The sequence below is a fragment of the Halorussus ruber genome, assembly GCF_004765785.1.
GTDB classification, from domain to species: domain Archaea; phylum Halobacteriota; class Halobacteria; order Halobacteriales; family Haladaptataceae; genus Halorussus; species Halorussus ruber.
Genome location: NZ_ML219770.1, coordinates 55,262 through 165,470 on the forward strand (window position 1 = coordinate 55,262; position 110,209 = coordinate 165,470).

The following is a 110,209-nucleotide window of genomic DNA, read 5'->3' on the forward strand; positions in this document are numbered from 1 at the left end:
GACACCACGTTCCACGGGAAGACGACGCTGACGCCCGGTTCGACCGTCAACATCTCGGCGCGGTCGGCCGCCGTTCCGCCCTTCCACTACCCGCGGACCGTCACCGTCTCGGGCGAGCGGACCTTCGAGGTATCGTTCGACTTCTCGGACCTCGAAGCGGGCCGGGAGTTCCAGATTCGGCTCAGCGACCAGAAGCGCTCGATTCCCGCGCAGATGAAGCCGCCGGAGACCACGACGGCCGCGCCGACCACGACCGCGAACGATTCGGACAACCAGACCACCACGCCGCCTCAGACGCCGACCGCGACGACGACTACGAAGACGACCGCGACGACGACCACGAAGACGACCGCCGAGGGCCTGACGCAGGTCGGAATGGGGGATACTCGGAAACCGCTGACCCAGCAGGCGGCCAAGAACGGAACCGGCGGTGACGGCGACGGCGGCGGGGGTGGCGGTCCCATCCCGAGCGTCCCCGGATTCGGACCGGTTGCGAGCGTCGTCGCGGTGCTGGCGGCCGCGCTACTGGCCGCCAGACGGCGGTAGTCGGGCGGGGTTTCGAGCCAGCGCAATCAATCACGTCTCCGCTCGGTGAAACAGACCACGTCCTGGTGGACTGAAAGGGCGAGCGCGGTTCGCGTTCGTCGTGGTCGTCTCAGCGACCCCTCTCCGGAGCGAACGAAGTGAACGAGGAATATGTCGCTGAGCGGCCGTCACGCGAGCGAGGTCTTGCCGAGCGAAGCGAGGCAACGGCTCGGAAGACGCGGTTTGTCTTCCGGTGCGAGTGTGACCTCGGAAGTCCCAGTCCGCGCAGGAGCGTAGTCGTTCGAAAATCGGAGGTTTTCGTGAGCACGCGAGAGCACAGCTCTCGCTGCCCTCGCGGGACGTTGTCCCGCTCAGTCACGAGAGAGCTTCGCTCTCTCGGACGACGACGAGCAGAACCGTCTTCCGGCGGCGAACCGCGCGAGGGCTTTCGAGGACGTTGCGGTCCCGTCTGCTCCTGTAGTTCCGAGCACGAGGGCTTTCGAGGCCACAGTCGCTACTTTTCTGACCCATCCAGCCACGACTCAGCAAAGGGTCCGATGTTTTTTATACGGGGCCTGAGGATATGAACCCGAACACGGTTCCCCCGCGGTGAAATCATGCTACAGGGAATGGACCAGTCCGAATTCGGTCAGTTCGTTGCGGCCCTCTGGGAGCGTCAGGGCTGGCAGACGCAAGTCAAGAACGACGACGGTCGGGTGTTCGTCGCGGTCCAGCGGCCCGAGACCGGCGACGAGGGACTGCTCTGGGCGCGCCCCGGCTCCGAGGAGGTCGGCGGCAAGCAGGTCCAGCAGTTCGCCAAGCTCTGCCAGCAGTACGAGGTGGACGAAGCGGCTATCGTCACCGCGGGAAGCCTCTCAGACCACGCGAAGAAGGTCTCGCAGGGGTCGGGCGTGGACCTCCTCGACGGCGAGGGCGTCGCCAAAATCCTGAAACAGAAGGGATGGACCGACCTCGCCGAGGAGTACGCCGACGGCGGCGGCGCGAGCGGTTCGGGCGGCGGAAGCGACGGCGACTCGCCGCTCGACCAGATTCGAGCCGTCGGCCAGCAGGTCGCCGCGAAAGTTTCGGGTGCGCTCGGCGACGCCGACGTGTCGGTCCCGACCAAACCCGCGCTCGCGGTCGTGGTGCTGGTCGCGCTGGTCGGCGCGGGCGTCCTCGTCGGCCCGTCGCTTCCCTTCCTCGGCGGCGGCGACAGCGCGCCCATCGAGGCCGAATCGGTCGCGCCCGCGAACAGTACGACGACGTTCAGCGTCAGGTGGAACGCCCGGGTGACCGACGAAATCGACCCGAACGAGAGCGACGCGAAATCGTACCGCGCGCCGCGGGGCGAGCAGTTCGTCCTCGTCCGGATGTCGGTCAACAACACGGGCGAGGGGAAGGCCAAGATACGAGAGTCCGGGTTTAAACTCCGGACCGAAAACGAGACCTACGGCCACCAACCGCTCTCGGACCACGACGGCTTCGTGGACTTCGCCATGTCGCCGGGGACCAACTACTACGGGTGGACCGTCTTCGCGGTGCCGAAGGGGACGACCGGGACGCTCGTCTACGAGCAGAACGCGAGCGCACCGCCCGTCGGCGTCGAGTTCACTCACGACCCGAACATCGCGGTCAACGTGACTCGCCGGTAGCTTCGCGTCATTCTATACGATTCTAAAAGAACTGTATCTATTTTTCTAAAAATGTTTTTATTACTTTAGCAAACAATCTGGTTTCCCGTTCGACGCGCGCTTCGGGACGACTGGTGGCCCCGAAGCGCGTCCGAACGGCCCGATACCGTGGGAAACGTAGCCGTTCGAATCCGGGCAAGGCTTTTCTTTGCTCCGGCCTAATCCGGTCGTATGTGCCCTAACCGGGCCGCACTGCAGCGAGCCCTCGAACGCGGCGAACAGGAGGGCGGAAGCGTGGAGTTCAAAGAGCGACTCACCAAGGACCTCCATCTGTCCGAGGGCCGGATGGAGAGTCTGGCGGCCCAACTCCGCCACAGAGTGCTGTCTGGGGACGGCGAGGCCACCTACGTCGTGGGCGTGACCGACGACGGCGGCATCGCCGGAATCAGCCACGAGGACTTCTCCGAGTCGATGGACGTACTCAGCCTGCTGGCCGAGGAGGCGGGCGCGCACATCGAGGACGTACAGACGTGGGGCATCGCCGACGACGGGTCGGCGACCGAACACGACGAGCTGTTCGTGACCAACCGCGATACCGACGACGAGGCGGACGGTCTCGTCGGGGTCGCCACGATTCGGGAGGGCGCGATGCTCGACACCGACAGCGAACACATCGTCGTCGGGACCGCGGGCCACGTCGACCACGGCAAGTCCACGCTGGTCGGGACCCTCGTCACCGGCCAGTCCGACGACGGCGAGGGCGGCACGCGGGGCTACCTCGACGTCCAACCCCACGAGGTCGAGCGCGGCCTCTCGGCGGACCTCTCTTACGGCGTCTACGGCTTCGACGGCGAGGGACCGGTCCGGATGGACAACCCTCACCGGAAGACCGACCGCGCCCGCGTCGTGGAGGAGTCAGACAAGTTGGTCTCGTTCGTGGACACCGTGGGCCACGAGCCGTGGCTCCGAACGACGATCCGCGGACTCGTGGGCCAGAAACTCGACTACGGCCTGCTGACCGTCGCCGCGGACGACGGCCCGACCAAGACGACCCGCGAGCATCTGGGGGTCCTGCTGGCGACCGAACTCCCGACCATGGTCGCCATCACCAAGGCCGACGTCGTGGACGACGAGCGCGTCGCGGAGGTCGAGCGCGAGGTCGAGCGCCTCCTGCGGGACGTTGGCAAGACGCCACTCCGCATCGAGCGCCACGGCACCGACGCCGCAATCGAGGAGATCGGCGACGACGTGGTGCCGGTCCTGACCACCAGCGCGGTCACGATGGAGGGCATGGACACGCTGGACGAGATGTTCGAGCGCCTGCCCAAGACGACGGCTGACTCGGGCGATTTCCGGATGTACATCGACCGGACCTACTCCGTCACCGGCGTCGGGGCGGTGGCCTCGGGGACCATCATGTCCGGCGAGGTCGAGGCGGGCGACGAACTGCTCATCGGCCCGATGGCCGACGGGGCCTTCCGCGAGGTGGAAGTCCGGTCCATCGAGATGCACTACCACCGCGTTGACAAGGCCAAGGCGGGCCGCATCGTCGGCATCGCGCTGAAAGGAGTTCGGGAATCGGACATCGAGCGCGGGATGGTCCTCCTGCCGAAGGAGGCCGACCCCGACCCGGTTCGGGAGTTCGAGGCCGAGGTCGTCGTCCTCAACCACCCGACCCGCATCGGCGACGGCTACGAGCCGGTTCTCCACCTCGAAACCGTCAGCGAGGCCGCCCAGTTCCACCCCCACGAGGGCCAGCTCCTGCCGGGCGACTCGGGCACCACCACGGTCCGGTTCAAGTTCCGACCCTATCTGGTCGAGGAGGGCCAGCGGTTCGTCTTCCGCGAGGGCCAGAGCAAGGGCGTCGGAACCGTGACCGACGTGAATCCGGGCGAAAACGACGGCGAGGACGCCGACGGCTCCGGGTCCACCGACTGACTCGTGGACCGAGACCGAGTGACCGGGCTGGCGGCGAAGCTCCTCGCCAGCGTCCTCTTCCTCCTGAGCGCGGCCGGTCTGGCCGTCGCGGTCCAAACGGACGAGGGTATCCTTTCGGCGCTCTTCGGCGTGTATCTGACTGGCCTCCTCGTCGTCGGCGTCTTTCGGGACCTCGTCGACGCGAAGAACTGGCAGGTGGCCTTCTTCGGCGGCGTGGCGATTTGGGGCGGCTACGAGTATCTGGTCGGCGGAGACCGCTTCTCGCTGTTGCTGGCGGTCCTCGGGGTCGTGATGGTCGTGGCGAATCTGCTCGATATTCGGTAGAGAGAATCAGTCCTCGGCATTCTGTTCGGCATTTGGATGTGGTTCGTCGGGAGCATGGTCGGCCCATTCGTCGGGGTCCTCCTCGCCGAGACGGTCGTTGAGAGCCGAGGTCGTCTGGAAGTAGTTACTGAACGACGCGAGACGCTGCTCGTCGTCGGTAATCGCCCAGTACGGTCCCTTGTGACGAACGAGGGAGCGGTCTTCCAGTCGCCCGAGGACGTTCCCGATAGAGTTCTTGTTCACGCCAGTCTGTTCGGCGATTTCGGCGGGCTTGAACGCACGGTCGTCGTTGTGAGCGAGAAAGCGAAGAACTCGCTCGCCGTTGGTCATGTCGGCGAGTTCGGCCTCGCTCTTCTCTTCGAACTCGTCGATGTCGATAGACACGGGCGTACGTAGTGTACACGACGTAATCAGCGTTACTCTACTCTGAAACGACTGCAACTCCTGTACGTCACTCGCCCGACGACAGCCCCGCCAGACCTGCCAGCGACGAAAACGAGTGGTGCGGTTCCGGCTCAGGTTCGACGTCGTCCTGAGCAGGCACCCACACCGACTGGAGGCCCGCGGCGTGTGCCCCTGCCACGTCCGAGGAGAGCGAGTTGCCGACGTGAATCGCCCGGTCGGCCGCCGCGTCGAGGTCCGCCAGCGCGACCTCGAAGGGTTCGGGGTCGGGCTTCGCCGGGGCGTCGTGACCGCCGAAGACGACCGTCTCGAAGTAGTCGGCCAGCCCCGCAGACTCCAGTTTGGTGGCCTGCATCTCCGGCGGGCCGTTGGTCACGACGCCGAGCGCGCGGTCCGCGGCGAGGGCCGAGAGGGCCTCCTCCGCGCCGGGGAGACACTCGACTCGGGCGTGGTCGCGTTCGTCGGCGAAGGCCTCGGCGACCGTCCGGCCGAGGTCCGGATTTCGGTCGCAGTCGTCGGCGATGGCGGCGAAGCAGTTCGCGCGCCCCTCGGTGATGGAGACGCCGGGCGCGAGATGGTCCTCGAACCGGTCGAAGTACTCCTCGACTTCGAAGAACGGCTCGACGCCGGACGACTCGAAGGCGAGATCGAGGAGTTCGCCGGGCGAGCGTTCGTACTCCACGAGGGTCCCGTCGAGGTCGAACAGGACGGCGTCTGCGTCGGCGAGTGGGCCGCCTGCGAGCGAATCGTCGGCGGTGATGCCCTCAGTGAGCGCGTCGTCAGCCATCTGTCGGCAGTTCGGACAGACCTGACAAAAGTGGATGCGGTTCGCGTGTCATCTGCGAGCAGTTTAGCGGGGCGTGAGGCTAACCATTAAGTTGAGGCTGTGATAACTGAAACCGAATGGCTGGCGAAGATGTCGGCGGGCCGTCTGACCGACCGGACGACTCGCTGGAGGGGTGGCTCGACGCGAAGGCCGAGGAGCTAGGGGTAGACCGAGACGAACTCCTCGCGCGCCTCCGGAACGGCGACGCGCCGGGCGGAGCCACCGAAGAGGCCTTCGCCGCGCTCCGACGGGAGTTCGGCGAGCGCCTCTCGGCCACCCAAGAGGAGTTCGAGACCCAACTGGCCGAGGTCGAAGCCGACCTCGCCGAGGCCGAGCAGGAGTTCGACGAGAAGATTCAGGACGTGCGCGACCGGGTGGTGCAGGTCAAGCGCGAGGCCGACGAGAAGGCTCCCGCCGACCACGACCACCCCGACCTCGGCCAGCGCACCGAGGAGGTCGCCGAGAGGGCCGACCGACTCGCCGACGAACTCGACGGCCTCGCCGACACCGTCGCGGAGCTGGACGAACAGGTCGAGACCGGCTTCGAGAACTACGAGGACGTGCTGGAGTACCTGACCGAGGCGACCGACGACCTCGAAGCCAAACTCACCACGCTGGCGGAGGTCACCGTCGAACTTCGGGACCACACCAAGACGCTGACCGCGCGCCACGCCTCGCGCGCCGCGGCGGACGAACTCGCCCATCTGGCCAACCGCCGAGGAGTCGATTCGGCCGACTGCGGCCACTGCGGCGAGACGGTCCACATCGGCCTGCTGGCCGAACCTAAGTGCCCCCACTGCGCCAGCACCTTCAACGACGTCGAACCCAAGCAGGGCTTCTTCGGGTCGGCCCGCCTGCTGGTCGGCGACCCGCCCGCGCTGGAAGGCGAGCGCGCCGACTGGGACATCGCAAGCGTGATGGAGGCCGACGGCAGGGACATCGGCGACGCCCTCGACAACATCGTGACGGAGGACGACGACGAATGAGCGGCGAGTCTACCGATTCCGGCGACGGCGACCGGGGCGACCGACCCGACCGGAGCGACAAACTCGACCGCGGCGGGCGCGAGGAACCCCTCGGCGACCTCGCCGCGGAGGTCCGCTCGCGGACCGGCGACCGCCCGGCCAGCGAGCGCCCCGACGCCCCCGAGCGCGAGGGGCCGCTGGCCGACGTGGCCTCGGCGGTGGACGAGCGCCGACGCAAGCGCACCGAGGGCACCGACCCCTTCGAGTCGGTCGAGGTGGGTGAACTCGACGGCGAGAAGCTCTGGGAGCAGTTGGCCGAGGGCGACGACGACTCCTCGGTCGCGGCCCGACCCGACGCGGGTACGGTGGCCGACGCGGGCACGACAGGCGACGCAGGTACGACGACCGACGCGGTCGGGTCGGCGGACGTTCCCGGCCCGACCGCCAGAACGGGCGACGACCGAGACGTGCGGACGATTTCGAAGGACACCTGCCACGGCTGTCCGCACTTCGGCGACCCGCCGGAGTTGGCCTGCACCCACGAGGAGGCCGACATTCTGGCGATGCCCGACAGCGACCACTTCCGCGTGGCCGACTGCCCGATGGCGGGCGGCGACGACGAGGACATCGGCACCATCGGCGTCGAGTCCGACGCGGGTGACGACAGCTAACCGACCGGGGAGTTTATCTCTACTCGGCGGTCGGCGCAGGTGCGGCAGTACTGGTGAAGACTGGACTGGAGTTGGTCGGGACCCCATAAGTGGTGTTTGGAAATATTCTTATTTCCTATAGACTTGATTTTGTTTCTTTAACATCACTTTACAATTCTTTCTACGAGGGCGACGGCCGCTCCTCGGTCGCGCGGCGCTCGGCGGAACAGCTACCGGGACTCGCTCGGCCGACCGACCGCCAACGAACGCTCAACCGACCAACCACGGGGTGGGATGAAGGGGCCGCCCGGTCGCGGTCACGCGAGCGGGCGGGGGCTTCAAGAAACGTTCATCACGTTAGCTCTGCTGTCTGCTGTTACGGTTTCGTCGAGACGAAGCGACCGGGGAGGGGTTTAAAAGGTGTTCACGGGTGCGATTCTGGTTTCGAGGCCGATTCCGCTGTTCGCGGTGTCGGAGGTGTCATTCGAGGAGCGATGGAACAAAGACCGCCGACCCCCAACGACTCGACATGCGCTGGAAGTTGTTCGCGGACCTCGCCGAGGTCGCTGGCGGGAAGGAGATAGAGGTCGAGGCCGAACCGGGCGAGACGGTCGGCGACGCGCTGTCGGCGCTGGTCGCCGAGCATCCCGACCTGAAGGACCGAATCTACGAGGAGGGAGACCTGCGCGAACACATCAACGTCCTGCGGAACGGGACGAACGTCCACACCGAGGAGGGCCTCGAAACCGAACTCCAGTCGGGCGACGAACTCGCGCTGTTCCCGCCGGTCAGCGGCGGGTAGGGTCTCGTTACCAACCGCCATCCCGTCGAGAAGCGCCGAAGTCACCGGTCGTCTGACCGCCGCGGAGCGCCGACGTACCCTCCGCTTGACCGGTCGCTAGAGCGTCCATTACGGCCGATAGGGACGACTTTCCGATTCAGCCAGAAGTGCTTAAGGTCGTGGTCCACTACCTCTGTTGAGAATGGGTGTGGGAGATGGGGACTCCGAAAATCGTTCACTCGACTCGCTGATACCGGGAAGCAGGGAGGGGCCGAGTTCGCCGTACAAGCGAGTTCGCCAGTGGGTACTCCTCCGCGGCAAGCGGATGTGGGTCGCGTTTGCGATTCTGGTAGGTGTCCTCTTCGTGCTGTTGGCGACGTCTATCCTCAGACCGTGGAATCTGCAAGAACTGCTCAGCAACACGAGTACGGTTCAGACACTGTTCAGCGCGCTCCTGAGCGGGTCGATTCTGCTGGTCTCCATCGTCGTGTCCATCAACTCCATCGTCCTCTCCGAGGAGATAACCGACATTGAGTCCCAGCGCGAGCGCATCGACGCCTCGGTCCGCTTCCGCGGCCAAATCGAGGAGTACATCGAGTCCGACGTGAGTCCGGCCCGGCCCGCCGAGTTCCTCCGGACGATTCTGAAAGTCATCGACCGGCAGGCAGAGGGCATCACGGCCATCGCCCAAGAGGGTGACAACGACGAGTTCGCCGACGAGGCCAAGATATTCTCCGAAGAGGTCTCGAAAGAGGCCGAGAAGGCGGGTGAGACGCTCTCGGGCGCGAATTTCGGCTCGTTCAAGGTCCTGCTCGCGGGACTCGACTACGACTACTCGTGGCAAATCCACGTCGCGCGCCGGTTCAAGCGCAAGTACGGCGACTGTCTGGGCGACGACCAACAGGAGGCCATCGACGACCTCGTGGAGACGCTGAAGGTGTTCGCCACCGGGCGGGAGTACTTCAAGTCGCTGTACTACAAGCGGGAGTTCGCCCGCCTGTCAGCCCGCCTCCTCTACGTCGCGCTTCCGACCGTCGTCTACATCTCCTACGTGATGCTGGCGATTCACTCGCCCAGCTCCCCGCTGGTCCCGACCGACGAACTCCGGATATTCACGAAAGGTGTGAGCATGGTGCCGCTGACGATGTTCGTCGCCTTCTCCTACACCGTCGCGCTCGCGCCCTACGTCGTCCTCACCTCTTACGTCGTCCGCGCGATGACGGTCACGCTACAGACGCTGGCCTCCGGCCCCTTCGTCCTGCGCCAGAGCGACGAACTCGACGAGTTCGACTGGCACGACGACGACATCGAGGTGTCCGACCGCAACATTCCGACGCCCGACGACGGGATGCCCTCCGAGGACGTGTCCGCGGACGACCCGTCCACCGACGAGCGCCCGGCCGACGACGACTGACGCTCTCCGACGGTTACCGGGTCAGGTCGGCCGCCAGCACGAAGTCTGGGTCGTCGGCGATTTCGACCCGGCAGAACGCCGCGTCGCTGACGTGGCGAACGCTCTCGGGAATCAGCACGCGAGTCCGGTCGGCTCCGACCTCGGCCGCGTCGCGGGCAATCGCGCCGAACAGCGCGTCGGCGCTCTCGGCGTCGTCCCACGCGCCGACGCCGTACTCGACCCACGTCTCGGTCTCGTCGCTACTCTCGCCCTCGGCCTCGCGCTCGTACTCTCTGATTCGGTGGGCGAACCCGCGCGTGCCGTCGTCCTGCACGACGAACAGGCCGCCGTCGTCGGCCGCCTCGCGCAGGTCGCTCCGGGTCAGCTGCGAGAGCGCCCACGATTCGCCGGGGTCGAGTGCGAGTCCGCGGAGTCGGTCGCGGGCCTCGCTGTCGGTCCAGTAGTTCCACGCCGCGCGGGGGTCTGCCGTCACCTCGCAATCGAGGTCGGGGTTCGGGTCCGGGTCAGGGTGCGCCCACCGGAACTCGGTCGCGGGGTCGTAGCCCGTGGCGCGCGACTGGCCCAACCCGGCCACGTTCCACGAGAAGACCATGTTCCGGGCGACGGTCGCGCCCTGCTCTCGCGCCCACTCGAAGAGGTCTTCGGTGACGGCGACGCTGACGCCCCGTCCCCGGAAGTCGGGGTTCACGCGGAGTCCCTGATTCCACGCCTCCCAGTCCGACAGCAGGACCGTCTGGGCGAGACCCGCGACCTCGCCGTCGATTTCGGCGACCGCGGTGCGTTTCTCCTCGCCTTCAATCCAGTCGTGGTAGATGTCGGGGATGTAGTCGCCGCCGTCGCGGTCGGGCCACGTGTTCTGGGTGAACGCCGCAATCGCGTCGTAGTCCTCGGGACGGGCCTCGCGGACCTCGACGCTGGTTCGGTCGCTACTCACGGCCCTCTCTCACTCCCACGGGACCGACCGGTCGGTAATCTCGCCCGCGATTGGGGTCCGGACCGTCTTCTCGGGGGCGTCGCTGTTGGCCAGCGCCCACATCAGTTTGACCTTCGCGGTGCCGGGGAGCATGTCCTCGCCCTCCACGACGCCCGCGTCGAGCAGGTCCCGACCGGTGTCGTAGACGCGGTCGCAGACCCGGCCCTCGATGCACTGGCTGGTCATGACGACCGTGGTGCCCGAATCGACCAGTTCCGCGATGCGGTCGGTCCACTCCGAGTGGACGTGGCCCAGCCCGGTGCCTTCGAGGACCAGTCCCGCCTTGCCCTCGGCCACGTCGAGCGCCGACTCGTCCATGCCGGGCGTGAACTTCAGCAGTTCGACCTCGGATTCGAGTTCGGGCGCGAGGGACAGCTCGGCCTCGCCGCGCTCGGCGTACTCTCGGCGGAAACTGACCTCGGCGTCGCCGCCAGCGTACTCGACCTCGCCCAACGGCTTCGCGCCGACCGTCTCGAAGGCGTCGCGCCGGGAAGTGTGGTTCTTCCGGACGCGAGTGCCCCGGTGGAGGGCGCACACGTCGTCGGATTCGGTCGCGTGCATGCAGACCATGACCTCGGCGGCGTCGGCCTTGGCGGCCTCGACGGCGCAGACCGCGTTCATCACGTTGTCCGAGGAGGGCCGGTCCGCGGACCGCTGGCTCCCGGTGAACACGACCGGGACCGGCGTGTCGAGCATGAACGAGAGCGCCGAGGCGGTGAACTGCATCGTGTCGGTGCCGTGCATCACGACCACGCCGTCCGCACCCGCCTCGATCTCCTCGTGAACTGCCTCTGCGAGGTCGCGCCACACGTCGGGGGTCATGTTCTCCGAGAGGATGTTCGCCACCACGCGACCCCGGTAGTTGGCCCGGCCCGCGAGGTCCGGCACGGCCCGAAGCACGTCCTCGGCGTCGAACTGGGCCGTGACGGCCCCCGTCCGGTAGTCCACCGTCGAGGCGATAGTCCCGCCGGTCGAGATGAGCGAGACGGTCGGCAGGTCGGGGTCGAACTCGACTTCGGAGGACTCGTCGGTGTCGCCCTCCTCGATGTCGTACACGTCGCTTTCGAGTACGTCCACGTCGGCCTCCTCGCGGTCGATACCGACGTTGTACCCGCCCTCTAGCTTGACGACGAGGTTCTGGCTCGTCGAGGAGGGGAGCAGTACGCCCTCGTAGGTCTGGTCGGCCCGCTCGACGCGGACGCGGTCGCCGGGGTTCATACTCCGGAGTACCGGCGCGCCGGACTTGAAACCATCTTTTCGACGCGTGGGGAGATTCCCGGTTCGTGTCGAGTTCCCACCCAGTGAGAATGGCCTTGCTCGGTTATGGGCGCTGGCGTCCTACACTCACCTAGGAGGCCCAACTCATGACCACGAAACTACGGGCGGCGGTGGCCGCCCTCGCCGGTTTGACCATCCTCGGCCTCGCGCTGACGGCGACCGCGGGCGCTCATCCGACCGACTTCGCCCGAGACCCCGTCTCGACTGTCGGACACGTCTGCGACCAATGGGGACTGCACAACGACTGGGGCACCCACCAGCACGGCGACTACTGGGGTGACCACCCGCACCACGACGGGACCGCGGGCCATCACCACAACGATGGTGGTCCGCATCGCGGCGAGCCGCACCACGACGGGCCTACCGGACCTCACGGCGGACCGCACAGTGGTCCCCACGGCCAACACCACGGGTACTGACCATGAATAACCACGGGTACTGACGATGAATAGAGATGGGTCACGGGAAAGACCCATTACCTCGGCCAACCCACACTCCACCATGCCCCAGCGCTCCGACCAGCGCACCCGCGAGGAGTTCGCGGACGACCTCACCGAGACCCTCCGAGACGATTCCACCGAGCAGGAGACCGACTCCTCGTCGTTCGTCCAGCGCGCCCGGAACCGAGCGGCCAGCATCTTCTCGCCCAGAGTCTTCCTCTACGCGCTCGTCGTCCTCGGCAGCGCGGGCTTCGCCGGAAACGCCTTCATCCCGCTCCCCGTCCTCGACAACCTCGCGGGACTCGTCGGCGTCTTCGCTGGCGCGTTCCTCCTCGGGTTGGCGGTCGAGCGCTCGACCGTCCTCGAATCGGCCGCCGCGGGCGCAGTCGCCGCCGGACTGACCGCGCTACTGGGCAACCTCGCGCTGACGGCCTTCGGCGACGCGGGCGTCCCGCTGGCGATGTTCGGCGCGGGGACCGGCCTGCTGGCGGGTGCGCTCGGCGCGTACTTCGGCGGCGACCTCCGGAACGGGCTGACCGCGGATATATAGCTATTCTTCTGCCAGCACCCACTCCTCGCTCTCGTCACGCTCGACAAGACCTTCGTCCGCGAGTTCCGACAGGCAGGCCTCGACGACGTGTTCCGGGGCCTCGACCGCGCGACTGATTTCGCCGACAGTAGCCTCGCCTCCCGCGATGGCCGACAGGACCTCGGCGTGGAGTCGGCTCTCCTCCTCGCCGTCGAGGGCGTCGCCGAGTCGGTCCTGCACGTCGGCGACGCGGCCGTGGACCCACCGCTGGGCCAGCGAGAGTTCGCGCTGGAGCTGCTGGAGTTCGTCTAACTCCTCGGCGAGCGTGGTGGCGCGCTCGACGGTTTCGTCGTCCGCGACGCGCTCTTCCGTGTCGTCGCTCTCCTCGGATTCGGCACCTGTCTCGGCCTCGTCCACTCCCGCGTCTCGCTCCTCGGCGTCGAGCTGGACGTTCAGCGAGAGGTAGCGCCAGCGACTCACGTCGAGGTTCGCGCTGGCGGGGTAGGCGCTCTTCATCCCGAACTCGTAGGGCGAGACGCTGACCTCCAGTCGGAGGTTGCGCGAGATGCTGAAGTACTTGCGGCGCTGGTCGTCGGTCCGGCTCTCGATGAGTCCGGCGTCCTCCAGCTTTCGGAGGTGGTCGATGACGGCCTTCGGGCTGACGCCGAGGTACTCGCTGATTTCGGTGACGTAGCAGGGTCTGCGCGCGAGAAGCCGGAGGATGCGCCTGCGGTTCTCGTTGCCCAGAATGTCGAGTAGCTCGGCGGAGTCCATTCGCTATCCGGAGCTACGAATCGGTCACTCAAAAGGGTGTCTCTCGCGCGCTTCTACGCGGCGGTCAGCTCGTACTCGACGGTGTAGGTGCGCGGGCCGAACGTCTCCGGGACGTGGCTGAAGAAGTCGGGCGTCGCGGACACGGCGGACGTGACGGACGCGACGACCTGCGAGGCGGCGTCCGCGCCGTTTCCGTTGCCGGTGTCGCCGTTACCCTGTCCGGGCGGCGTGGCCGGTGGGGTTCCGTTCGGGGCGCTCGCGTTGGGAGCGCTCGCGTTCGGGACAGTCGTCCCGTTCTCCGTGCTGTTGCCGACGATGGGGGCCTCGCCCGAGTCACCCGACTTGCCCGGCGGATTCGACTTGCCCGGCGGGTTCGAGTTTCCCGGTGCGCTCGCGTTGGTTCCGTTGGCCGTGCCGTTGCCCGCGGCGGCGGGCGGTCCCGTCTTGTCGCCCGTGCCCGCCGCGCCGTTGCCGTTGTTACCGTTTCCGACGCCGTTCGGCGGCCCGGCCTCGCCGTTCCCGACGCCGGTCAGGTTGCGCGCGACCGACGCGATTTCCGGCCCGGTCAGGTTCTCGGACTCGGTCCGGAGGTCGTCGAGCGACTCGACGCTGGCGTTGGCCCGCGTCGCGCGGACCGAGGTGGCGTCGATGGCCGACTGGAGCGCGTTGATTTGCCCGAGGAGGCGGCTGACCTTCGCCTTGTAGGCGACTTCGGAGACGTCGCCCTCCTCGCGCTCGGCGACGAGTTGGGCCTTGCGCTCGCGGAGTTCTGCGAGTTCGGTCTGGAGCTCCGAGGTCCGACGTTCGACCAGTTCGGTCTGGACCGACTGGTTGTCGGTGGCGTTGAACGACGCAGTCCACATGCCGGTTTCGACCGCGCCGCCGACCTCGACGGCGCTCGACTGCATGAACGAGGAGATGTCCGCACCGAGTGTCGAGTTATTCTGCGTGCCGTTCGGGGCGGCCGTCGGTCGCGCGTCTCCGGCGACGGCCTCCTCGACCGGTTCGTCGGAGACCGCGACGCCGGGAGACGAATCGACGCCGACGTTCGCTGCGCTCGTCGGAACGGCGGCGGTCAGCGAACCTCCGACGACGAACAGCGCCAACAGGACGGCTCGATAGGGGGTCATCGGTTGGTTCTTTACCCCCGCATCTTAAAAAGGCCGACATTCGTTCGTTCTGTTCACGGGGCGATTTGAAGCATCCAGAGGCGCGCTTAGAGTTTAAAGGCGGTAGAAATCACGTTTCAGTTCGCTCTCCCGAGCGCCGGAGTCGCGGAAAGGCGCGGGCCGCGGCGGCCACCGCGAGAACCGAGAGCGCGACGGTCGCCGCGGGGAGCAGTAAGTCGGGGTCGTACCGGAGCGGCGGGTGGATTCCCAGCACGTAGTCGAGCGCGTCGTTGACCAATAGCGCGGCGAGCGCCGTCGCCAGCGCGCCCCGGGTGGTCGCGCCGTAGAGCGGGAGGAGAGAGGCCTCGGCCACGAATCCGAGATGAGTCACGATGATGAACCAGTACGACCAGAAGGCGTCGGGGTTCCACGGCGGGCCGAAGTAGGCCCCGAAGCCGAGGTTCAGCGAGACGAACGTCCAGAGGCCGTACTTGACCAGCCACGCGAACGCCAGCGTGTGGAGGTACGCCAGCGCGCGGTTCCGGGGCGCGTCGGAAAGCGACCGCCCGAGGTTCGGCAGGAGCGTCACCAGAGACAGGGTCACCAGAAACAGCGCGGCGGGCGAATCGGCGTACAGCGGCCACAGGTAGACGGGGACCTCGGGCAGGGTCTCGACGTAGAACTGAACGCCGACCAGTATCGCCAACACGTTGACCGCGATGAGCCACGCCAGATTCGGGCCGTCTTCGAGGTACCGACGCGCGTAGCGCTCCAACGTCGCCATACACGGCCACGGGAGCGCCAGCGACAAAGGTCTTCGCAGAACCGGTCGAGGACCTCGGGACGGCGATAAAATTAATTATATTTGTTTAAGCAATGTCTCTCTGCTCTAAAGCATTGAGAATATTTGGCAAGGGACGAAAGACGGTCCGCGGCCCAACCGGTTGCGGTGTCGAGACACGTCCTGCCGTCCGGTTTCGTCCGGGGGGACAACCACCCGGTTTCGGCCGGTGGAACACGTGCGGTCCTGGTGGAATGAAAGGGCGAGCGGGGGCGCGGTCACGCGAGCGGAGCGAGGGTGACCTCGGAAGACGCGGGTTGTCTTCCGGCGTTTACGTGGTCGGCTCAGCGGCCCCTATCCGACGCAACTACGTCCGTCGGATATGTCGCTGAGCGTCCGCGAGGCCCGCGAGGGCTTTCGAGGACATCGCTGGCTGGTCTGCTCCTGCGGTTCCAGGCGTGAGGGTTCTCGAAGCCCCGACCACCTACCGAACCCCGAAACGTCGAAAGGACTTAAACAGTATACTTGCCCTACTATATAAATCTTTACGAAAGGTTTATCTCTATGGGTGATATACGATACCACGTCTCATGTTCGAGGAGTTTTCGAGCGGCTACTACCTCGGTCGGCTCTACGTCGAGCCCTACCGGGGCGAGCAACCGGCCATGCGCCGCGAGCAACACGAGCGAATCAACGAACAGCTGTACGCCTCCGGAGACGGCATCGAACGCCTCGACACCCCGCTCGTGATGAAAGTAGACAACCGCCACGTCGCAGTCCACGGCGACGAGGGCGTCCCCGAGGGGACGCTGGCGCTCCCCGAGGACCTCCTCGACGACACCCGCATACGCAACCCCCCGACGCTCAAGGAGGTCCTGCTGGCGAAGGCCGACCGGGCGAGCCAACTCCTCCGGTATCAGGACCACGCGCCCGGCGTCGGCATCTGAGGGCAAGCGGTTCGACGCCCGGCGTCGGAGACCGACGCCGGGCGTCGAGACAACGGACGCTAATTTTATCGCATCGAAAACTAATTTAACGCCCGTGGCGTCTAGACTCCCCATGGCAAAGTCCGTTTTCGGGAGCGAGAATCCTCTGACGTACACGGAGGTCCACGCGGTCGTCCTCGGGGCGGTCATCGGCGTCCTCACCGGCTACGCCCACGGTATCGGTCGGACGAGCGCCGCAGTCGGGGTCACCGTCACCTTCGTCGGCGTGGCACTGGGGGTGAAGTACACCGGCGAGATTCCGGCCGCACAGCGCACCGTCCGGCGTGAACCGTGGTACGCCTTAGCGGCCCTGCTGGTCGGCGGCGCGATTGGCCTTGCGGTGATTTGAGACCGAGCGGGGGTCCCCCGAGTCAGACGCGTTCGGTCCCGAGTCGGACGGCGTCTGCTTCGAGTCGGTCGAGGCCTGCCCCGAGTCGAACGGGACCTGCTGTGAGGCGATTTCCGCGGCGTAGAAGTCACGAATCATGGATTTCGCCATGACCTCCTTGTAGAACAGTCGCTGGTTGTACGCCACGAATGCGAGACCGGCCAGCACCCCGGCCAGACCCGCCGTCGCCGCGAGTGACCATCGTCCCTCGTAGAGACCCGCCGCGTTGCCGACCGTCAGCGCGACGTATCCCAGTCCCGTCGCAGCGAACGTGACGTAGAGGCTCCGCATCAGGACGAACAGCATGTGGAAGCGCTGTGTCCTGCCGATGTCGTTGTTCAGCAGATAACTCTGGGTGAGCGCCCGAAGCCGATAATCGCCGAAGCGCTTGGGAATCTGGTCGTACTCCTCGACGCCGTCGGCGTCGAAGAACAACTGTGCGCCCTCCAAGAACTGCCGTCGCAGGGTTTGGTGGTTGTTCGTCCGGTCGGTTCGCGCCTGTGATAACTCCGCCATGAAGGGACTCTTCTCGGCACCGAACCGGGCCATCACTCGCTTGTCGAGTCGCCGAGACACCTCCTGTAGGACGAGGCCGACGACGTAACCGACGACCAGCGCGACGAACAGGAACCCGATTCCGGACCCGAGCGCCGCCAGAATTGGGTCGGTCGCCGACGCCGGAAACAGCGACGCGACGAGAACGAGGAGCGTGACACCGGGGACTACGTCAACGATGAAGTCCCACGGCGAGAAGTTCTGGTTCGCGGACCCTTTCATCTGGCCGCTACATCCGAGAGGCCAGATAAATCACTTTCGCCACTTGACTGACGCCGCTACTTACCCCACTCGCGGGACTCTTTGGCGCGCGTATCGACCGATTCCACGTCGAGGGGGTCCTCGCGGGCGGCCAGCGCCTCCAGCGCGGCCTCGGCGCTCGCCTCGGTCGAGAAGTAGGTGACTTCCTCCTCGACCGCGGCCTCCAGCGCGTCGCGGTTGCGGGTCACGAGCAGGTCCACCTCGCCGCGCTGAATCGCGGTTTCGAGGTCCTCGAAGGTGTCGAGGTCGTAGTACTCCTCGAAGCCGTCCACGTCCAAATCCACGACCGCGGTGCCCTCGTCGGGGAGCGGCGACCCGGCCGCGTCCTGAGCCTTGTCGTAGGCCTTGCCGAAGGTCTCGGCGGTGCCCATGACCTCGCCCGTGGACTTCATCTCCGGGCCGAGGCGCGGGTCGCTGCCCGGCAGGCGGTCGAAGGGCAGGACGACTTCCTTGACGCTGACCTTCTCGGGCACCTGCTCGGAGATATCGAGGTTAGCCAGCGAGTCGCCAGCCATGACTTTCGCGGCGAGTTTGGCGATGGGGACGCCGGTCGCCTTCGAGACGAAGGGGACGGTCCGCGACGAGCGCGGGTTGGCCTCCAGCACGTAGACCTCGCCGTCCTGCACCGCGAGTTGGACGTTGAGGAGGCCGACCGTGTCCAGCGCCACCGCGATGTCCTCGACCACTTCGCGGACCCGACCGAGGGTCGCCTCGTCCAGCGCGCGGGTCGGAATCATGCAGGCCGAGTCGCCGGAGTGGACCCCGGCCGATTCGACGTGTTCCATGATTCCCCCGATGAGGACGTCCTCGCCGTCTGCCACGGCGTCAACGTCCAACTCGACCGCGTCCGCGAGGAACTCGTCCACGAGGATTGGCTTGTCGGGGCTGACCCGGACCGCCTCCTCGATGTACTGGCAGAGTTCCTCGTCGTCGTAGACCACGTCCATCGCGCGACCGCCGAGGACGTAGGAGGGCCGCACGAGGACCGGGTAGCCGATTTCGTGAGCCAGTTCGAGGGCTTCCTCCTCGCTGGTCGCCGAGCCGCCTTCCGGCTGGCTGATACCCATCTCGTCCATCAGGCGGTTGAACCGGTCGCGGTCCTCCGCGAGGTCCATCGCTTCGACCGGGGTGCCCATAATCTCGCAGTCGAGGCCCCGGCGTTCGAGTTCGTCTTCGAGGGGTTCGCCGATGTCGACCGAGGTCTGGCCGCCGAACTGGACCATCACGCCGTCGGCGTTGGTGGTCTCGATGACGTCCGCGACCTCCTCGGCCGTAATCGGCTCGAAGAACAGGCCGTCGGAGGTGTCGTAGTCCGTACTGACCGTCTCGGGGTTGTTGTTCACCACGTGGGCGTCGATGCCCTGCTCGCGCAGAGCGCGGACCGCGTGGACCGAGCAGTAGTCGAACTCGACGCCCTGCCCGATGCGGATGGGGCCGCCGCCGACCACGACGACGCTCTCTACGTCTCTGTCGACCTGCACCTCGTCGCGGCCCAGTCCGTCACCGGGGCGGCGCGAGGAGTAGTAGTACGGCGTGGAGGCCGCGAACTCGCCAGCGCAGGTGTCTACCTGCTTGAAGTCGCGGTCGGGGGCGCTGGCTTCCACGTCGTCGATGGTGACGCCCGCGCCGTCCGCGGAGGTCTCCTTCGCGGCGTCGGTAGACGCCTCGCCGCCCTCGTCGGGAATCCACGACGAGTGGGTGTCGTCGAACTCGCCGCCAGCGATGGCGGTAATCTCGTGGTCGGTGAACCCGCGCTCGGCGGCGGTCTCGAAGTCGCCCTCTTGGGCGGCGACCGCGGCGTCGGCGACGTTCTGGAAGCGCTCGACGTACCACTCCTCGATGCCGGTCAGTTCTACGACCTCCTCGACCGTGTAGCCGCGCTCGAACGCCTCGAACATGGCGTAGGGGCGGTCGGGGGTCGGCGATTCGAGGTAGTCGGTTTCGAGCGTCTCGTCGTCCACCTCGGCCCAGTTCACGTCGGGGTCGTACTCCGAGGAGCGAAGCGCCTTCAGCAGGGACTCCTCGAAGGTGCGGCCGATTGCCATCGCCTCGCCCGTGGACTTCATCGCGGTGCCTAGCTCGAAGTCCACGTCGCCGAACTTGTCCTTGGGCCAGCGCGGGACCTTGGTGACCACGTAGTCGATCGCTGGCTCGAAGGCCGCGGTGGTCTGGCCCGTAATCTCGTTCTCGATTTCGTGGAGGCGCTTGCCGAGCGCGACCTTGGCGGTCACGCGGGCGATGGGGTAGCCGGTCGCCTTGGAGGCGAGTGCGGAGGACCGAGAGACGCGGGGGTTGACCTCCACGACGCGGTACTCGCCGCCGGGGGTGCCGTCGTCGCGCCACGCGAACTGGATGTTACAGCCGCCCTGAATCCCGAGGTCCCGAATCACTTCGAGCGCGGCGTCGCGCATCTCCTGATGGCCGTCGTCGGGGATGACCTGCGAGGGCGTGACGACCGTGGACTCGCCGGTGTGGATGCCCATCGGGTCGATGTTCTCCATGTTGCAGATGATGATACAGGAGTCGCCAGCGTCGCGCATGACCTCGTACTCCAACTCGACCCACCCGGAGATGGACTCGGTAATCAGGACTTCGCTGTTGCGCGAGAGACGCAGGCCCTTCCTGACGCGCGTCAGGAGTTCGTCCATCTCGGAGACGACGCCGGACCCGGACCCGCCGAGGGTGTAGGTCGTCCGCGCGATGACGGGGAGGCCGCCGACCTCCTCGACCGCGGCCTCTACCTCGTCGCGGAGGTCCTCCTCGGTCAGTTCCGTGACCTCCACGTCGTCGTCCAGCGAGATGGTGGTCGAGCGCGCGACCGGCTGGCCCAGCTCGTGCATGCGCTGGCGGAACAGGTCGCGGTCCTCGGTGGCGTAGATGGTGTCCAACGGCGTGCCCATGATTTCGACGTCGTGTTCGTCCAGCACGCCCTCCTCGGAGAGCCGCGCGGTGACGTTCAGCCCGGTCTGGCCCCCGAGTCCGGCGATGACGCCGTCCGGGTTCTCCTTCCGGATAATCTCGGCGATGGCTTCGGTCGTGATGGGTTCGATGTAGACCTCGTCGGCCATCTCGGGGTCGGTCATGATGGTCGCCGGGTTGGAGTTGACCAGCACGACCCGCGCGCCCTCCTCCTGAAGCGCGCGGCAGGCTTGCGCCCCCGAGTAGTCGAACTCCGCGGCCTGTCCGATCTGAATCGGTCCGCTGCCGATGAGCAGGATGGTGCGTCCGTCGCCTGCGGTGTCCTCAGTCATCTGTTGGTAGACCGAAGTTCGTTCATCGTAATAAGTCCGACGATAGATTACGAGTTCCGAAGTACGATTTCGAAATTCGGAATCGGTCCTCGCGTGTAAGTCGTTACCACGACGACCGGCCGATTCGAGTCGGCTCGATGACGAGTCGGACGAGCCAGACGAGGGTGACGAGGCGGGGAGCGCTGGCGCGCGCAGTTCTACGCGCGCCAGCGCGGGCGCTCGGTGAAACATTGTACGTGGCAGAACTCGGTGCATCAGCCGACAGGACACGTTCGGTGAGACATTCCCCCAGAAGCACTCGACTGAACAAACCACCAGCGAACGCTCGACTGAACAAACCACGGGGCGGGACGAAGGGGCCGCCCGGTCGCGGTCACGCGAGCGGAGTCTCACCGAACGAAGTGAGGTCGTTCGAAAGGCGAAGCCTTTCGTGATCACGAAAATCTCCGATTTTCGGACGATGACGGCTCGGGAGACGCGGTTTGTCTTCCGGTGCGAAGGTGACCTCGGGAGACGCGGGTTGTCTCCCGGCGTTTACTGTAGTCGTCTGAGCGACCGCGACCGGGCGGGGGCTTCAAGAAATGTTCATCACCACGAACCCACCCCAAAACCGGTCCTGTCGGTCTTCTGCCCGTAAACTCCGTCACACGACAACTTATCCAACCAGACCGATAACCAACACCCAGTGCCCACCATCGTCATCCCCGAGTCAATCCGCGACGAAATCCTCGACCACGCACGCGAGAAAGCACCCGACGAAGCGTGCGGCCTCCTCGCGGGCACCCGAACCGAGGGCGAGCGCGCAGACGGCCCGACACACCGCGTCGAAACTCGTCACCCTGCCGAAAACGTCGCCGAGACGCCCCGGACGCGGTACGAAATCGACCCGCGCGAGCAGTTGGAACTGATGGAGGCAATCGAGGAGTCGGGCCGCGAGGTGGTGGGGTTCTACCACTCCCACCCGCGAGGACCCGCGGGGCCGAGCGAGACCGACGCCGCGCAGGCGACGTGGCCCGACCGGTCGTATCTGATTGTCTCTCTCGGTGGGACTGAGGGTGCGCAAGACGGTGAGACTGTTTCGGTCGGGTCGTGGCGCTGGACCGGCGAGGAGTTCGTCGAGGAGTCGGTTTTGGTGGCGTAGATACTGGGACTTGCGATTGCAGTCTTCGACTTTCGGAATCTGCACGGAGTAGGATTGTAGGAGTTAGCGTCAGGCTTGAGCCGAGGGGACACCGCACCGCTACCGCAGGCCTCACACCTCCCCAACCTCGGCGGCCGCATTCGCGGCCGCCGTCCCTCGCGCGCGGCGAGACGCCTGCGGCGTCTCGCTTCGCACGCGCCGACCGCAAAGGCAACTATATAGCCGCTAAGAAACGAACCTCCTATATTTAGGAAACAAAAAGTTGTCTCTGCTGTCCGTTCACTCGCTCCGCTGGGCCGACCACACCGCGACCAGACCCAGCAGAATCGCGGGAATCAGCGGCAGGACCAGATACGCGAACCGGAAGGGCCGGACCGGCGGCAGGACGTAAATCGTGGCCGGAATCACGATGAAGGAGACGAAGATGACGCCGACCAGCACCCAGTCGCGGACGTTCCACGTCTCTCGGCCGCGCTCGACCGGCGCATTCGGGTGGACGAGTTCGTCGTCGTCACTCTCGTCTCGCGGCTTCGCCGCTCGATGGTCCGAGTCGCGTTGCGCCTCGCTATCTCGCCCTCCTCGCTCGCCATCTACCTGCCCCGGTTGGTGCGTGTAGGTGTCTTCGGTCATCTATCGTATTCGCTGTCGGGCACGACGACGACCTTGCCGAAGCCCTCGCGCTCTTCGAGCATCTCGTGGGCGCGGGCCGTCTCGCTCATCGGCAGGACCTCGCGGATGCGGGGTTCGAAGGGACCGTCCCAGACCAGTTCCAGCACGTCGTCCACCTCGCCGGGGTTCCCCATCGTCGAACCGATGACCGACAGCTGGTTCCAGAAGATGCGGTTCAGGCCCGCGCCGGGGTTCGGTCCGGTGGTCGCCCCGCAGGTGACGATGCGCCCGCCCTTGGCGAGACTCTTGAGCGAGTCGGGGTAGGTCGCCTCGCCGACGTGGTCCACGACCATGTCCACGCCGCGCTTGCCGGTCAAGTCACGGATTTCCGAGGCGAAGTCATCCTCCTCGTAGTTGATAGTGTAGTCGGCACCGACCTCCTCGGCGTACTCCAGTTTCTCGTCGGTCGAGGCCGTGGCGTAGACCTCCGCTCCGGCGTAGTCGGCGATTTGGACTGCGGCGTGGCCCACGCCGCCCGAGGCCCCGAGGACCAGCACCTTCTCGCCCGGGTCGAGACCACCCCGGTTCAGGAGCATCCGCCACGCGGTCTGGAACACCAGCGGTGCCGCGGCGGCGGTCTCCCATTCGACGCCCGTGGGGACCTCCACGAGGTTCTGCTCGGGAACGGCGGCCTTCTCGCTGTGGACGCCCCGGACGTGTTCGCCGATGATGTGGTACTTGACGCACATCGTGTACTCGCCGTCGCGGCAGAACTCGCACTTCCCGCAGTAGGCACCCGCCGAGACGGCCACGCGGTCGCCCGGTTCGAACCGGGTCACGTCCTCGCCGACTTCGAGGACGACGCCCGCGCCGTCGCTCCCCGGAATGTGGGGCATTTCGAGGTCCAATCCGGGCAGGCCCCGACGAGTCCAGATGTCGAGGTGGTTGAGCGCGCCCGCCTTCACGTCGACCAGTACTTCGTCGCGGTCCGGCGTCGGGTCCGGAAACTCGTCGTAGTCGATGACGTCTCGGTCCCCGTGCTCGCTGAACTGGACGGCTTTCATACCAGACAGGTGGGCTTCGCGGGGTAAAACTGTACCTCAAACGCGCAGATATCGCCGACCAGCCCACTTCGAGTCGGTCGCGTGACAGTTCCGGCCGATAGCGGGGTTGCTTTAAGGTGCTGTCTGCCAAATACTGACACATGGTCGATTTCCAATCGCGCGACACGCGGCGACACGACGATGACGACGAGGAGGACGAGGCCAGTCCACCGACCGAGAGCGAGACCAGCGACGACCACCGCGACGAGAGCCACGGCGACGAGGGCCACGACCACGCCGACCACCACCACGCTCACGACGTGGAGACCCTCGGCGCGGCAGTCGTGACCGTCTCCTCGTCCCGAAGCCTCTCGGACGACCCTTCGGGCGACACGGTCGTCTCCGGCCTCGAAGACGCCGGGCACAAGGTGGTCAGCCGGGACCTCATCGACGACAGCTACGACGGCGTGCAGGGCACCATCGACGGGTTGGTCGGCCGAGACGACGTGGACATCGTGGTCACGACCGGCGGGACGGGCGTGACCCCCGACGACGTGACCATCGAGGCCGCCCAGCAACTGTTCGACAAGGAACTGCCCGGGTTCGGCGAACTGTTCCGGTCGCTGTCGTTCGAGGAGATCGGCACCAGAATCGTCGGCACGCGAGCGACCGCCGGGATTGCGGACGGCGTGGTCGTCTTCTGCCTGCCGGGGAGCGAGAACGCCGCCCGGCTCGGAGTCGAGAAGATAATCACGGAGGAGGCCGGGCATCTGGCCGGTCTGGCGGGACGAGGAGAGTAAACAAATCGTGATCCGTTTTATTTGAGGTCAATGAGCAATCAACAGTAATCCATTTCACTTGTGGCTGTTTTGCCAGAATCATGATGGAGCCAGCTATATTGGTGAACTTTCTTTCTTTATTCCTTCCGGCAATGATTGGTGTAGTTGGGAGCTATTGTCTTTATAAGAAAAGACAGAATGACAGGAGGTCTAATCTTCGTGCTGCGTTTCTCGCCGAATTAGAAGGAACCGGCTTGTTAGATGTCTGGCCGGAAACTAACCCGCCTGCTTATGATTTCTTATCTGTGTCGGTATATGAATCGAACACGGGTAATTTAGGTCTCCTTAGTGACGCTGAGATTAATGCTCTTGTACGATACTATACCCGAGCAAAAACAATTCGGGGATTTATTGAGTATCATTCTAAAATAATTGCCCAGACAGAGTCATCCTATAACTCGGATTTCAACAGAGGGGACCGTGATACAGGACTTCGGGGAGCAATCGATAAACTAGAACTCGCCCGTCAACGAGCTTTAATGACAATTGAAAAGGAAAGGGATGATATTCAATTGCCGGAATCGGGGATGAAAGTATCTAATTTACCTGATAAAATCCAACAGGACAAGCCGCTTCTTCTGGATTTTAATTTCGCAGAAGGAGACATGAATAGTGAAGCAACAATTACAAATGAGGGCGAAGATTTCTTTCAGGGAGAATTACATCTACCTGGCCTTGCCCGAGAGCGGGATGTTCTTGAACGTGATAAATCTCGGTATGAGAAACTATTCGAATTTCTTTGGAAACGGCTTTTTAATCTTCTACATTTAAATTGAAATCCTATACTTTTTACTCGAAATCCCGCCGCATCGCAATCTCGAACCACGGGCAGAGACGGAGCTGGCGGTACCACTCGGGATGCTCGTGGAGGCGCTCGTAGGGCACCCACATCAGGCCCGCGACTTCCTCCTCGTCGGGGTCGAGCGTTAGGTCGTCCAGCGTCAGCTTCAGCACGGCGCAGACCTCGTGTTCGAGGCCCGCGTTCTCGAAGTGCCGCCGGTACTCGAAGCGGTCGGTGACTCGCAGGTCGTCGTACTGGTCGGGCGTGATGCCCAGTTCCTCTTCGAGGCGCTGTCGAGTGGCCTCCTCTTGGCTCTGGCCCTGCACGGGATGGGAGGCGACGGTGCCGTCCCACCACGTCCCCCAGAGGCGCTTGTCGGGGGCGCGCTGGGCCAGCAGGATGTTGCCGTCGCCGTCGAACACCAGCGAGGTGAACGCCCGGTGGCGGATGCCCTCTCCGGTGTGGGCGTCGAGGCGATTGACGGTGTCCTGCTCGTTGTCGTCGGCGTCCACCGCGACGACGTGCTGGCGGGCGTTCTCGTGGCGGTCCTCCGAGTCGGGCGCGCTGGCGTCTGTCGTCGTGTCGTCAGTACTCATTGCGCAAAAATGGAGCGCGATGCGTAAAACCGTCTTCGATAGTTCGCTCGCCCGGAGTCGCACGCGCCGACGCTCACTCCCCGTCGAAGTCGAGTTCGTCGCTCCGGTCCACGTTCCGGAGGACGAACGGACCGATGGAGAGGGTCCGCTTGGCGACCGTCGCAATCCGGAGAATGTACGACAGCAGGAGCATGAACGGGACGATAGCAATCGCCGTGGCGAGACTCGTCACCAGCACGTCGTTGCTGATGGCGAGCGTCGAACCGGGCACCGCCGTGGCGTCGTAGTAGAGAATCATCGAGGAGACCACGACCAGCGCGGGGACCGCGGTGTAGAGCATCGCCCGCGAGAGGTTGACTAACTCCCACTGGAAGTACAGCGTCTTGAAGTGTTCGCGGGCCGGGCCGAAGAAGTTCAGCACCTCCTCTAAGTCGTCGAAGGCGTCTCTGGTTTCCTCGGTGAGCACGTCGTCGTGTGCGTTGTGGATTCGCCGGGCGACGAAAATCTTCCACGAGTAGTTGAAGTCAAGCACCGCCGACAGCAGGTCGTAGCTCCCGAACTCGGCGTCCGCCAGTTCGTCGCTGACCTCGTTGGCGTTCTCGGTCAGACCGTCGACGTAGTCGTCGATGATATTCTTCAACTCCTCGTCGCGGGCGTCCTCGACGGTGTCGGCGAGGTCGTTGGCCCGCGAGCAGGTCTCCTGAATGAGTTCCGACAGGAACGAGGCCGGTTCCGGCGGACTGACCGGTGCGTCGAGAACCTCCTCCACGTCCTCGCGGAACTGCATCGCGTCCTCCATCCGACCGCGCTGGTCGCCGACCGGCCCGAGTTCCTGCGAGAGGACCAACTGGTTCAGCGTCACCACCAGCGTCACGCCGGTGATGATGGCGGTCACGAACGCCTGAAACAGCGTCTCGTTCGGGTCCGAGGAGGCCACCGAGGCTTGAAGCGGCGAGGGGTCGAGAACCCCGATGACCACCAGCGCGACGAACACGCCGACGAGTAACACTCCGGCCACGACCCACCGGTTGGCCTCCATCAACAGCCAGAGCTTCCAACTGCTCTTGTCGGCCCGTTCGCGCATCGTGTCGCTCGGTTGGGAGTCGTCGTCAGACCCTCCGCTCTCCGACATGTGACTTCGGATACGCTCCCGTGACGGAAATACCCGCGGGCCTTTTGTCGCTCTGGCCCGTGCGTGAAGACATGGCACGGTCAGGCCGGTTCGCCCTCGCGCTGGCGGTCGTGCTCGTCCTCGCGGGCGCGGCCCCAGTTGCGGGCGACCGGACGGGGGAGACGGGGGCAGTAGGGCCAAAGCATGATTTAGTAGGGGAAAAGAACGAACTTAATAGTGTATGGCAAGAGGTAGATGGTGAGAGCGAGTCGGTCGTCATCGAGACGGAGGACTTCGAACCGGACTACGACCCCGAGAAAATCCTGAGCCGCGTCGAGCAACTCCGGGGTCTCTCGGCTACCCAAGGCATCACGCTCCACGAGTACGACGCCGAGAACGGCTCCGAGTACGACATGCGCGACGAGTTCGGTGCCATCCGTCCAATCGGGGCCCAGACGCTCCAACTCTACTCGAACGCCTCGACCGAGCGCCGCCAACCGCTGGGCTACGCGGTCGAGCGCCAAGCCGCGGTTCACATCTATCTGATGGACGACGCGGACTTAGCTGAGTACGGCATCTCGCAGGAGGTGGTGTTGGCTCACGAGTTGGTCCACGCGCTCCAGTTCCAGAACGACCTGCTGAGTTCCTCGCGCCGGGAGATGCGCTCGCAGTTCCAGTACTGGACGACCGACACCCGACTCGTGACGGCCGCGCTGGTCGAGGGCGACGCGATGTGGGTCACCGAGCAGTATCTGGCCCGGTACGGCGAGAGCAACTACTCGGTCACGAGCTACAACCGGTCGCTGGCGCGGTCGGCGTGGCCCCACAGCGTCGCCGGGACGCCCTACTACTACGGCTACGAGTTCTACGCGATGGCCGGGAGCGCGCCGGACGAGCGGTCGGACGAAATCGAGTCGCCGCCGAACTCGACCGCGGAACTCCTCCACCCCGACGAGCGCGTCGAGCGCGCCGAGATTTCGCCCCCGGAGATTCCCGACTCCGAGAACCTGACCCGGTACCACGCCGACACGGTGGGCGAGTTGGTCGTCCGCCACTCGCTGCGCATCAACAACCTGTCGTTCGCTCGGGCGGCGGAAGTCGCCGACGGCTGGGCCGGAGACCGGATGTACTACTACGCTGCGGCGGGCGCGAGAGGCCCGGCGACCCACTGGGTGACGGCGTGGGAGAACGAGCGCGAGGCCCGCGAGTTCGCCTCGGCGTGGCGGTCGATGCTGGCGGCCAACGGCGCGCGCTCGACCGGTGAGACGCCGACCGGCGACACGCTGTTCGTTCCGGCGGGTGACCACGCACCCGGCATCCACTACGTCGTGGAGCGCGAGGGCGCGACGGTTCGGATTACGGCGGCCGAGGAGCCAGACACCGCCGAGCAACTCGCGGAGGCGGCCCAATCCGCCGAGACCGTGCAGTCTGCTGGGGCGATGCAGTCAGACGCGGAAAACGCGACGGTCGCAGCTTAGCTCTCGTCGTCGTCCTTGAGCTCCTCTAACTCGGCTTCGATGTCCTTGTCGGCGGTCTCGGACTCCGTTTCGGTCTCCAGTTCGGCTTCGAGGTCCACGTCCTCGTCTGCGGACCCGGCGTCGGACGACCCCGAACCCTTGCCCATCTCGGTCTTGAGGGTTTCGAGTTCGGCATCGACCTCGCCGGAGGTCCGCACGTCTTCGAGTTCACGGTCGAGACTGTCCTTGTCCGAGAGCGCGTCGTCGAAGACGCCCGACTCTTGGAGTTCGTCCATCGCTTCTGAACGGGCCTCCATGTCCTCGGTGCGCTCCTCGGCGCGTTCGATTGCACGGCCAACGTCTTCCATCTCGTCGCCAGCGCCCGTCATGGCCTCCGAAACGCGGGTCTGGGCCTCGGCGGCCTCGTAGCGGGCCTTCATGCTCTCCTTCTTGGTGCGGAACTCCTCGATGCGGTTCTGGAGCTGGTCCTTTTTGTCCACGAGGTCGTCCTGCGTGCTCTGGAGGCTCGCAATCTGACTCTCGAGGTCCTCGATTTGGTTCATCTTCTGCTTTTTCTTCTCCAGCGCGCGCCGGGCGAGGTCCTCGCGGTCCTGATTGACGGCCTGACGGGCCTGCTCGTTGTGCTTCTCGACGTTCTCTTCGAGGCGTCGCTTCTGCATCTCGAGGCGCTTTTTCTGCGTGGTGAGGTCGGCGATGCCCTGCTTGACCTCCTGCAGTTCGTCGCGCATCTGCTCGTAGGAGTAATCGAGCGTCTCCGAGGGGTCCTCGGCCCGATTTAGAGCGGCGTTGATCTTCGAGCGGACGACGTACGACAGGCGTGAGAGTACTCCCATACCACCCTCTTTCGTGACCTGACCCTTAAAATCCTCACCTCCCCAACAGTCGTCAGACGCTATCCCGCGAGTCGATTTATCAACTACCTAACTTCATCTCCGGGTCACGAGCGAGCGCTCGGCGGAACAGACCACGAGCAAACGCTTGGCCAAACAGTCCACGAGGATGCGCCCGTCGGACATTCCACAGGGCGGGGGCTTCAAGAAGACAACACCACCGCAGTCCTGCGGTTCGTGTTCACACTCACGTCGTCAGAGCAAACAGACCCCACTTTTCTTGGTTCTATTTTACAACCCTTTTTCCTACGCTCCCCCAAACTCGACCCATGAACTCCGAAGACCTCCCCATCCCCGGCGGTCGAGACGTGCGCGCAACGCTCGACACCCCGGAAGACGCCGACCCGGAAGCTATCGTCGTCGCCTGCCCGCCCCACCCACAGCACCGCGGGCACCGCGGTGACGCCCGCCTCGAAGCCGTCAGCGAAGCCCTCTGCGAATCAGGAATTGCCTGCCTACGGTTCGACTACGGCGACTGGGACGAGGGCTTCGGCGAGCGCGAGGACGCCCGCAACGCCCTCCGGTGGGCGAGCGAGCGGTACGACCGCGTGGGCATCTTCGGGTTCAGTTTCGGCGGTGCCATCGCCGTCCTCGCAGCCTCGACCATCGACCACCAGCCCGACGCCGTCTCCCTGCTCGCGCCGGCCTCGCGGCTGACGAAGGAGTTGGACGCCGCGGCCACGCTGGAGGACGTGACGGGGCCGGTACAGGTGATTTACGGCACGCGCGACGAGACGGCGAACTGGCGGCGATTGGTCAAGCGCGCCAAGGAACTCGACTGCGAAGTCGTGGAGATGAGCGCGGACCACTTCTTCGTCGGCCAGCACGAGAAGGTGGCTGATTCGGTCGGTGAGTTTCTGGTCGCGGAGCTTCGAGAGCAATAACCGAGAACGATAGAGTGATTTTATCGACGTGTCACGTCTAGATATGGGTCTGCTCTCCGTCGTCAGTCTCGTCCTTCTGCTGTCTGGACTGGGTCTCGTACTCACCGTCTTCTCGCTTCGAACGGAGGGGTCGCTGACGTCGGAGGACCAGATCGCGTATCTGCTGGTCTTTCTCGGGTTGTTTCCGTTCGCCATGTCGAACCTCATTCGCTGTGTCGGCAACTGCCCGACCGTCAGCGAGCGATTGATGTTCAGACTCGGCGCGAACGTCTTCTTTCTCTTCGCATTCCTCATCCAACTTCGAGCGAACGGGAAAAAGTTAGACAGCGGCCCGACCCATCCGAAGGACGAACCCTACGAGGGTGGCGGTCAAACCTACCCGTGGGAGGACGACGAGCAGTAACTGGATTCGGCTGGTCGAGTGTTCGAGAGATATATACAACCATTTAAGCAACCAAGATGTTTCTCTCGCTCTCAAGCGACCAGTTCCAGCCGCTCGCCGGCCTCGACCGAGACAGTCGTGACCTCGCCGTCGCGCCGGACCCGCACTAATAGCATCTTGCCGAGTTACTTCGAACTGCAAAGCAGTAGTTCTGCTTTTGACCAACAAGGTACCTCATATACCATAGAACATTTGAATTATTTCACTATCTACCTCTAGTACCAAACCTAATACCTAAAATACTATAATAGATATACCCAATACTGTGAAAAAACATCATATATAAATTAGTTAGAAAAATATAACTATTGGGTATTTAATATTTGAATCGCAGATGGAGAGAGAAAATACAGGAAGTTCGAAGCGTCGTACGTTCATTAAACAAATCGGAGCCGCCTCGCTGGCAATTTCCGGAGCTTCCGCTGGCACTGCGGCCGCAACGGGTTCTGAGTCTGGCGATTACAACGTGGCACGAACGTCGGGTACCGTCACCCCGAATTCGAAAGGTCTCTCGCTCTCCGAACGGCGTGACTTTGCGGAGAAGATGGAACAGCGATACGGGACTGAAGCCACTCAGTCGCTCGCCGTCGAACCCCAGCAGGAGTTCAGCGCCAGCGCCGATGTAGACGGAACGCTCGTTCATTCTGAGGACGGCCACGTCGAAACCAAAGAAGCAGTTTCGGACCACATCATCGACATCTACGAGACCGATGTGTACACCGAGAGCGGTGCGCGGCGATACATCTACCACCACTGGAGTACCGCTCAGTCGTTACAGAAGACGACTTACGAGGGCAACTTGGTCGAGTTTAGCAACCACGTCAACCACACCGACGTTTCCGAACTGAAACAGTACAAGCCAGCCAGTTCGATAAGTCGAAACGGTACGGACGTGGACCTCGGACTCGAAACGACGGCGACTAGTAAGACAGGGACTGGTGAAGTGACGGCCTCAGCCAGTACGACCGTCGAACTACTCGAAGACACGATAGAGTACCATCCTAACAAAACGAGCACCAGTACGGACGAATTTGCGGTTCGTTGGACGGGTAACTACGAGGGCGCTCAAGAGGCGAGCGGTTTCCACGTCGAACAGCGACCGACGGACGGAATTAGACAGTTCGATTACACCTTCGAGCTGGTTTCGGACGTCTACTAATCGACACGCTTTCCCATCAATCTCTTTTATTAGTACCGCAAACATGAGAAACAACAAATACTGTTCCCGACGGGAGTTCGCAAAGATACTCGGGGGAGTTGGGCTAGCTACCACGACAGCCGGTTGTAGTACGCTTAGCTCACAGGCCTCAAAAAAGCCGATTACAGCGAGTACTGAACTATCTTTATCCCCCGATTCGGATTCAATGTCGCGTAGGGATTTCGAAGCCGCGATGGACGAGAACCGGGAGGAGTACGGTGAAAACGGTATCTGGGGGCTGTCAGCAAACGAACCAGACCACGGTCTCGAATACGTCGGCGCGTGGCAAGATTCGACGACTGGACGCCGGGCAGACGATACTGCGTTCACGTCCGACCACCTCGTCGTTCTGTATCGGATTCCCGAGTTGGAACTGGACGGTGAGCAGTTCTATCGAGCGTGGCTCTGGAGTGGGGCAGTACCCGAAACCTCCTACCAACTCGAATCAATTCGGCCATCGGTACGTCTCGTTCACGACTCGGACGACATGCGGCGGTACGACCCTGCCAGAACGACAAGCGATGGGCCGGTTCCCGTTTCGTTCGCTACATCTGCTCGTGACGGGCCGACTATAGAGTTCCCCTTGCATGCTGGCAAAGTCGAGTACTCGGCAAAACAAACGAAGGTCGGAGAAGCCGGAAGCTACGGGATAACGTGGACTGGAGAGTACGACTCAACCCAAGGCATAAATGCGACTTGTGTCATGAAGTGGCCGACGGACCGAGCATACGACATTCGGTGGAACGCGGAGATTAAAGCCGCACCAAAACAATAGACGTTGCTCGTGGGCACTCTCAATTGTGCCACTTTCTGACGCGCAACGCGCGCTCCGAAATGGTTTTGAATCGCGCCCGCCGACACCCAGTATGCCGACAGAACCGGAAACTGATTACGACCCTTCCCTCGGAAACAAGTTCATTTTCGTGACCGGGGGCGTCATGTCGGGACTCGGCAAGGGCATCACGGCCGCCAGCACCGGCCGATTGCTGGCCAACGCCGGATTCGACGTGACCGCGGTCAAAATCGACCCGTATCTCAACGTAGACGCGGGGACGATGAATCCCTTCCAGCACGGGGAAGTGTACGTCCTCAAAGACGGCGGCGAGGTGGACCTCGACCTGGGGAACTACGAGCGGTTCCTCGACGTGGACATGACGTTCGACCACAACGTCACCACGGGCAAGACCTACCAGCACGTCATCGAGAAGGAGCGCGCTGGCGACTACCTCGGTAAGACCGTCCAGATTATCCCGCACGTTACCGACGACATCAAGCGCCGGATTCGGGAGGCCGCCGAGGGCCACGACGTGTGCATCGTCGAGGTCGGCGGCACGGTGGGCGACATCGAGGGGATGCCCTTCCTCGAAGCCCTGCGGCAGTTCGCCCACGAGGAGGACGAAGAGGACTTCCTGCTGACTCACGTCACGCTCGTCCCCTACTCGAAGAACGGCGAGCAGAAGACCAAGCCGACCCAGCACTCCGTGAAGGAACTGCGGTCTATCGGCCTCCAACCCGACATTCTGGTCGGTCGGTGCGAGGACGAACTCGACCCCTCGACCAAGGAGAAAATCGCGCTGTTCTGCGACGTGCCGACCGACGCCGTCTTCTCGAACCCCGACGTGGAGGACATCTACCACGTCCCGCTGATGGTCGAGGAAGAGGGTCTGGACGAGTACGTCATGGACCGCTTCGAGCTCACCGACGACGCGCTCCCCGAGGACGAACGCGACAACACGTGGCGCAGCCTCGTCACGCAGGACACCCACGGCGAGGTCGAAATCGCGCTCGTCGGCAAGTACGACCTCGAAGACGCCTACATGTCGGTCAACGAGGCGCTCAAGCACGCCGGACTGGAGAAGAACGTGGACGTGAACGTCCGGTGGGTCGACTCCGAGAAGATGGCCGAGGACCACGAACACCGCTTGTATGAGGCCGACGGTATCGTCGTCCCCGGCGGATTCGGCTCCCGGGGCACCCGCGGGAAGATCAAGGCCATCCAGTACGCCCGCGAGAACGACATCCCCTATCTCGGCCTCTGTCTGGGCTTCCAACTCGCGGTCGTGGAGTTCGCCCGGAACGTCCTCGGACTGGAGGGCGCACACTCCGCGGAAATCGACGAGGACACGCCCCACCCGGTCATCGACCTCCTGCCCGAGCAGTACGACCTCGAAGACCTCGGCGGGACGATGCGACTGGGTGCCCACGAGACCGACATCGAACCCGGCACGCTCGCCGAGCAGATTTACGGCGGTACCTCCTGCACCGAGCGCCACCGCCACCGCTACGAGGTCAACCCCGAGTACTTCGAGAAGTTCGAGGACACGAATCTCGTGTTCTCGGGCAAGTCGGGCAACCGGATGGAGATTCTGGAACTCGACGACCACCCCTACTTCGTCGGCACCCAGTTCCACCCCGAGTTCCGGTCCCGACCGACCCGCGCGAGTCCGCCGTTCGTCGGCCTGCTGGAGGCCGTGCTGGACCGAACCGGCGAGCAGAACACTGAGGAACCCGAGGAGGTCGAAGCTTAATGGTAAACACGGACGAGTTCATCGAAGACGCGATCGCAGAGATTCGTGAACAGGTCGGCGACGCCCAAGCCGTCATCGCACTCTCGGGCGGCGTGGACTCCTCGACTGCGGCCGCGCTGGCCTACGAGGCGGTCGGCGACCAGCTCACTCCCGTCTACGTCGATACGGGCCTGATGCGGAAGGGCGAGACCGAGGAGATTCGAGAGACGTTCGACTACATGGACAGCCTCCGCATCGTGGACGCCAAGGACCGATTCCTCGACGTCCTCGCGGGCGTCACCGACCCCGAGGAGAAGCGCCACGCCATCGGCGAGCAGTTCATCCGCGAGTTCGAGACGGTCGCCGAGGAGACCGACGCCCAATTCCTCGTGCAGGGGACCATCTACCCCGACCGCATCGAGAGCGAGGGCACCATCAAGTCCCACCACAACGTCGGCGGCCTGCCCGACGTGGTCGACTTCGAGGGCATCGTCGAACCCATGCGCGACCTCTACAAGGACGAGGTCCGAGAGGTCGCCCGCGAGTTGGACCTCGAAGAGATCATCGCCGAGCGCATGCCCTTCCCCGGACCGGGACTGGCGGTCCGCATCCTCGGCGAAGTCACCGACGAGAAACTGGAGGTCGCCCGCGAGGCGACCCACGTCGTCGAGGAGGAACTCGAGGAGTACGACCCGTGGCAGGCGTTCGCCGCGGTCCTCGGCAAGGCGACCGGCGTCAAGGGCGACAACCGCGTCCACGGCCACGTGGTCGCGGTTCGGTCGGTCGAGAGCCGGGACGGCATGACCGCCAGAGCGCAGGAAATCGACTGGGAGACCCTCCAGCGAATCCAGAGTCGCATCACGGGCCAGAACGACAACGTCTCGCGGGTGGTCTACGACGTGACCCACAAGCCGCCCGCCACCATCGAGTACGAGTAAGATGACGGAGACCAAGGAGATGAAGGTCATCCTCGTCGGTCCCGACGAAGACGGACTGGGTGACGCCCTCGCCGACGAGGGCGTCGAAGTGAGCCACATCGAGGAGGTGGCCAACCGGCCCGCGCTCGAAGAGGCCGGAATCACGGAGGCGGACGCGCTGGTCCTGACCGAGACCGAGGGCGCGACCGCGATTCCCATCGCCAAGGACCTCAACGCGGACGTGCAGGTCGTCGTCTACACCGAGCAGACCCTGCCAGACTTCGCCCGCGGGCAGGCCGACCTCATCGTGGACCCCCAACTCCTGTCGGCACAAGCAGTCGCCGAGGAACTGGCGGCCTGAACTCGGATTTCTGCCCCTTCTACCGCGATTGTAGGGAGAATTCGGCCTCGAAGGTGAGCTTCGACTCCGGTGCGCCCGTCTTCGCGTAGTGAGTCAGCGAGTCCGAGATTCGATACCGGCCGGGGCCGGGCGGGACGGTGTATCTCGGGCGGTTCGCGGTCGTACTCGGGAGAACCTCGTACTCCCGAGAGACGGTCTCGCCGGGCGAGAGTTTCGTCGTCTTTCCGATAGCGCACTTGGCGTACCCGTCGTCGGTGAACTGGACGCATCCCTCCAACTCGTAGGGCCGCCAGAGGAGGAATCGGTCGTCGCTCTCGACCGATTCGGCGAACACCATCCCGAACGGCGGAACGGTTCCGGAGAAGACGGTCCGCGGTTCGGAACTCGCGTTCGTGAGCGACAGCGCCACGACGCCGGGGTCGTCGGGCGAGACGTACGAATCGACGACTTCGGCGTCGAACTCGACGGCCGGGGGCGCGTCGGGACTGAGACGGTGGAGTTCCAGACCGACGTGGGTGTGGGTGCCGGTAGCTCCGGCCCCGGTGAAGAAGTCCACGCGCTTCACGAGGTCGGCCAACCCTTCAGGGAGGTCGTTCGACCGCCACTCACCGCCTTCGAGGGCGGTTTCGACGGCCTCACGGACGTTCGGGCCCGAAATTTCCGAGACGTCCCTCACGATTTGCTCCTCGCCGGTCTCGGTCTCCTCTCGCTCGACGGCGTCCGCCGAGTAGAACGCCGAGGGTTCGAGGACGTACCGGACCGACGGGCGCTCGGTTCGGGTCGAGACCGCGAGGTCGGTCAACTCGAACTCGGCGTCCGGTTCGGGCGTCTCCGGGGACTCGGAAGTGGTTTCGTCGGCCTCGGTCGTCGTCTCGGACGATTCGGGAGTCGAGGTGGGACGTTCGGTAGTCGATACGGGGGACTCGCTGGTCGAGCGAGTCGTCGCTGTCCGGGTCACGGCGGTCGGGTCGGACGAACCGGAACCGAGACAGCCAGCGGACAGGGCTCCGAGCGACGCGAGGAGGGCGCGGCGGCGCATACGTCAGCTTCGAACGTGTCAGGTAAATACTTTCTACCGATCCCCCGATTTTTCCCGCCCTCAAATTCGGTCGGCCAACTCCCGCAGTCGCTTCCCGCCGTTTCGCATGATGGGCGTGCCGTGGCCCATCGCGGCCATCTCGAAGGCGGGCGCTTTGCGGGCCAACCGCCGGATGCTCCGCTCGACCTCGTCGGTGTCGTAGCTGATGACCCACGGCGAGGCCGCCAACTCGCCGTTCTCCTCGCGGACTAGATCGCCGAGAAACGCCACGCTCGGCGACTGGGCGACGTAGGCCATGTGGCCCGGCGAGTGGCCCGGCGTGTGGTAGGCGGTGAAGCTCCCGATTCGGTCGCCGTCCACGACCGGTCGGATGGGCAGGTCGGGCACCGAGACGAGCGGGTCGGTCACGCGCTGGAGGAGGCCCTTGTGATTCTTCGCGGGCGGTTTCCGCTGTCCGGCCAGCACCTCGGCGTCCGCCCGGCCAGCGTAGACCGGCGCGTCGAGGCCGAGCTTCGAGAGCGCGCCGACGTGGTCCAAGTCGTAGTGGGTGACCAGCACGCGGTCGATGTCGGAGACGCGGTGGCCCGCCTCGCGGACGCCGTCGGCAATCGCCTGCCCGTCGCGGGGCGTTCCGGCGTCCACCAGCACGAGGTCGCCGCGGTCGTCGGCGAGGTAGGCGTTGACGCCGCCGAGGTCGAGCCACCAGACGCCCGATTCGACGTCGGGTTCGGCTTCGAGTTGGGTCGCAGTCGGCATGTCGCGTGCTACGTCACCATTCCTCAAAGTCCTGACCCCCACGAGGGGCCACCTCCTCTCGGCCACCCGCGAGCGGACGCTTTTTGTCGGTCGGGAACCGAGAGGGATACATGGAGAACCGTTTCCCGTCGTCCGGGTCGATAGACCGCAAGCGGGCGGCGCTGGCCGTCCTACCGTTTCTGGCGCTGGGACTGGCCGACGTCGTCCTCTTGCTGGCGTGGGGCATCGACCCCCTGTGGGGCTTTGCCATCCTGCCGCCGATTCTGTTCGTGAGCGTGCTGGCGTGGATCGCTTTCTCGAAAGGGTTCGTCGGCGAGCATCGGACGTAGGCCAGATTTCGACGCCGCCGGTGAGCCTAACGGCACGTTCTCGTTTTTCCGGAAGCGTTCAGTCGGTGCTTGCGAACGAATAACATATCATACGCGAGAGTTGAACTGTGTGAACTACCCCACCCTACTCGCTCACCGCTGATGCGGTTCGCTCGGTGAGGGTAGGGCTTCCTGTTTCCACGACGCGCTTTGCAGATACGGGTGTATCCGCAGGGAGCGCAGTCTCCACAGGCATTGGTTCGGAGTGTCCCACTCCTACATCTTCGAGACCGCGAGAAAGGATGTTCCACGCCGCATTCGCGTCTCTGTCCGCCTCGAACCCACACGATGGACACGAATGCTCACGCATCCACAACGGCTTGTCCGTCTCTGTTCCGCACGACGCGCATTCTTTGCTCGTACCTCGGGAGTCTACGGCGACGAAGTGTGTTCCTTCGCGCTCGCACTTGTATTCGAGCATCCGCAGGAACGTTCCCCACGAGGCTCCGGCCCGGTTACGAGAGTTGCCCGGCAGTTCGACCAGTCCCTTCGCGTCCAAGTCCTCGACCGCTACGAGGTCGTACTCGCGGGCGTAGTATGCCGAGAGTTTGTGCAAGAAGTCTCGACGCTTCCGCTTCAGGTCGGCGTGGCGTTGAGCGACCGTCTTGCGTTGTTTCTCCCAGTTGTTCGAGCCGTGTTCTTTCCGCGAAAGGTTGCGTTGGGCACGTTCTAACCGTTCGCGCTCGTCGGAGAAGTCCGGTGACTGGATAGCAGTTCCATCGGTATCGTGTGCGTACTTCAAGATTCCTACATCAACCCCGACGATTCGATCTGGATTCTCCGACTTCTCGGGCGTGTCTTCGTTCACGTCGATACCGAACGTGGCGAACCATTCGCCCGTAGGTTCTTGCTTGACCGTGACCTGTTTGATAGTCGCGTTCTCGGAGATGTCTCGGTGGAAGTGAATTGGAATCTCACCGATTTTGCTCACCCATAACACGGGCCGACCACTCGTATTCTTGAGTTCGAAGCCGGACTGGTTGTAGGTGAGCGACCGATACTCCCGAGGCGATTTCCACTTGAGCATTCCCCCAGCACGCCCATTCTCCTTCTGTGCTTTGAGCGAGGAGAGGTTGTCGTAGACGCGCTTGACGACCATCTGCAACACTTTCGAGTGAACGTCTCCGAGGTCGTCCCACCACGATTTCAGGTCGGGAAGCGTCCCCTGTACCTTGTAGCGTGCTGGAATCTCGTCTGCCTCGTTGAGTTTGTAGAGGACGTGGTTATAGAGTTGCCGACAAGTATCGACGTGGTGCAGAAGCGTCTCGGTGAGGGCTTCCGGTGGGTCGAGCCGATACTTATAGTTGTAGTGCATCTATGACTCTCGTTCCTCGATAAGCTCGTCCAGTTTCTCTTGGACGAACGAGGAGAGATTCAGGTGGTTGTCCTGAATCCACTCCTCTTGGTCGTCACGGATGGAGATGTTTTTGCGAGTCGTCACAACACACTATACATAAAATACACAAATAAGAGTTGCGATTGCGTGGGCCTGTGGGTCTGTCGTCGCGGAGTGTTTGGGAGACGATGACGGTGCTGTATCCCCCTCTCTACTGTGTCCTCAGAACGCGGAGCGTTCTGATGTGCGAACGAGACGCGGCGCATCTCGTTAACGCTACTCGGTCGCTTCGCTCCCTGCGTTGTCGTCCGAAAATCTTCGATTTTCGTGATCACGAGAGAACTTCGCTCTCTCGAACGACTCCCTGAGGAAGGGGACTTAGCGCCTAAATATAATGAACTGTTTAAAACCGTTCAGCGGGCGGTGAACGGCTCTGAATCGTCTGTACAGTCGCCGCGGTTGAAGTGGGACGCTCCCCAAGGAACTGATGCGGTCGTTGCGACCGGCGCGTTGTCGTCTCCGCTCCCGGCAACGCGTTGTCGACCGCAACCGCACATCCCGGCGCGACGACGAGCGGCGACGAACACACCCGGCCGGGCCGGACCCGCCCACCGGCCCGGTTTTCCGCCAGCGCGACGCCGACCGCCTCGTCGCTGCTCGTCGTTCCAACTCACCACGACAGAGGCACCCATCGACTGCGCTACTCCGCCCACCCAGCCGCCCCGCTTTTGTACTTCTCCGTACCGGCTTTTAAGGCGCGTCCGACCGTCGAACGTGGCATGGGACTCGACCGCTATCCCGACCTCGAACCCGACGCGGGCGAAGTCATCGACACGGAACTGGCCGCGACCGACGACGTGCTGGTGAAGGCGTTCGCGCTCGGCCCCGGCGCGGAACTCTCGGCTCACGACCACGCCGACGCGACCAACGTCTTCCACGTGCTGGAGGGCACCGTTACCGTGATTCAGGGCGACGACGAGGAGACCATCGAGGCACCCGGCGTCGTCCTCCACGAGCGCGGCGAGGTCCACGGCGCGCGCAACGACACCGACGAAATCGCGGTGCTGACCGCGAGTCTCTGTCCGCTCCCGTCCTAAGAGTTCGACGTAGCTCAACGTAGCGCACATTTCGACTTCTCTCCCGGCGCGTGCTGGCGTCGTCGGGAGCGAAGCGACCGACTGCTCGGAAGACACGGTTTGTCTTCCGGCGCGACCGCTTGCTGGTCGCGCCGAACCGCGCGAGGGACGAGCATCGCAGCGAGGAGCGACCGCAGGGAGTGACGACCGAGAAGCGCAAGAGGTTGGGGAGGTTCGAGGCTGTCGCGGTGCGGTGGTCGAGATGGAGACAACTCCCGGTTTCGCTCAGCGAAGCAATCCTCTCCCTTGGCGGACTGAAAGGGCGAGCGCGGTTCGCGGTCACGCGAGCGAAGCGAGGGTGACCTCGGAGGACGCGGTTTGTCCTCCGGCGCCCGAAGGGCATGGTCGTCTCAGCGACCCCTATCGCGGACCGGGCTGTGCGGAGAGGTCCGCGATATGTCGGTGAGAGACCGCGAACCGCGCGAGGGCTTTCGAAACCTCTGTTCCAGTTTCAATCGACTCTCTGGTTCCCGAACTCCGTCACTCTGAATCAATCCCCAACTCCAAATCGGCCACCCGAATCCCGAATCACTCCAGTTGGTCCGACTCCTCGATTTCGCGGTGGACGATGTAGAATCCAGCCAAGAGCGCGACCAGAAGCAGGACGTAGACGCCCGCGATGGTGATGGCCTCCGTGGGATTGTAGTCGTCGGGCTTGAAGATGATGATTTGGCGCACGACCGCGATGAGACCGGCGTGTATCACCGCGACGACGACGCTCTTGGCCTCGACGTAGGCGACGATGGTCTTGTAGAGTTCCACGACGACGAACAAGTAGAGGACGATGTCGATGGCCGACCGGATGAGCGAGACGACCCCTGACGGGTCGTCCGCGCCGAAGGTAGTCAGCGACGCGACGATGGTAATCCCGAGGTTGACGACCCCGAGCGCGAGGAGGACGACGAGAAATCCGGCGATGACGGTCTGGAGAAACGTGACGCTCCCTTCTAACCAGCCCGTCACGCGTGTAGCCTCCGGTCGGTCCATTCGAGGTACCACGTTTCGACGCCCCGGCAAAAGTGCGTTCTGCCCGAACGACACTTCGATTCCGTCCGCACGGCGTCGCATTCGGAGCGGAGCGTGTCCGCCATTAGACACATACTGGATTGCTTAGAGAAATGTTTTGATTCATAAAAGACAATAGATTCGTTCTTTAGGGTGAATTTCTGCTCGTCTTTCTCACACGCGAATCGTCTTCCTCGTACGCGAACTTTCTCGCACGCGAAGGTTCAAATGCGAAAACGAATCAACTCGGCCCGGACGTTTCGCGCGGTCACGCGAACGAAGTGAGTGTGACCTCGGAGGACGCGGGTTGTCCTCCGGCGGTCGCTCGTCGGTCGGGGCCGAGGACCGCCAGTCCGACTAACCGGAAACGGCTGAGCCACAGACTCTTCGAGCAGGACTCGGTAGCGGTTTGTTCGTGGTGGTAGCGACTGGCCGAGGAGGGTCGGTGACGAGGAGGGTCGGTGACGAGGTGGCTGGCTACTCCTCCGAGTCGGGGACCCATCGCAGAGCGCCGCGACTGCAAACCGCACCGCGACCGCGGGCCTCACGCCTCCCCAGCCTCGCGGCCGCGCAAGGCGGCCGCGTCCACCGGCAGACAAACCGCGTCTGCCGAGCTGTTGCAAATCGAAGATTTGCCACAGCACGAAAATCTCCAATTTTCGAAGACTGCACTCGCTTCGCTCGTGCAGACCTCGCGCGGAGCCGGAGCGACACGAGCGTCGCTCCAGCGCGCGCCGAACCGAAGGCCGAGGAGTGGCTACGACGCCGAAAATCCAGACCGCCGAAACTCGCCGACGGTTACAACTCGCGCTTGGTGTCCGGATTCTCCAGTTCCCAGAGGTACTCCGGCAGGAAGGCGTCGAGGTTGTCCACGACCCGGCGCTCGCTCACGTTCATCCCCTCGCAGTGGTCCCACGCCTTCTCGCGGGTCGAGACGCGAATCTCGCCGTCTTCGAGGACCACCTCCAGTGGAAACACCGAGCAACGCGCGGGCTTCCAGTCGTGTTCGGCGTGGAGTTCGCAGCGGCCGTCCTCGCGGAGGAAGTAGCAGGCCGCGCCGTCGTCGGCGACGTGGTCGTCCCGGTCTTTCTCCTCGCGGGGGACGAAGTCCTCGCCGCGGAACCGGGTCGTGGCCTCGCTCAGGTCCGCGCGCTCGGCGAGTTCCAGAAAGTCCTCGTCGTAGAGGAGGACGCCGTGCCGACAGCACCACGTACACTCCTCGACGCACTCGAAGGTCAGGTCCGGGTCGAACTCCACGACCGCCTCGCGGCCGGGGTAGACCTCCACGCGCAGGTCGTCTGCGGACACGTCTCCGAGTCACTCCTCCGCGAGCAAAAGGGCTTCTAAAGGGGTCCCGCCGATTATCGGAACCGTTCGGTCAGGTCCCGCGCTCCCTCACCGGTACTCACGCCGGGGCCGGTCTTGATGTCGATGCCCGGAATCTGGGTCGCGGTCACGCCAGCGAGTCCCTCCGGGCACTCGACGAGCCCGGAGACGATATACGGCGTGCCGAGTTCGGGCGGCGTCTCCTGTTCGTCTACGTATATCTTTTTGCGCTCGACCAACTGCTCGGCGCGCACGTCGGGATTCCGGCCGAAGAACCCGCCAGCCGCCCCGTCCCACTCGACCAGAATCCCCTCCCAGAGGGTGAGTTTGTCGGGCGGCCAGTTGGCGAACTCGCAGGTGTCGACCTCGCTCACGTCCGGGTCGTCGTCCGTCTTGTCGGTCAGCAGGACGATTTTTCGCCGGAGGCTCTCGCCGAGTCGCTCGGGGTAGTCGAAGGCCATCCGCCGAGCGAAGCGGGCGCGGTCCGGTTCGTCCTGCGCGGCGAATGTACCCAAGCCGCCGACGCCGAACGCGCCGACTGCTCCCTGTTTGAGAAAGCTCCGCCTGTCGATTTCCGTCTCGTGTTCCTCGTTCATCCCCATCCCATTCGGACAAAGCCACCGACGTCTGTAACGGTTATCCCCGCTCCCGGAAACGGTACTGATTTAAGCCCCCCGATAGGTATTTTGTAATTGACTAAAATGCCTGAAATCTTCTCGGAGTCAGCCCACGATGTGTCAGTCGAACCGACCGACCTCGACGCTCGAAAATCGCTCGTCGGATTCGACGAATCGGACGCCGAAACGCTTGCGGGCATCGCCCCCGACGGTCACAGCGAGGCCGTCGCCGAGCGTCTGCGTGAGGCCTACGCGGACCGCGAGGACGTAGACGACGACCAACTCGCGGCGCTCGCGGACCTCGGCGCGTCCCTGACCACCGAGACGGACTACGACGCCGAGGCGTTCGCCGAGCGCGCCCGCTTCGGCGCGGCCCACGACGAACTCGGCCTGTCGCCGTCGGCGTACCTGTGCAGTCAGGCGCGACTGTTCGAGGCGGTCCTGCCCGCGCTCCGCGAGCGACTTCAGGCCGAAGTCGAACAGACCGTCCGCGAACTCGCCCCCGCTACGGGCGAGGAGGCGGCGACCGACGGCGGCGAAGTCGTCGCGGCCGACCCCGCTGGCGGCCACCTCGACGCGATGGTCGAGGAGGTCAACGCTCGGGTGGACGAGACCTTCGAGCAGGTCGAGTCCCTCGGTCGGCTGTTCGCACTCGACGCGAGCGCAGGCCTCGACGCCTACGAGATGGGCGGCGACGCCGCGGAACTCGAAGAACTCCGCGAGGAGAAGGAGTCGCTGGAGCGGCGACTGAGTCGGGTCGACGCGGTCGGCGAGCAGACCCAGATGACGGTCGCCGACCTCAACGAGTCCTCCGAGGACGTCAACCAGAGCGCCCAGGAAATCAGTCAACTCACCGACGAGCAGTCCGACCAGATGAACCAGATTGCGACCGAGGTGTCCAAGCAGTCGGCCACCATCGAGGAAATCGCGGCCAGCGCCGAGGAGGTCGGCGAGCAGAGCCGCGAGGCGCAGGAACTCGCCGAGCAGGGCAAAGTCCTCGGCGAGCGCGCCATCGAGGCCACCCGCGAGACAGACGAGGCCCGCGAGAGCATCGTGGAGGACGCTCAAGCGTTGCAAAATGCGGTCGAGGAGATCGGCGACGCGGTCGAGATGATAAACGACGTCGCCGACCAGACCAACCTGCTCGCGCTCAACGCCTCCATCGAGGCGGCCCGCGCCGGTGAGGCCGGAGACGGCTTCGCGGTCGTCGCAGAAGAGGTCAAGAATCTCGCCGAGGAGTCCCAGACTCGCGCTTCCGAAATCGAGTCGATGGTCGACCGAATCGAGGACCGCGCCCAGAGTACCCTCGACAGCCTCGGCGAGAGCGAACGCTCCATCTCCGACACCGTGGAGGCGGTCGAAGAGACCGGCGAGAAACTCGAACGCATCGTGGACGCCGCGACCGAGACCGCGACCGGGATGGGCGAGATTACGGACGCGACCGACCAGCAGGCCGCCAGCACCGAGGAGGTCGCAAGCATGATAGACGACGCCGCCGAGAAGGCAGACCGGGTCTCCGAGGAGGTGGACAGCATCGCCGCCGCGACCGAAGAGCAGGTGATGATGATAGCCGAACTCGAAGACACCGTCTCGAACCTCTGAGCGGCTGAAATCGGACTCTATCCCGTACTATCCTGTACTCCCCTGTACTACCCCGTGTTCTTCATCCCGGCCGCGATGCCCTTGACGGTCAGTCGCAGGGTTCGGTCTTCTTCCGGGATGCGGTGAGATTGGGCCAGCAGTCTGACCTGAAGCAGGTTGAGGGGGTCCACGTAGGGGTTGCGACGCTCCAGACTCTCTTCGAGCCAGTCTCTGCGGAGCAGTCCTTCGCGCCCGGTAATCTCACCCACGAGTTCGACCGCCCGGTCGTACTCGTCCTCGATTCGCGGGAAGAACTCCTCGCGGAGGTCACTCGGCGCGAGTTGGGCGTACTCGGCCGCGATTTCGAGGTCGGTCCGGCCCAGCGCCAGCGCGGCGTTGTCCAGCGTCGTCCGGAAGAAGGGCCACTCCTCGTACATTTCTTGGAGGGTCTCCACGTCGCCGCCAGCGTCGAGGTAGCTATCGAGTCCCTCCGCGAGCGAGTACCACCCCGGCAGGATGGCTCTGGCCTGCGTCCACGAGAACACCCACGGAATCGCCCGCAGGTCCTCGACGGTGCGCTCGCCGGACCGGGAGGCCGGGCGCGACCCCAGATTCAGTTCCTCGATGACCTCGATGGGGGTCGCCTGCTCGAAGTACGAGACGAACCCCTCGGTCTCCAGCAGGCCCCGATACGCCTCGCGCGCCGAATCCGCGGCGGTCGCCATCGCCTCGGTCCACTCGTCGGGGACCTCCTCGGTCGGTTCCCGAATCGCCTCGTGGCGAGCGCGGAGTTGGGCGTTGAGCATCTGCTCCAGATTCCGCTCGGCAATTTTCGGGTTGGCGTACTTCTCGGCGATGGCCTCGCCCTGCTCGGTGAACTTGACCTCGCCCGTGATGGTCTCGTTGGGGAGCGCCAGCAGGGCGTCGTTCATCGGGCCGCCGCCACGCGAGATGGAGCCTCCGCGGCCGTGGAAGAGTCGGAGGCGCACGTCGTGGTCCTCGCAGATTTCGGCGAGGCGCTTCTGGTTGCGGTAGAGGCTCCAGTTCGCCGCCAGAAAGCCGTTCTCCTTGTTCGAGTCCGAGTAGCCGAGCATGATTTCCTGGGTTCCTCCTCGGGCCTCGACCGCGGCGGCATAGGCCTCGTTCTCGAACAGCGTGCCCATGATTCGCCGCGCGCCGGAGAGCGCCGACTCGGTTTCCAGCAGGGGCACCACGTCGATGCCCGAGTAGCCGGGCAAGTCAACGATTCCGGCTTGGTCCGCGAGAAACAGGACTTCGAGGACGTGGCTCGGCTCCTCGGTCATGCTGATGCAGTAGGTGTCGATGGCCTGCACGCCGTACTCGTCCTGCCAGTCGGCGGTCCTGTCGAACAGCGTGAGGACCCGACTCGTCGTGTCCGAGAGGTCCTCGGCGTCGGCGGCCGCTCCGACGTCGATAATCGGGCCGTCCTGCAGAATCGCCTCGGTCAGCGTCTCGACGCGCTCGTCTTCGTCCATCTCGGCGTAGTCGATGCCCTCCCGGGCGAGGGCCTCGCCGACTGCCTCGGTGTGGTTCTGCTGATGGTCGCGCAGGTCCAGACTCGCCAGCGAGAGGCCGAACGTCTCGACTCGCCGCCGGAGGGGGTCCACATCGTTCTCGGCGACGACTTCCGCGCCGTTTTCCCGCAGGCTCTCGGCGATGGCGTCCACGTCGGCCAGCAGTTCGTCGGTCTCCTCGTACTCGCCGGGTCGCACGTCGCCGATTCGGTCGAGGCGCTCGCGCATCAACTTCAGCTTCTGGCGGTAGGGTTCGTCGGGATAGCGCTCTCGGGCCTCGTCGGCGACTCCCGGCAGGCGCTCGCGGTCGGCCTCGATTCGCTCTCGGAGGTCCTCGCCCATCTCGATGCTCCGGTCGCTCTGGCTCAGCACGCCCGAGAGGCGCTTGCACTCCTCGCGGTAGCGCGCCACTACGACCTCTCGCTGGCGGTCGAGCGTCTCGGCAGTCACCTCGGGCGTGACGAAGGGGTTGCCGTCCCGGTCGCTCCCGGCCCACGACCGGAACTCGAAGAGTTTGGGCACGTCGAGGTCCCCGAACTCGTCGCCGAGTTCGCGCTCCAGTTCGTCGTACACCTCGCCCACCACGTCGAACAGCGTGTTTTCGAGGTACCACTGGACGTTGAGCGCCTCGTCGGTGACCTCGGGCCTGCGGTCGCGGACCTGCGGGGTCTGCCAGAGGCTGGTGACCTCGGCTTCGAGGTCGCGCTCGACGACGGCCTCCTCGCGGTCGGTCAGCCTGCGCTCGTCCAGCGTCTCGATGTCGGCCGCGACCGACCGGAGTTTCGCCTTCACCGTCTTCCGGCGGGCCTCGGTGGGATGAGCCGTGAAGGTGGGTTCGACCAGCACGTCGTCGAGAATCTGCTGGATTTCCTCGGCGTCCGCGCCCTCCTCGGCCAGTGTCTCGGCGGCCTCGGCCACGCTGTCGGCCAGCGTCCCCTCTTGGCCCCCTTTTCGGACCGCCCGGACTCGCTCGCGCTCCTCGGCGAGGTTGATGAGTTCGAAGTAGGTCGCAAAGGCGCGGGCCACCACCCCGGCGCGCTCCGGCGGGAGGTCGGCGAGTTCCGCCCGGAGCGCGTCCCGACTGTCGGCCTCGCCCCGTCGGTAGTCGATGGCGTCGGTCCGGACCGACTCGACCAACTCGAAGGCCTCTTTGGAGGTCTGGGCCTCTAATACGTCCCCCAAGAGCGCCCCGAGTTCCCGCACGTCCTGCCGAACGTCTCTGTCGTGGAGTCGCATACCACGACTTCGGTCTGGTGAGGCTAAAACGTCGGGAATGAGTGAAAATTACCACTCGATTCTGAGTTACTAACTATTCGTGTGGTCGACTCGACTCCACGCGCCTTCTGAGTCGGGGTAGTAGCTTCTCGTCTAGGGTCTCCCAGAGAATCCCGACCGGGTTCTCGTGGTCGAAATCGGCCGGTTCGTAAGTGTACTCGGCGTCCGATGGATGTCGCTCTTGATAGTGGTCGAGTCCGGCCACGTGGTCGTTCTCCTGTCGATGCCAACCGCAGTCGAACCCACTCGATTCGACATAATGGATTTTGAACTGGTCGGGCGTCGGGTCGGGATGCGGCCACCAGTTGACGTACAACTCGGCGTCGTTCACCGGAGGATTTTCGTTCAGTAGCACCGAGAGCGCGAGGTCCGTGACGAGTCGCCAGTCGGTTCCCGTTCCGCTCTCCTCGAACCGGACTGCCGCGGTTCCGGGGTGATGTCGGAGGTTTCGCTTGAGTTGGTCCAAGATGCGTCTGCGCTTCCCACCGACCGACCCCGGTGGCAACCCGCCGTCGAATGCCAGCGACTCGTCCATCGTTCAACTGTGCAGTTGTTCTCGACTCGATTCTCGAAGCCTGTCGTATCGCTCGATTGCGTCGCGCATCATGAATTTCTCGTGTTCGCGGGACTCCCACTCCGACGCGATTTGGAGAAGCTCACGGGTCTCCTCGGCCGAAACGCCGTCTGCGGCGGCTTTCACCCGGAGTTCGTCGGGGTCGTCCACGCCGTACTCGTCTTCCCACACCTCGATATCGGCTTTGAGGTCAGCCAGCCTTTTGACTATTTCGTCTTTATCGTATTGTTCGACTAACTCCGATAGCTTTCGAAACCGAAGATACCCCGAGTTCGGCGAGTACGTCGTCGTTCCGTTCGCAGTCGCCGACGTGAGAACCCGCAGTTCCACGAGTCGTTCGAGATGATTTCGAGCGGTCGTCTCGGCGACGTAGGCCTCGTTCGCTATCGACTTCGCGGTTTTCGGGTCTGACACCGAGAGCGCGACCGACATCACTCGGTCGAACGCACTCGTCTGTTCGACCCACGTTTCGGCCGCCTGTGGACCACCTTTTTCGGTATCGTCCGGTGAAGCGTCGTTCATGGTCTATTGCACCTCTACATCGAATAACCGTCTTGTAGAACAATAATCTTTTGAGAGGATTGATTATTTGTCGAAGAACAAGAAACTATCTGGGCGATTCACGTAAGCCCGATATCGGAATAGGGCCACCGACCAGTTTGGCAGTCTCCGCTGGTTCTCCAACACAGATTAGTGCCCGACGCCCGTCAGTTCCACACATGAGCGACATAACCCTCGTCTACGACGACGACTGCGGATTCTGCACGTGGTGGGCGGACTTCTTCGGGAACCGCTCGGAGTTCCGAATCGTCGGCTTCTCGGAGCTGACCGACGAGGAGCGCGAGCGACTGCCCGACGACTACGAGGAGTGCGCCCACCTCATCGCGGACGGCCGGGTGTACTCCTGCGGCGAGTCATTGGAGCAGGCGCTCGTCCGGTCCGAAGTCGGCGAGAGCGCGGGATCGCTGGTCCGGTTCCTCCGGAACTTCGAGGACTACAACCGGTTCCGCGAGTCGGTGTATCAGGCGGTCGCCGACCATCGCGGGGACCTCGGGATGGTCGTGTCGAAGACGCCGCCAGCGCGCCAGCAGTCCGATTCGAGCGAGAAGTAGCTTCGCTGGCGTTCCCATCATCGTCCCGTCTCCGATTTCTCCTCGGGCGTCGTGAACCGAACAGCTCTCCACAAGTTTATATATCGTGGTGTAGGTAAGTCGGAGTACATCGATGAGTTTAGTCGAAATAGACGACAGACGCTACTTTCCGATGCTGCTGCTCTTCGTCGGTCTCCTCGCGTTCGTACTCTTCGGTGCGAGTTACTTCGTAGAGGTGCGGATTATCGTCGAGAAGCCGCGATACGGCGACGTAACCGAGACCATTCGGGCGCTCTGGCGTGCCATTCTCGGCGCGACGACAATCGGCTCGTTTCTCGTCGGCGTCTACGCCCTCCACAAGGACGACGATAGCGCGAGTGGTCCACCGACGAAAGTCGAAATCAAGGGGACCGGACACGACATCGACGTGTATCCGAACGGGCCAGTGGGAAAGCGAGACGGCGAAAACGAGCGAGACGATACGCAGGACGACACGGTGGCGTCCGAGGCCGACCCCGAAGACGGCGAGAATGCATCAGACGAGTGTTCGGAATCGAACACTGTCGAAGACCAACGGGCCGACTAACCCGAAAGCTGCCGGTTCAACCACTCTCTGGCGGCGACCGAGAGCATGGCCTCCCACGAGTTGAACCCGGTGTGTTCGGCCACGTACTCGTCGAGTTCGGCCTCGGGAATCCGCTTGAACTCCGCCTCGGTTTCGACCGTCCACGGACTCGCCGCGAAAAACGTCTCTATCGACTCGTAGTCGGTGTACGTCCGCATGAAATCCTCCGGGAACAGTTCGCCGAACGAGACGGCGTTCGTTCGCTCGCCCGACTCCGTGCGTTCTCCGAGTCGGTCGAGTTTGTCGGCCATCTCCTCGAAGCCCTCTATCTCGACACTCATATTACCGAATTCACCTCACTAGTATATAAACGATAGGGAGCCGTTCCGGTCGCACGTCCGCAATAGAACCTTTCGTAAAGTCCGTCGGAGAACGATTCCGAGATTCAGAGCGTCGTTAGCTGTACTCCCGCCAGCGGTACCCGCACTCCTGACACTTGAAGAAGCGCGTCGGGGGTTCGTCCGCAGAGCCGGTCTGCTTGATGGTGTACCACGCCTTGCCGTGGCCGCACTCGTCGCAGGTCACGTCCTCGGCGGTGGGCTTGCCCTCGAAGTTGGCGTCCTCGGAGGTCTCGATGACGTCGGAGTCGCCCTGCTCCTCGGTCGAGACGAACTCGGCGGCCTTGTCCTCGTCTTTCTCGGTCGTGTCCTGACAGTCGTCGTTCGTGCATATCATCTTCGACCCCATAGACTTCATCATGGAGCCGCATTCGTCGCAGAATTGCATGTTCGATGGCTAACGCCCGAGTGCTGATAAGCGCCACGTTCCTTCGAATGCTTCGTTACTGAGAGAGCGAGACGTGACCGCGAACCGTAGAATCCAGATTTGACTGCACACGCGAACCGCAGAACCGGCGTGATGATGTCCTCTTGAAGCCCCCGCCCCGTCGCTTTGCATTGGTAGCGATTCGAGGGGGAATCACGACCGTGAACGCCTCTGAAGCCCCCGCCCGGTCGCGGTCGCTGGCCGACATATCTTCGGCTCTCAACACCGCCCGCCTCAGATAGGGGTCGGCCAGCGACCGAGCAAGCGCGGCCGGGCGGCCCCTTCATCCACCCGGCCAAGATTGGTCAGTCGAGCGCACCCACGCCGGTTGGTCGGCCTGCCGTCGCGTTCGGAGTCGCGGACTCGCCGCAGTCCGAGGAGCGCCGGACCACGCAAACATACCTCCACAATTTCTTAAGCAATAATTTGATTGCTTTACGCTGGCCGACGCCGATTTCGCCGAGCCAACTACCGACCGTTTATCTGGCGAGACGCCGACAGAGACGGACATGGAGGCGGGAACGTGGCGTGGTCGCGTCGGCGTCCGCGTCACCGTGACGCTGACGTTCGCGGTCGCCCTGCTGTCAGTAGCCACGGGCGTCTCCAGCATCGGCTTCACCGCGGCCTCGACCCAGAACCTCTTCGGCGGCCAGATTCCCGAGTGGGCGCAGGAGACCGCCGGGTTCACCGGGACGCTGACCGGGTTTCTGATGCTGGCCAGCGCGTTCGGGATGCGCCGCGGACTGCGCGCGGCGTGGTACTCGACGGTTTTCCTGCTCCCGCTGACCGCGGCGCAGGGGTTGGTCCAGTCGAGTCCCTACTCCCTCCCGCTGGTCGCCGTCTCGATGGCCTCGCTCCCGGTGGTGTTGGCGGGCCGCCGCCGGTTCGACCGCGAGGTCGACCTCACCACGACGCAGATAGCCTCGCTGGCCGCGCTCGCCGGTGTGCAGGTCTACGGCACCGTCGGAACCTACGCGCTCGCGGACCACTTCCAGAACGTCGAGACGCCGCTGGACGCGTTCTACTACACGCTCGTCACCGCCAGCACCGTCGGCTACGGCGACCTCACGCCGACGACACAAACCGGCAGACTGTTCAGTCTCACGGTGGTCGTCCTCGGCACCGCGAGTTTCGCCGTCGCGTTGGCGTCGATTCTCGGCCCCGCCATCGAAGCCCGCCTCGCCACAGCACTCGGAAGAATGACAGAAACACAGCTCGAACTCTTGGAAGACCACGTCATCGTCCTCGGCTACGGCGACCTGACCGAACCCATCCTGAACGAACTCGCCGAACAGGTCGAGTTCGTCGTCGTCACGCCCGACCCCCAGCGCGTCTCCGAACTCTCCGACCGCGGGTTCAAGGTCCTGAAAGCCGACCCGAGCGACGAGGAGCCACTCGAACGCGTCGGCATCGAAGAAGCGCGGGCGGTCGTCGCCGCCACGAACAACGACGCCGAGGACGCGCTGGCCGTCCTCACGGCCCGGCAACTCAACCCCGACGTGCGCATCGTCGCGGCCGCCACCGACCGCGAGAACGTGGACAAACTCCGGCGCGCTGGCGCGGACTCGGTCATCAGCCCCGCGACCATCGGCGGCCACCTGCTGGTGCGCTCGGCGCTCGGGAGCGACGGGATGGAGAGCGTAGCCGACCGCCTCTCGGGCGAGTCGCCGAAGGCGGACTGAGAACTACCCCCGGTGGACGATTGCCACGTCGCAGTCCAACTCGTGCAGTCGCTCGAACGTCGGCGGCGAGACGAACCGCGAGGCGGCCGACCGGTCGGTACTCGCGCCCATCACGGTCAGGTCGTAGTAGGCGTCGTTGGCCTCCAGAAACGACTCGATGGACGACCGCGAGACGCGCGTCTCGAACGACCCCTCGAAGGCCTCCACGAGGTTCGCCAGCGTCGTCTCGGTGGCCCGGCGCTCCTCCTCGCGGTCGATACAGGTGCAGACGCTGACCCGGCCCGAACCGCCAGCGACTCGACGCGCGAACTCTATCATCGCGTGAGCCGTGTCGCCAGCGCGCCGGACCGGGACTAGCGTGCGCTTCCAGCGTTCGCGGGAGCCGTCGGCCGAGCGAAACGCTACGGTGTCGATGTTGCTCCGGAACAGCTCGCGGACGAACGACGAGAGACTGCCCTTCTCCTCCTCGTAGGGCGTGACGATGAGGTCGCAGTTGGCCTCTCTGGCGGTCTTCAGTACTGTTCGCGGGAGGTCTGTCCCGTCGCCGATGACGACGACTTCGCAGGGCACGCCGACCTTGGTCTCGATGCGGTCGGCCTCGGCCTCCAGTTGCTTGGCGGCCTCTTCGGCGACCCGGACCTCCTCGGACTCGACGTCGCGGGTGATTTCGGCCTCGGCCAGTTCGGCCCCGGCGCTCTCGGTCGGCACCTGCATCGTCTTCTCGGCCTCCTCGATGGCCTCCTCGTCGATGACGTCGAGCAGGACCACCTTTCCGGCGTCGTGGGCCGCCGCGAGTCGCGCGCCGAACATGGCCGCCGACCGGGCGCGTTCGCCCCGCATCGGGACCAGCACGTGGTCGTCGCCCTTCGTGGACTGGTAGAGGTACCGCGACCGGCGCTCGTAGAACCGCTCGCGCCAGACGTGGAAGGCGCTGGCGACGATGACGCTGGAGACGAACACCGACCCGACGAAGTCCACGAGGAACTCGTTGATGCCAGCGGGACTGGTGAACGCCGGGGCGATGAGCGCCAGCAGGGCCGTCGAGAAGGCGCTCGGCTCCTCGAAGTCGAGCGCCCACGTCGCTCCTCCGGTGAGGAGAATCGCCAGCGCGGCCTCGGCGGGCGAGACGAGCAACTGACTCGTGCCGAGCGGGTCCCGAAGCGTGGTGTGGAGGGCAATCCAAATCGCCGCGGTCCCGCAGAGCGCACCGACCGTGAGGCCGCCGACGAACTTGGTCGGCGAGGCGTAGGTGCCCTCGGGGTCGGCGAACAGCGTGAACGTCCCCGACGCCAGCGGCGGGAAGAGGACGAACGGAAGCGCGTCCACCGAGTTCGAGATGGCCGTCACGAGCGCGATGAGGAGGGGGACGAGGAGCAGGACCGAGAGGTGAATCACGTTCGAGGTGTGTTCCATCCACCGGCGGAAGTCCCGCACCTCCCGACGCTCAAACCGGCGCACGCGCCGGACTGCGGCGTGATAGCGCGTCCGCAGACTATCCAGCATTACCGACACTTCGACGCCCTCGCCCCATATATCTGTTCGCTCGGGAAGTTCGGAGACGCAGTAGCCAGCGTTCCGTCGAGCGCCCGGCCGAACAACCCACCAGCGAACGCTCGGCCAATTAATCCACCGTGGGTGGGATGAAGGGGCCGCCCGGTCGCGGTCACGCGAGCGGAGTCTCACCGAACGAAGTGAGGTCGTTCGAAAGGCGAAGCCTTTCGTGATCACGAAAATCTCCGATTTTCGGACGATGACGGCTCGGAAGACGCGGTTTGTCTTCCGGTGCGAGGGTGACCGCGGGAGACGCGGTTTGTCTCCCGGCGTGCAGTTTAGTCGTCTGAGCGACCCCTATCCGCGCCGATACGGTTCGTTGCGGTCAGGCGCGAATATGTCGCTCAGCGACCGCGACCGGGCAGGGGCTTCAAGAGGACAACATTACACCAATTCTGTCGTCGGTCACGTCGAGTCTGCTATTCGACAGCTGTCAAAAACAGGGAGAAAACTATTCCGCCAGTTCCACGACAGCGTCGAGCGAAATCCGGATCGCGCGCTCGACGTTGTTCTTGGCCTTCTCGGGCAGTTCCTCGTCCTCGGTCTCGCCCTTCTGGGTGCCCTCCACGAGGTTGCCGTCCACGGTGCAGATAGCCCCAGCGCGCATCCCGCGGCGGCGAGTCAGCGAGAAGACCGCCGCGGCCTCCATCTCGACCGAGAGGATGTTGGCCTCCTCCCAGTCGGCGACGTACTCCTCGGTCTCGGCGTAGAAGGCGTCGTCGCTGGCGATGGGACCGACGTGGACCTCCTCGTCGTTCGCTTCTGCCGAATCGACCAGCGACGTGAGGACGTCGTAGTCCGGCACCGCGGGGTACTCGACGTCCTCGTAGCGCTTGCTGGTGCCCTCGTTCTTGGCGGCACCGGTGGCGATGATCATGTCGCCGATTTCGATGCCCTCCTGCAACGCGCCCGTGGTTCCGACGCGGATGACCGTCTCGACGCCGACGTTTTCGAGTTCCTCGACCGCGATTGCGGCGGAGGGACAGCCGATACCGGTCGAGCAGATGGTGAGGGGCGTTCCCTCGTACTCGGCGTTGACGACCTTGTACTCGCGGTTCTGGGCGACGACCTCGGAGCTATCGCAGAGGTTTGCGATGCGGTCCACGCGGCCGGGGTCGCCGGGGATGAGCGCGATGTCGTTCAAGTCGCCCGCTTCGACGAGGAGATGGGGTTGCTTCGCCATGGGCGAAGGTTGTCGGGAGAGGGAGAAAAAGCGTGAGGGTTCGGTGCCGACGTTGTCAGGTTCGTGTATGGGTTAGAATAGAAACTATTCTATAAATATTTAGCACTCCTATCTCATTCTTGTGAAAACAAAAATCAATGTCCGGAGCGACCGGCAATCATGAGTAGCGAGTGAGAATCTCGTGTTCTTCTCTGATGAGTTCGCTAATCCCTTGTGTCATCACGGCTTTGCCGAGCGAGGTGGCTACGTAATAGGAGTAGAGGCCGTCAGCCCCGCGTTCCTTCTCCAAGCGGTTGCTGACCAGACCCACGGCTTCGAGTTCATCGAGGTGATAGTGCAGTTTGTTGGCGGGAATTTCGAGTGCCTCTGCGAGTTCTTTTGCGCTCATCTCACCTTCGCGGAGCAACTCGGCGAGGATTCGGTACCGAGTCTCCTCGCCGATGGCTCGTTGCATGGAGAGGTAGTCCTCTAAGTTGAGGACGCTGTCCTCCGGAAGTTTGGGTACGTCGTGACGTTCTGCTTTGGCCATGGGAATTATGATGAAGTCGGTTTGCCGAGTTAGACTGGATTTCTCGCCGTATTCGGCATCTGTATCCGGTATTTGTATTCGATATCTGTATATCAGAGACGATGTTACTTAACGCTTCTTGACTCAACCATTCCTGATAAAACCGCTATTTATAAGTTAGTCAATTTCGTCTATCGAGATAGATGCGGGAAACACTTCTCAAAAGGCTGGATTCGGCCTTTCCCCCGATTCGGCATCGCCAGTTCCTCATCTATCTGATGGGACCATACAAATCACACATCACGGAAAACGAAGAAATGTTCTCTCGTCTCGAAGCTTTGCGCGACAAACTACGTTCAGAGGGTTACAACGCATTTCTGGCTACTGACCCTGACATCCCTCTCGAAGAACTTGACGCCGGAACACAGAGCCTCAAATTCGCCCGAGCAAGTAACGTCGTGCTGTTCGTCGTCCCCGACGACGGGAAAAATCTCGGCGTCGGAATCGAAGTCGGTGCCGTCCTCGAAGATATGTCTACCCGTCAACGCCAGCGGATTCTATTCCTCCACGAGGACGGAATGCGGAGTGCGATGATTGGTGCAATTGGGGACCGATGGAACGTATTCCGACGAACCTTCGAAGACGACGATGACCTCTGGCACGAAGCGCTACTCTTCGTCCGTGACGTGATGCGAAAAGAGGTCTACGGCGATTTATCGAGAATTTTCGAGGAAGATAGTTCTTAGAACTGCCCGTCCAGAAACGCCGCCACGTCCTCGAACGTCGGCGCGGTCCGCGCGCCCTCCTCCATCGCGGCCAAGGCCCCGCAGGCGTTCGCAAACTCCAGCGCTCGCTCGTAGTCGGCGTCCCTGTCGAGGAGTCCGCCGTCGTGCAACAGCACCGCGAGGAACCCCGCGGCGAAGGCGTCGCCAGCGCCCGTCGTATCGACCACCTCGGCGTCGAAGCCGGGGTGGTCGAAGGAGGCCTCGGGAGTGTCGACCTGCGCGCCCTCCTCGCCGTGCTTGATGACCACCACGCGGCCGTGGAGTTCCGAGGAGGGATGCTCCAAGTCGCTGTCGAGAATCGTCCGGGCCTCGCGGTCGTTGAGAAACACCACGTCGGAGTAGGCCAGCGCCTCGCCGAAGTCGCGCTCGGCGAGTCGCCTGCCGGGGTCGAAGGAGACGCTCACGCCCGCCTCGGTCGCTGTCCGGGCCAGTTCGGCGGCGGTGTCGGGGCGCTGGCTGGTCAGGTGGAGGTGGTCGGCGCTTGTGACGTACTCCGAGTCCACGTCGGCGGGCGTGACGGCCTCGTTCGCGCCCTCGTTGCCAAGCACCATGACCTCGCCCTCCGAGTCCACGATGAGGTACTTGGTGGTGGTTTCGTGGTCCTCGACCTCCAGCAGGTGCGAGCAGTCCACTCCGGCCGAGGTGAGTTCCCGGCGGACGAACTCGCCGGTCTCGTCGTCGCCGACGCTCCCGACGAGTCCCGTCTCGAACTCCATGCCCGCCAGCGCGACGGCCACGTTGGCGGCGCTCCCGCCGCCGGACCGACACTGGGAGTCGATTCGGGCTTCGCCGTCTGGTTTCGGGAGGGCGTCCACGCGGAGCGTCACGTCCCAGTTGACGTGGCCTGCGGTGACTACCTGGACCATAGCTGGCGACCGTGGCGGCGATTTGCGAGCGACATACCGCCACGATATGCACCCATCAGTCAAAACGCTGGTGGGTCGGGTAGGGAAACGGGATTTGGGAGGTCTCGACCGGTCGCTTCGTCGTGATGTGATTGAGAATAGTAACAACAGAACTATTGTGATATCGTCTTTTGAAGCCCCCGCCCGGTCGCGGTCGCTGAGCGTTTGCCGTGGAATGCTCCACCGAACGCGGGCCTCACGCCTCCCCAGCCTCCTCCTTCGCTCCTTACAGTCGCTCAGTCGTCCCTCGCGCGACGATGGCGGACCACAGGGGTCCGCCAGCACGCGCCGAAAAGTGAAATTCAGTAGCCCGAAAACACCGGCTCTGGCTCCTCACCCCGCCACGATGAACAGGAGGAGGTTGTGAACACCCGGACCGAGACCGACCGCGGCGACAGCGCCCAGAAGCAGGAAGCCCTCGGTTGGGTCCTCGCGGACGAAATCCGCGAAGAGGAAGACCACGACCTCCGCGATAGCGAGTTTCACCAGCACGAACAGCCACCCGACGCCGAATGTCTCGGCGGTCGGGAGCGAGGCCGCCACGTCGAGGACCGCCTGCGAGACCGGCGTGCGCTCGCCGAACCCGAGCAGGTCCACGCCGACCGCGGTCGAGACCGCGTCGAGCGAGTGGCTGAACAGCACCAGCGCGCCGACCGCCCCGGTCGCGGCGGTCACGCTCGGATAGGTCCACCGGGTCGCGCCCCAGAGCAGTCCCGCGACGAGGAAGGCGACGACCGCGCCAGTCAGCGGCCAGAAGAGGTGTAGGCCGCCCTCGGCACCGCGAGCGAGGGTGTAGGCGACGACTGCGGTCGCGGCCAGCACGCCGACAGCGAAACCCGGGCGGACGGGGTCGGTTTCGGTCTGCATCGCGGCGAGCCAGACCAGTCCGGCGACGACGAAGGTGGTGACGTAGACCGCAGGCGTGCCCAGAAGCGGGGCGACGGCGTCGGGCACCCACTCCATGACGAACAGGACGTGGAGACTCGACCCGACGACGACCCACGGCGTGAGCGCGAGGACGGTCCGGTCGGAGACGTGGGGGTCCGACCGGGCGAGCGCCCCGGCGACCAGCGCGACCGCCGCGAGCAGGCCGACGAGGTACGGAAGCGGCGGAAGCGCGAAGCCCTCTGGAAGCACCATGCCGGAAACCGGGGAACGCGTCGCCGAAAGGTTTGCGGTCGGCGACGGCCCCGCGCCGTCGCTCTCGGGGCGAAAACACTCTCTTTCAGGCGCTCGCTTCGACCGCCGACACCGCGTTGTAGGCGGCGTCCTCGGGCACGTCGGTTTCCATCTCGACCTGCTCTTCTGCACCTTCGGGCAGGTCGAACGCCGACCCGCGGACCGATTCGATTTCCTCGCCGGTCTCGTCGTAGAAGGTGACGACGGGAACGACCTCGGCGTCCTCGCCCGAATTGGCCACCGTAGCCGTCATCGTGACCTCGCCGACGGGCAAAACCTGCTCTCTCTCACTCCTGGGTTCTCCCTCGGACTCCTCGTGCTGGCGGACGCCGAAGTCCACGACCACGAAGTCCTCGTCGGTCTCGGCCAGCGAATCGCGGAAGACGTGGATTCGGTTTCGCGCGGCCCGAATATCGCGGGCGGCCTCGCCGTCGAGCAACTCCTCGATGCGGAGCAGTTCGTTGTCGATTTCGTCGAGGACGCCCTCGCGGTCGGCGCGATTCCGGTCGGCGAACGCGTCCAATCGGTCCCGGACCGTCTCGAACTCCTCGGTCACGTCCTGGTCCGTCTCCTGGCGGGCGCGATTCAAGTCGTCTCGAATGTCGATAATCGGCGGTAGCGATGACACGGTTTTCCCCCGCGGGCACTCTGAGACCGAGGAGGAAGTGTCCTCCGGCCGGTCCTCCGACTGGGTTCGCTGACCGGGCGTTCGATTTATTCGTGTCGGAACCGTAATCCGTTCGGGGGTTAGACCATGAGTGAGACTGACAGACAAAACGACAACACGGGCGGCTACGTCGCGGCCCTGACTGCGTTGCTCGGGACGTGGCTCATCGTCGGCGCGTTCGTCTTCTCGCCGATGCCCGCCGCCAACTTCTGGAACGACATCATCGTCGGCGGCGCAATCGGGAGCATCGCGGGCTACAACGCGGTTCAGTCGGACGAGCGCGGCGTCAACACCGGAGGCGCGTCGCTGGTCGCCCTACTCGGTCTCTGGATGGTCATCGCACCGTTCGTCTTCGAGACGACCGCCGCGGCGTCGTTCTGGAGCGACGTCGTGACCGGTGCGCTCGTCGCGGTGCTGGCGGGCTACAACGCCTATCGGTCCCGCGAGACCGAGCGCCGCAGGCCGACCGCCGAGGCCGAAACCCGGTAGATTCGCAGGTTGTTTCTCCGGCAATCAGCGGTCGACCATTATATAAGGATATTTAGAAAACACATGGGTATCTTAAAGAACGAAATTTATTTCTTTGCAGTCGAACGAAGTCAGCCGAGTACGGCTCGGGGCGTCAGCCAATCCAATCCCGACCGGAGATTCATATCGTGGTATGAGGTTTATTTCTCGCTCACGACGTGAACGAAGGTCAGAACGTGGCCGAAAGTAGGCCAGAATCGACGGGTCGGAAGCGAGCCGTCGGTTGGCACCCTCGCACGCGCGACAAATTCCGAGAGTTCGCTGGCGTCGAGGGTTTCGCTCTCGACGCCGGGGACGACCGACGTGACGGTCCCGACGCGGAGGTGTTCGAGCGAAACGGACACCGTCTCCGCTGTCGGGTCGAGCGTTGCGTCCGACACGGTCCACCCCGGCCTCGAACTGCCAAGTGTAGACACCTCGCCGGTCACAGGCAAACCCTCCTCGTACCGAAATTGCAGTTCGGCACGCGCGACCGGACTCGTCCCATCACGGTCACGCGAGGAGAGTCCACATCGACTCCACCGGGAGCAGCCACCGGTAGCGAGGCCGAACGGAGGGCGACGTCCCGACCCCGAGCCGAGACGGTCGCCGTCGAGCGACATCCCGATGCGATTACGACTCGCGTCGAACGGGACGATGCCGCTCGGCGCGGCGAACAGCCGGGCCGTTCCCGTCGTGTTCACGACCCGGTTCTCGGTGAGCGTGTTGTTCGTCGCCCGCGAGGAGGACCCCGCAAGCGAGTTTCCGCGGCTTCTGCTACGAGGACCGTGGAATCGTCCGTCGAGAGCAGGAGGAGACCGACCGTGTTGCCCGCGGCGATGACGTTGGCGAGTCGGTGCCGAACTCCGTTCACCAGCACGACGCTGATGCCGGAGTCGCAGGGTTCCGCCGAGGATGTTCTATCGCCAACCGAACGTGGTCCGACTGCCGTCGATTCCCGACGGGGAAGCGCTGTATCGGCTGGGGCGACTGGAAACCCACGAGTAGTGTCGGACCGACGAACACGGCGAGACGGGCGAGCCGACGGCCTCGGAGGGGTGGCTGTCCCGGCAGAGAGCGCACACCCCACTAAATAAACCAAATATAGATATACGAAATCAGGACAGCGCGTCGAGAAGAACCCCTTCCGTCTCGCTCTGTGGGGTGTCCTCCCGCTCCGAGGAGCGAAGCGTCTTTTTTCGCCGGTGCGAATCACCGGGTATGAGCGACGACCGAGACGAACTCGCGTGGGACCTCCTCGACGCGGAGGTAGCCTACTCCTGCCCCGGATTCGACGTGCGCCGCGAGGAGGTCCGTCTGCCCGACGGGACCGAGACCGACTTCGACTACCTCTCGGAACCCGAGAGCGTCGTGGTCCTCCCGTTCACGCCCGACGGTAACGTCGTCGTCATCGAGGAGTGGCGACAGGCCGTCCGTCGAGTGAACCGAAGCCTCCCGGTCGGCGGGATGGAACCCGAGGACGACGACCGCGAGGCGGCGGCCCGCCGGGAACTCCGCGAGGAGACCGGCCACGAGGCCGACAGCGTGGCGTTTCTGACCAGCGTCGAACCGGCAAACGGCGTGGCGAACTCGGTCCTTCACTTCTTCGTCGCCCGCGGGTGTACCCCGACCGCCGAGCAGGAGTTGGACCACAACGAGTCGATTCGCGTCGATACGACGACGCTGGACGTGTTACGGGAGCATATCGCCGAGAGAGGGATTCGGGATGGCCGGACGACGCTGGGGGTTCTCTACTACGACGCGTTCGGGGCCGAAAAGTCGTAGTTTCTGCCGCGACTCCGAGCCGCACCCCGTACATCTGGGAAGTTATGTTTTCAATACTAATTTATATACGTGTAATGTTTATTTATGTATGGAAGTTACGGAGGCGGGTTCGACGAGTGGTACTGACTTTTCCCAAGAGATCGAGGGAGGGAAAGAACTCTCAGCGGAGGAGCTCCACGACGTCTTATCGAACAGCATTCGAGCGATAATGAACTCGACGGGGGCCGCGATGCGGATTCTGGATACGAATTTCAACGTCGTTCTCGAAAACGACGAGATGAAAGAACTGGGCGGAGTCGAGGCCGAGGGGAGCGAACAACTCAGTTGCTACGACCAGTTCTGTCACCCGGACGTGTGTGGAACCGACAACTGCACGCTCAAACAGGTAGTTGACGAAGGGAAAGACGAAATCCGGGTCGAAGTCGAGAAAGAGAGCTACGACGGTCGGGTCGTTCCGACCGAACTCGTCGTTCGTCCGATTCGGGACGCCGAGGGCGAAGTCGTGGCTATCAGCGAAACGTTCCACGATATCACCGAGCGCAAGGAGGCCACGGGGAGCATCAAGGTATCCGTAGACGAGCTGAAAGAGACCTCGCGCGAGGTCGCTCAAAACTCACAGCAAATCAGCGCCAGCGCGTCCGAGCAACTCGATTCGATTACCCAGGTCGCCAGCGAGGTATCGAGTCTCTCGGCGACCGTAGAGGAGATCGCCGCGACCGCAAGCGAGGTAAACAGTATCAGCGAGCGCGCACGGAGGGAAGCCAAAGAAGGCGAAGCAGACGCTGAAGCGACCATCGAGATGATGGAGACCATCGAACAGGAGGCTCAGTCGGCCACTAGCGAGATTCAGGACCTCCATCGGAGTATCCAGAAGATAGACGAGCTGGTGGATGTTATCAACGACATCGCCGACCAGACCAACTTGCTGGCACTGAACGCGAGCATCGAGGCCGCCCGTGCTGGAGAGGCCGGTGACGGCTTCGCGGTCGTGGCCGACGAGGTGAAATCGCTCGCGGAGGACTCGAAGAATCGCGCGTCCGAAATCGAGGCGATAGTAGAGGAGGTCCGCACGAACACCGAAGAGACCGTCACGGCACTCGAATCGGCCAACGAGGTGGTTCAGGACGGTGCCGACAAGGTACGGGAGTCGGGTGAGAGTTTCAAGCAGATAGCCGAAAGCGTCGAAGAAGTGTCCGACGGGATTACCGAAGTCGCAGCGGCCACCGACGAGCAGGCCGCCAGTACCGAAGAGATAACCGGGATGGTCGACGAGACGGCCGACGGATTCGAGCGAGTGGCCGACCGAGCGGAGGCCATCGCCGCCGCCAACGAAGAGCAGACGAGTCAAATTGAGGACATCAGCGAGGAGGTCGATCAGCTGAACGCACTCGACGTGCAAACGGAACTCTGAGACGAGTCAACGTGTCGGCGCTGGCGGCCTCCCGACTACATTCGGCGGTTCTCACGACCCCCAGCGGAATGCGCCGAGAACGACCGACGAACGGAACCCTTACCCCACTCGTCCGGCTATTCCGGGCCAATGAGAGACCACTTCGAAATCCGCGACCAGGACGGGCTGGGTCGCATCGGGGAACTCTCGGTCCCCCGCGCTGGCGTGACCGTCGAGACCCCCGCGCTGCTGCCGGTCATCAACCCTCACGTGCGAACCGTCGAACCCTCGCGGCTCGAATCCGAGTTCGGTGCCGAGATTCTGATTACCAACTCCTACATCTTCTACGGGAGCGACGACTACCGCGAGAAGGCGCTGGATAGGGGCCTCCACGACGTGCTGGACTTCGACGGGGCAATCATGACCGACTCGGGGTCGTTCCAGCTGGCCGAGTACGGCGAAATCGACGTGACCACGCCCGAAATCCTCCAGTTCCAGCACGACGTGGGGAGCGACATCGGGACGCCGGTGGACATCCCGACCCCGCCGGACGTGCCCCGCGAGGAGGCCGAGGACGAGTTAGCCACGACTCAAGAGCGCCTCGAAGTCGCCGAGGGCGTCGAGGTCGGCGAGATGCTCGTGAACGCGCCGGTGCAGGGTTCGACCTACCCGGACCTGCGCGAGGAGGCCGGTCGCCACGCCGAGGCCACCGACTTGGACGTGTTCCCGGTCGGCGCGGTCGTCCCGCTGATGAACGACTACCGCTACGCCGAGATGGTGGACGTGGTCGCTGGAGCGAAGCGCGGATTGGGCGCGGACGCGCCGGTCCACCTCTTCGGCGCGGGCCACCCGATGATGTTCGCGCTGGCGGTGGCGATGGGGTGCGACCTCTTCGACTCGGCGGCCTACGCGCTCTACGCCCGCGACGACCGGTATCTGACGGTCCGCGGGACCGAGCAGTTGGACGACCTCGATTACTTTCCCTGCTCGTGTCCGGTCTGCGCCGACTACACCCCCGCCGAGATGCGGACGCTGGCCGACCGCGAGCGCGAGGAGTTGCTGGCCGAACACAACCTCCACGTCACCTCTCAGGAGATGCGGACGGTCAAGCAGGCGCTCCGGGCCGGAAATCTGCTCGAACTGGTCGAGACCCGCGCTCGCGCTCATCCCGCCATGCTCGACGGCTACCGCGCGCTGACCGCCCACGCCGAGCAACTGGAGCGCGAGGACTCGGTCTCGAAAGGAGCCTTCTTCTACCTCTCGGGCGAGAGCGCCCGCCGCCCCGAGGTCGTGCGCCACCACCGGCGCCTCGAACGCCTGAATCCCGAGGGCGACGTTCTCCTCACGGAGGGCGGCCCGAGCGACCGCTACGACGAGTCGTGGCGCGTCGTCGCCCCGTTCGGCCCCTTCCCGCGGGACCTCTCGGAGACGTACCCGCTGACCGCCGAGGTCCCCGAGGAGATGGACGCCGAGGGGTATCGGTCGGCCGCGGAAGGCGTGGCGCTCCTCGCCGAGGCGAACCCCGAGACGGAGTTCACGCTGGCCTACCACGACTGGCCCGAGAGCGCGCTGAAGGTGGTCCCCGAGCGCGTCGAGACGGTGGACCTCTCGGGGTAAGGTTCTGCGGGGCTTCGTCGATCTAATTGTTTCTAAAAGCAGTCTTTTATTGCCTTAAGGGAATTAAAGCATTCCTTTGGCGAGGCGCGCTCGCGGTTCGCCGCGAGCGCGCCGGGCGACCGAACCACCGGCGAACGCTCGGTGAATCAACCACCGGAAAACGCCCCGTGAAACAACCGACAGGGTGGGATGAAGGGGCCGCCCGGTCGCGTTTACCTTGGTCGTCTCCGGCGGCTCTATTCGCAGGCCGGACGGTGTCTCGCCGAACGGAGTGAGGCGAGGCTCGGAAGACGCGGTTTGCCTTCCGGCGCGGAAAGGCCTGCGAATATCCGCCGGAACGACCGCGACCGGGCGGGGGCTTCAAGAGACGTTCACGGTCACGATTCTGCGGTCCGCGGTCACCTCATGAGATACTCGCAGTCCACGACCCGAATCCGACGCCGAGGACTCGCAAGATAGTTGCCTTTCGACCCCCGAACCGGTGGTATGACCGACTACTTCGAAGTCCACGAGCGCGACGGGGCGGCGCGAATCGCCGAGTTGCGCCTCGCGGACGCCGTCACGACGCCCGCTATCGCGGACGACATCCTCGCCGACGCCGGAAGCCTCTGGACTGCGGAGCGCGACCTGCCCGAGGGGAGCGACGACGTACTCACCATCCTTCCCCATCGAGGATTCCCGAGCGGAACCGACGAGGAGGTCATGGACTCGTTCGCGCCCGACTACCCCGACGTGGACTACCCGAGCGCGGCCGTCGTCGCGCCCGAGACCGCCGACGACTACGGGGCCGACGCCTACGTCCTCTCCGGCGCGCAGGGGTTCGTCGGCCACGGCGCGGGATTCAAAGACGCCATCGTCCAGACGAAGGAGGCCATCCCTGCCGACAGCGCGCTCTACCTGCCGGGAGTCGCCACGCCCGCCAACGTCGCCACGCTGGTCTACGCCGGGGTCGATTTGGTGGACACCGACAAGGCCTACGTCGCCGGGACCGAGGGCAAGTACCTGACCTCTGAGGGCCGCCACTACCTCGAAGACCTCTCGGAACTCCCCTGCGCCTGTCCGGCCTGCCAGAAGTCAGTCTCGGAGTTCACCCGGCAGGACTGCGCCGACCACAACGTCAACGCGCTCCGGGCGGAACTCGGTATCGTCCGCGAGCGAGTCCGAGCGGGCCGACTCCGCGACTACATCGAGGGTCAGTCCCGTCACGACCAGTGGCTCACCGCCGCCTTCCGCGAGTTCGACCAGCAGTGGGGCTACGTCGAACAGCGCACGCCGCTCATCCGCGACGCCGAACTCTCCGCGGCCACCGAGGACACTCTCCAGCGCGTCGAGATTCGGCGATTCGCCGACCGCGTGACCACGCGCTATCGCTCCCGGTTCGACAACCCCCTCGTGCTGGTCCCCTGCTCGGCGGCCAAACCCTACAGCGAGTCCCAGAGTCACGGCCAGTTCCACGACGCCATCCAGTTCCGCGCCCACACCGTCTCGATGACCTCGCCCATCGGCGTCGTCCCACAGGAACTCGAACTGACCTACCCGGCCCAGCACTACGACTCGGTCGTCACGGGTCGCTGGTCCGAGGACGAAAAGCAGTTCGTCGCCGAGGTCCTGCGGCGCTACCTCGAACGCAACGACTACCCTCGCGTCATCGCCCACGTCCCGCCGGAGGGCTACCGAGAGGTCTGCGAGCGCGTCGAGGAGCAACTCGGCATGGAGTTCGAGTACACCGTCTCCGACCACCCGACCACCACCGAGTCGCTCGGCAACCTCATGCGGACCCTCGACGGCGAACTCAAGTTCGGCAAGCGCGAGCGCCAGCACAACACGGTCCGGGCCATCGCCGACTACCAACTCGGCGACGGCGCTGGCGACGACCTGTTCGATTCTATCCGAACGGAGGCCCGGTACCCCAAACTCCGGGTTCACGACGACGAGGGCGAGCAACTCGCCGCGATGGTGCCCCAGTACGGCGTCCTCTCGTTCACCCTCGCCGGTGCCCGCCAGTGGGTCGAGTCGTCGGCCCCGACCAAGCGCGTCGAAATCGACGCCTTCGCGCCCCACGGGAGCGTCCTCGCGCCCGGCGTCGTGGACGCCGACGACGACATCCGGGTCGGCGACGAGGTGGTCATCGAGGGACCGAAAGCCTTCGCGGTCGGCCGCGCCGAGATGTCCGGCCCCGAGATGGCCGAGAGTACGCGCGGTATCGCCTCGACGGTCCGGCACGTCGAGGAGAAGTAACAACGTTCTCGTATTACTTTCGTTCATGGGAGTAGTTTCGTCACTTTCGTTCGAACTGAGCGAAGAGGTAGACGAGTCAGGGAAAACCCATCCACTCGGTGAACTCTCGGTCACACTCGATACGACTCCGGTTGCTGATTTTCCGGAAACGATCTCGTTCACACGGAGCGTCTATTCTTTCGAGTGGAGTTTCACGCTCGCGTTGCGGTCAATACCGACGTTCCTGGCCGGGCAACCGGCAAAGGTATTCGACTTCGAGCACGCCGAATGGTGGGCGCTACCACGAGACGAAGATACCGTGTATTTCGTCTGGAAAACAGGGTATGGAACTCCAGACGACCGCCCGCCAACGCCGATAGAGCAAACTGCACTTGCACGGGCACTCGTGACGTACTGTCGCGAGACCACGCACTTTGACGCGGAGAGCGAGCGTGAACGGGCGGCCCTATTAGTCGCCCGAAAAGCGATTGCTATCTACGAGTCCTCGTCCTCCGTTACTTACGACGACCTTCGAAAGCTCCGTGCCTTCGGATGGGTTCAGAGCAAGTGGACCGAATGGCAGTTCCCCCGCTCGCAATCAGCACTATACGACTCCGACACGCTAGAGGGCGTCCTCTCGTGGATACGGGAGAGCGAAGACGACGAACTCGCCGTGGCCGCTTACGAGACGGTGTTCGGAGAAGTCGGACTTCGGGAGGAAATGCTCGACTGGCTGACCGAAACGCCTGATTCGAGACTTCTCGATACGGTGGTAACCGGTTGGGGATTCCGAGATGACCTCGCGGCCAAATGGGTAACCGTGCTTCGTAATATAGTTGTGGAAATCGACGAGCTTCCCGTTGCAGACGATGAGGCAGTTGATTCGATAACGGTCGGTCTGTACGCACACGACGACCCTCAAGTTCGCCGACGAGCAGCCAAGTTACTCAGAGAAATCGGCGGGCCGCGGGCGATAACGGAATTGGAAAAGCTCGCTACCGAAGACGACGACGAAACCGTGAGGCAGACTGCACATAACCTCCTGAACGAGTACGAATGACGTGGAAGCGCTGGGTTCCGGAACCTGACGAACCGCCGTCCGAATCAACCTACCCCGACGCGACGTGCGAACTCACTATCGAGAGCGACGCCGAGACGGAGACGGAACGATACCGTCTCTCTACGGACGGGACATCGGTCTCCTCGCTCGCCGTCGAACAGACCGACGAGGAACGCCACCGGACCGACGCTGCCATCGCAATCCTTCCGCTTCTCGCCGGACGCACTCAGGGTTGGCTCGATCACGCGGTACTCCTCGGCAATTACGCAACGTGGTCGATTTTCGCGTATCACCTCGAAGGCGGTATCGGCGTGACCGCGTACGACAACAGCGAGAACGCGGTTCGACCGCTCGGAATCGTCAAAGTCCTCTCGCTCGCCGAGACGCTCCGGTCCTACGCGAGGGCTCGGGAACCCCAGACCGCCGTCAGTCCTCTCTTCGACCGGTATCTGGAGGACGCAGAGAGAGCACTCGAGCACTATCGAACAGCCGGTGACTTGGACTCATTCCGATTCAAGCGGTCAGAGGACGCCATCGACGCGTACCTGTTCAGTTACCAGTCCGTCCCGGACGACCCACGGACCGCCGCGGTCGTCCGAGACGGGGAGTGTCTCGCTCCGAGAATCGAAGCCCTATCCGATAGCGACGACGAACTCGCCCGAAAGCGATTCATCGACCTCCTCTACTATCACGAGAATCCATGGGTGAGGCGAAAAACCCGGACGATACTCGCAGAGACGCCCGACGAGCGGGCGACCGACTCGCTCTGGTTACGTATTCACGACGCAGAACCATGTAAAGACGAGGAAATTATCGATATCCTTCGCCTCCTGTCGAACCTGGTCGGCGGAGCCGAGGCCGACCGGCTTGCCCGAAGCATCGTCACGTGTGCCGGGGCCAACGAGGGCCAACTCATCGAATGCTGCAGGTCGGTATCGACGCCGCTTACGAACCAAGCACTGATACAGGTGGCCGACTGGCTCGATGCGGGTGACTGGGAACCCAGTACAGAAGTCGCTGCAACCCTCGAATCCGTGCTCACCGGGGCAGGGGAGTAAATCTCGAAACAGATTGCTTCTACGACGATCGTCTGTGTGAAGCGAAGAGAAGTATAGTTCGCACGTATCCGGCGCATACTCGCTCTTATCGACTCAATAACCATGAGGATAGCTGGCGTAGTCAGAGCCGACATGGGAACACCGCAACTGGAGTTCGACAGCGACGTGGAGGGGCGAATCTACCGGTACGTCGAGCGCCACGGGTCGGCCACCCGCGAGGAGGTCCGCGACGAGGTCCGAGTCGAGGAGAGCGCCGGGGCCAAGCCACCGCGGTCGGGCACCGAGTCGGCCTCCCGGCTCTCGGTCGCGGAGTTCAACGAGTACATCGACGACCTCCTCGATTCCGGGCCGCTGACCGAGCGCGACGGGCGACTCTACGTCGAACCCGACGAGGAGGCCCAAACTTACGAGGCCGAGGAGTTCGAGTACGTGGTCCGGCCCGCCGACGAGGACGACCGCGAGGCCATCGCGGCCCGAATCCGCGAGGTGGCCGACGAGGGGGCCATCGTCGTGGACGAGCGTGTCGCGGATGCAATCGAACAGGACGGCGCGCTCATCCGACTCAACGAGCGCGAGTCGCGGATGTTCTTCGTGGCCGAAATTCGGCCAGAAGGCGACGGGGAGGAAGCCGAAAGCGATGGCGAAATCGTCGGCTGGGTCCACGTCCACGGCTTCGAACTCCCGGCCCGGAGCCACACCGCCGAGTTGACCGTCGGGGTCGCACCCGAGTACCGCGAGCAGGGCGTCGGCGGGACGCTGCTGGAGCGGGGTATCGCGTGGGCCGACGAGGAGGACTGCATCAAGGTCTACCAGAGTCTCCCGGCGACCAACGAGGCCGCTCTCGACATGCTGGACGAACACGGCTGGGAGCGCGAGGCAACTCGCGCGGACCACTACGAGGTCGATGGCGAACTCGTAGACGAGGTTCAGATGGCGAGACGACTGGACAGATAATTACATGAAGTCCTTATCTTCAACCATCTCATCTAACTCCGAGCGGGCACTAGTCGACTGATAGCCGGTATAGATACCGGAACCAGAACTCACGAAGCTGAGGGTGAAGAGTACGACTTCACCTATTGTCGTTGTCATAGATTCGGGTACAAGCCAGACAACGAGTGTTGCAAGCCCGAATCCGGCAAAAGAGATAACGGCCAACCAAAACGCCCTTTCACGATTATTTCGGCAGTCCTTATATGCTCGAACCGGCTTGTCAAGAGCCTCTAATTTGTCCTCTAGATCACCAAGATCGTCACGATCGTCAAGTACTTTGCGGAGTATCATCGCGGCCTTGCTACCGTCACTTAACTCTGTAGGAGAGTGATTATTCCCGTTCTGAGTCACGAACTGATACGCATCAGCTACGACAGGTCCTAGTTCGCCACACGCATCGTTCCAGCGGTCGCCTTGCAGAGTTTTGACTTCCTGTTTGTACTCGTCCTTCGGGTGTTCAAGATGGCGTGCGAGCATCACACCGATGCCACTCAAGACCGTGAATAGGAGTGGAAGTATCTTGAAAACAGAGACGCCAGCACCCGAGCCCATATTCGTAACTACACCAGTTCCGACTCGGTCGTCATTTCCGGGTATTCCATGTAGATGTACGACAGGAGTGCCCCGAGTGACCGCATAGACTGTTTGTATTTTACCCAGTCAAGGAGTCTCTTTTCGTCATCTGACCGGGATTGGTGTAAATCCCGAGCAGTAGAGTAACCACTCTCAGTAAGCTCGAACTTCATCCCCTCGTAATCGCTATCATGTTCGTCTTCGGGGATTCGCTTGATTAAGCCCCTCTGATCGAGCGACTCAAGTATTTCGTACACTCCTTCGTCAGATGGTCCGTACTTGTGGGGTCGGAAATCGAAACCTGCACTCGTATTGAAGTGTTCTTTCAGCTTCTGCTGGAGAAGGAAAACGGCCTTCATAATTCGTGTCTTTCCGTAGATAGGACATGAACTACCGTTCTCGTTCGGGGCATATAGGAGTCGGAGTATCCACTCTTCCCGTTCGTCCAGCGTATCTGCTTTTGAGGGGGGCATAACCCGAGTCGTTGCCATAATCTACTCCGACACCCTTAGTTACGGATGTAATAATTACTATTCGTAGCTCTTCAATCTTTCCATAATTTATACCAGAACAAATAATCTACTCTATGTCGGCGTGGTTTTTCTCCTATTAGGACCGTTCGGCGAACACGCCCAGAACGAGGCCTGCGACCAGGAGCGCCCCGGCGAACGCACTCGCTCGGCCGACGAACAGGAGGCCGGAGAGGTCGGCGAGCGCGCCAGCGAGTTCCACGAGGAGACCGACGCCGACCAGCGCGACCGACGCCAGCGCGGTCCGGTTCGAGGCACCGGGGAAGGTGCCGACCGTCGGCGGGTAGAACTGGAAGGTCGCGCCGACGATGGTCAGGCCGAGGAACCCGAGGACGTTGAGCCGAAAGTGAGCCGCTATCAGTCCGAATCCCGACCCGGCGAACGCGAAGTGGAGGCCGACCAGCACGCCGAGGACGCCCGCCGCGACCCCGGCAAGGACCGCGTAGAAGCCGACCCGGCGGCGCTCCGAGCGGGCGAACAGGACGGCGTACGCGAGAGCGAAGCCGACCACGGCGAGGGCCTCCAGAACCGCCCCGGCGCGGAACCACGCCCCGCGGTAGAGACCCCACGCGAGGACCGCGGGGCCGATAGCTCCGGCGGGGAGGACGACCGCGACGAGGAGTTTCGGCGGCGAGGCGACCAGAAACCGGGGGAAGAGCCGGAAGCCGACCGCGAAAATCAGGAGCGCGGCGGTGCCAGCGGCCAGCAGGTGGGCCGTGCGGGCGAACGAGAGCGACGCGAAACCGGGGAGTTCGAGGTGGGTCGCCGCGGTGCCGTAGCTTCCGACGAGGAGATACCCCACGACGACCGGCACGAAGGCGTTGGCGAAGCGGTCTACGGGTCGGCGGTCGGCGTTGGCCTCGCTGGTACCGGTCTCGCGGCCGGTCGGGTTGTCCCGGAGGGTCCACGCCAGCGCGGCGACGAAGACGACCACGCCCGCGGTCCAGCAGAGCGAGCCGACGAGTCCCGCGATTTCCGGGATTTCGAGGAGTGGCGCGAGTGCGAGTCCGACTGCGCCGAGCGCGGTGAGCGGGAAGTGGACCGCGGGCGCTCGGGGAGTCGCCAGCGTCCGGTCGAAGTACGAGGGCACCAGCGAGTAGGCCTTCCCGAAGACGGTGTGGAGGACGAAGCCGTGGACCGCGAGCGTGACGCGGACGCCTCTGGGCGTTCCGACGAGCGCCGCAACCTGCCACGCGACGAGAAACAGCGCGCTCGCGGCGACGAAGCGCCGCGCCCACCGCGAGACGACTCCGGCGCTCATCGTGACTCGTCGGCCCCCGCATCGTCTCCAGCCATGTCAGCAACAGAAGATAAACGGATACATAAGTCCGACGCGGTCGCCGTCGCGGAGTTCGGTGTCGAGGCCCGCGAGGTGTTCGTTGAACTGGCCGTTGACCGCCACGCGGGCGTAGGTCCGGGTCTGCTCGCCCTCGGGGTTGGACTTCCACGTGCCGGGTAGCTCCTCGGGCGGGTCGGCCCACCCGCTGGTCGAGGCGTCGGCGTCGGTCTCCGCGAGCAGGAGGTCCTTCACGCCGTACTCGGCGAAGAAGGCGTCGAGGAACTCCCTGAGGGTCGTCCCCTCGAAGGTGAACGAGAGTTTCGACTCGCCGATGGCGGTCCGGACGTGACCGGTGCAACGGACCTCGACGGTTGTTTTCGTGATTTCGGTGGTCTCGGCGGTCGTTTCGGTGGCCTCCTCGGTATCGGTCTCCGATTGCTCCACCGTCCGCGCGTCTGTCTCCATGTCTAGGCGTACGGGTTCGGTCGTGGAATAGGGCGTTGCGAACATGTTCGGCCCGCGGGAGGCGAAAGCGGTGTCGGTGGTGGTCTATTTCTGGCGCGGCGCTCGGAGGCATGTAATTGATCCCTAAATATAGAAATACAATTTCTAAAGCAATATTCTATTATCTCCTGGCGCGTGCGGGCGCGGCGCGACAGCGCCGCGCCTCGCGCGCGAGGGAGTCGGCCACTTCACGTGGCCGACGAGGTTGGGGAGGCGTGAGGTTCGCGGTAGCGGTGCTGTGCGGGAGACTCCTCGGCGTCGGCAATAGCTAGCTTCCTCTCGATTTCGACCCTACCCGCGCCAGTTCCGCAAATCACCGAGTTAAGTACCCGATAGCATCTCACCGCGTCCCACAGCGATTCCACCCCACAGAAACCCAAGCCTTACTTATCCAGCAACGAGCGTTTCTCGGCCTCGAACGCGTCGTCGTCGATGTACCCCGCTCGGTTCAACTTCCCCAACTGCTCGATGCGTTCGAGCGGGTCCGTGTCGTCGTAGTCGATGCGACTCGTCAGAATCTGGCGCTGGACGTAGCGGATGGCGTTCACGATGTCCGCGACGCCTGACGACGGTCCTTCGACGCCCGATTCCGGTCCCTCGACGCCCGACTCGAACTCCTCGACGCCGGAATCGGATTCCTCGGCGGCGGACGCCGGAACGTGGACGCGGCAGACCGGTCCCCACGTCTGGCGGACGACCAGCGCGCCGCTCTCGCCGTCCTTGCTCCGGCCCTCTATCCAGTCGAGCGCGCCGTAGGGAATCGCCGTCTCGAACTCGGCCTCGTCGTCGGCCTCGAAGTCCTCGAATCGGTAGGTGGTCTCCTCGCCGTTGATGAGGAGTCGGCGGTCGGTCACGACCACTCGGTCGATGGGTTTGAAGGCGTTTTCGAGGTGGTCCACCGTCACGCTGGAGGCCGGAATCAAGTAGTGGGGTTGCTCGTCGTCGCCCAGCGGTTCGAGGATGCCCTCCAACTTGTCGATGTCGAACGCGCCCTCGGCGCGACTGCTGAGGCGCTGTGCCCGGCGGCGCTGGATGCCGGAGTGCCAGTTCTCGGGGAAGTCCCACGTCTCGATGTCGGTGTGGAAGATCAGAAACTCGATGATGTCGAGCAGGCGGCGCTCCTCGACCGGGTCGGCCACGTCGAAGATGTAGCCCTCGTCGTCGGTCTCGACCACGAATCGGCTGTTTCCGCTCTTCACGTCGAAGCCGGTAATCTCGTCGTAGGAGGCCGACAGCGTCTCGTCGCCCGAGTCCTGTCCGACGACGACGAAGAGCCGAGAATCGGTGAACGCCGCGACGGCCCGGTAGTTCGCGCCGGGTTCCAGCCGCGACCCGTCGCTGGTCGTGATGACGCCCGACTCCTCGTTGTGGAAGACGTAGTGGGGTTGCTCTGCGGCGTCGAGGTGGGCCAGAAGCGACTGGTCGTGGAGGTAGCCCGACCCCGAGAACAGTCGCTTGGAGTCGGTCCGCGTGAGGACTTCGGCCGTGACGGTGTCGTCCTCGGCGCTTTCCACGACTTGAGCGACGTACTCCTCGTCGTACTCGTAGCGAATTTCGTCGTCGCCACCGCCGCCGAACAAGCCCATCGTATCAACCTCGGTTAGTCAGAATACTTAATGTTTCAGATACCGGCTCGGAGTTCGGTGGAACGCGGTACCGAGACGGCGTGGTTATTTGGCCGCCGAGGCCCAACGACCCCCTATGGACGAGATTTCGCTGACGGTTCCCGACGCCATCGTCGAATCGCTCCCCGCCGACGGCGAGGACGCCGCGCGGGACATGCACCGGGCGGTCGAGGGCTGGGAGGAGCGACTCAACCGGGCCATCGAGGATGGAGAAGACGAGGACGCCGCAGGTGCGGTCGTGGACGCCCTCGAACGCTTCGAGAACCGCTGGGAGCAGTACGACGACTTCGTGGCGGAACTCCGGGCGTGGGGCCAGTCGCCCATCTACGCGATGGCGTGGCGCGACCTCATGGGGTCGCTGATGCGCCAGCTCTACGACCACGAGGACCTCGGCGAGCGCATCGACCGCGAGCGCCACGCCCGCCTCGTGAGCGACGGCATCCGACCGGGGCGATAACATGCTGGAACTGCGCTTCTTCGCCAACTTCCGCGAGGCGGTCGGCCAGAAGACCCTCGAACGCGAGTACCCCGACGGGACCACGGTCGGCGAGGTCCTCTCGGACCTCGTGGACGAATACGACCTCGACGTGTTCGAGGAGGGCGACCTGCGACCCCAACTCTCCATCATGAAGAACGGCAAGGACGTGGCCCACCTCGACGGCGCGGACACCCGACTCGACGACGGCGACACCCTGAGCGTCTTCCCGCCGGTCGCGGGGGGAAGCCTCGACGCGAGGACAGAGGGATAGATGCGCGTCGAGAAATCCTTCCGAGGCATCTCCGAGCGCCTCGCCCGGCGCTACCTCTCGAACCTCGGGGGCGAAATCGAGGGCGGCGACCCGGAGGGCGACGGCGACGTGGTGGGCGAGGAGTGGCGCGCGAGCATCTCCTCGGAGAAAGTCGAAATCGGTCCCTCGGTCAAACTCACCGAGGTCACGGTCGTCTTCGAGGGCGAGGACGAGGCGCTCGACCCCCTGATAGAAAAGTTCTCCCAGAAGGCGATGCGAGCGGGCGGATGAAGACAGCGCGAGCGAACAGCAGACGATGACAGCGACTCACTGCCGACCATGACCGCCGACAACCCCATCGAAGGACAGGTGCTTGTCCTCACGGCCGCGAAAGCCAGCGTCGGCGGCGAGCGCGTGCCGGAACTGGTCGCGGAGGCCCGCCGAGAGTTGGAACCGCGGCGCGACGAACTGCGAAGGAAGTACGAGCGCGTCCACGAAGACGACGTGCGGGAAATCTTCCTCGCGCCGGAGGGCTTCTGGGTCGAGGTCGGCGACGATATGGGATGGGAGCGCCGAGAGCGCGAGGCGGTAGCCCGCGCGCACGCCGAGCAACTGCTTCGCGTCGGGCGGCGTGAGGGCCGGGAAAGCGAGTTCGAGACCGCGCTGGAGGTGCGGGAGGCTGTGGTTATCGGGACGTAGGATGTTTCGAGTTTCGAGGTAAGAGAGATACGTCAGTTGAAATAGATTGGAAGTTTCGAAAGCCCTCGCGCGGCTTGCGGTCGCTGAGCGGGATATTCGCCACGCGCAGTTCTGCGCGCGGCGAATAGGGCCACGCTCAGACGACCAAGATGAACGCAAGCCGCGCTCGCCCTTTCAGTCCGCCGAGGGTTCGGTTGTATCACCGAGCGAAGCGGGAAGTGGGTCGCGCTCTTTACGTCGCCGCCGTCAAGTCGAGCCTTAGTCGTCGTCAGATGTCGCTTCGGCGACTTCTCCCTCGGTCGCGTCGCGCATCGCCTCGAACCCGCGTTCGAGGTCCGCGATGAGGTCCTTGGGATGTTCGACGCCGACCGAGGCACGCAGGAGCGAGTCGGTGATGCCCAACTCGGCGCGCTCCTCGGCCGGGAGCGGCGAGTGGGTCATGCTGGCTGGGTGTTCGATGAGGCTCTCGACGCCGCCGAGGCTGACCGCGAGGGTGAACTCCTCCAGCGCGGCGACGAAGTGTTCCACGGCTTCGAGGCCGCCCGCCAACTCGAAGGAGAGGACGCCGCCGTGGCCGTCCATCTGCTCGTCGGCGAGGTCGTGCTGGGGGTGGGATTCGAGTCCGGGGTAGTGGACCGCATCGACCAACTCGTGAGATTCGAGGTAGGCCGCGACCTCCGCGGCGTTCTTCTCGTGCTGGCGCATCCTGAGCGGGAGGGTCTTCATCCCGCGCAGGACCATGTAGGCGTCGAAGGGAGCCATCACGTTGCCCATCCCGACCTGCTGGAGGAAGCCGATTTCCTGTGCGTAGTCGTCGTCCGAGAGGACCGTCACGCCGCCCAGCGAGTCGCTGTGGCCGTTGATGTACTTCGTGGTGCTGTGGACCACCACGTCCGCGCCGAGTTCGAGCGGGCGCTGGAAGTACGGCCCCATGAAGGTGTTGTCCACGCCGAGGAGCGCGTCGTGGTCGTCGGCAATCGCGGCCATCTCCTCGATGTCGCAGAGGCGCAGGAGGGGGTTGGTCGGCGTCTCCATCCAGAGCATGGCGGTCTCGTCGGTCGTGGCCTCGCGGACCTCCTCGGGGTCCGCGGCGTCCACGAAGTCCACCGCGACGTTGAGCTTGTCGCGGAACAGCTCCTTGAGCATCGTGTTGGTGCCGCCGTAGAGGTCCTCGAAGGCGACGACGTGGTCGCCGGGTTCGACTGCGGCCATCAGCGTGGCGACGATGGCGCTGGTGCCCGAGGCGAAGGCCATGGCGTGGTCGCCGCCTTCGAGCGCCGCGACTCGCTTCTCGACCGCGTGGCGGGTCGGGTTCGAGAGTCGCGTGTAGAGGAACTCGCCGTCGTCGGGTTCCAAGTCTTCGAGCGCGGTATCCATGTCGATGCCCTCGACCGCGTAGGTCGAGGCGAGGTGAATCGGCGACGTTACGTCGCCCACCCCGCTAGCGAGGTCCGGCTCCTCGCCGTAGGTCACGGACAGCGTTTCGAACCGCTTGTCGTCGGCCCCAGTCGGTTTTTCAGAGGACATACACAACTACTGTATCTCCGACGCTCGGCCATTTCATTCCTTCGACTGTAAAATGCGCCGAAAGAATGTGTCGGCGGAAAATATTACCGTCGTAAATAACGGCAGTATTTGCCGGGTGATTCGGCGAAATTTCATGGCCGGGCAATACTGCATCGAACTGGCGCGCGCTCGGCGGACCGACGTATCGGTCCGCCGAGCGAGTGCATCTGGATTGTCGGTCAACTGGCCTTCGCGTAGACGTTCTCGGTCCGTGTGGTCCCGTCGAGTTGGGTCTCGGCCTCGTCGGTCTTCTCGAACCCGCGTTCCTCGTAGAAAGTGTTGCCCATCTCGTTGTCGGCCAGCACCATCGCTTGCATCGATTCTGCGCCCATGTCGGTCAGTCGCTCCTCGATGGCGTCGAGGAGACCCGACCCGATTCCCTCGTGCCACCGGTCGGGGTGGACGTAGAGGCGCAGGATGTCGCCCTTCCTTCCGGAAGACTCGCTTCGCTCGTCTTCCGACGTTCGAGAAGCGTCGCTTCTCTCACCGTTGTCGGTCGCGCCGTGAGCGAATCCGACGATATCGGCCGATTCGTCGTCCGTGGCGACCAGACAGACCTGCTCGTCGTCGCCGATGATTCTGGTCATGGTCTCCTCGGCGTACCACTCGCCGACGGCGTCCTCGATGACGGACTCCGGTACTGTGTCGGCGTAAGCCTTCGTCCACGCCTCGCGGGCGAGCGACTGGATGGTCGAGATGTCGTCGTTCGTTGCTTCGCGGATTTCCATGGTAGATGCTAGCGTAGAACGGGGTTAGCAGTAGCGGTCGGTTTCGCTCCGGGTCGTCACTGAGGAATGAGATGTTGCATTCTGGCAACAAATGCAATTTCTTAACATCTTATTTCGTTGCTCTAGAAAATAGAATTATTGCTCGAAGATGGACCGACGGCTCCCGAGACCGGAGGCAAAAAAGAAACCGAACGCGATTAGGCGTCGCCCGAGGCCACCCTGCCGCGTGAACGCCGATTCCATCGGAACACTTTCAGTTTTCTCGCTCACTCTGTTTGACCATGACCACCGATTCAGGGAGCGACGCGGACGAACGAGAAGAAATCAACTGCGGCGACCCCGAGCTCGCAAACGGCGACTCCGCGAGCGAACGCCTCAACGAAATCGAATTCGGGGAAGACGACGGGAACTCCGTCGCGGAGATGCGCAAAAAACTGTAAATCGGGGTTTCCTTAGTCGTCGCCCGAGACCGCCGCGCCACCCGAGCTAACGCCCGTGCCCGGCCCGATGTCGATACCCAACGCTTCCAACTTCTCGTCGGGCACGACGCCGTCCTCCCAGCCGCGGACCTCGTAGTACTCGTCTTTCAACTGGTCGAGTTCCACGAGTTGACCCTCGGAGCCGCCCTGTCCGGGGATGGCCTTGGGTTCGCCTTCCACAAACCGGACCGGCAGGTCGTCGTCGTCACCGTCGAAGCCGACGAGGTTGTTGTAGTAGCGTTCGAGGTTGTAGATGCGCTCGCCCGCCTCCATCAGTTCCTCCTCGGAGAAGTCGAGGCCGGTCATGCCGTTGAACTGGAGGACGTACTCCTCGATGCCCTCCGCGAAGGCGTTGAACTTGCAGATGTCGAACGAGTCGCTGATGGCGTGGAGGTCCTGGAAGGTCGCACAGAGTTCGCCCTTCCCCTCGGGTTCGCTGGGGTCTACCTTCTCCGGAATGCCCAGAATCTCCGCCGAGGGCGTGTATCCCCGGAGGTGACACGCCCCGCGGTTCGAGGTTGCGTAGCCGATGGCCATCCCCTTCATCGACCGGGGGTCGTAGGCCGCCATCGTCTGGCCCTTCACGTCGAGGGACATGTCGCCGTCGCCGAGTTCCTCGGCGGCGCGCATCGACCCCTCAGCGAGCAGGTCCGCGAGGTCGTCCTCGCGGTGGGCGATGCGCTCTATCATCTCTATCATGGTGTCGGCGTCACCCCAGTCGATGCCCTCGTCGAGGTGGCCTTCCTCGGTGGCCTCCATCGCCATCGCCATCGTGTTGCCCACGTCGATGGTGTCGACGCCCATGTCGTTGCACCGGTCTATCATCATGGCGACCTTGTCGCGGTCGTCGTTCATCGAGTTCGGGCCGAGCGCCCACGCCGACTCGTACTCGTAGGACTCCATCCGGATGTTGTGGTCCTCCCCCTTGTGGTGGACGTCGACCTCGACTTCCTTCTTGCACGCGACCGGACAGGAGTGGCAGGTCGGCTCGTCCACCAGAATGTTCTCGCGGACGTTCTCGCCCGAGACGTTCTCGGCGTCGATGTTGGGTTCGGAGGGGTCCTCCTCGGCCTCGCTGCTGGTCGAGGTGTTCCGGGCGTTCCGGGTCGGAAGCCCGTCCATCTCCTCGGTCAGGTTCATCAGGACGTTGGTGCCGTACATCGACAGGCCGCCCTCGTTCGGCGCGGTCACGTCGGACTCCTGAATCACCTGCATCGCCTGCTTGTGGCCCTCTTGGAAGGTCTCCTGGTCCGCGGGCTGGGGCATCTTGGTCGAGGACTTGACCACGACCGCCTTGAGGTTCTTCGACCCCATCACCGCGCCCGTGCCTCCTCGGCCCGAGGCCCGGTCGTCCTCGTTGATGATGCAGGCATAGCGAACCTGATTCTCGCCGCCCGGCCCGATGGCCATCACCGAGAGGTTCTTGCCGACCTCGCCCTCTACCTCGTCGCCTAACTCCTCGATAGTGTTGTGGATGCCGGTGCCCCAGACGTGAGAGGCGTCGCGCAACTCGACCTCGCCGTCCTCCACGACGGCGTAGACGGGGTGTTCGGCCTCGCCCTCGAACAGCAGGCCGTCGAACCCGGCCCACTTGAGTCGCGCCCCGGACCACCCGCCGTGGTGCGAATCGGTGACGGTGTTCGTGAGCGGGGACTTGGTACAGATGGCGATGCGACCGCTCATTACGGTCTGGGTCCCCGTCAGCGGCCCGTTCATGAACGCCAACAGGTTATTCGGTCCGAGGGGGTCCACGTCCGGCCCCTGGTCGAAGACGTACTTCACCCCGAGTCCCCGCGCTCCGATGTACTTCCGGGCGTCCTCGTCGTCGATGCCCTCGTATGCTACGTCCTCGTCGCTCAGGTCGATTCGAGCGACGTGGTCTTGGTATCCGCCGAGGTCAGTCATAGTAACGTTCTGCCCTTATATTGGGCCGGAATCCTGTTAGTCGTTGCCGTGTCCCCGTAACCAGTATCAGTTACGTGACCGACGAAACGCCGGTCGGGGGGAATAGAGCGTCGCCGCCGACCACCGACTTTTAACTCGGTCGGTCCGAACCTCCGGCCGATGAACGACGATGGGTTTCGCCTGCCGCCGTGGCTCCGGTGGTCCGCGGTCGCGTTCGTCGCCGCCGGGATCCTGTACGCCTCGCTTCTGGACTCGCCGTCCAGCGCGGGGCTCTCCCCGATGGGTCCCTTCGGCGTGCTCGGAATGGACAAGTGGCTCCACGCGGTCGCCTACGCCGCGCTCGCCGGGACGCTCGCCACCGCGCTCGCCCCCGGCCGGAGTCTCGCGGTCGCGGCCGCGCTCGCGGTCCTGTTGGCAGTCGGCTACGGCGTCGGCATGGAGTTCGCACAGGCCTCGATTCCGGCACGGGGCTTCTCGGTCGGAGACATAGTTGCGAACGTCGTGGGCGCGTTTCTGGCAGTTCTGGTCTGGCGTCTCGGCATCGAGTTCGTAGGTCGGGCAGAGTCGGAAAAACGGCCTGAGTCCGAGGTCTGAGTTCTCGGCCGTATCCGGATTCTCGACTGAATCCCGGCTCTCGATTGTCTCTGTGCTTCCGATTGTTCCTCGGTAACGTGGAGCCATAAATACAGTAGTCGGCGCGCGAGCAACGCGCGCGAGGGACGAGCGAACGACCAGAGGGAATGAGCGAGGAGGTCGAGGAGGTATGCGGTTCGCGGTCGCGGTGCGGTGACGCCTCGGCGTCGGGAGTTGCGAGCGCAATCCCGACAGAGATGTAACGAAGCTAGCTATTGCCGACGCCGAGGAGTTACCGCACAGCACCGTACCGCGACCGCGGGCCACGGCCTCCCAGCCGATTGCGTTCCTCGGCCGGAGGCCTGCGGTCCCCGTCCACCGGTAGCGAACGCTCTGGTGGGCTGTTGCGAATCGGAGATTCGCCACACCACGAAATCTCCGATTTTCGAAGCCTTCGTTCGCTCACGAAGACCTCGCACGACGACGGCTGCCACGTGGGCACGCCAGCGTGCGCCGAGAGCGAAGGCAACTCAGTCGGAACGACCCTCCTCATCCCCACGCCACAACCCGAAGCCGATTTACGCGCCCGGTCGCTAGACGCCCTTAAATGAGCAAGCCGAGTCCGGACGTCTACGAGCAGGGGCGGGGGATGGACGCGCACAACAAGGTGATGCGCGACATCCGCGCCCAGAAGGACGAGACCTACGACCCGCACGAGCCCACCCGAGTCTGGATAGACGAGGACCGCACGCCCGGCGGCGTCTACCAGAGCCTCACCATCATCCTCAACACCGGCGGGTGTCGGTGGGCGCGCGCCGGGGGTTGCACGATGTGTGGCTACGTCGCCGAGTCGGTCGAGGGCGGGTCGGTCGCCCACGAGGCGCTGATGGACCAAATCGACGCCTGTCTCGACCACGAGCAGGAGCAAATCGAGGCTGGCGAGGCCGACGGCGAGTCGGGTCTCATCAAGATTTACACCTCCGGGTCGTTCCTCGACGAGCGCGAGGTCGGCGCGGAGACCCGCCGAGCCATCGCCGAGACGTTCTCGGACCGCGAGCGAATCGTGGTCGAGAGCCTGCCCGACTTCGTGGAGCGGGAGAAAATCGAGGACTTCACCGAGCAGGGCTTGGACACCGACGTGGCCATCGGTCTGGAGACCGCGACCGACCGGGTGCGCCACGACTGTGTGAACAAGTACTTCGACTTCGAGGACTACATCGAGGCCAGCGAGCAGGCCGAGGCCGCCGGGGCCGGAATCAAGGCCTACCTGCTGATGAAGCCGCCCTTCCTCTCGGAATCCGAGGCCGTAGAGGACATGAAATCGTCGGTCCGGCGGTGCGCCGAGTACGCCCACACCGTCTCGATGAACCCGACCAACGTCCAGCGATACACGATGGTCGACCAGTTGTACTTCCGGGACGGCTACCGCCCGCCGTGGCTCTGGTCGGTCGCCGAAGTGCTGGAGGATACCGCGGACGCCGACGCCATCGTGGTCTCGGACCCGGTGGGCCACGGGAGCGACCGCGGCCCGCACAACTGCGGCGAGTGCGACGACAAGGTCCAGAAAGCCATCAAGGACTTCGACCTCCGCCAAGACCCCAGCGTCTTCTCGGAAGTAACCTGCGAGTGCGAGGCGACGTGGGAGGCCGTCGTCGAGCGCGAGAAGAGTTTCAGCCTACCGCTCGCGCGGTAGAGAAGTAGAACAGGAGTTTCTCTCCGAAAATTCGCCCTCAATCCCGGCGCGCGAGAAACGCGCGAGGGACGAGTGAGCGACCGGAGGGAGCGAACGAGGAGGTTGGGGAGGTTCGAGGTTGCGGTGTTGTGCGGTTGCGCGAGTCGGCTTTGTTCAACCGCGACTTCGGAATCGTCACCGTCTTCGTCCGGTCATCGACGCCGACTGTAATCGCGTATTTCCGCGGCGTCCGGGGGTCGATTGCGAGTCGCGCGCCGGGAGTGAACCCGTAGGTCCCGCTGAACCACGGGTCGGCGTTTAGGTCGCCGCCGACCTCGATGACGAACGCGCGGCGCTGGCCGGTCTCGTTCCAGACTCAGACCGTCTCGCCCGGGGCCCCGCCGTCGCCGACCGCGAGCGTCGTGACGGTCGAGTCGGCCGAGGAGTCTGGCAGGGTCGAGGGTACGCTCCGGTCCGGAACGTCGCCGACCTCGCGGACCTCGGGCGGCCCGCCGACGAACGGGACCGACGACGCACGGCCCGAGAGCGAGGAGACGAGCGCGGCACCACCGGCGGCGAGCAAGCGACGGCCGAAGCGTTCGCCCCGGTTCATGACCCCGACGCGGTCGTGGTCGAGCAGGCCATCTCGGTCGTAATCGTGAACTCCGCAATCTCCTCGCGCTGGACCGCCACGTCGGTCACCGAGTCGTTGCAGTCGAAGCGCGAGCGCGGGATTTCGACCACCTTTTCGCGGTCGCCCTCGCTGACGGTGAGTTCGTAGGGGCGTGGCTCGGCGAGTTCGATGCCGAGCGCGGCGCGAGCCCGGAACGCGACGGTCTCGTCCAGCACGGTCGTCCCGCCCGTCGAGAGCGCGAGGGTAATCTCGCGTTCCGCGTCGGTGTCGTTCCAGACCCAGACTTGGTGGGGCAGGTTGTCCTCGGGGTTCGCTACTCCCTCGCGGTCCCCGACCGAGAACGCCCGGAACGGCGTGGCGGCGGTGGATTCTATCTTCGGAACCACCGGGACGCCGCGCTCGGCCACGGCGGCGGGGGAGACCTCCTCGGCCGTCGGCGGTGGCGAGGCGGTGGTCGTTTCGGGGTCGGTCGTGGTTTCAGTTGTAGTGGTCTCGGTTGTGGTTGATGTCTCGCCCGGCGACTCGCCGCCGGTTCCGAGACACCCTGAGAGACCGAGGCCGAGGCCGATTCCGGCGGTCCGGAGGAGGGTGCGTCTGGAGGGCATTACCGGGAGATGGTCGTCGGTTGATAAGTGTCTTCTGTCGTGATTCCCAGAGAAATACACGTATACAAGATTCTTTGAACTATGTTTTTATTTGTTTAGTGCAACTCTTTCTGTGTTCTTCGGAGGGGAAACGCCATGATGGCGTTTTCTTGAATCTCCTACTCGGTCGCATTGCTCCGTTGCGTATTCGAGGGGATACGTACCGTGTCGTCCTCTTGAAGCCCCACCCGGTCGCGGTCGCTCTGCGGCCCCTATCCGTCGCAACCACGTCCGTCGGATATGCCGCAGAGCGACTAAACTGCACGCCGGGAGACAAACCGCGTCTCCCGAAGTCGCCCTCGCACCGGAAGACAAACCGCGTCTTCCGAGCCATTGCTTCGCTTCGCTCAGCAAGACTTCGCTCGCGTGACCGCGACCGGGCGGCCCCTTCATCCCACCCCGCGGTTTTATCCGCCGAGCGTTCGCTGGCGGTTGGTCAGTCGAGCGTTCGCTGGCGGTTGGTCAGTCGAGCGTTCACTGACGGTTGGTCAGTCGAGCGCGCCCTCAAAGTTCAACCGAGCGCCCGCCAGCGATTCCAGCCGGGTTTCGACGTGGTTCCCTCGGTTCGCAGTCACGTCTCGCCGAGTATCTGTCGCGGGGCGAACCTATTTCCGGCGAGTGGTCGTATCGACCGGGCGTGAGTCAATCGGGCGAACGCGCGCCGACGAGGAGTCTCGGCCTCCTCGACGCGACGATGGTCGGCATGGGCGCGATGATTGGCGCGGGCATCTTCGTGCTGACCGGTCTCGCGGCCGAAATCGCGGGACCGGCCGCCATCCTCGTCTTCGGGCTGAACGGCGTGGTCACGACGTTCACCGCGCTGTCGTACGCCGAGTTGGCGAGCGCGATTCCCCAGAGCGGCGGAGGCTACGCCTTCGTCAAGGAGGTGTTCGCGCCCGCCTCGTCGTTCGTCATGGGGTGGATGCTCTGGTTCGCCTACACCATCGCCGGGGCGCTGTACGCCATCGGGTTCGCCTCGAACTTCGTGGAGTTCCTCTCGCTGTTCGGCGTCCACGTGCCCGAGACCGCCCGCCTCCTCGGGGTCACGATTCCGGTCGCGGAAATCGGGTTCGCGGTGGGCATCGTCGGCCTGCTCGCGGCGCTCAACGCCGTCTCCACGAGCGCAAGCGGCGGGGCCGAGACCGCCGTGACGCTGGTCAAAATCGCCATCCTGCTCGTGTTCGCCGGGTTCGGCGCGTTCGCGGCCGAGCCGGGCGAGTTCACGCCCTTCTTTCCCGCCGGAGAACTCTCGGTCGTGCCCGCGATGGGCCTGACGTTCATCGCCTTCGAGGGCTACGACCTCATCGCCACCGTCACCGAGGAGGTCGAGAACCCCCGCAAGAACATCCCGCGGGCCATCTTCCTGAGCCTCGCGGCGACCATCGTCATCTACCTGCTGGTCGTCTACGTCGCCATCGGGACCCTCGGGGCCGAGCGCCTCGGCGCGGCGGGCGAGACGGCCATCGCGCAGGCCGCCGAGTCGTTCATGCCCGCCGTCCCACTGCTCGGCTCCGGCGCGTCGCTCATCGCGTTCGGCGCGGTGTTCTCGACGGTCAGCGCGCTCAACGCGGTCGTCCTCGCGTCGAGTCGGGTCGCGTTCGCCATGGGCCGCGAGCGCCAACTCCCGCCGGACTTCGGTCGCCTCCACTCGAAGTACGGGACGCCCTTCCGGGCGGTGCTGGTCAGCGCGGGCATCATGGCCGTCTCGGTCGTCGGCCTGCCCATCCAGCAGGTCGGCAACCTGTCGAGTCTGTTTTTCCTGCTGTCGTTCGTCGTCGTCAACGCCAGCGTGATTCGGCTCCGCCGCGAGCGCCCGAACGTGACCCGGCCCTTCGAGATTCCGCTCTACCCCGCGCCGCCGGTTCTGGGGATCCTCCTGAACCTCGTCATCGCGGGCTACTTCCTCGTGACCGACCCCGTCACGTGGGGGCTGGCGGTCGCGTGGCTGGCGTTCGGCGGGGGCGTATATTTATTCCTCGAACGCCGGAAGGACCAACTATGAGTACTGGCTCGCTCGACGTGGTCGTCGCGGGCGCTGGTCGCGTCGGCCTCCGGACCGTTCGAATCCTGCGAGAGTACGGCCACAGCGTGACCGTCGTGGAACGGGACCGCGACCGATGCGAGGAGATAAGCGACGAGTACCTCGCCACCATCGTCGAAGGCGACGCGACCCACCCGGACACCCTCCGGCAGGCCAACCTCGACGACGCCGACGTCCTCGCGGCCCTGACCGGGAATCAGGGCGCGAACCTCGGCATCTGCGTCGCCGGAACGCGAATAGCCGAGGGGGAACTCCGGACGGTCGCCCGCATCGAGGACGAAGGGGCCGAAAGCTACCGCGAAATCGTGGACGACGTGGTGTTTCCCGAGGAACTCGGGGCGGTCGGGGCCGCCAACGCGGCCATCGGCGGCGACGTGCGCGCCTTCGAGGAGGTCGCGGGCGACCTCCGTCTGCTCGAAGTTCGGGTGCAGGAGGGTGCCCCCGCCGCGGGCAAGACCCTCTCTTCGGTGTCGCTCCCGCGGGGGAGTCTCGTGGTTTCCGACGAGGTCGCGGACGGAATCCCTCGCCCGGAGATGGAACTCCGACCCGGCCACACCTACATTATCGCGGCCGAACCAGCCGTTGCCGACGAGGTGCTGAACCTCATGCAGGGATAGGTCCGAGAAACTGTTTCAAGCCGGGTTTCGACGGTCTAAGCCGACCCTACTCGCCGGATACTCGCCGGATAACAAAGTCCGCGAGGCCCGACAGTCGTCACCGGGGGTGGCACATCGAGGGCGGCGGTCGGCGACCGGGGAGTTCGCCGGACGCCGCCAATCCGGTGTGTCGGACACATGTCCGAGGGATGGGGCGACTACGAAACGATATTCTGCTCGAACGGCTGGATAGAGATCCGCAACAGCGACGAGACCGACGACCAGTGGATAGCCAGCGACACGCCGGTCTCGATAGACCGATGACGGTCGGAGCGACGACGCTCGGACCGTTGGCAGTGGTACTGATGGCGATCGGACCGACAGCGGTGACCGCAGGTCCACTCTCGGCGTGGTCGCTGGTCGTAATCGTCGGCTGGCTGGTCGTGGTCGCGCTCGTCTGGCTACTCTTGTTCGCGTACGGTCGAAACCGAAACGGCAATCGGGCACCGGAACCCTGACGATTGGGCTTTGCTGCGCTTCTCAGCGCTTCGTTTCTCGACGCTCCGTCTCTCAGGCTTCGAAACCTTGCAGGATGCCCTGACCGTCGGTCCCGCCGATGTCGGGGAGCGAGATTCGCTCGGGATGGGGCATCAGCACCGCCACGTTCTCCGATTCGCCGAGGACGCCCGCGACGTTCTCCTTCGAACCGTTGGGGTTGGCCTCGTCGGTGACGTTGCCCTCCTCGTCGCAGTAGCGGAACAGGACTCGGTCCTCGTCGTTCAGCTCCGCGAGGTGGTCGTCGGTGACCTCGAACCGCCCCTCGCCGTGGGCGATGGGCAGTTCGATGACCTCGCCCTCGTCGTAGTTGGCGGTCCACGGCGTGTCGGCGTTCTCGACCCGAACGTGGACGCGCTCGCACTGGAACCGGGCGGAGGCGTTGGTCGTGAACGCGCCGGGGGTGAGCCGAGACTCCGAGCCGATTTGGGCACCGTTGCAGACGCCGAGAACGGGAACGCCCTCCTCGGCGGCCTCCCGAATCTCGGCCATGATGGGGCTGTTGGCGGCGATTGCGCCCGCCCGGAGGTAGTCGCCGTAGGAGAACCCGCCGGGGAGCATGATGCCGGTCGGGTCCTCGGGCAGGCCCTCCTCGTGCCAGACGAGTTCGGCGTCGACGCCGACGTGAGAGAGCGCGCGCCGGGCGTCCCGGTCGCAGTTGCTTCCGCCGAATTGGACGATGGCGACCGTCACGCCGACCACCTCTCGTGGTGTCGGCAGACGGTCGGCGTCGGAGTGATGATAGCTACCGTCATTCTCGGGACTCGACTTCGACCTCGTAGTCGTGGATGGTCGGGTTCGCCAGCAGGCGCTCGGCCATCTCGTCGGCGCGCTCGGCGGCCGCGTCGGCCGATTCGGCGTCGAGGTCGAGTTCGAACCGGTCGGCCGACCGGAGACTCTCCAACTCGAAGCCGAGTCGTTGTAGGGCCTTCTTGGTCGTCTCTGCCTCGGGGTCCAAGACGCCCTGCTTCAGGCGAACCGTGACCGTGGCGGTGTAGGCAGTCATCGGTTTGAGGTGGTCGTTCATGCTCAAAAGCCCTTTCGGAATCTGCGTTCGTTTCACGAACGTGCATATCCTCGGGAATGTTGCCCCGAAACGGTCCCTTTTACCCGCGAATACCGTCAGAACCGCCACTATGTCCCCCGAACAAGTGGTACGATGAGCCACCGCGAACTGACTGAAATCACGGTCGTCGGCGACGACGACACCGGACTCGTCGCGCGCGTCACCACCTTGCTGTTCGAGCGCGAAATCAACGTCGAGGACATCGACCAGGCGGTCCGCGACGACGTGTTCCGGATGACGATGCACGTCGATACCTCGGAGATGGACGACTCCCGGGACGCCCTCCGTTCGGACCTGCGCCAACTCGGCGACGACCTCGGGGTGGACGTTCGCGTCCGGTTCCCGGCCGACCGCGAGACCCGGCGCATCGCGGTGATGGTCACCAAGGAATCCCAGTGTCTCGAACGACTCTGCGAGGCCGCCCAAGCGGGCGACCTCGACGCCGAACTCTCGGTCGTCATCGGCAACCACCCCGACCTCCAACCGGTAGCGACCGAACACGGGATTCCCTTCCACGACATCGGCGACGCCGAGGGCAACCCCGACGAGGAGGAACTGCTGGACCTCCTCGCGGAGTACGACATCGACCTCGTGGTGCTGGCCCGGTACATGCGGATTCTCGGGCCGAACGTGGTCTTCCGGTACGAGGGCCGGATTATCAACATCCACCCGAGCCTCCTCCCGGCCTTCCCCGGCGCGAAGGCTTACCGGCAGGCCGTCGAGGCGGGAGTGCGAATCGCAGGCGTGACCGCCCATTACGTGACGACTGATTTAGATCAGGGGCCGATTGTCGCCCAGCGGGCGTTCAACGTGCCGGACGGCGCGGGCGTCGAGACGCTGAAGGAGCGCGGCCAGCCCCTCGAAGCCGAGGTCCTGCTGGAGGCGGTTCGGCTCCACCTCGCCGACGACGTGACGGTCCACCGCGGCCGGACCGAACTCCGCGAGGAGGCCGACGAGGGCGACTACCAGCTCGGCATGGGGCCGGAACTCGACCGGACGACTCCCGACAAGCCGACCGACAGGTCGGTCGTGGTACCGCAGACCGACGATTGAAACGGAAGCTGACCGTAATCATTCTTTCGGTTGGTTTCAGCGGTAACGCGACGCTGGAATCCTTAACCGGCGGATAACAAAGACACCTCGTCGCAAAGCCCACGCCAATGCGTTCTCGGGATGCGGTTAGAGTGTTGTTCGTCGGACTCATCGTGGCCTCGGCGTTCGTCGTCGGGTCCGGCTACCTCTCGGCCGAGAGTTCGGCGTCGGTGAATGGTCGGCCAGCATTCGACGCGCCCTCCGCGGACGGGATTACGGTGGTCGCCACCGACTCGAACACGTGGATGGGGAAGGCCAGCGACGGGCCGCGAGCGCGGGCCGAACTGGTCGCCTTCCGGTCGAACGGAAGCGTGCTGTACTACGACGACACCCACACGCGCTACTGGGACGTGGACCCCGTCAAAAACGAGAGTCGGACCGTCGAGTACGTCGCGGCCGACCACCTCAACGCCTCGGAGTGCCACGCGACGACGCCCTGCACGAGAAACGTCGTCGAGCGCGTGAACCTCTCGACGGGCGAGGTCACGGAACTGTACGCCCGAATCACGCCGCGCAAGCACTCGACGCGGTGGCACGACGTGGACCGAGTTAGCGAGGACAGACTCGCGGTGGCCGACATCGCGCAGGACCGCGTCTACGTCGTCAACACCACGACCGGACTGGTCGAGTGGTCGTGGGACGCCCAGAGCGAGTACCCGCTGAAGGGCGGCGGGCCGTACCCCGAAGACTGGACCCACATCAACGACGTGAGCGTGCTGGAGGACGGGACGCTCATGGTCAGCATGCGGAATCAGGACCAAGTGGTGTTCCTCGACCGAGAGACCGGACTCGTCGAGAACCGGACGCTCGGCGAGGACGGCCGCCACGACATCATCTACGAGCAGCACAACCCCGACTACATCAACGAGTCGAACGGCGGCCCCGCGGTCCTCATCGGCGACTCGGAGAACAACCGGGTCATCGAGTACCAGCGCGAGGACGGCGAGTGGAACCAGTCGTGGGTCTGGCAGGACGCCCGGATGCAGTGGCCCCGCGACGCCGACCGCCTGCCCAACGGCCACACGCTCATCACCGACTCGAACGGCAACCGCGTCTTCGAGGTGAACGAGCAGGGCGAGGTCGTCTGGAGCGTGGACGTGGCCTTCCCCTACGAGGCCGAGCGCCTCGGGACGGGCGACGAGAGTACGGGCGGCCCGAGCGCGGCGAAGGCCGACCTCCAGTCGAAGACCGGCGGAGCCAGTAGCACCGGGAGCGCGGCGGCCGCTGGCGGCGACGTGACGACCCAGTCCGAGAAACCGGGCGTCCTCGACAAGACGTGGGCCGTCGTCAGGGGTCTCCTCCCCGGCCGGACCGCCAACGCGCTGATGTACGTCACGCCGGTCTGGATGGGCGGCCCGGAGGTGCTGGCGCTCGGTGCCATCGTGGTGACCCTGCTGGTCTGGCTACTGGCGGAACTCTACTGGTCGCCGTGGTCGGCCTCGTTCAGCAAACCGGTCTCGATTTCGCGCCGGAGATAAGTAGTTGGCTGTTTAAACATTGTTTTTGTTTGTTTAGGAATTGTTTCTGTTTGTTTAGCGCCGCGTGACGGACGGGTCGTTTCACGTGGTGAATCTGCCGATGGGTAGCGCTCCGCGGGCCAACTGCCACCCTCGGCGGAATGAAAGGGCGACCGCGAACCGCGCGAGGGCTTTCGAGGACGTTGCAGTCCTGCCTGCTCCTGCGGTTCTGAACGCAAGGGCTTTCGAGAATACAGTCGCTACGTCTCTGATTCGCGCGGATTCTCTCGTGGCAACTGCGTACCAACGGCGGAAGTCGAAGGAAAGCTAGCTATTGCCGAAGCCTAGGGGACACCGCAACCGCACAGCACCGCACCGCGCCACGTCCTCCCCAACCGACTGCGGTCCTCGGCCACGGGCCTGCGGTCCTCATCCCTCGCACGCCGATGGCGTGAGATGAACTCACGCCAGCGCGCGCCGAAGTGGAAAATCAAGTAGTCGCAGAAAATCGGCCGTTAAACTCTTTCCAGCCGAGATTCAGAGGTCTCGAACTTCGCCCACCGCGTCGGCCAGTTCCGGCGCGTCGAACAGTTCTCGGCCGACGTAGGCGTTCGTCCCGGCGGCGTAGAGGTCTCGCGCGGCCCGAATAATTTCGGCGTCGAGCGGGTCCGGCGACCGCTCGCACAGCGACTTCCAGTCGGCGATGTCGCGGTCCTTGGCCTCCCGTTTGGCCGCATCGACGGCCTCGACCCACTCGGGTTGGGTGCGCTTGTGGTACTGGCGGATGAACTCCTTGCTGACCTGCTGGCCGTGGAAGGTGAAGCGGTTCTCGTCGAAGGTACCCACCACGTCGCCGACGCGAATCTCGCCGTCGAAGTAGAGGCACTCGATTTTGCCGTCCTCGTGGACCAACTCGGCCTCGGCGGCCTGCTCGGTCACGACGCGGTTGACCTCGCGGGCGACCTCCTCCAGTTGTCCGATGTCGGCGGTTCCCGCGATGCGGTCGGCCTCGGCCCGCGAGAGGTAGCGGTCGCTCTCCTCGTACTTGGTCGAGAACTCCACGATGGGTTCTTCCAGTTGGACCGCGCCGTCGGGCCACTCCTCGAAGTCCAGTCCGTGGTCGGCCGGGGTGGTCCGCCGCCGGAGGCTCGACCCCACGGGGACGCTGTTGCGGAAGACGACTTCGAGCGGAATCAGGTAGTTGTCGCCCGCCTCGGCGTGGAAGGCCTCGTAGTCGTAGTCCCGGCCCTCGCGCGGCAGGTCGGGCACCTGCGTCAGGTCGATGGCCATCTCGGTCGGCGGCTCGTCGGCCTCGGCGAGGAGCACCACGTCGCCCGACTCGGGGTCAACTACTCCTCGGTAGTGGGTCGGGATGCCAGCCTCCTCTAGCAACTCGAAGTTGCACGCACCCATCGAGCAGAGGCTCGCGCCCTTGTCCGGAATCTCGTCGGGCATCTTGCCCCAGTCGAAGACGGAGTAGTCGTCGGTGAAGACGAACGCGCCCCGCCCGAGCGTGGTCGCGGTGGGTTCGCGCTCGATGCGGAACTCCTTGACGCTCGTCATCGCAACCACCCGAGTCCGACAATCCGACTCGCGCATGCCTCGGTAGTGCGTGCCCCGCTACTGCATGCCCCGTCGCTGTCGCTCATGTGCGAGGGGTCGCTGTCGCCGGACTAAGGCGTTTCCATTCCCGTGCGCACTTTTCGATACTTTCCCGCCCGAAGTATGCACCTTCTCGCATTGCATCAACCGGCTCACCGCCGCGGCGGCGCGCTGGCCGATTGGGTTTTCGGGAGCTATCTGACCGAACTACTGAAACACTCGACTAAACAATCTACCGCGAAAGCTCGACTAAGCAATCTACCGGCAGACGCTCGGCCGACTAACTGCCATGGGTGGGATGAAGGGGCCGCCCGGTCGCGCTTGCTTGGTCGCTTGCTCGACCACTATCCGCCTCGGGGGGTGCGGAGAGAGGCGGATATGTCGAGCAACGACCGCGACCGGGCGGGGGCTTCAAAAGATGTTCACGGCTACGATTCCGGCCGGGTCTATTCGATTCTATCTCGAAGTTCCGGAACTAACCTCGTCTCCCTGCCGTAACCCGGCAGTTTTTACCCCTCTAAATCCTCGTCACAGGTGATGGAAGACGCGGCCCGGACGAACGTCCCGCGCGGGCGATTCGACTTCGAGTGCGTGCCCGAGACCGACCAGTCGTTCGAGAACGCTCTCCGGAAGGCGGAGGACGGCGAGCGACTCACGGTGGCGGACGGCGTCGAACTCATGACCACCGGCACCGACAGCGGGGGCATCGACCTCGCACGGAAAGAGCGCGTGCTGGAGGTGGCCGACCGCCGCCGCGCCGAGGAGGTCGGCGAGGGCGTCACCTTCGTCGCCAACCTGAACAACAACGTCACCACGGCGTGCAACACCGGGTGTCTGTTCTGCAACTTCAAGAACACCGCCCAGAACTTCGAGGAGGAAAGCGACGAGGACCACGCGGGCTTCACTAAGACGCCCGAGGAGTCCCGCGAAATCGTCTCCTCGGCGCGCGAGATGGGCATCTACGAGGTCACGTCGGTCAGCGGCCTCCACCCCGGCCTCGCGCTGGACGACGAACACGAGGAAATTCTCGAAGCCAGCGACCGGGGCGACCTGAACTACAAGGCCCCCGAGAAGTACGAGACCCACCCCGGCACCTACCTCGAGCAGATGGAGGCGATGGACGTCGAGGGCGTCCACCTCCACTCGATGACTCCCGAGGAGGCCTACCACGCCCGGCGCGGCACCGACTGGTCCTACGAGGAGGTCTACGGTCGCCTCAAGGACGCCGGACTCGACAGCGTGCCCGGCACCGCCGCAGAAATTCTCTCCGACGAGGTCCGGTCGGTCATCTGCCCCGGCAAAATCGGGAGCGACGAGTGGGTCGAGGCGATGGAGGCCGCCGCCGCGGTCGGCCTCGACCTGACCTCGACGATTATGTACGGCCACGTCGAGAACGAGGCCCACCGCGTGAAGCACCTGAAGCGCATTCGGGACTTGCAGGACAGAACGGAAGCCATCACCGAGTTCGTGCCTCTCTCGTTCGTCCATCACGACACGCCCCTCCACAACCGCGGGATGGTCGATGGCGGCGCGACCGTCCACGAGGACGAACTCATGATTGCGGTCTCGCGCCTCTTCCTCGACAACGTCGAGAACATCCAGTCGTCGTGGGTGAAGTACGGCGACGAGCAGGGCCTGAAGATGCTCTCCTGCGGCGCGAACGACTTCATGGGCACCATCCTGAGCGAGGAGATAACCAAGCGCGCTGGCGGCGAGTTCGGCGAGTTCCGGAGTTTCGCCGAGTACGTCGAGATGATAACCGCCGTCGGGCGCGTCCCGGTCGAGCGCTCGACCGACTACCGCCAGCGGCGCGAAATCGACCCCGAGAACCCGCCGTTCGGCCCCGAACTCGGCCCGGCCGCCGACGGGACGCCGCTGGTGCCCGAGACCGACTCGTCCGAGTCGGACGCGCCGACCGAGACGCTCGCGGACGACTGACCGGGATGTCACCGACGACTGACCCATCATGATGAACACCACCCACGCCGCGATGGGGGTTACGCTGACGGCCCCGCTGGTCGCCCTCGCGCCGGAACTCGCACCAGTGGCGGCGCTCGCGGCCTTCGTCGGCGGCGTCTTTCCTGACCTCGACCTCCTCTCGGGCCAGCACCGCCGGACGCTCCACTTCCCGGTCTACTACGGAACGGCAGGACTCGTGGCGGGCGTCGCGGCCCTGTTTTCCCCGAGTGCCGCGACGGTCGGCGTCGCGTTCTTCCTCCTCTCGGCCGCGGTCCACTGCGTCGCCGACGCGGCGGGTGGCGGCCTCGAACTCAGACCGTGGGAGGCCACCGACGACCGCGGGGTGTACGTCCACCCCGCAAGCCGGTGGGTTCGACCCCGGCGCTGGATTCGCTACGACGGCGCGCCCGAGGACTTAGTTCTCGCGGGGGTCTTCTCGGTGCCGGGCCTCTTTCTGTTCGACGGGACGATTCGGACGCTCACGGTCGTCGGCCTCGGGGTGTCGGTCGTCTACGTCGCGGTCCGAAAGCGACTGCCGGGCGTCGAGACCAAGTATCTCAGGTAGTCTCCGACAGCTGCCGGAAAATTCACGCGGTTATAAATTAACGGGGAACTTCATCACACTTATGATAGGCGGTGCGAATGAGCCACATACATGGACACCTCTATTCGGGTGTTGGTCGTCGACGACAGCAGTTTCTACGCGCAACTCGTTGCCGACACTCTTGCGACGGACTACGACATGACGACGATGACGGCGGCGGACGCGAGCGAGGGCCTCGACCGCCTCGCCGACGCGGAGGTCGATTGCGTCGTCACCGACTACCAGATGCCGGGCCGGAACGGAATCGAGTTCCTCGAAACCGCCCGCGAGCGAGGCTTCGAACAGCCGTTCATCCTCCTGACGGGGACCGGGAGCGAAGCGGTCGCCAGCGAAGCGGTCGCCGCGGGCGTGACCCACTACTTCCAGAAGTCGGAGGGCCAACAGCAGTTCGAGAAACTGGCGAACCAAATCGACAACGCGGTCGAACAGCACCGCACCGAAAAGAAGTACGAACTGTTGGTGGACAACTCGCCAGACCTCATCGCCCAAATCAGCGCCGACGGCGAGTTCGTCATGACCAACGAGGCGATGGCCGACTCCTTCGGCCTGACCCCCACCGAGTTGACCGGGCAGTCGCTCTACGAGTTAGTCCCCGAGGAGATCGCCGACGAGCGACTCGAAGTCGGCCGCGAGGTCATCGAGACCGGCGAAACTCGGCGCTTCGAGGACGGCTACGGCGGCGAGTACTTCCACAACGTCTTCGTCTCGGTTGACCTGCCGGGCGAGCGCGAGACGTTTCAGGTCATCGCTCGGGACATCACCGAGCGCAAGGAGGCCGAAATCGAGTTGAAGGACGCCGTCGAGAAACTCGAGGAGTCGAACGCCCAGTTGGAGCAGTTCGCCTACGTTGCCTCCCACGACTTGCAGGAACCACTCCGGATGGTCTCTTCGTACATGCAGTTGCTCGAACGCAAGTACAAAGACGAGTTGGACGACGACGCACAGGAGTTCATCGACTACGCCGTCGACGGCGCGAACCGGATGAAGGAGATGATAAACGACCTCCTCCAGTACTCGCGGGTCGACACCCGCGGGGGCGACTTCGAGGAGACCGACTTCGGGTCGGTCCTCACGCAGGCCGAGGACAACCTGCAGGTCGCCATCGCCGAGAGCGACGCCGAGGTCACTCACGACGAGTTGCCGACCGTGGTCTGCGACGAGAGCCAGATGGTGATGCTGCTCCAGAATCTGGTGAGCAACGGCATCAAGTACTGCGACGAGGGACCGCCTCGGATTCACGTCTCGGCCGAGCGCGACGGCGAGAAGTACGTCTTCTCGGTCAGCGACAACGGCATCGGTATTCCGGAAGACGAGCGCGAGGAGGTCTTCCGCATCTTCTCGCGGCTTCACGGCAAGGACGAGTACTCGGGCACCGGCATCGGACTGGCGATGTGCAAGAAGATACTCGACCGCCACGACGGCGACATCTGGGTCGAGTCGGAAGTCGGCGACGGCTCGACGTTCTCGTTCACGCTCCCCGCGCGGGATGACGGTAGTAGAGAAGATGACGGAGAACGAGGAGACAGCGGAGGTGAGACCGATGAATGACGGATTCGGCGAACCCATCGAGATTCTGCTGGTCGAGGACAATCCCGGCGACGTGCGCCTGACCGAGGAGGCCCTCGAACAGGGCGACGTGCTGAACAACCTCCACGTGGTCGGCGACGGCGTGGAGGCGATGAAGTTCCTCCGTTGCGAGGGCGAGTACGAGGACACCCCGCAACCGGACCTCATCCTGCTGGACCTCAACCTGCCCCGGAAGGACGGCAAGGAGGTGTTGAAGGAAATCGACGAGGACCGGGAGCTCCGGCGGATTCCGGTGGTCGTGCTGACCAGTTCCGAGGCAGAGGAGGACATCGCCAAGAGCTACGAACTCCACGCCAACGCCTACATCACCAAGCCGGTGGACATCGACCAGTTCATCGACGTGGCCCAGAACTTAGAGGAGTTCTGGCTCTCCATCGTCAAACTTCCACCGAACGATGACTGAGGACGAAACAACCATCCTCCTAATCGAGGACAACGAGGGCGACGCTCGACTCATCGAGGAGATGATTCAGATGAAGGGGAGCCTGCTGGACGACAGCAGTCAGCTCTCTCCCAACATCTCGCTGGTCCACGAGGAGCGACTCGGAGACGGCCTCGACACGCTCGAAGCCGAACCGGTGGACATCATCCTGCTGGACCTGATGCTCCCCGACAGCAGCGGCGAGGAGACCTTAGACTCGGTGCTGGCCCAGACCGACGAGGAGCCAATCGTCCTGCTGACCGGCCTCAACGACCGCGAGTTCGGCGTCAACGCGGTCCAGCGCGGCGCGCAGGACTACCTCGTGAAGGGCGAAATCGACGGGGAGCTGCTGGTCCGGACGATGCGCTACGCGATGGAGCGAAAGAAGAACGAGCAGGAACTCGCCCGCCGGACCGAGCAACTCGCCATCCTGAACCAGATTCTCGAACACGACATCCGCAACGACATGAACGTGGTCCACGGCACGGGACAACTCCTGCGCGAGCAGGTCTCGGATGCCGACCACGAGGAGTTACTCGACCGAATGCTGGACAACAGCGAACACGTCGTGGAACTCACCGAGACGGTCTCGACCCTGCTCGAAACCATCACGGGCGACCAAGACCCGAACCTCGAACCGGTGGACGCGGGTCGAGTCCTCGAATCCGAGGTCCGAAAGATTCGGACCTCCCACGGGGACGCGACCGTCGTCGTGGACGGCGAGATTCCGGACGCCACGGTTCAGGCCAACAACATGCTCTCGTCGGTGTTCAGCAACCTGCTGAACAACGCCGTCCAGCACAACGACGCCGAGGAACCCACCATCGAAGTCGGCGTCGAGGACCGAGGCGAAACGATAGCAATCTCCATCGCGGACGACGGGCCGGGCGTCCCCGACGCACAGAAGGAGACCATCTTCGGCCGGGGAGAGCAGGGCCTCGACAGTTCGGGCACCGGCATCGGCCTCTATCTGGTCGATACGCTCGTCAGCCAGTACGGCGGGTCGGTCCGCGTCGAGGACAACGACCCTCGCGGCGCGGTGTTCGTCGTCGAACTCGTGGCGTTGTAGCGTCGCCGAGCCACAGCGCCGACGACGTTTTCCCCGGTCGAGGCAGGCGATTCCGCCGCGGCGGAATCGCCTGCCGGACGTGAACGAAAATGGATTCGTCGTCTCGAAAAGAATTGCAACCGTTAGACAACGATTCTGATTTCTTAAACATAGCAGAGTAACTTCGGCGGGAGCTACTGACGCGACTCAGACCGAGAGGACCGACCGGTACCGCTCGCCTGCTTCGTCGTCGGCCGCGATTGCTTCTCGAATCGTCTCGGAAACCCACTCGCCGTCCGCTTCGATTCTGTCGAACTCGTCGGGCAGGTACCGCCGATAGACCGGCAGGCGCTCGCGCAGTGGGACGCCCGCCTCGTCGGCGATGTCCTCCAGTTCCTTCAGCGCGGGCCACTTGTACTCGGGATTGATGTGGTCGTCGGTGACCGGCGAGACGCCGCCCAAGTCGTCCACGCCGCAGTCGAGCAACTCGCGGGTCGGCGAGAGGTTCGGCGGGACCTGCACCGAGACTTCTTCGGGCAGGCACTCGCGGGCCATCGCCACGACGCGGCGCATGGTCTCGACCGACGGCCGTTCGTAGCTCGACCGCTCGTTGGGGACGACGTTCTGGACGATGACCTCCTGCACGTGCCCGTAGCGCTCGTGCATCTCGCGGATGGCGAGCAGACTCTCGGCTCGGTCGCGCCACTCCTCGCCGATGCCGACGAGAATCCCCGTGGTGAACGGGACCCCCAACTCGCCCGCGTTCCGGATGGTGTTCAGGCGCTGGCCGGGGTTCTTGACTCGGGGTCCGGCGTGGGCACCCACGTCGGCGGTGGTTTCGAGCATCACGCCCATCGAGGCGTTCACGTCCGCGACGAGTTCCATCTGCTCGCGGGTCTGGTCGCCGGGGTTGCTGTGGGGAAGTAGGCCCTCGTCGAGTGCAATCTCGCAGACCTCGCGGAGGTAGGTATGGATGGAGTCGTGACCCCACTCCGCGAGTTGGTCGTGAATCTGCGTGTACCGGTCGTCGGGGTCGTCGCCGAAGGTGAACAGCGCCTCGGTACATCCGGCGTCCGCGCCTGTTTGGAGAATGTCTCGGACCTCCTCGGGCGAGAGGAGCGACGCCTCGCCCGGCGGGTCGAAGTAGGTGCAGTAGGTGCAGGTGTACCGACAGGCGGTGGTGAGGGGAACGAAGACGTTCTTGGCGAAGGTGAGTTCGTCGGCGGGTTCCACGTCCTCGGGGGTGATGGAGAGGAGGCGTTGTATTTCGGACTCCTCGAAGTCGATGGAAATGTCGTACTCGTCTCCTCCCGGGATGTCGGCACCTGCCATCCTCCGGAACTACGCGACGGCGAGGAAAAGGGTTTGGAAGTTCAGTCGGGCGTTTCGAGGAGGGTCCGCTGGAGGAGTCTGTCGAACGAACCGCCATCGAGTAGTGACGCCAGTTTCCGGGCCTCGTCTTCCGGGCCGTCCTCGTCCTTGTCGATACCTGCGGCGACTTCCAAGTCCTCGCGGAACGCGAGAATCGTGAATCCGGTTCGGGGGTCGTTACCGCGCTCGTTTTCCAGCGTGACGTCCTTGACGACCATCTCGCGGCATCGGCCACCACGCTCGACTTCGCCAATTCGTAGTCCTGCGCCGCGGTGACGCTGTCGGACGCGCTCCCGAATGTCGTCCACGAAACTGTCGATATCGGTGGTATCGAGGTCCACGAGGACGTATTTTTCCACCGGTTTGGTCGCCAAGTCGCGGATGACGAACGAGAACCCACGCTTGAGGTTCGGCTTGCCGTTCTCCGATTTGACCAGCAGGTTGTGGTTGTTCCATCCACCCAAGAACGACCGAATCTTGTCGGACTCCTCGTGGAGTAGTTCGTCCTTCGAGAGATTCCCGATTACGAGGTCGTCAAGCTGTGGATTATCGTGATAGTTGTCGAAAAACTTTCGCATGAAGCGTACGTCACGCTCTCCCTCGCTGAAGACTATCTTCGACATCGAGCCTAAATCCCTCGAAGGTCCAGATGCAGGTCTTTCAGGTGGTGTTCGGCCTCCTCGTAGGTCGATACGTCCGCCCCGAAGTCGTCCATCTTGACCAGCGAGAACTCGTCTTCGAGATATTCGCGTTTCTCCTCGGGCATATCCATGAAGAAATCTTTGATGAAATCGTGGTCGTGCGTCGTGATGAAGAACTGGATGTTCTCGTCGCGTGCGAGGTTAATGAGGAAGTGGACGAGTTCGGCGACGTAGCCGGGGTGCATGTGAGTCTCCGGTTCTTCAATAAGGACGATTTGGTCCTCTACTTCGTCGTCCATGAGTTCCCAGAGGAGACCGACCATGGCTTTGAAACCGTCACCCATGAAATCGTAGGGAATCGGTTGTTTCTCGCCATCTTCCGTTTCAAAAATCAGGGTATCTAAACTGAAGGTTTTCAGTCTATCTACGATACCTTTCTCTTTGATGAAGTCGCCAATGTCATCTATTTTAACCGACTCTTGACTATCGTTGGTTTCATTAATACTCTTGGTAAGAATTGTTGATTTGATAAAGGTAGCCGAGTTTCCCGATTTTGGTTGTTTTATAAACGTATTTTCAGGGGGAAGTCCCAATTCTACTCTTCTAGAATAAAATTCAAAATAGCCTCTTGGGCCTCGTTGATTGTGGTAGAAACCATGATCATCAATGTCCTCGTTTTCTTGGAATTCATTCATTACATCCTTTATGATTCTTTTTATGAGCGAGGTGCTCTTTTTCCCACCCATAAAACAGGGATATTCTCTATCTGCTGCAGAAAGTATTAAAATTTCATCTTGAAGCTCTTCAGTTGGCTCCCTAACCATATTTTCTTTTATCGCATCTACAACTGAGTTACGGATATCCTCGTAGATCTGCCTTGGTGCCCCTGTTTTTCCCTCTTCAGAGGAAATCTCCGTTCCCTCTTCCGTAGTAAATTGTGTGAGAGTCATCTGAAACCCGCCAATATCAGAAGCGATTTCAAAAAACAACCTCTCTGCTTCCGATAGGGATGGCTTTCTTATCTCAATTTTAAGATTTTCTGAACCACATTTTCCAGAGATTTCCGTGTAATCGAAATCCCTATGAATTACGGAATCAAGGTTATTGCCGAACTCCTGAAGATTTATTGGCTCAAAAAGCAGATCAACGGCCTCCAAAAACGAGGTCTTCCCAGTGTTGTTCCTCCCAGTAATCAGATTAATATCGGTAGGCTCGAACTCGACATGCTCCAACCCCTTGAACCCCTCAACCTCGATGTGTTCGAGTTTCGTCATCGCTGTTCAGTTACACCTACCTTGGCCCTCATGATATTAAAACGGTGGCCTTCTCGCGGTCCCTACTCCCGAACCACGCCAACCCGACTCTCGTCGCTCGCCAACTCGAACCCCGCCCCGCGCAGCCACTCGAACGACGCGCCGGAGCCGTGAATCAGCACCTCCGCCAGGTCCGCGCGCTCGTCCACGTCGGTCGCCAGTCGGTGGGAGTCCACGACCGATACCGCGGCCCCGACCTCGCGGGCCGCCCGGCGGTGGTCGAGGTAGGAGGTCCCGTGGTAATCTACGCGAAAGTCGGGGTGGCGCGCGACCAGCGCGTTCGTCCCGCCGCCGCGGCCGGGCGCGAGGACCACGTCTCCTTCGCATTCGAAGAGGCGCGCGAGCGCCTCGGGGGTCGCCAGCGCGAGGTCGGCCATCACGACCGCGACCGACTCGTCGGTCGCTCCTTCGGTCGCGGTTTCCGCGAGTTCGCCCGCGAGGAGCGCGTTGACGGCCTCGGTCAGCGGGCGCTCGTCCACGACGACGGGCGCGTCCGCCTCGACCGGCGCGGTCGCAAGGACCTCGGGTTCCCGGCCGGTCGCCCGCACCGCGGCCAGCACGTCTTCGAGCATCGCGTCGGCGAACGCCCGGCGCTCCTCGGGCGAGAGCGCGTCGGCTAACCGGGTCTTGGGGTCGCTGGCCGCGTAGGGCACGACGACTCGCATCTCTGTTGGGACTCGCTCGTCGTTCCTTAAGAGGGTACGGAATGGAGTCGAAGAGTGGATTCAGATGGAAATCCGACCGCTATCGTCGGTGAGGTGACTGTGTTGTATTCTTGAAGTCCCCGTGTCCGGTCACTTCGTCTTGGTGGAACAGTAAGTGCAAACAGCAGAACTGCCGTGGTGACGGCCTCTTGAAGCCCCCGGTCGCTCGCGGTCGCTCCTCGACATATCCGACGGACGTCGTTGCGACGGATAGGGGTCGAGGAGCGACTGAAGTGGACGCGAGCGACCGGCCCCTTCATCCCACCCGTGGTGGTTTGGGCAGTCGAGCGTTCGCTGGCGGTTGGTCAGCCGAGCTTGTGCAGGCGAGTGAGCCGGTCGGCGCGTCCCGCGCCGACCGGTCTAAAGACAGGAATAGTTGTGTTAAGAATATCTAAACAATTTGTTAAGCAATCAAAACAACCGCCACGTTGGTCACCCCCGACGCTCCCGAGGAGAACGCGAACTCGACCCGCGCGGGTCGAGAGTTCAGAAGAGGTCCGAAAAGCGAAGCGCGCTATCGGAGTTTGTCGTAGTCGTCCTGCTGGTTGCGGTACCAGAGGAATCCGCCGACCACGACGACCAGCGCGAGGAGGCCAGCGCCGCCGTACAGCAGCATCTGGGTCTGCTGGTTCGACTGCTGGGAACTCTCGGCCTTGTCCTGGGCCTTCGTGGCGAGGTCAGTCGCCAACCCGAAGTTTTCGCCGTCGAAGGCGCTGATGGCGTCCTCGTAGTTACTCTGGGCTTCCGAGACGCCCGCGCCGCTGTCCTCGGCGTCCTCGATGGACTCCTCGGCGTTCTCGATGGCCGAGCGCGCGTCGTCGCTCTCCTCGGTGTACGGCCGGAAGTCCCACGAGTCGATGGCCTCGCTACTGCCGCCTTCGCGGACCTGATTCAGTTCCGCGAGGGAGAGGCTCTGGGCCGGGTCGTAGGTGAAGTTCTCCACCTCGGGGACCGTGCCCTCGATTTGGACCTTGACCTCGTAGGCGTCGCTCTTCTCGAGGTCGTGGTCGAACGACTGGCCGTCGTAGGACTTCTGGTCTATCTTGGCACCGCCCTGGTCGTAGAGTTCGACGGTCCACGTCACGCCGGTCAGCTCCGTCGTCCCGTTGAGGGTCCACGAGTCGTAGTCGCTGAACGGCTTCGTGATGGTGAACGTCGTGGACACGTCCGAACCGACTTCGGCCTCGCCGGGTGCGCCGCTGGCCGACGCCGACATCGCCGCGGCGGGACCGACCGCCGAGACGACCAGCGTGCAGGCGAGCAACAGCGCGAGGAGCTTAGAAGAGTGGTTCGAGTTCATCGTCGTCATCCTCCACTAGTTCTTCCAAGTTCTCTTCGCTCTGTTCCTGAATCTCGTCGATGTTCTCCTGTGCCTCGATGGCGACTTCCTGTAGCTCCTTGACGCGCGGGACGTTGTTCACGCCCGACAGGAGAACGACGCTGGCGACGTACTGGGAATCCGAAACCGGATAGTCGCCGCCCCGGACCTCCATGGAACCGGTCTGCTCTTCGAGCCACTTCCGCCCGCGCTCTATGCCTTTCCGATTGAGGTGCTGCGGCGGACCGCTCAACACGAGGAGCGCGCGCTCGGAGCCTTCGATTTCACAGGGCAGGGTGAGTCGGCCGAGCGCCGCCTTGCGAACCAGACTCGTGATTCGGTTCGTCGTGTTGGCGGTGTCGGTCGGTTCGTCGTCGCTCCCGGTGAACCGCGACAGCAGGCCGCTTCCGGAGTTGGCGTTTTCGACCTCTTCGGCCGCGTAGCCGATGGTCGAGACGCCACCCCCGGCGAGCGTGTTGATGATTTCGCTGGAGTCCACGACGCTCTCTGCGACCGCGTCGTCGCCGTCGACCTCGCCCGCGCCGAACAGGATGCCGAACCGGCGGACGATTTCCTCGTTGATCTCCTCGTACCCGCTCTCGATGGATTCGCCCGACTGACGCCACGCGTCGTTGTCGAACACCATCAGGTTGTCCACCTCGCGGACGAACGTCTGGAACGACCGCGCGGCGTTCAGCGTGTAGATACCCCCCTCGTCGCTTCCGGGCAGGATACCGAGGCCGTAGACGGGTTCGGTGTAGATGCGCTTGAGGTGCTTTGCCAGCACCGGGGCACCACCGGACCCAGTTCCACCACCCATCCCCGCGACGATGAGGAAGGCATCGACTTCGTGAACAGGGATGTTGTCGATTGCTCCCTGAATCTCGTCTATGTCCTCTTCGGCGATTTCCGCGCCGAGTTCGTTGTCTGCTCCGACACCGTGACCTTTCACTCGGGACTGACCAATGAGGACGCGATTGTCCTGTGGGACCTCGTCGAGGCCCATCAAGTCGGCTTTCGCGGAGTTCACTGCGACCGCCGAACGGACGATATTGCTGCCCGTCCGCTGGTCGTACTCCAGGAATTTGTCGACTATCTTCCCACCGGCCTGCCCGAAACCAATCATTGCGAGCTTCATTTTCCGGACCGTACTCCGTTGGGAGAAACACAACCGCGAAGGGGTGATAATCCTTTTGGTCCGCTCTGTACTCACCGGAAAGTCCGGATTATACCCAATCGACGGGCGGTAAGCCGACATTTCCGACTAATCGGACCCCACCAGTCATCGGACATGTCCTTTTAAGTTTATACTTAAATAGAGATGTTAAAGAACGGGAAAGCGTACGCTCTCGATTATCGACGGAGCGTCGGCGGGGGCGAGAACGCCGGAGGCCCGCCGCTACGGCCGGTCTTCTACACCGAGATACTCCGCCAGCGTCGTCAAATCGGACTCCTCGACGCCGAACGCGCCGATGTCGTTGTTCGAGACCGTGTTGTCGAGTTTGAGCGACCGGTACTGGTCGCTCCCGAAGGGGACGAACGGAATCGGGTCGGCCGCGGTCAGGCCGAGGCGCGCGAACGCCATCGGGAGGGGCAGAACCGTCACCGACTTGCCCTCCGCGCGGTAGGCGAGTTTGGTCACCTCCGCGAGCGTCAGCACCTCCGGGCCGCCGATTTCGTAGGTCTCGCCGTCGTGGTCCTCCTCGACGCCCGCCGCGAGCATCGGCGCGAGGTCTCCTATCCAAATCGGTTGGAAGCGACTCCGACCGCCGCCGGGCAGGGCCGTGACGTAGGGCGTCGTCAGCACCTTCGTGAACGAGACGAACTCGCCGCCCTCGCCGAAGATGACCGAGGGTCGGAAGATGGTGTAGTCGAGGCCCGAATCCGTCACGACTTGCTCCGCTTGGCCCTTCGCCCGGAGGTACTCGGTCGGGCCGGTCGGGTTCGCGTCGAGCGCGCTCATCTGGACGATTTTCCCCACGCCGTGCTCCTCGGCGGCGTTGACGACGTTCTGCGTTCCGCCGAGGTGGACCTTCGTGTGGGACTTCCCGCCGGAGGGCTTGAACAGCGGCGAGAGCGCCACGAGGTTGACCACGACGTCTTGGCCCTCGAACGCGCCTTCGATGGAGTCGTAGGCGGTCACGTCACCGCGAGCGAGTTCGACGCTCTCGGGGAAGTCGGCCTCCGAGGGGTCGCGCGCGAGAGCAGTTACGTCGTGGCCGCGCTCGACCAGTTCGGGGACCAGGTACGAACCGACGAATCCAGTTCCTCCCGCGACGAGAATGTTCATATCCGAAATAAGTACCGTCGGGAAGTAAAAGTAACTGCCGTGGCGGAGGTTTCTGCCCTCGACTCGGGCCGGTCTCGGGTCGAGGGTGGCCAACCCCCGGCTCACCTCTGGCTCGACCCCGGACTCGACTCGCGGGTCTTTATACCGCGGCGAAACCACCACCCGAGTATGCTCATCACGCTGGAGGGAATCGACGGGAGCGGCAAGACGACGGTCTGGGAGGTCCTCCGCGAGGAGTTCCCCGAGTTCGTCTTCACCCGCGAACCCACCGACACGTGGTACGGCGACGCCGTCGAACGCTCCATGGGCGACGACGACGCCGACTCGCTCGCGGAGTTGTTCCTCTTCACCGCCGACCACGCCAACCACCTCGCCGAGACGGTCCGGCCCGCGCTCGCCGACGGGGAAGTCGTCGTCTCGGACCGCTACTCCGACTCGCGGTACGCCTATCAGGCGGTCAGCATCGGGGACCACGTCAAGCGCCCGCTGGAGTACATCCGGGGCGTCCACCAGCCGTGGACTCGACCGCCGGACGCGACGCTCTACTTCGACGTGGACCCCGAGACGGGCGCGGCCCGGAGCGGCGCGACCAACAAGTTCGAGCAGGCGGCCTTCCTGAGTCAGGTCCAGTCGAACTACGAGCGACTCGTCGACGCCGAACCCGAGCGGTTCGTCCGCATCGACGCCTCCCGGTCGCCCGAGGAGGTCCTCGACTCGACGGTGGACGTAATCGAGCGCCTGCTCGAAGACCGCGAGGAGTCCGGAACGTCCGGCGACGGACTCGGACGCGACGAATAGACTTTGGGCATCGGTGACGTAGCACAACCATGGCAGACGAGGACGCCGGGCGAACGCCCCCGCGAGAGCGAGGTCGAGTCGAGCGAGACGACGACGACCCCGGATTCAGCTTCTCGCTCCCGCCGATTTTGCTCCCCGACGTGCGCCTCCCCGAGCGCATCAGACTCGTCTTTCCGGTCCCCGACCCGCCCGAGAAGGTGTCGCCGCCGACCCGCGTCAGGGTCTCGTGGGTCCTGATTGCGGTAGTCCTCGCCGACGCGCTCGACGCCTTCGCGGTGGTCTGGGCCGGGCCGGAGACGCTGGCGTGGGTCCGGGCCGCGCTGGGGATTGTCGCCGCCATCGTCCTCGTGAGCGGCCCCGGTCTCCTCTACTCGTGGGAGTTGCTGGCGATTCTGGGCGGCTTCGGGTGGCTCTCGGCCGCCCCGACGCTGACTGCGCTGGTTCTCGCGCGGATTATTTTGGCGGAGTAGCTACTCTTTCACCGCTTCTTTTCACAGACCACCCGGCGCGCGCTGGCGCGGCGTCTTGTCGCCGCGCCGAACCGCGCGAGGGACGAGTAGCGCAGGGTGTGAGCGAATGCGAACCCCGAGCAACGCAAGAGGCTGGGGAGGCGTGAGGTCCGCGGTCGCGGTTGCGGTGCGGGAGACTCCTCGGCTTCGGCCTGAAGCTAGCTTCCTGTCACTCACCATCACCTGCGATGACGCCGCAAGAATAACTAAAAATTCCTAGGAAATTAAAAATAATTCCTAACACAAATATATTCGTCTACCCATCATCCGACGACAAACCGCCCAGCCCCCAGAGATAACCGCATTTTTACCGTCACGCCGTGTTTCACCCGGGTATGAACGACAGCGAACTCGCCGCGAAAATCGACCACACGGTCCTCGGACCCGAAACGACCCTCGACGACGTAGAAGAACTCCTCGACGAGGCCGAGGAGTACGGCATGAACGCCTGCATCCCGCCGTGCTACGTCGCCGAGGCCGAGGAGTACGCCCCCGACGTGACCCTCGCCACCGTCATCGGGTTCCCCCACGGCCAGAACGCCACCGCGGCCAAGCGCGAGGAGGCCACCATCGCCTACGAGGACGGCGCGGACGAGTTGGACGTGGTCGTCAATATCGGGCGACTCACGGCCGGAGACGACGAGGCCGTCCGCGAGGACATCGAGGAAGTCGTCGCCGCGGTGCCGATTCCCGTGAAGGTCATCATCGAGACGGCGCTGCTCTCCGACGACGAGAAGCGCCGGGCCTGCGCCGCCGCCGAGGAGGCAGACGCCGCGTTCGTCAAGACCTCGACCGGGTTCGCCAGCGTTCCCTCGGAACGAGCAGACGACGAAGCCGTCAGCGGCGGCGCGAAAGTCGCGGACGTGGAACTGATGAGCGAGTACCTGCCGGTCAAAGCCAGCGGCGGCGTCGGTAACTACGAGCAGGCCGAAGCGATGTTCGACGCCGGGGCCGAGCGCATCGGCGCGAGTTCGGGCGTCGAAATCGTGGAGGACTTTCGGCAGAACTACTGATTCTCAGTCGTCGGCGGGGCGTTCGCTCCGCGCGGAGTCCCGGGCCTCCTCGTCTGCGTCCCACCGAAGCGTGACCGTCCAGCGGCGCTCGTCGCCGTCGGCCGTCCGGTGTTCGACCAGTTCCACGTCGCCGTCCGGCCGGGGGCGCTCGTCGGCGCGTCCCGAACCCATCCCGTCGTAGCGACCGGCCAGTTCGCTCCGGAGTCGGTCGAGGTAGTCGGCGACCTCGTCGCGGCCGAGGGTCTCCTCGCGTTCGATGTCGTGGCTGGTCGCGCCCCGTCTGACGCCGCCCGGTTCGCCCGAGGAGTGGTCGCCGACGACGGCGTTGATGACCGTGCCGAGCAGGAGGACGAGTCCCGAGAAGTAGAGGTAGGTCACGACGACGACGCTGCCGAAGAAGCTCCCCGAACCGGGGTCCTTGAACGTGAGATACACCTGAAAGACGCCCTGAAGCGCCGCCCACCCGACCGCGGCGAACACGACACCGGGAAGGCTGTCGGCCATCCTCACATCGGCGTCGGGGAACCGGTAGTACATCGGCGCGAACGCGACGACGAGTCCGGCGACCAGCACCAGCGGCGTCAGGAAGCCGAGGAAGGGAATCACGTCCGAGAACTGGGAGAAGGCCGCCGTGACGCCGACCGTAGCGACGACGGCGACGACCAGCGCGACGAGGACGACCGGTCCGTCCGTCAGTTGGTCCACGAAGGAGTTCTTGCTCTCGGTCTCGTAGATCTCGGAGAAGGCGGTGTCGAGTCCCCGGAATATCTTGAGGTCCCCACACCAGGACGACCAGTCCGATGAACGACGCTCCGGCAGCCGACGAGTCGCCGCGGAATATCTCCTCGACCACGTTCGCTATCGGGCCGGGAAGCCAGTTCCCCGCGATGGCGACGATTCGGGTTTCGAGACCGCCGCCGAACGTCGAGACGACCAGCAGGAGCAACAGGAGCGTCGGCGCGAGCGAGACGAACGCGTTGTAGGCGATACCCGCGGCCATGAACGTCACGTTCTTCTCGGAGAAGTCGGCGTACACTCGCCGTCCGAACCCCCGTGCCCGAGAGACAGTTCCCATACTCTGGGTCGGGTCGGCAGGCAAAAAACTCGCGTGGCCGGTCGCCGAGAAACCGAAACGGACGCCGAAAAGGAATCGTCAGTCGTCGTCGCCCGAGGGCGACCCCTGACTCTGGCTCTGGGAGATGCTCGACGCGCTGGACCGGGCGGTGCCCGCCCAGCGGTTCATGTTGTTGGCGATGTAGTCTTTGCTTCCCCACCCGAACCCGACGCCGATGGCGAGCGCGAGGCCCGCGGCCAGACCCCACGCGAGGGCTTGGGCGAAGATGTAGAGCAGCTCCACGTCGACGCCCATCGTGTCGAGACCGATGACGACCGCGGTGAAGTACAGGAACATCCGGACGCCCGTGGCGAAGTAGTTGGTGTACGCCGAGTGGGTCGCCGCGCGAGTCCTCGTGATGGCGTCGCCGATGAAGTCCGAGACGATGAACCCGCCGATGATGACCAGCAGACCGGCGATGAACGCCGGGAGGTACGAGACCGCGGTGGCTATCCACTCCGAGAGGATGGGGATAGCGAGCGTGTTCGCCGCCGCGAGGATAGCCAGCGCGTAGACGAACCACGCCGACACCTTGCCGAGGAAGTTCGAGAGCGCGTCGCGCGAGTCGCCCATCATCCGACCGAGAGGGGTGCCCCGCGCGCTCTGGTCGAGTCCGGCCTTGTCGGCCACGGTGGATACCACGCCACCGAGTATCCGACCGACGGCCCAACCGATGAGCAGGATGACGACAGCGCCGAACAACCGCGGGAGCGCGGCGATAATCTCCGAGAGGCTGTTACCGAGCCACTCGGGTAAGTTTCCGAACAGTTCTCCGCCGTTGGCTTGTAGCAGTACGTATGGTACGTTCATAGTTCTCACCGGGCGGTCCCGGTAGCAGAGACCAGTCGTCGGGCGTAGTTTGTTCTTGGCCGCATACCGAACGCCGGTTTCAGGCCACGCATCGTTGGTTTTCGGGGGCTTCGAACCGGAAACCAGCCCACGAATCAAAACACTGTCAACACCGACCGGCAGCCGGACGCCTCGGTGAAACACAGCGGAACGGACACGCGCCCGAGACATCGACGAAACAAACCCGACGAACCAGACGCTCGACCGGCCGAAACGTTAGACAGTGACGCGAGCCGGGGGTTCTGACCGATTTCGAGGGACAGTCCAGCTCCAGAGAACGTGGCGTGGCCGGGTTGCGGCGCGGTCGAAGCCCGCCGAACCGGTGGCGAGCCTGTCGGAATCAGAGAAGCTGAAACGGGATTTTTCTGTGGCCGGAAAGTTCCGAACAGCGTTCACGATAGAAGCGCGTCACGCTAAGAGGTTCGTCA

The 110,209-nt window shown here is 64.1% G+C and carries 116 protein-coding genes and 1 pseudogene (2 of these 117 cut by a window edge); 60 read left to right on the forward strand and 57 right to left on the reverse strand.

The features are described from left to right. From EPL01_RS21420 to EPL01_RS03640, 4 genes are all read left to right on the forward strand, one after another. On the forward strand, nt 1–546 hold the 3' end of the coding sequence (locus tag EPL01_RS21420) for a BGTF surface domain-containing protein (RefSeq protein WP_168215792.1). The gene continues 963 nt to the left of window position 1, outside the view; 546 of the gene's 1,509 nt are visible here — the last part of the coding sequence; the start codon falls outside the window, past its left edge; its stop codon occupies nt 544–546. 608 nt (nt 547–1,154) lie between these two features. Beyond that, on the forward strand, nt 1,155–2,177 hold the full coding sequence (locus EPL01_RS03630) for a restriction endonuclease (RefSeq protein ID WP_168215793.1): 1,023 nt from the start codon (nt 1,155–1,157) through the stop codon (nt 2,175–2,177). Nucleotides 2,178–2,387: 210 nt separating this feature from the next. Then, nucleotides 2,388–4,094, forward strand: coding sequence for a GTPBP1 family GTP-binding protein (locus EPL01_RS03635; protein ID WP_135823903.1), 1,707 nt, complete (start codon nt 2,388–2,390; stop codon nt 4,092–4,094). Nucleotides 4,095–4,097: 3 nt separating this feature from the next. Further along, a complete protein-coding gene (locus EPL01_RS03640; protein ID WP_135823904.1) occupies nt 4,098–4,418 on the forward strand; it encodes a hypothetical protein in 321 nt (106 codons plus the stop codon). A 6-nt stretch (nt 4,419–4,424) separates the two neighbouring features. Here EPL01_RS03640 and EPL01_RS03645 read toward each other — a convergent pair whose 3' ends face one another. Next, nucleotides 4,425–4,802, reverse strand: a complete 378-nt coding sequence (locus EPL01_RS03645) for a MarR family transcriptional regulator (protein ID WP_135823905.1) — start codon at nt 4,800–4,802, stop codon at nt 4,425–4,427. Nucleotides 4,803–4,869: 67 nt separating this feature from the next. Then, nucleotides 4,870–5,607, reverse strand: a complete 738-nt coding sequence (locus tag EPL01_RS03650) for an HAD family hydrolase (protein WP_135823906.1) — start codon at nt 5,605–5,607, stop codon at nt 4,870–4,872. A 116-nt stretch (nt 5,608–5,723) separates the two neighbouring features. On the opposite strand from EPL01_RS03650, the gene EPL01_RS03655 reads away from it, so the two are divergent. From EPL01_RS03655 to EPL01_RS03670, 4 genes are all read left to right on the forward strand, one after another. Continuing rightward, entirely contained in the window at nt 5,724–6,632 is a 909-nt protein-coding gene (locus EPL01_RS03655; RefSeq protein ID WP_135823907.1) for a hypothetical protein, read from the forward strand. Further along, on the forward strand, nt 6,629–7,282 hold the full coding sequence (locus tag EPL01_RS21975) for a DUF8135 domain-containing protein (protein ID WP_210424068.1): 654 nt from the start codon (nt 6,629–6,631) through the stop codon (nt 7,280–7,282). The genes EPL01_RS03655 and EPL01_RS21975 overlap by 4 nt, the downstream gene beginning before the upstream one ends. A 508-nt stretch (nt 7,283–7,790) precedes the next feature. Continuing rightward, on the forward strand, nt 7,791–8,063 hold the full coding sequence (locus tag EPL01_RS03665; protein ID WP_135823908.1) for a ubiquitin-like small modifier protein 1: 273 nt from the start codon (nt 7,791–7,793) through the stop codon (nt 8,061–8,063). A gap of 187 nt (nt 8,064–8,250) precedes the next feature. Continuing rightward, nucleotides 8,251–9,456 (forward strand): DUF7972 family membrane protein, encoded by a 1,206-nt coding sequence (locus tag EPL01_RS03670; protein WP_135823909.1) that lies wholly within the window; start codon nt 8,251–8,253, stop codon nt 9,454–9,456. Between the two features lie 13 nt (nt 9,457–9,469). Here EPL01_RS03670 and EPL01_RS03675 read toward each other — a convergent pair whose 3' ends face one another. Beyond that, nucleotides 9,470–10,390, reverse strand: a complete 921-nt coding sequence (locus tag EPL01_RS03675) for a GNAT family N-acetyltransferase (RefSeq protein ID WP_135823910.1) — start codon at nt 10,388–10,390, stop codon at nt 9,470–9,472. A 9-nt stretch (nt 10,391–10,399) separates the two neighbouring features. Next, on the reverse strand, nt 10,400–11,647 hold the full coding sequence (gatD, locus tag EPL01_RS03680; protein ID WP_135823911.1) for a Glu-tRNA(Gln) amidotransferase subunit GatD: 1,248 nt from the start codon (nt 11,645–11,647) through the stop codon (nt 10,400–10,402). A gap of 146 nt (nt 11,648–11,793) precedes the next feature. Here gatD and EPL01_RS03685 point away from each other — a divergent pair, with 146 nt between their 5' ends. Together EPL01_RS03685 and EPL01_RS03690 are read left to right on the forward strand one after the other, a co-directional pair. Beyond that, nucleotides 11,794–12,126, forward strand: a complete 333-nt coding sequence (locus EPL01_RS03685; protein ID WP_135823912.1) for a hypothetical protein — start codon at nt 11,794–11,796, stop codon at nt 12,124–12,126. A gap of 82 nt (nt 12,127–12,208) precedes the next feature. After that, nucleotides 12,209–12,697, forward strand: a complete 489-nt coding sequence (locus tag EPL01_RS03690; RefSeq protein ID WP_135823913.1) for a hypothetical protein — start codon at nt 12,209–12,211, stop codon at nt 12,695–12,697. Here EPL01_RS03690 and EPL01_RS03695 read toward each other — a convergent pair whose 3' ends face one another. From EPL01_RS03695 to EPL01_RS03705, 3 genes are all read right to left on the reverse strand, one after another. Then, nucleotides 12,698–13,450, reverse strand: a complete 753-nt coding sequence (locus tag EPL01_RS03695) for an ArsR/SmtB family transcription factor (RefSeq protein ID WP_135823914.1) — start codon at nt 13,448–13,450, stop codon at nt 12,698–12,700. It abuts the gene before it with no gap. A gap of 53 nt (nt 13,451–13,503) precedes the next feature. Next, complete coding sequence (locus EPL01_RS03700) at nt 13,504–14,580, reverse strand: DUF7096 domain-containing protein (protein ID WP_135823915.1); 1,077 nt, start codon at nt 14,578–14,580, stop codon at nt 13,504–13,506. A 109-nt stretch (nt 14,581–14,689) separates the two neighbouring features. Continuing rightward, complete coding sequence (locus EPL01_RS03705) at nt 14,690–15,343, reverse strand: DUF1405 domain-containing protein (protein ID WP_135823916.1); 654 nt, start codon at nt 15,341–15,343, stop codon at nt 14,690–14,692. 587 nt (nt 15,344–15,930) lie between these two features. Here EPL01_RS03705 and EPL01_RS03710 point away from each other — a divergent pair. Both EPL01_RS03710 and EPL01_RS03715 read left to right on the forward strand, forming a co-directional pair. After that, nucleotides 15,931–16,287, forward strand: coding sequence for a DUF5802 family protein (locus EPL01_RS03710; protein ID WP_135823917.1), 357 nt, complete (start codon nt 15,931–15,933; stop codon nt 16,285–16,287). A gap of 112 nt (nt 16,288–16,399) precedes the next feature. After that, nucleotides 16,400–16,675, forward strand: a complete 276-nt coding sequence (locus EPL01_RS03715) for a hypothetical protein (protein ID WP_135823918.1) — start codon at nt 16,400–16,402, stop codon at nt 16,673–16,675. On the opposite strand, the gene EPL01_RS03720 is transcribed toward EPL01_RS03715, so the two are convergent. Further along, on the reverse strand, nt 16,628–17,491 hold the full coding sequence (locus tag EPL01_RS03720) for a hypothetical protein (RefSeq protein ID WP_135823919.1): 864 nt from the start codon (nt 17,489–17,491) through the stop codon (nt 16,628–16,630). The two genes, EPL01_RS03715 and EPL01_RS03720, sit on opposite strands and share 48 nt — an antisense overlap. A 56-nt stretch (nt 17,492–17,547) precedes the next feature. Next, complete coding sequence (gene carB, locus EPL01_RS03725) at nt 17,548–20,781, reverse strand: carbamoyl-phosphate synthase large subunit (protein WP_135823920.1); 3,234 nt, start codon at nt 20,779–20,781, stop codon at nt 17,548–17,550. Between the two features lie 685 nt (nt 20,782–21,466). On the opposite strand from carB, the gene EPL01_RS03730 reads away from it, so the two are divergent. Beyond that, the gene (locus EPL01_RS03730) at nt 21,467–21,922 is read left to right on the forward strand and encodes a desampylase (protein WP_135823921.1); all 456 of its coding nucleotides are present in this window, start codon (nt 21,467–21,469) and stop codon (nt 21,920–21,922) included. Between the two features lie 279 nt (nt 21,923–22,201). Here the strand turns inward: EPL01_RS03730 and EPL01_RS03735 are convergent, their stop codons facing one another. Continuing rightward, nucleotides 22,202–22,552: a DUF7977 family protein gene (locus EPL01_RS03735; protein ID WP_135823922.1), complete on the reverse strand. Its 351-nt coding sequence runs from the start codon at nt 22,550–22,552 to the stop codon at nt 22,202–22,204. After that, nucleotides 22,549–23,595 carry a zinc-binding dehydrogenase gene (locus EPL01_RS03740; RefSeq protein WP_135823923.1) on the reverse strand — a complete coding sequence of 349 codons (1,047 nt, stop codon included), beginning with the start codon at nt 23,593–23,595 and terminating at the stop codon, nt 22,549–22,551. The genes EPL01_RS03735 and EPL01_RS03740 overlap by 4 nt, the downstream gene beginning before the upstream one ends. 140 nt (nt 23,596–23,735) lie before the next feature. On the opposite strand from EPL01_RS03740, the gene EPL01_RS03745 reads away from it, so the two are divergent. Both EPL01_RS03745 and EPL01_RS03750 read left to right on the forward strand, forming a co-directional pair. Beyond that, a complete protein-coding gene (locus EPL01_RS03745) occupies nt 23,736–24,374 on the forward strand; it encodes a MogA/MoaB family molybdenum cofactor biosynthesis protein (RefSeq protein WP_135823924.1) in 639 nt (212 codons plus the stop codon). Nucleotides 24,375–24,454: 80 nt separating this feature from the next. Beyond that, nucleotides 24,455–25,189 carry a hypothetical protein gene (locus tag EPL01_RS03750; RefSeq protein ID WP_135823925.1) on the forward strand — a complete coding sequence of 245 codons (735 nt, stop codon included), beginning with the start codon at nt 24,455–24,457 and terminating at the stop codon, nt 25,187–25,189. 13 nt (nt 25,190–25,202) lie between these two features. Here EPL01_RS03750 and EPL01_RS03755 read toward each other — a convergent pair whose 3' ends face one another. Further along, entirely contained in the window at nt 25,203–25,790 is a 588-nt protein-coding gene (locus EPL01_RS03755; protein ID WP_135823926.1) for an NUDIX hydrolase, read from the reverse strand. 73 nt (nt 25,791–25,863) lie between these two features. Beyond that, nucleotides 25,864–26,922 carry a DUF7972 family membrane protein gene (locus tag EPL01_RS03760; RefSeq protein ID WP_135823927.1) on the reverse strand — a complete coding sequence of 353 codons (1,059 nt, stop codon included), beginning with the start codon at nt 26,920–26,922 and terminating at the stop codon, nt 25,864–25,866. 71 nt (nt 26,923–26,993) lie between these two features. On the opposite strand from EPL01_RS03760, the gene EPL01_RS03765 reads away from it, so the two are divergent. Further along, nucleotides 26,994–28,379, forward strand: coding sequence for a hypothetical protein (locus EPL01_RS03765; RefSeq protein ID WP_135823928.1), 1,386 nt, complete (start codon nt 26,994–26,996; stop codon nt 28,377–28,379). Here the strand turns inward: EPL01_RS03765 and EPL01_RS03770 are convergent. Then, entirely contained in the window at nt 28,376–29,212 is an 837-nt protein-coding gene (locus EPL01_RS03770) for a PspA/IM30 family protein (protein WP_135823929.1), read from the reverse strand. The genes EPL01_RS03765 and EPL01_RS03770 overlap by 4 nt on opposite strands. Nucleotides 29,213–29,538: 326 nt before the next feature. Here EPL01_RS03770 and EPL01_RS03775 point away from each other — a divergent pair, with 326 nt between their 5' ends. The 7 genes from EPL01_RS03775 (at nt 29,539) to EPL01_RS03805 (ending at nt 35,578) form a co-directional block, all read left to right on the forward strand. Then, nucleotides 29,539–30,153 carry an alpha/beta hydrolase gene (locus tag EPL01_RS03775; RefSeq protein WP_135823930.1) on the forward strand — a complete coding sequence of 205 codons (615 nt, stop codon included), beginning with the start codon at nt 29,539–29,541 and terminating at the stop codon, nt 30,151–30,153. Between the two features lie 43 nt (nt 30,154–30,196). After that, nucleotides 30,197–30,556, forward strand: coding sequence for a hypothetical protein (locus tag EPL01_RS03780; RefSeq protein ID WP_135823931.1), 360 nt, complete (start codon nt 30,197–30,199; stop codon nt 30,554–30,556). Nucleotides 30,557–30,929: 373 nt separating this feature from the next. Further along, the gene (locus EPL01_RS03785; protein WP_135823932.1) at nt 30,930–31,754 is read left to right on the forward strand and encodes a hypothetical protein; all 825 of its coding nucleotides are present in this window, start codon (nt 30,930–30,932) and stop codon (nt 31,752–31,754) included. Between the two features lie 232 nt (nt 31,755–31,986). Further along, nucleotides 31,987–32,568: a hypothetical protein gene (locus tag EPL01_RS03790; protein WP_246045626.1), complete on the forward strand. Its 582-nt coding sequence runs from the start codon at nt 31,987–31,989 to the stop codon at nt 32,566–32,568. Between the two features lie 91 nt (nt 32,569–32,659). Then, nucleotides 32,660–34,321 (forward strand): CTP synthase, encoded by a 1,662-nt coding sequence (locus EPL01_RS03795; protein WP_135823933.1) that lies wholly within the window; start codon nt 32,660–32,662, stop codon nt 34,319–34,321. Continuing rightward, entirely contained in the window at nt 34,321–35,238 is a 918-nt protein-coding gene (guaA, locus tag EPL01_RS03800; RefSeq protein ID WP_135823934.1) for a glutamine-hydrolyzing GMP synthase, read from the forward strand. The genes EPL01_RS03795 and guaA overlap by 1 nt, the downstream gene beginning before the upstream one ends. 1 nt (nt 35,239) lies before the next feature. Continuing rightward, nucleotides 35,240–35,578, forward strand: a complete 339-nt coding sequence (locus EPL01_RS03805; RefSeq protein WP_394346241.1) for a DUF7126 family protein — start codon at nt 35,240–35,242, stop codon at nt 35,576–35,578. Between the two features lie 19 nt (nt 35,579–35,597). Here the strand turns inward: EPL01_RS03805 and EPL01_RS21425 are convergent, their stop codons facing one another. Together EPL01_RS21425 and EPL01_RS03815 are read right to left on the reverse strand one after the other, a co-directional pair. Continuing rightward, the gene (locus EPL01_RS21425; RefSeq protein ID WP_168215794.1) at nt 35,598–36,617 is read right to left on the reverse strand and encodes a hypothetical protein; all 1,020 of its coding nucleotides are present in this window, start codon (nt 36,615–36,617) and stop codon (nt 35,598–35,600) included. Nucleotides 36,618–36,677: 60 nt separating this feature from the next. Then, nucleotides 36,678–37,373, reverse strand: a complete 696-nt coding sequence (locus tag EPL01_RS03815) for an MBL fold metallo-hydrolase (RefSeq protein WP_135823935.1) — start codon at nt 37,371–37,373, stop codon at nt 36,678–36,680. A gap of 110 nt (nt 37,374–37,483) precedes the next feature. Between EPL01_RS03815 and EPL01_RS03820 the strand changes: the two genes are divergently transcribed. Beyond that, entirely contained in the window at nt 37,484–37,702 is a 219-nt protein-coding gene (locus EPL01_RS03820; protein WP_135823936.1) for a DUF8142 family protein, read from the forward strand. A gap of 124 nt (nt 37,703–37,826) precedes the next feature. Here the strand turns inward: EPL01_RS03820 and EPL01_RS03825 are convergent, their stop codons facing one another. After that, complete coding sequence (locus EPL01_RS03825) at nt 37,827–39,056, reverse strand: RNA-guided endonuclease InsQ/TnpB family protein (RefSeq protein WP_135823937.1); 1,230 nt, start codon at nt 39,054–39,056, stop codon at nt 37,827–37,829. Beyond that, a complete protein-coding gene (locus tag EPL01_RS22345; RefSeq protein WP_255198431.1) occupies nt 39,057–39,182 on the reverse strand; it encodes a hypothetical protein in 126 nt (41 codons plus the stop codon). A gap of 674 nt (nt 39,183–39,856) precedes the next feature. Between EPL01_RS22345 and EPL01_RS03830 the strand changes: the two genes are divergently transcribed. Next, the gene (locus tag EPL01_RS03830) at nt 39,857–40,174 is read left to right on the forward strand and encodes a cupin domain-containing protein (protein WP_135823938.1); all 318 of its coding nucleotides are present in this window, start codon (nt 39,857–39,859) and stop codon (nt 40,172–40,174) included. A 567-nt stretch (nt 40,175–40,741) separates the two neighbouring features. On the opposite strand, the gene EPL01_RS03835 is transcribed toward EPL01_RS03830, so the two are convergent. The 3 genes from EPL01_RS03835 to EPL01_RS03845 all read right to left on the reverse strand — a co-directional run bounded on the left by EPL01_RS03835 (nt 40,742) and on the right by EPL01_RS03845 (nt 43,146). Then, nucleotides 40,742–41,176 carry a phosphate-starvation-inducible PsiE family protein gene (locus EPL01_RS03835; RefSeq protein ID WP_168215795.1) on the reverse strand — a complete coding sequence of 145 codons (435 nt, stop codon included), beginning with the start codon at nt 41,174–41,176 and terminating at the stop codon, nt 40,742–40,744. Between the two features lie 840 nt (nt 41,177–42,016). Further along, a complete protein-coding gene (locus EPL01_RS03840; protein ID WP_135823940.1) occupies nt 42,017–42,526 on the reverse strand; it encodes a hypothetical protein in 510 nt (169 codons plus the stop codon). A 53-nt stretch (nt 42,527–42,579) separates the two neighbouring features. After that, nucleotides 42,580–43,146 (reverse strand): hypothetical protein, encoded by a 567-nt coding sequence (locus EPL01_RS03845; RefSeq protein ID WP_168215796.1) that lies wholly within the window; start codon nt 43,144–43,146, stop codon nt 42,580–42,582. Between the two features lie 132 nt (nt 43,147–43,278). On the opposite strand from EPL01_RS03845, the gene EPL01_RS03850 reads away from it, so the two are divergent. Then, nucleotides 43,279–44,763, forward strand: coding sequence for a methyl-accepting chemotaxis protein (locus EPL01_RS03850; protein WP_168215797.1), 1,485 nt, complete (start codon nt 43,279–43,281; stop codon nt 44,761–44,763). Between the two features lie 47 nt (nt 44,764–44,810). On the opposite strand, the gene ppc is transcribed toward EPL01_RS03850, so the two are convergent. The 3 genes from ppc to EPL01_RS03865 form a co-directional block, all read right to left on the reverse strand. After that, nucleotides 44,811–47,513: a phosphoenolpyruvate carboxylase gene (gene ppc / locus EPL01_RS03855; protein ID WP_135823943.1), complete on the reverse strand. Its 2,703-nt coding sequence runs from the start codon at nt 47,511–47,513 to the stop codon at nt 44,811–44,813. A 73-nt stretch (nt 47,514–47,586) separates the two neighbouring features. Continuing rightward, nucleotides 47,587–48,087 (reverse strand): hypothetical protein, encoded by a 501-nt coding sequence (locus EPL01_RS03860; protein ID WP_135823944.1) that lies wholly within the window; start codon nt 48,085–48,087, stop codon nt 47,587–47,589. A 3-nt stretch (nt 48,088–48,090) separates the two neighbouring features. Continuing rightward, nucleotides 48,091–48,648 (reverse strand): DUF7342 family protein, encoded by a 558-nt coding sequence (locus EPL01_RS03865; RefSeq protein ID WP_135823945.1) that lies wholly within the window; start codon nt 48,646–48,648, stop codon nt 48,091–48,093. Nucleotides 48,649–48,845: 197 nt separating this feature from the next. Between EPL01_RS03865 and EPL01_RS03870 the strand changes: the two genes are divergently transcribed. Then, entirely contained in the window at nt 48,846–49,238 is a 393-nt protein-coding gene (locus EPL01_RS03870) for a DCC1-like thiol-disulfide oxidoreductase family protein (protein ID WP_135823946.1), read from the forward strand. 112 nt (nt 49,239–49,350) lie between these two features. Continuing rightward, nucleotides 49,351–49,803 (forward strand): hypothetical protein, encoded by a 453-nt coding sequence (locus EPL01_RS03875; protein WP_135823947.1) that lies wholly within the window; start codon nt 49,351–49,353, stop codon nt 49,801–49,803. On the opposite strand, the gene EPL01_RS03880 is transcribed toward EPL01_RS03875, so the two are convergent. Then, on the reverse strand, nt 49,800–50,123 hold the full coding sequence (locus tag EPL01_RS03880; protein WP_135823948.1) for a hypothetical protein: 324 nt from the start codon (nt 50,121–50,123) through the stop codon (nt 49,800–49,802). The genes EPL01_RS03875 and EPL01_RS03880 overlap by 4 nt on opposite strands. A gap of 115 nt (nt 50,124–50,238) precedes the next feature. Then, the gene (locus EPL01_RS03885; RefSeq protein WP_135823949.1) at nt 50,239–50,568 is read right to left on the reverse strand and encodes a transcription factor S; all 330 of its coding nucleotides are present in this window, start codon (nt 50,566–50,568) and stop codon (nt 50,239–50,241) included. Nucleotides 50,569–51,116: 548 nt separating this feature from the next. Between EPL01_RS03885 and EPL01_RS03890 the strand changes: the two genes are divergently transcribed. Next, the gene (locus EPL01_RS03890) at nt 51,117–52,289 is read left to right on the forward strand and encodes an NAD-binding protein (RefSeq protein WP_135823950.1); all 1,173 of its coding nucleotides are present in this window, start codon (nt 51,117–51,119) and stop codon (nt 52,287–52,289) included. Between the two features lie 3 nt (nt 52,290–52,292). Here EPL01_RS03890 and EPL01_RS03895 read toward each other — a convergent pair whose 3' ends face one another. The 3 genes from EPL01_RS03895 to EPL01_RS03905 form a co-directional block, all read right to left on the reverse strand. Beyond that, nucleotides 52,293–53,792 (reverse strand): HPP family protein, encoded by a 1,500-nt coding sequence (locus EPL01_RS03895; protein WP_135823951.1) that lies wholly within the window; start codon nt 53,790–53,792, stop codon nt 52,293–52,295. 499 nt (nt 53,793–54,291) lie between these two features. Further along, a complete protein-coding gene (locus tag EPL01_RS03900) occupies nt 54,292–55,023 on the reverse strand; it encodes a guanosine phosphorylase (protein WP_135823952.1) in 732 nt (243 codons plus the stop codon). Between the two features lie 157 nt (nt 55,024–55,180). After that, nucleotides 55,181–55,552 carry an ArsR/SmtB family transcription factor gene (locus tag EPL01_RS03905; RefSeq protein ID WP_135823953.1) on the reverse strand — a complete coding sequence of 124 codons (372 nt, stop codon included), beginning with the start codon at nt 55,550–55,552 and terminating at the stop codon, nt 55,181–55,183. Nucleotides 55,553–55,734: 182 nt separating this feature from the next. Between EPL01_RS03905 and EPL01_RS03910 the strand changes: the two genes are divergently transcribed. After that, the gene (locus tag EPL01_RS03910; protein WP_135823954.1) at nt 55,735–56,277 is read left to right on the forward strand and encodes a DUF7509 family protein; all 543 of its coding nucleotides are present in this window, start codon (nt 55,735–55,737) and stop codon (nt 56,275–56,277) included. On the opposite strand, the gene EPL01_RS03915 is transcribed toward EPL01_RS03910, so the two are convergent. The 3 genes from EPL01_RS03915 to EPL01_RS03925 all read right to left on the reverse strand — a co-directional run bounded on the left by EPL01_RS03915 (nt 56,274) and on the right by EPL01_RS03925 (nt 59,028). Continuing rightward, the gene (locus tag EPL01_RS03915) at nt 56,274–57,182 is read right to left on the reverse strand and encodes an ATP-dependent ribose-1-phosphate kinase (protein ID WP_135823955.1); all 909 of its coding nucleotides are present in this window, start codon (nt 57,180–57,182) and stop codon (nt 56,274–56,276) included. The genes EPL01_RS03910 and EPL01_RS03915 overlap by 4 nt on opposite strands. A gap of 372 nt (nt 57,183–57,554) precedes the next feature. Next, nucleotides 57,555–58,361 carry a DUF63 family protein gene (locus tag EPL01_RS03920; protein WP_135823956.1) on the reverse strand — a complete coding sequence of 269 codons (807 nt, stop codon included), beginning with the start codon at nt 58,359–58,361 and terminating at the stop codon, nt 57,555–57,557. Nucleotides 58,362–58,446: 85 nt separating this feature from the next. Continuing rightward, nucleotides 58,447–59,028, reverse strand: a complete 582-nt coding sequence (locus EPL01_RS03925; RefSeq protein WP_135823957.1) for a DUF7553 family protein — start codon at nt 59,026–59,028, stop codon at nt 58,447–58,449. Nucleotides 59,029–59,154: 126 nt separating this feature from the next. Here EPL01_RS03925 and EPL01_RS03930 point away from each other — a divergent pair, with 126 nt between their 5' ends. Beyond that, a complete protein-coding gene (locus EPL01_RS03930) occupies nt 59,155–59,556 on the forward strand; it encodes an SPW repeat protein (RefSeq protein WP_135823958.1) in 402 nt (133 codons plus the stop codon). A gap of 179 nt (nt 59,557–59,735) precedes the next feature. On the opposite strand, the gene EPL01_RS03935 is transcribed toward EPL01_RS03930, so the two are convergent. Then, nucleotides 59,736–59,975: a hypothetical protein gene (locus EPL01_RS03935; protein WP_135823959.1), complete on the reverse strand. Its 240-nt coding sequence runs from the start codon at nt 59,973–59,975 to the stop codon at nt 59,736–59,738. A gap of 226 nt (nt 59,976–60,201) precedes the next feature. Here EPL01_RS03935 and EPL01_RS03940 point away from each other — a divergent pair, with 226 nt between their 5' ends. From EPL01_RS03940 to EPL01_RS03975, 8 genes are all read left to right on the forward strand, one after another. After that, nucleotides 60,202–60,417, forward strand: coding sequence for a hypothetical protein (locus tag EPL01_RS03940; RefSeq protein ID WP_135823960.1), 216 nt, complete (start codon nt 60,202–60,204; stop codon nt 60,415–60,417). Between the two features lie 378 nt (nt 60,418–60,795). Beyond that, on the forward strand, nt 60,796–61,359 hold the full coding sequence (locus tag EPL01_RS03945) for an NUDIX hydrolase (protein WP_135823961.1): 564 nt from the start codon (nt 60,796–60,798) through the stop codon (nt 61,357–61,359). Between the two features lie 208 nt (nt 61,360–61,567). Then, a complete protein-coding gene (locus tag EPL01_RS03950; protein ID WP_168215798.1) occupies nt 61,568–62,770 on the forward strand; it encodes a methyl-accepting chemotaxis protein in 1,203 nt (400 codons plus the stop codon). A 129-nt stretch (nt 62,771–62,899) separates the two neighbouring features. Next, nucleotides 62,900–64,366, forward strand: a complete 1,467-nt coding sequence (gene tgtA, locus EPL01_RS03955) for a tRNA guanosine(15) transglycosylase TgtA (protein WP_135823963.1) — start codon at nt 62,900–62,902, stop codon at nt 64,364–64,366. 486 nt (nt 64,367–64,852) lie between these two features. Further along, nucleotides 64,853–66,604 carry an archaeosine synthase subunit alpha gene (gene arcS, locus EPL01_RS03960; protein ID WP_135823964.1) on the forward strand — a complete coding sequence of 584 codons (1,752 nt, stop codon included), beginning with the start codon at nt 64,853–64,855 and terminating at the stop codon, nt 66,602–66,604. 25 nt (nt 66,605–66,629) lie between these two features. Beyond that, nucleotides 66,630–67,643, forward strand: a complete 1,014-nt coding sequence (locus EPL01_RS03965; protein ID WP_135823965.1) for a HEAT repeat domain-containing protein — start codon at nt 66,630–66,632, stop codon at nt 67,641–67,643. Further along, nucleotides 67,640–68,701 (forward strand): hypothetical protein, encoded by a 1,062-nt coding sequence (locus EPL01_RS03970; RefSeq protein WP_135823966.1) that lies wholly within the window; start codon nt 67,640–67,642, stop codon nt 68,699–68,701. The genes EPL01_RS03965 and EPL01_RS03970 overlap by 4 nt, the downstream gene beginning before the upstream one ends. 132 nt (nt 68,702–68,833) lie before the next feature. Further along, nucleotides 68,834–69,655: a GNAT family N-acetyltransferase gene (locus EPL01_RS03975; RefSeq protein WP_135823967.1), complete on the forward strand. Its 822-nt coding sequence runs from the start codon at nt 68,834–68,836 to the stop codon at nt 69,653–69,655. On the opposite strand, the gene EPL01_RS03980 is transcribed toward EPL01_RS03975, so the two are convergent. The 5 genes from EPL01_RS03980 to EPL01_RS04000 form a co-directional block, all read right to left on the reverse strand. Then, nucleotides 69,656–70,246 carry a hypothetical protein gene (locus EPL01_RS03980; protein WP_135823968.1) on the reverse strand — a complete coding sequence of 197 codons (591 nt, stop codon included), beginning with the start codon at nt 70,244–70,246 and terminating at the stop codon, nt 69,656–69,658. 8 nt (nt 70,247–70,254) lie between these two features. Beyond that, on the reverse strand, nt 70,255–70,758 hold the full coding sequence (locus EPL01_RS03985) for a hypothetical protein (RefSeq protein WP_135823969.1): 504 nt from the start codon (nt 70,756–70,758) through the stop codon (nt 70,255–70,257). Nucleotides 70,759–70,876: 118 nt separating this feature from the next. Beyond that, a complete protein-coding gene (locus tag EPL01_RS03990) occupies nt 70,877–72,058 on the reverse strand; it encodes a hypothetical protein (RefSeq protein ID WP_135823970.1) in 1,182 nt (393 codons plus the stop codon). 36 nt (nt 72,059–72,094) lie between these two features. After that, entirely contained in the window at nt 72,095–72,541 is a 447-nt protein-coding gene (locus EPL01_RS03995; protein ID WP_246045627.1) for a MoaD/ThiS family protein, read from the reverse strand. A 422-nt stretch (nt 72,542–72,963) separates the two neighbouring features. After that, on the reverse strand, nt 72,964–74,166 hold the full coding sequence (locus EPL01_RS04000) for a PH domain-containing protein (RefSeq protein ID WP_135823972.1): 1,203 nt from the start codon (nt 74,164–74,166) through the stop codon (nt 72,964–72,966). 115 nt (nt 74,167–74,281) lie between these two features. On the opposite strand from EPL01_RS04000, the gene EPL01_RS04005 reads away from it, so the two are divergent. The 4 genes from EPL01_RS04005 to EPL01_RS04020 are packed head-to-tail and all read left to right on the forward strand — an operon-like array spanning nt 74,282 to nt 75,632. Then, a complete protein-coding gene (locus EPL01_RS04005; protein ID WP_135823973.1) occupies nt 74,282–74,662 on the forward strand; it encodes a DUF7971 family protein in 381 nt (126 codons plus the stop codon). Nucleotide 74,663: 1 nt separating this feature from the next. After that, the gene (locus EPL01_RS04010; RefSeq protein WP_135823974.1) at nt 74,664–74,954 is read left to right on the forward strand and encodes a ubiquitin-like small modifier protein 1; all 291 of its coding nucleotides are present in this window, start codon (nt 74,664–74,666) and stop codon (nt 74,952–74,954) included. Then, nucleotides 74,955–75,224: a MoaD-like domain-containing protein gene (locus EPL01_RS04015; protein ID WP_135823975.1), complete on the forward strand. Its 270-nt coding sequence runs from the start codon at nt 74,955–74,957 to the stop codon at nt 75,222–75,224. Between the two features lie 48 nt (nt 75,225–75,272). Next, nucleotides 75,273–75,632, forward strand: a complete 360-nt coding sequence (locus EPL01_RS04020) for a DUF8048 family protein (RefSeq protein WP_135823976.1) — start codon at nt 75,273–75,275, stop codon at nt 75,630–75,632. Between the two features lie 258 nt (nt 75,633–75,890). Here EPL01_RS04020 and EPL01_RS04025 read toward each other — a convergent pair whose 3' ends face one another. Both EPL01_RS04025 and EPL01_RS04030 read right to left on the reverse strand, forming a co-directional pair. Further along, nucleotides 75,891–77,159, reverse strand: a complete 1,269-nt coding sequence (locus tag EPL01_RS04025) for a trans-sulfuration enzyme family protein (RefSeq protein WP_135823977.1) — start codon at nt 77,157–77,159, stop codon at nt 75,891–75,893. Nucleotides 77,160–77,377: 218 nt separating this feature from the next. Beyond that, complete coding sequence (locus EPL01_RS04030; protein WP_135823978.1) at nt 77,378–77,926, reverse strand: GNAT family N-acetyltransferase; 549 nt, start codon at nt 77,924–77,926, stop codon at nt 77,378–77,380. Nucleotides 77,927–78,207: 281 nt separating this feature from the next. Here EPL01_RS04030 and EPL01_RS21430 point away from each other — a divergent pair, with 281 nt between their 5' ends. After that, nucleotides 78,208–78,366, forward strand: a complete 159-nt coding sequence (locus tag EPL01_RS21430; RefSeq protein WP_168215799.1) for a hypothetical protein — start codon at nt 78,208–78,210, stop codon at nt 78,364–78,366. Between the two features lie 12 nt (nt 78,367–78,378). On the opposite strand, the gene EPL01_RS04035 is transcribed toward EPL01_RS21430, so the two are convergent. Next, nucleotides 78,379–80,310, reverse strand: coding sequence for an aldehyde ferredoxin oxidoreductase family protein (locus EPL01_RS04035; protein ID WP_135823979.1), 1,932 nt, complete (start codon nt 80,308–80,310; stop codon nt 78,379–78,381). Between the two features lie 159 nt (nt 80,311–80,469). Between EPL01_RS04035 and EPL01_RS04040 the strand changes: the two genes are divergently transcribed. Next, nucleotides 80,470–80,904, forward strand: a complete 435-nt coding sequence (locus EPL01_RS04040) for a VanZ family protein (protein WP_135823980.1) — start codon at nt 80,470–80,472, stop codon at nt 80,902–80,904. 586 nt (nt 80,905–81,490) lie between these two features. Next, a complete protein-coding gene (locus EPL01_RS04045; protein WP_135823981.1) occupies nt 81,491–82,576 on the forward strand; it encodes an archaeosine biosynthesis radical SAM protein RaSEA in 1,086 nt (361 codons plus the stop codon). 355 nt (nt 82,577–82,931) lie between these two features. Here the strand turns inward: EPL01_RS04045 and EPL01_RS04050 are convergent, their stop codons facing one another. Together EPL01_RS04050 and EPL01_RS04055 are read right to left on the reverse strand one after the other, a co-directional pair. Further along, nucleotides 82,932–83,168 (reverse strand): hypothetical protein, encoded by a 237-nt coding sequence (locus EPL01_RS04050; RefSeq protein ID WP_135823982.1) that lies wholly within the window; start codon nt 83,166–83,168, stop codon nt 82,932–82,934. Further along, nucleotides 83,165–83,794 (reverse strand): hypothetical protein, encoded by a 630-nt coding sequence (locus tag EPL01_RS04055; RefSeq protein ID WP_135823983.1) that lies wholly within the window; start codon nt 83,792–83,794, stop codon nt 83,165–83,167. The genes EPL01_RS04050 and EPL01_RS04055 overlap by 4 nt, the downstream gene beginning before the upstream one ends. Nucleotides 83,795–84,470: 676 nt before the next feature. Between EPL01_RS04055 and EPL01_RS04060 the strand changes: the two genes are divergently transcribed. The 4 genes from EPL01_RS04060 to EPL01_RS22355 all read left to right on the forward strand — a co-directional run bounded on the left by EPL01_RS04060 (nt 84,471) and on the right by EPL01_RS22355 (nt 86,988). After that, nucleotides 84,471–85,835, forward strand: coding sequence for an APC family permease (locus EPL01_RS04060; RefSeq protein ID WP_135823984.1), 1,365 nt, complete (start codon nt 84,471–84,473; stop codon nt 85,833–85,835). Next, nucleotides 85,832–86,491, forward strand: coding sequence for a potassium channel family protein (locus tag EPL01_RS04065; protein WP_135823985.1), 660 nt, complete (start codon nt 85,832–85,834; stop codon nt 86,489–86,491). Before EPL01_RS04060 ends, EPL01_RS04065 begins: the two co-directional genes overlap by 4 nt. A 177-nt stretch (nt 86,492–86,668) precedes the next feature. Beyond that, on the forward strand, nt 86,669–86,794 hold the full coding sequence (locus EPL01_RS22350) for a hypothetical protein (RefSeq protein ID WP_276279592.1): 126 nt from the start codon (nt 86,669–86,671) through the stop codon (nt 86,792–86,794). A gap of 62 nt (nt 86,795–86,856) precedes the next feature. Further along, complete coding sequence (locus tag EPL01_RS22355; protein ID WP_281275326.1) at nt 86,857–86,988, forward strand: hypothetical protein; 132 nt, start codon at nt 86,857–86,859, stop codon at nt 86,986–86,988. 52 nt (nt 86,989–87,040) lie between these two features. Here EPL01_RS22355 and purQ read toward each other — a convergent pair whose 3' ends face one another. Together purQ and purS are read right to left on the reverse strand one after the other, a co-directional pair. Further along, nucleotides 87,041–87,718 carry a phosphoribosylformylglycinamidine synthase I gene (gene purQ / locus EPL01_RS04070; RefSeq protein ID WP_135823986.1) on the reverse strand — a complete coding sequence of 226 codons (678 nt, stop codon included), beginning with the start codon at nt 87,716–87,718 and terminating at the stop codon, nt 87,041–87,043. A gap of 58 nt (nt 87,719–87,776) precedes the next feature. Further along, nucleotides 87,777–88,031 (reverse strand): phosphoribosylformylglycinamidine synthase subunit PurS, encoded by a 255-nt coding sequence (gene purS / locus EPL01_RS04075; protein WP_135823987.1) that lies wholly within the window; start codon nt 88,029–88,031, stop codon nt 87,777–87,779. A 153-nt stretch (nt 88,032–88,184) separates the two neighbouring features. Between purS and EPL01_RS04080 the strand changes: the two genes are divergently transcribed. Then, complete coding sequence (locus EPL01_RS04080) at nt 88,185–89,144, forward strand: formyltetrahydrofolate deformylase (RefSeq protein WP_135823988.1); 960 nt, start codon at nt 88,185–88,187, stop codon at nt 89,142–89,144. Between the two features lie 107 nt (nt 89,145–89,251). Further along, nucleotides 89,252–90,661 carry an arylsulfotransferase family protein gene (locus tag EPL01_RS04085; RefSeq protein ID WP_135823989.1) on the forward strand — a complete coding sequence of 470 codons (1,410 nt, stop codon included), beginning with the start codon at nt 89,252–89,254 and terminating at the stop codon, nt 90,659–90,661. Between the two features lie 516 nt (nt 90,662–91,177). On the opposite strand, the gene EPL01_RS04090 is transcribed toward EPL01_RS04085, so the two are convergent. Then, nucleotides 91,178–92,203: a phosphoribosylaminoimidazolesuccinocarboxamide synthase gene (locus EPL01_RS04090; protein ID WP_135823990.1), complete on the reverse strand. Its 1,026-nt coding sequence runs from the start codon at nt 92,201–92,203 to the stop codon at nt 91,178–91,180. A 576-nt stretch (nt 92,204–92,779) separates the two neighbouring features. Between EPL01_RS04090 and cofH the strand changes: the two genes are divergently transcribed. The 5 genes from cofH to EPL01_RS04115 all read left to right on the forward strand — a co-directional run bounded on the left by cofH (nt 92,780) and on the right by EPL01_RS04115 (nt 97,882). Further along, a complete protein-coding gene (gene cofH, locus EPL01_RS04095; protein WP_135823991.1) occupies nt 92,780–94,180 on the forward strand; it encodes a 7,8-didemethyl-8-hydroxy-5-deazariboflavin synthase subunit CofH in 1,401 nt (466 codons plus the stop codon). A 28-nt stretch (nt 94,181–94,208) separates the two neighbouring features. After that, nucleotides 94,209–94,766, forward strand: coding sequence for a metal-dependent hydrolase (locus tag EPL01_RS04100; RefSeq protein ID WP_135823992.1), 558 nt, complete (start codon nt 94,209–94,211; stop codon nt 94,764–94,766). Between the two features lie 90 nt (nt 94,767–94,856). Then, a complete protein-coding gene (locus EPL01_RS04105; RefSeq protein ID WP_135823993.1) occupies nt 94,857–96,353 on the forward strand; it encodes a sensor histidine kinase in 1,497 nt (498 codons plus the stop codon). Further along, nucleotides 96,346–96,795, forward strand: a complete 450-nt coding sequence (locus EPL01_RS04110) for a response regulator (RefSeq protein ID WP_135823994.1) — start codon at nt 96,346–96,348, stop codon at nt 96,793–96,795. Before EPL01_RS04105 ends, EPL01_RS04110 begins: the two co-directional genes overlap by 8 nt. Then, nucleotides 96,788–97,882 carry a hybrid sensor histidine kinase/response regulator gene (locus tag EPL01_RS04115; RefSeq protein ID WP_135823995.1) on the forward strand — a complete coding sequence of 365 codons (1,095 nt, stop codon included), beginning with the start codon at nt 96,788–96,790 and terminating at the stop codon, nt 97,880–97,882. The genes EPL01_RS04110 and EPL01_RS04115 overlap by 8 nt, the downstream gene beginning before the upstream one ends. A gap of 186 nt (nt 97,883–98,068) precedes the next feature. On the opposite strand, the gene cofG is transcribed toward EPL01_RS04115, so the two are convergent. The 7 genes from cofG to EPL01_RS04150 all read right to left on the reverse strand — a co-directional run bounded on the left by cofG (nt 98,069) and on the right by EPL01_RS04150 (nt 105,498). Next, nucleotides 98,069–99,193, reverse strand: coding sequence for a 7,8-didemethyl-8-hydroxy-5-deazariboflavin synthase subunit CofG (gene cofG, locus EPL01_RS04120; protein WP_135823996.1), 1,125 nt, complete (start codon nt 99,191–99,193; stop codon nt 98,069–98,071). Between the two features lie 41 nt (nt 99,194–99,234). Next, complete coding sequence (locus EPL01_RS04125; RefSeq protein WP_135823997.1) at nt 99,235–99,810, reverse strand: hypothetical protein; 576 nt, start codon at nt 99,808–99,810, stop codon at nt 99,235–99,237. A 50-nt stretch (nt 99,811–99,860) separates the two neighbouring features. Beyond that, complete coding sequence (locus EPL01_RS04130) at nt 99,861–101,147, reverse strand: ATP-binding protein (protein WP_135823998.1); 1,287 nt, start codon at nt 101,145–101,147, stop codon at nt 99,861–99,863. A 62-nt stretch (nt 101,148–101,209) separates the two neighbouring features. Next, the gene (gene cofC, locus EPL01_RS04135; RefSeq protein ID WP_135823999.1) at nt 101,210–101,851 is read right to left on the reverse strand and encodes a 2-phospho-L-lactate guanylyltransferase; all 642 of its coding nucleotides are present in this window, start codon (nt 101,849–101,851) and stop codon (nt 101,210–101,212) included. A 553-nt stretch (nt 101,852–102,404) separates the two neighbouring features. Next, nucleotides 102,405–103,190, reverse strand: a complete 786-nt coding sequence (locus tag EPL01_RS04140; protein WP_135824000.1) for a hypothetical protein — start codon at nt 103,188–103,190, stop codon at nt 102,405–102,407. Further along, nucleotides 103,168–104,346: a tubulin/FtsZ family protein gene (locus EPL01_RS04145; RefSeq protein ID WP_135824001.1), complete on the reverse strand. Its 1,179-nt coding sequence runs from the start codon at nt 104,344–104,346 to the stop codon at nt 103,168–103,170. Before EPL01_RS04145 ends, EPL01_RS04140 begins: the two co-directional genes overlap by 23 nt. A 261-nt stretch (nt 104,347–104,607) precedes the next feature. Further along, on the reverse strand, nt 104,608–105,498 hold the full coding sequence (locus EPL01_RS04150) for a complex I NDUFA9 subunit family protein (protein ID WP_135824002.1): 891 nt from the start codon (nt 105,496–105,498) through the stop codon (nt 104,608–104,610). Nucleotides 105,499–105,666: 168 nt separating this feature from the next. On the opposite strand from EPL01_RS04150, the gene tmk reads away from it, so the two are divergent. From tmk to deoC, 3 genes are all read left to right on the forward strand, one after another. Next, entirely contained in the window at nt 105,667–106,296 is a 630-nt protein-coding gene (gene tmk / locus EPL01_RS04155; protein ID WP_135824003.1) for a dTMP kinase, read from the forward strand. A 29-nt stretch (nt 106,297–106,325) separates the two neighbouring features. After that, a complete protein-coding gene (locus EPL01_RS04160; RefSeq protein WP_135824004.1) occupies nt 106,326–106,766 on the forward strand; it encodes a hypothetical protein in 441 nt (146 codons plus the stop codon). Nucleotides 106,767–107,140: 374 nt separating this feature from the next. Further along, the gene (gene deoC, locus EPL01_RS04165) at nt 107,141–107,818 is read left to right on the forward strand and encodes a deoxyribose-phosphate aldolase (RefSeq protein ID WP_135824005.1); all 678 of its coding nucleotides are present in this window, start codon (nt 107,141–107,143) and stop codon (nt 107,816–107,818) included. A gap of 3 nt (nt 107,819–107,821) precedes the next feature. Here the strand turns inward: deoC and EPL01_RS04170 are convergent, their stop codons facing one another. The 4 genes and pseudogenes from EPL01_RS04170 to EPL01_RS04180 form a co-directional block, all read right to left on the reverse strand. Continuing rightward, nucleotides 107,822–108,637 (reverse strand): YhjD/YihY/BrkB family envelope integrity protein, encoded by an 816-nt coding sequence (locus EPL01_RS04170; RefSeq protein WP_368279061.1) that lies wholly within the window; start codon nt 108,635–108,637, stop codon nt 107,822–107,824. 19 nt (nt 108,638–108,656) lie between these two features. Beyond that, nucleotides 108,657–108,893 (reverse strand): annotated as a pseudogene (locus EPL01_RS22360) (YihY/virulence factor BrkB family protein); the annotation flags it as partial. A 78-nt stretch (nt 108,894–108,971) separates the two neighbouring features. Then, complete coding sequence (locus tag EPL01_RS04175) at nt 108,972–109,742, reverse strand: mechanosensitive ion channel family protein (RefSeq protein WP_135824006.1); 771 nt, start codon at nt 109,740–109,742, stop codon at nt 108,972–108,974. A 447-nt stretch (nt 109,743–110,189) separates the two neighbouring features. Continuing rightward, nucleotides 110,190–110,209, reverse strand: partial view of a sodium:calcium antiporter gene (locus EPL01_RS04180; protein ID WP_135824007.1) — the final stretch only. Its footprint extends 985 nt past the window's final position; 20 of the gene's 1,005 nt are visible here — the last part of the coding sequence; its start codon lies off the right edge, out of view; the stop codon is at nt 110,190–110,192.

What these genes read in the sequence shown, in the direction of transcription:
- EPL01_RS04125 (WP_135823997.1), bottom strand. Translation starts at nt 99,810, where the DNA reads ATGCGAAAGTTTTTCGACAACTATCACGATAATCCACAGCTTGACGAC.
- EPL01_RS03665 (WP_135823908.1), top strand. Translation starts at nt 7,791, where the DNA reads ATGCGCTGGAAGTTGTTCGCGGACCTCGCCGAGGTCGCTGGCGGGAAG.
- EPL01_RS03945 (WP_135823961.1), top strand. Translation starts at nt 60,796, where the DNA reads ATGAGCGACGACCGAGACGAACTCGCGTGGGACCTCCTCGACGCGGAG.
- EPL01_RS03630 (WP_168215793.1), top strand. Translation starts at nt 1,155, where the DNA reads ATGGACCAGTCCGAATTCGGTCAGTTCGTTGCGGCCCTCTGGGAGCGT.
- EPL01_RS03760 (WP_135823927.1), bottom strand. Translation starts at nt 26,922, where the DNA reads ATGTCGGAGAGCGGAGGGTCTGACGACGACTCCCAACCGAGCGACACG.
- EPL01_RS04175 (WP_135824006.1), bottom strand. Translation starts at nt 109,742, where the DNA reads ATGAACGTACCATACGTACTGCTACAAGCCAACGGCGGAGAACTGTTC.
- EPL01_RS04100 (WP_135823992.1), top strand. Translation starts at nt 94,209, where the DNA reads ATGATGAACACCACCCACGCCGCGATGGGGGTTACGCTGACGGCCCCG.
- EPL01_RS03650 (WP_135823906.1), bottom strand. Translation starts at nt 5,607, where the DNA reads ATGGCTGACGACGCGCTCACTGAGGGCATCACCGCCGACGATTCGCTC.
- arcS (WP_135823964.1), top strand. Translation starts at nt 64,853, where the DNA reads ATGACCGACTACTTCGAAGTCCACGAGCGCGACGGGGCGGCGCGAATC.
- EPL01_RS03930 (WP_135823958.1), top strand. Translation starts at nt 59,155, where the DNA reads ATGAGTGAGACTGACAGACAAAACGACAACACGGGCGGCTACGTCGCG.
- EPL01_RS04150 (WP_135824002.1), bottom strand. Translation starts at nt 105,498, where the DNA reads ATGAACATTCTCGTCGCGGGAGGAACTGGATTCGTCGGTTCGTACCTG.
- EPL01_RS03755 (WP_135823926.1), bottom strand. Translation starts at nt 25,790, where the DNA reads ATGAGTACTGACGACACGACGACAGACGCCAGCGCGCCCGACTCGGAG.
- EPL01_RS04115 (WP_135823995.1), top strand. Translation starts at nt 96,788, where the DNA reads ATGACTGAGGACGAAACAACCATCCTCCTAATCGAGGACAACGAGGGC.
- EPL01_RS04140 (WP_135824000.1), bottom strand. Translation starts at nt 103,190, where the DNA reads ATGAACTCGAACCACTCTTCTAAGCTCCTCGCGCTGTTGCTCGCCTGC.
- EPL01_RS03685 (WP_135823912.1), top strand. Translation starts at nt 11,794, where the DNA reads ATGACCACGAAACTACGGGCGGCGGTGGCCGCCCTCGCCGGTTTGACC.
- ppc (WP_135823943.1), bottom strand. Translation starts at nt 47,513, where the DNA reads ATGCGACTCCACGACAGAGACGTTCGGCAGGACGTGCGGGAACTCGGG.
- EPL01_RS04030 (WP_135823978.1), bottom strand. Translation starts at nt 77,926, where the DNA reads ATGGAAATCCGCGAAGCAACGAACGACGACATCTCGACCATCCAGTCG.
- EPL01_RS03715 (WP_135823918.1), top strand. Translation starts at nt 16,400, where the DNA reads ATGGCAAAGTCCGTTTTCGGGAGCGAGAATCCTCTGACGTACACGGAG.
- EPL01_RS03830 (WP_135823938.1), top strand. Translation starts at nt 39,857, where the DNA reads ATGGGACTCGACCGCTATCCCGACCTCGAACCCGACGCGGGCGAAGTC.
- EPL01_RS22350 (WP_276279592.1), top strand. Translation starts at nt 86,669, where the DNA reads ATGTCCGAGGGATGGGGCGACTACGAAACGATATTCTGCTCGAACGGC.
- EPL01_RS03950 (WP_168215798.1), top strand. Translation starts at nt 61,568, where the DNA reads ATGAACTCGACGGGGGCCGCGATGCGGATTCTGGATACGAATTTCAAC.
- EPL01_RS03765 (WP_135823928.1), top strand. Translation starts at nt 26,994, where the DNA reads ATGGCACGGTCAGGCCGGTTCGCCCTCGCGCTGGCGGTCGTGCTCGTC.
- EPL01_RS21425 (WP_168215794.1), bottom strand. Translation starts at nt 36,617, where the DNA reads ATGCGCCGCCGCGCCCTCCTCGCGTCGCTCGGAGCCCTGTCCGCTGGC.
- EPL01_RS03990 (WP_135823970.1), bottom strand. Translation starts at nt 72,058, where the DNA reads ATGAGCGCCGGAGTCGTCTCGCGGTGGGCGCGGCGCTTCGTCGCCGCG.
- cofC (WP_135823999.1), bottom strand. Translation starts at nt 101,851, where the DNA reads ATGCGAGTCGTCGTGCCCTACGCGGCCAGCGACCCCAAGACCCGGTTA.
- EPL01_RS03770 (WP_135823929.1), bottom strand. Translation starts at nt 29,212, where the DNA reads ATGGGAGTACTCTCACGCCTGTCGTACGTCGTCCGCTCGAAGATCAAC.
- EPL01_RS04130 (WP_135823998.1), bottom strand. Translation starts at nt 101,147, where the DNA reads ATGACGAAACTCGAACACATCGAGGTTGAGGGGTTCAAGGGGTTGGAG.
- EPL01_RS03790 (WP_246045626.1), top strand. Translation starts at nt 31,987, where the DNA reads ATGGACGAGAACCGGGAGGAGTACGGTGAAAACGGTATCTGGGGGCTG.
- EPL01_RS04090 (WP_135823990.1), bottom strand. Translation starts at nt 92,203, where the DNA reads ATGACGAGCGTCAAGGAGTTCCGCATCGAGCGCGAACCCACCGCGACC.
- EPL01_RS03825 (WP_135823937.1), bottom strand. Translation starts at nt 39,056, where the DNA reads ATGCACTACAACTATAAGTATCGGCTCGACCCACCGGAAGCCCTCACC.
- EPL01_RS03915 (WP_135823955.1), bottom strand. Translation starts at nt 57,182, where the DNA reads ATGGTCCAGGTAGTCACCGCAGGCCACGTCAACTGGGACGTGACGCTC.
- EPL01_RS03740 (WP_135823923.1), bottom strand. Translation starts at nt 23,595, where the DNA reads ATGAAAGCCGTCCAGTTCAGCGAGCACGGGGACCGAGACGTCATCGAC.
- EPL01_RS03735 (WP_135823922.1), bottom strand. Translation starts at nt 22,552, where the DNA reads ATGACCGAAGACACCTACACGCACCAACCGGGGCAGGTAGATGGCGAG.
- EPL01_RS03690 (WP_135823913.1), top strand. Translation starts at nt 12,209, where the DNA reads ATGCCCCAGCGCTCCGACCAGCGCACCCGCGAGGAGTTCGCGGACGAC.
- EPL01_RS03845 (WP_168215796.1), bottom strand. Translation starts at nt 43,146, where the DNA reads ATGGGGATGAACGAGGAACACGAGACGGAAATCGACAGGCGGAGCTTT.
- EPL01_RS04065 (WP_135823985.1), top strand. Translation starts at nt 85,832, where the DNA reads ATGAGTACTGGCTCGCTCGACGTGGTCGTCGCGGGCGCTGGTCGCGTC.
- EPL01_RS04110 (WP_135823994.1), top strand. Translation starts at nt 96,346, where the DNA reads ATGAATGACGGATTCGGCGAACCCATCGAGATTCTGCTGGTCGAGGAC.
- EPL01_RS04080 (WP_135823988.1), top strand. Translation starts at nt 88,185, where the DNA reads ATGAGCCACCGCGAACTGACTGAAATCACGGTCGTCGGCGACGACGAC.
- EPL01_RS03795 (WP_135823933.1), top strand. Translation starts at nt 32,660, where the DNA reads ATGCCGACAGAACCGGAAACTGATTACGACCCTTCCCTCGGAAACAAG.
- EPL01_RS04160 (WP_135824004.1), top strand. Translation starts at nt 106,326, where the DNA reads ATGGCAGACGAGGACGCCGGGCGAACGCCCCCGCGAGAGCGAGGTCGA.
- EPL01_RS04055 (WP_135823983.1), bottom strand. Translation starts at nt 83,794, where the DNA reads ATGCCCTCCAGACGCACCCTCCTCCGGACCGCCGGAATCGGCCTCGGC.
- EPL01_RS04005 (WP_135823973.1), top strand. Translation starts at nt 74,282, where the DNA reads ATGGACGAGATTTCGCTGACGGTTCCCGACGCCATCGTCGAATCGCTC.
- cofH (WP_135823991.1), top strand. Translation starts at nt 92,780, where the DNA reads ATGGAAGACGCGGCCCGGACGAACGTCCCGCGCGGGCGATTCGACTTC.
- EPL01_RS03880 (WP_135823948.1), bottom strand. Translation starts at nt 50,123, where the DNA reads ATGAGTGTCGAGATAGAGGGCTTCGAGGAGATGGCCGACAAACTCGAC.
- EPL01_RS03820 (WP_135823936.1), top strand. Translation starts at nt 37,484, where the DNA reads ATGGAGAACCGTTTCCCGTCGTCCGGGTCGATAGACCGCAAGCGGGCG.
- EPL01_RS03805 (WP_394346241.1), top strand. Translation starts at nt 35,240, where the DNA reads ATGACGGAGACCAAGGAGATGAAGGTCATCCTCGTCGGTCCCGACGAA.
- EPL01_RS04050 (WP_135823982.1), bottom strand. Translation starts at nt 83,168, where the DNA reads ATGAACCGGGGCGAACGCTTCGGCCGTCGCTTGCTCGCCGCCGGTGGT.
- EPL01_RS03705 (WP_135823916.1), bottom strand. Translation starts at nt 15,343, where the DNA reads ATGGCGACGTTGGAGCGCTACGCGCGTCGGTACCTCGAAGACGGCCCG.
- EPL01_RS03750 (WP_135823925.1), top strand. Translation starts at nt 24,455, where the DNA reads ATGATGGAGCCAGCTATATTGGTGAACTTTCTTTCTTTATTCCTTCCG.
- EPL01_RS03920 (WP_135823956.1), bottom strand. Translation starts at nt 58,361, where the DNA reads ATGGTGCTTCCAGAGGGCTTCGCGCTTCCGCCGCTTCCGTACCTCGTC.
- EPL01_RS03695 (WP_135823914.1), bottom strand. Translation starts at nt 13,450, where the DNA reads ATGGACTCCGCCGAGCTACTCGACATTCTGGGCAACGAGAACCGCAGG.
- EPL01_RS04000 (WP_135823972.1), bottom strand. Translation starts at nt 74,166, where the DNA reads ATGGGCTTGTTCGGCGGCGGTGGCGACGACGAAATTCGCTACGAGTAC.
- EPL01_RS03720 (WP_135823919.1), bottom strand. Translation starts at nt 17,491, where the DNA reads ATGAAAGGGTCCGCGAACCAGAACTTCTCGCCGTGGGACTTCATCGTT.
- EPL01_RS04025 (WP_135823977.1), bottom strand. Translation starts at nt 77,159, where the DNA reads ATGTCCTCTGAAAAACCGACTGGGGCCGACGACAAGCGGTTCGAAACG.
- EPL01_RS21430 (WP_168215799.1), top strand. Translation starts at nt 78,208, where the DNA reads ATGACCACCGATTCAGGGAGCGACGCGGACGAACGAGAAGAAATCAAC.
- carB (WP_135823920.1), bottom strand. Translation starts at nt 20,781, where the DNA reads ATGACTGAGGACACCGCAGGCGACGGACGCACCATCCTGCTCATCGGC.
- EPL01_RS03910 (WP_135823954.1), top strand. Translation starts at nt 55,735, where the DNA reads ATGCGGGAAACACTTCTCAAAAGGCTGGATTCGGCCTTTCCCCCGATT.
- EPL01_RS03905 (WP_135823953.1), bottom strand. Translation starts at nt 55,552, where the DNA reads ATGGCCAAAGCAGAACGTCACGACGTACCCAAACTTCCGGAGGACAGC.
- EPL01_RS04010 (WP_135823974.1), top strand. Translation starts at nt 74,664, where the DNA reads ATGCTGGAACTGCGCTTCTTCGCCAACTTCCGCGAGGCGGTCGGCCAG.
- EPL01_RS03775 (WP_135823930.1), top strand. Translation starts at nt 29,539, where the DNA reads ATGAACTCCGAAGACCTCCCCATCCCCGGCGGTCGAGACGTGCGCGCA.
- EPL01_RS04040 (WP_135823980.1), top strand. Translation starts at nt 80,470, where the DNA reads ATGAACGACGATGGGTTTCGCCTGCCGCCGTGGCTCCGGTGGTCCGCG.
- tmk (WP_135824003.1), top strand. Translation starts at nt 105,667, where the DNA reads ATGCTCATCACGCTGGAGGGAATCGACGGGAGCGGCAAGACGACGGTC.
- EPL01_RS03985 (WP_135823969.1), bottom strand. Translation starts at nt 70,758, where the DNA reads ATGGCAACGACTCGGGTTATGCCCCCCTCAAAAGCAGATACGCTGGAC.
- EPL01_RS03860 (WP_135823944.1), bottom strand. Translation starts at nt 48,087, where the DNA reads ATGGACGAGTCGCTGGCATTCGACGGCGGGTTGCCACCGGGGTCGGTC.
- deoC (WP_135824005.1), top strand. Translation starts at nt 107,141, where the DNA reads ATGAACGACAGCGAACTCGCCGCGAAAATCGACCACACGGTCCTCGGA.
- EPL01_RS03995 (WP_246045627.1), bottom strand. Translation starts at nt 72,541, where the DNA reads ATGGAGACAGACGCGCGGACGGTGGAGCAATCGGAGACCGATACCGAG.
- EPL01_RS03815 (WP_135823935.1), bottom strand. Translation starts at nt 37,373, where the DNA reads ATGCCGACTGCGACCCAACTCGAAGCCGAACCCGACGTCGAATCGGGC.
- EPL01_RS04045 (WP_135823981.1), top strand. Translation starts at nt 81,491, where the DNA reads ATGAGCAAGCCGAGTCCGGACGTCTACGAGCAGGGGCGGGGGATGGAC.
- EPL01_RS03940 (WP_135823960.1), top strand. Translation starts at nt 60,202, where the DNA reads ATGCGATTACGACTCGCGTCGAACGGGACGATGCCGCTCGGCGCGGCG.
- EPL01_RS03890 (WP_135823950.1), top strand. Translation starts at nt 51,117, where the DNA reads ATGGAGGCGGGAACGTGGCGTGGTCGCGTCGGCGTCCGCGTCACCGTG.
- EPL01_RS03780 (WP_135823931.1), top strand. Translation starts at nt 30,197, where the DNA reads ATGGGTCTGCTCTCCGTCGTCAGTCTCGTCCTTCTGCTGTCTGGACTG.
- gatD (WP_135823911.1), bottom strand. Translation starts at nt 11,647, where the DNA reads ATGAACCCCGGCGACCGCGTCCGCGTCGAGCGGGCCGACCAGACCTAC.
- guaA (WP_135823934.1), top strand. Translation starts at nt 34,321, where the DNA reads ATGGTAAACACGGACGAGTTCATCGAAGACGCGATCGCAGAGATTCGT.
- EPL01_RS03635 (WP_135823903.1), top strand. Translation starts at nt 2,388, where the DNA reads ATGTGCCCTAACCGGGCCGCACTGCAGCGAGCCCTCGAACGCGGCGAA.
- EPL01_RS03710 (WP_135823917.1), top strand. Translation starts at nt 15,931, where the DNA reads ATGTTCGAGGAGTTTTCGAGCGGCTACTACCTCGGTCGGCTCTACGTC.
- EPL01_RS03875 (WP_135823947.1), top strand. Translation starts at nt 49,351, where the DNA reads ATGAGTTTAGTCGAAATAGACGACAGACGCTACTTTCCGATGCTGCTG.
- EPL01_RS03700 (WP_135823915.1), bottom strand. Translation starts at nt 14,580, where the DNA reads ATGACCCCCTATCGAGCCGTCCTGTTGGCGCTGTTCGTCGTCGGAGGT.
- EPL01_RS03970 (WP_135823966.1), top strand. Translation starts at nt 67,640, where the DNA reads ATGACGTGGAAGCGCTGGGTTCCGGAACCTGACGAACCGCCGTCCGAA.
- EPL01_RS03975 (WP_135823967.1), top strand. Translation starts at nt 68,834, where the DNA reads ATGGGAACACCGCAACTGGAGTTCGACAGCGACGTGGAGGGGCGAATC.
- EPL01_RS03745 (WP_135823924.1), top strand. Translation starts at nt 23,736, where the DNA reads ATGGTCGATTTCCAATCGCGCGACACGCGGCGACACGACGATGACGAC.
- EPL01_RS04015 (WP_135823975.1), top strand. Translation starts at nt 74,955, where the DNA reads ATGCGCGTCGAGAAATCCTTCCGAGGCATCTCCGAGCGCCTCGCCCGG.
- EPL01_RS03900 (WP_135823952.1), bottom strand. Translation starts at nt 55,023, where the DNA reads ATGGCGAAGCAACCCCATCTCCTCGTCGAAGCGGGCGACTTGAACGAC.
- EPL01_RS21975 (WP_210424068.1), top strand. Translation starts at nt 6,629, where the DNA reads ATGAGCGGCGAGTCTACCGATTCCGGCGACGGCGACCGGGGCGACCGA.
- EPL01_RS03870 (WP_135823946.1), top strand. Translation starts at nt 48,846, where the DNA reads ATGAGCGACATAACCCTCGTCTACGACGACGACTGCGGATTCTGCACG.
- cofG (WP_135823996.1), bottom strand. Translation starts at nt 99,193, where the DNA reads ATGGCAGGTGCCGACATCCCGGGAGGAGACGAGTACGACATTTCCATC.
- EPL01_RS04105 (WP_135823993.1), top strand. Translation starts at nt 94,857, where the DNA reads ATGGACACCTCTATTCGGGTGTTGGTCGTCGACGACAGCAGTTTCTAC.
- EPL01_RS04145 (WP_135824001.1), bottom strand. Translation starts at nt 104,346, where the DNA reads ATGAAGCTCGCAATGATTGGTTTCGGGCAGGCCGGTGGGAAGATAGTC.
- EPL01_RS03785 (WP_135823932.1), top strand. Translation starts at nt 30,930, where the DNA reads ATGGAGAGAGAAAATACAGGAAGTTCGAAGCGTCGTACGTTCATTAAA.
- EPL01_RS04085 (WP_135823989.1), top strand. Translation starts at nt 89,252, where the DNA reads ATGCGTTCTCGGGATGCGGTTAGAGTGTTGTTCGTCGGACTCATCGTG.
- EPL01_RS03965 (WP_135823965.1), top strand. Translation starts at nt 66,630, where the DNA reads ATGGGAGTAGTTTCGTCACTTTCGTTCGAACTGAGCGAAGAGGTAGAC.
- EPL01_RS03885 (WP_135823949.1), bottom strand. Translation starts at nt 50,568, where the DNA reads ATGCAATTCTGCGACGAATGCGGCTCCATGATGAAGTCTATGGGGTCG.
- EPL01_RS04035 (WP_135823979.1), bottom strand. Translation starts at nt 80,310, where the DNA reads ATGACTGACCTCGGCGGATACCAAGACCACGTCGCTCGAATCGACCTG.
- EPL01_RS03895 (WP_135823951.1), bottom strand. Translation starts at nt 53,792, where the DNA reads ATGCTGGATAGTCTGCGGACGCGCTATCACGCCGCAGTCCGGCGCGTG.
- tgtA (WP_135823963.1), top strand. Translation starts at nt 62,900, where the DNA reads ATGAGAGACCACTTCGAAATCCGCGACCAGGACGGGCTGGGTCGCATC.
- EPL01_RS03655 (WP_135823907.1), top strand. Translation starts at nt 5,724, where the DNA reads ATGGCTGGCGAAGATGTCGGCGGGCCGTCTGACCGACCGGACGACTCG.
- EPL01_RS03980 (WP_135823968.1), bottom strand. Translation starts at nt 70,246, where the DNA reads ATGGGCTCGGGTGCTGGCGTCTCTGTTTTCAAGATACTTCCACTCCTA.
- purS (WP_135823987.1), bottom strand. Translation starts at nt 88,031, where the DNA reads ATGACTGCCTACACCGCCACGGTCACGGTTCGCCTGAAGCAGGGCGTC.
- EPL01_RS03865 (WP_135823945.1), bottom strand. Translation starts at nt 48,648, where the DNA reads ATGAACGACGCTTCACCGGACGATACCGAAAAAGGTGGTCCACAGGCG.
- EPL01_RS04020 (WP_135823976.1), top strand. Translation starts at nt 75,273, where the DNA reads ATGACCGCCGACAACCCCATCGAAGGACAGGTGCTTGTCCTCACGGCC.